The organism is Paraburkholderia phosphatilytica (genome assembly GCF_003443895.1).
GTDB lineage: Bacteria > Pseudomonadota > Gammaproteobacteria > Burkholderiales > Burkholderiaceae > Paraburkholderia > Paraburkholderia phosphatilytica.
Window position 1 is genome coordinate 168936 of sequence record NZ_QQOA01000006.1, and the last position, 82432, is coordinate 251367.

87 protein-coding genes (1 of these 87 running past the window's edge) are annotated in these 82432 nt (G+C 63.7%); 42 read left to right on the forward strand and 45 right to left on the reverse strand.

Annotated elements, in window-relative coordinates:
• The 3 genes from DVS29_RS08825 to DVS29_RS08835 form a co-directional block, all read right to left on the reverse strand.
• Positions 1-552, reverse strand: the beginning of a protein-coding gene (locus tag DVS29_RS08825; protein WP_118180060.1) for a DUF2235 domain-containing protein. 1092 nt of this gene lie to the left of the window's left edge; only the first 552 of its 1644 coding nucleotides appear in the window; its start codon is at positions 550-552; its stop codon lies beyond the left edge, outside the window.
• A 124-nt stretch (positions 553-676) separates the two neighbouring features.
• Positions 677-1849, reverse strand: coding sequence for a hypothetical protein (locus DVS29_RS08830; RefSeq protein WP_118180061.1), 1173 nt, complete (start codon positions 1847-1849; stop codon positions 677-679).
• Between the two features lie 326 nt (positions 1850-2175).
• Positions 2176-3213, reverse strand: a complete 1038-nt coding sequence (locus DVS29_RS08835) for a LacI family DNA-binding transcriptional regulator (RefSeq protein ID WP_118180062.1) — start codon at positions 3211-3213, stop codon at positions 2176-2178.
• A gap of 174 nt (positions 3214-3387) precedes the next feature.
• Here DVS29_RS08835 and DVS29_RS08840 point away from each other — a divergent pair, with 174 nt between their 5' ends.
• On the forward strand, positions 3388-4425 hold the full coding sequence (locus tag DVS29_RS08840; protein ID WP_164707882.1) for a sugar ABC transporter substrate-binding protein: 1038 nt from the start codon (positions 3388-3390) through the stop codon (positions 4423-4425).
• A 58-nt stretch (positions 4426-4483) separates the two neighbouring features.
• Positions 4484-5482: a fatty acid desaturase gene (locus DVS29_RS08845; protein ID WP_118180064.1), complete on the forward strand. Its 999-nt coding sequence runs from the start codon at positions 4484-4486 to the stop codon at positions 5480-5482.
• Between the two features lie 33 nt (positions 5483-5515).
• Here the strand turns inward: DVS29_RS08845 and DVS29_RS08850 are convergent, their stop codons facing one another.
• The 4 genes from DVS29_RS08850 to DVS29_RS08865 all read right to left on the reverse strand — a co-directional run bounded on the left by DVS29_RS08850 (position 5516) and on the right by DVS29_RS08865 (position 9553).
• Positions 5516-6010, reverse strand: a complete 495-nt coding sequence (locus tag DVS29_RS08850) for a hypothetical protein (protein ID WP_118180065.1) — start codon at positions 6008-6010, stop codon at positions 5516-5518.
• Between the two features lie 222 nt (positions 6011-6232).
• Positions 6233-7258 (reverse strand): sensor domain-containing diguanylate cyclase, encoded by a 1026-nt coding sequence (locus DVS29_RS08855; protein ID WP_118180066.1) that lies wholly within the window; start codon positions 7256-7258, stop codon positions 6233-6235.
• A 96-nt stretch (positions 7259-7354) separates the two neighbouring features.
• Entirely contained in the window at positions 7355-8935 is a 1581-nt protein-coding gene (locus tag DVS29_RS08860; RefSeq protein ID WP_118180067.1) for an amidase, read from the reverse strand.
• Positions 8936-9016: 81 nt separating this feature from the next.
• Positions 9017-9553 carry a GNAT family N-acetyltransferase gene (locus DVS29_RS08865; protein WP_118180068.1) on the reverse strand — a complete coding sequence of 179 codons (537 nt, stop codon included), beginning with the start codon at positions 9551-9553 and terminating at the stop codon, positions 9017-9019.
• 249 nt (positions 9554-9802) lie between these two features.
• On the opposite strand from DVS29_RS08865, the gene DVS29_RS08870 reads away from it, so the two are divergent.
• The 5 genes from DVS29_RS08870 (at position 9803) to DVS29_RS08890 (ending at position 13963) form a co-directional block, all read left to right on the forward strand.
• Positions 9803-10258: a diguanylate cyclase domain-containing protein gene (locus DVS29_RS08870; protein ID WP_118180069.1), complete on the forward strand. Its 456-nt coding sequence runs from the start codon at positions 9803-9805 to the stop codon at positions 10256-10258.
• A 406-nt stretch (positions 10259-10664) separates the two neighbouring features.
• Positions 10665-11870: an EAL and HDOD domain-containing protein gene (locus tag DVS29_RS08875; protein WP_240655518.1), complete on the forward strand. Its 1206-nt coding sequence runs from the start codon at positions 10665-10667 to the stop codon at positions 11868-11870.
• A gap of 137 nt (positions 11871-12007) precedes the next feature.
• The gene (locus DVS29_RS08880) at positions 12008-12376 is read left to right on the forward strand and encodes a response regulator (RefSeq protein ID WP_118180070.1); all 369 of its coding nucleotides are present in this window, start codon (positions 12008-12010) and stop codon (positions 12374-12376) included.
• Positions 12369-12992 (forward strand): chemotaxis protein CheC, encoded by a 624-nt coding sequence (locus DVS29_RS08885; protein WP_164707874.1) that lies wholly within the window; start codon positions 12369-12371, stop codon positions 12990-12992. Before DVS29_RS08880 ends, DVS29_RS08885 begins: the two co-directional genes overlap by 8 nt.
• Before the next feature lie 8 nt (positions 12993-13000).
• Positions 13001-13963, forward strand: coding sequence for a GGDEF domain-containing protein (locus DVS29_RS08890; protein ID WP_118180072.1), 963 nt, complete (start codon positions 13001-13003; stop codon positions 13961-13963).
• 36 nt (positions 13964-13999) lie between these two features.
• Here the strand turns inward: DVS29_RS08890 and DVS29_RS08895 are convergent, their stop codons facing one another.
• Genes DVS29_RS08895 through DVS29_RS08905 form a run of 3 tightly spaced genes read right to left on the reverse strand, consistent with a single transcriptional unit; the run spans position 14000 to position 15485 of the window.
• Entirely contained in the window at positions 14000-14722 is a 723-nt protein-coding gene (locus DVS29_RS08895; RefSeq protein WP_240655519.1) for a gamma-glutamylcyclotransferase, read from the reverse strand.
• A gap of 15 nt (positions 14723-14737) precedes the next feature.
• Positions 14738-15115: a DUF427 domain-containing protein gene (locus tag DVS29_RS08900; protein ID WP_118180073.1), complete on the reverse strand. Its 378-nt coding sequence runs from the start codon at positions 15113-15115 to the stop codon at positions 14738-14740.
• A 43-nt stretch (positions 15116-15158) separates the two neighbouring features.
• Complete coding sequence (locus DVS29_RS08905; protein WP_118180074.1) at positions 15159-15485, reverse strand: hypothetical protein; 327 nt, start codon at positions 15483-15485, stop codon at positions 15159-15161.
• Positions 15486-15801: 316 nt separating this feature from the next.
• On the opposite strand from DVS29_RS08905, the gene DVS29_RS08910 reads away from it, so the two are divergent.
• A complete protein-coding gene (locus DVS29_RS08910; protein WP_118180075.1) occupies positions 15802-16386 on the forward strand; it encodes a hypothetical protein in 585 nt (194 codons plus the stop codon).
• Between the two features lie 49 nt (positions 16387-16435).
• Here the strand turns inward: DVS29_RS08910 and DVS29_RS08915 are convergent, their stop codons facing one another.
• On the reverse strand, positions 16436-17464 hold the full coding sequence (locus DVS29_RS08915) for a LacI family DNA-binding transcriptional regulator (RefSeq protein WP_118180076.1): 1029 nt from the start codon (positions 17462-17464) through the stop codon (positions 16436-16438).
• A gap of 224 nt (positions 17465-17688) precedes the next feature.
• On the opposite strand from DVS29_RS08915, the gene DVS29_RS08920 reads away from it, so the two are divergent.
• The 3 genes from DVS29_RS08920 (at position 17689) to DVS29_RS08930 (ending at position 20136) form a co-directional block, all read left to right on the forward strand.
• Positions 17689-18735: a fatty acid desaturase gene (locus DVS29_RS08920; RefSeq protein WP_118180077.1), complete on the forward strand. Its 1047-nt coding sequence runs from the start codon at positions 17689-17691 to the stop codon at positions 18733-18735.
• A complete protein-coding gene (locus DVS29_RS08925) occupies positions 18713-19033 on the forward strand; it encodes a non-heme iron oxygenase ferredoxin subunit (RefSeq protein WP_118180078.1) in 321 nt (106 codons plus the stop codon). The genes DVS29_RS08920 and DVS29_RS08925 overlap by 23 nt, the downstream gene beginning before the upstream one ends.
• Positions 19034-19095: 62 nt before the next feature.
• Positions 19096-20136, forward strand: a complete 1041-nt coding sequence (locus DVS29_RS08930) for a sugar ABC transporter substrate-binding protein (protein ID WP_118180079.1) — start codon at positions 19096-19098, stop codon at positions 20134-20136.
• 142 nt (positions 20137-20278) lie between these two features.
• On the opposite strand, the gene DVS29_RS08935 is transcribed toward DVS29_RS08930, so the two are convergent.
• Both DVS29_RS08935 and DVS29_RS08940 read right to left on the reverse strand, forming a co-directional pair.
• Positions 20279-20533 (reverse strand): hypothetical protein, encoded by a 255-nt coding sequence (locus DVS29_RS08935; protein WP_118180080.1) that lies wholly within the window; start codon positions 20531-20533, stop codon positions 20279-20281.
• 168 nt (positions 20534-20701) lie between these two features.
• Complete coding sequence (locus DVS29_RS08940) at positions 20702-21370, reverse strand: response regulator (protein WP_118180081.1); 669 nt, start codon at positions 21368-21370, stop codon at positions 20702-20704.
• A 268-nt stretch (positions 21371-21638) separates the two neighbouring features.
• Here DVS29_RS08940 and DVS29_RS08945 point away from each other — a divergent pair, with 268 nt between their 5' ends.
• Positions 21639-21935: a hypothetical protein gene (locus DVS29_RS08945; RefSeq protein WP_118180082.1), complete on the forward strand. Its 297-nt coding sequence runs from the start codon at positions 21639-21641 to the stop codon at positions 21933-21935.
• Positions 21936-21986: 51 nt separating this feature from the next.
• On the opposite strand, the gene DVS29_RS08950 is transcribed toward DVS29_RS08945, so the two are convergent.
• Entirely contained in the window at positions 21987-23993 is a 2007-nt protein-coding gene (locus DVS29_RS08950; RefSeq protein WP_118180083.1) for a sensor histidine kinase, read from the reverse strand.
• Between the two features lie 228 nt (positions 23994-24221).
• Between DVS29_RS08950 and DVS29_RS08955 the strand changes: the two genes are divergently transcribed.
• The 3 genes from DVS29_RS08955 (at position 24222) to DVS29_RS08965 (ending at position 26420) form a co-directional block, all read left to right on the forward strand.
• Positions 24222-24470, forward strand: coding sequence for an AbrB/MazE/SpoVT family DNA-binding domain-containing protein (locus DVS29_RS08955; protein WP_118180084.1), 249 nt, complete (start codon positions 24222-24224; stop codon positions 24468-24470).
• Positions 24464-24787 carry a type II toxin-antitoxin system PemK/MazF family toxin gene (locus tag DVS29_RS08960; RefSeq protein WP_118180085.1) on the forward strand — a complete coding sequence of 108 codons (324 nt, stop codon included), beginning with the start codon at positions 24464-24466 and terminating at the stop codon, positions 24785-24787. Before DVS29_RS08955 ends, DVS29_RS08960 begins: the two co-directional genes overlap by 7 nt.
• A gap of 76 nt (positions 24788-24863) precedes the next feature.
• On the forward strand, positions 24864-26420 hold the full coding sequence (locus tag DVS29_RS08965) for a rhomboid family intramembrane serine protease (protein ID WP_118180086.1): 1557 nt from the start codon (positions 24864-24866) through the stop codon (positions 26418-26420).
• A 6-nt stretch (positions 26421-26426) separates the two neighbouring features.
• Here DVS29_RS08965 and DVS29_RS08970 read toward each other — a convergent pair whose 3' ends face one another.
• From DVS29_RS08970 to DVS29_RS08985, 4 genes are all read right to left on the reverse strand, one after another.
• Positions 26427-28805, reverse strand: a complete 2379-nt coding sequence (locus tag DVS29_RS08970) for a hypothetical protein (RefSeq protein ID WP_118180087.1) — start codon at positions 28803-28805, stop codon at positions 26427-26429.
• Between the two features lie 437 nt (positions 28806-29242).
• Positions 29243-30613: a TAXI family TRAP transporter solute-binding subunit gene (locus DVS29_RS08975; RefSeq protein WP_118180088.1), complete on the reverse strand. Its 1371-nt coding sequence runs from the start codon at positions 30611-30613 to the stop codon at positions 29243-29245.
• Between the two features lie 155 nt (positions 30614-30768).
• A complete protein-coding gene (locus DVS29_RS08980) occupies positions 30769-31578 on the reverse strand; it encodes an exodeoxyribonuclease III (RefSeq protein WP_118180089.1) in 810 nt (269 codons plus the stop codon).
• A gap of 175 nt (positions 31579-31753) precedes the next feature.
• Positions 31754-32473: a response regulator gene (locus DVS29_RS08985; RefSeq protein ID WP_118180090.1), complete on the reverse strand. Its 720-nt coding sequence runs from the start codon at positions 32471-32473 to the stop codon at positions 31754-31756.
• A 338-nt stretch (positions 32474-32811) separates the two neighbouring features.
• On the opposite strand from DVS29_RS08985, the gene DVS29_RS08990 reads away from it, so the two are divergent.
• Positions 32812-33438 carry a LysE family translocator gene (locus DVS29_RS08990; protein WP_118180091.1) on the forward strand — a complete coding sequence of 209 codons (627 nt, stop codon included), beginning with the start codon at positions 32812-32814 and terminating at the stop codon, positions 33436-33438.
• 71 nt (positions 33439-33509) lie between these two features.
• Here the strand turns inward: DVS29_RS08990 and DVS29_RS08995 are convergent, their stop codons facing one another.
• A complete protein-coding gene (locus DVS29_RS08995; RefSeq protein WP_118180092.1) occupies positions 33510-33740 on the reverse strand; it encodes a hypothetical protein in 231 nt (76 codons plus the stop codon).
• Between the two features lie 108 nt (positions 33741-33848).
• Here DVS29_RS08995 and DVS29_RS09000 point away from each other — a divergent pair, with 108 nt between their 5' ends.
• From DVS29_RS09000 to DVS29_RS09010, 3 genes are all read left to right on the forward strand, one after another.
• Positions 33849-34487: a LysE family translocator gene (locus tag DVS29_RS09000; protein WP_118180093.1), complete on the forward strand. Its 639-nt coding sequence runs from the start codon at positions 33849-33851 to the stop codon at positions 34485-34487.
• Positions 34488-34979: 492 nt separating this feature from the next.
• Positions 34980-35975 (forward strand): amino acid--[acyl-carrier-protein] ligase, encoded by a 996-nt coding sequence (locus DVS29_RS09005; RefSeq protein ID WP_118180094.1) that lies wholly within the window; start codon positions 34980-34982, stop codon positions 35973-35975.
• On the forward strand, positions 35968-36963 hold the full coding sequence (locus DVS29_RS09010; RefSeq protein WP_118180095.1) for an amino acid--[acyl-carrier-protein] ligase: 996 nt from the start codon (positions 35968-35970) through the stop codon (positions 36961-36963). Before DVS29_RS09005 ends, DVS29_RS09010 begins: the two co-directional genes overlap by 8 nt.
• An 11-nt stretch (positions 36964-36974) precedes the next feature.
• Here the strand turns inward: DVS29_RS09010 and DVS29_RS09015 are convergent, their stop codons facing one another.
• From DVS29_RS09015 to DVS29_RS09035, 5 genes are all read right to left on the reverse strand, one after another.
• Positions 36975-38174, reverse strand: coding sequence for an acyltransferase family protein (locus DVS29_RS09015; RefSeq protein ID WP_118180096.1), 1200 nt, complete (start codon positions 38172-38174; stop codon positions 36975-36977).
• Between the two features lie 121 nt (positions 38175-38295).
• Positions 38296-38949, reverse strand: coding sequence for a hypothetical protein (locus tag DVS29_RS09020; RefSeq protein ID WP_118180097.1), 654 nt, complete (start codon positions 38947-38949; stop codon positions 38296-38298).
• 139 nt (positions 38950-39088) lie between these two features.
• Positions 39089-39355 carry a hypothetical protein gene (locus tag DVS29_RS09025; RefSeq protein ID WP_118180098.1) on the reverse strand — a complete coding sequence of 89 codons (267 nt, stop codon included), beginning with the start codon at positions 39353-39355 and terminating at the stop codon, positions 39089-39091.
• A 259-nt stretch (positions 39356-39614) separates the two neighbouring features.
• Positions 39615-39908: a hypothetical protein gene (locus tag DVS29_RS09030; RefSeq protein ID WP_118180099.1), complete on the reverse strand. Its 294-nt coding sequence runs from the start codon at positions 39906-39908 to the stop codon at positions 39615-39617.
• 374 nt (positions 39909-40282) lie between these two features.
• Positions 40283-41473 (reverse strand): porin, encoded by a 1191-nt coding sequence (locus tag DVS29_RS09035; protein ID WP_118180100.1) that lies wholly within the window; start codon positions 41471-41473, stop codon positions 40283-40285.
• Between the two features lie 551 nt (positions 41474-42024).
• Between DVS29_RS09035 and DVS29_RS09040 the strand changes: the two genes are divergently transcribed.
• Positions 42025-42702 carry a response regulator transcription factor gene (locus DVS29_RS09040; RefSeq protein ID WP_118180101.1) on the forward strand — a complete coding sequence of 226 codons (678 nt, stop codon included), beginning with the start codon at positions 42025-42027 and terminating at the stop codon, positions 42700-42702.
• A gap of 30 nt (positions 42703-42732) precedes the next feature.
• Here the strand turns inward: DVS29_RS09040 and DVS29_RS37265 are convergent, their stop codons facing one another.
• The 3 genes from DVS29_RS37265 to DVS29_RS09050 form a co-directional block, all read right to left on the reverse strand.
• Positions 42733-42891 carry a hypothetical protein gene (locus DVS29_RS37265; protein WP_164707863.1) on the reverse strand — a complete coding sequence of 53 codons (159 nt, stop codon included), beginning with the start codon at positions 42889-42891 and terminating at the stop codon, positions 42733-42735.
• 231 nt (positions 42892-43122) lie between these two features.
• Positions 43123-43455 carry a DUF4148 domain-containing protein gene (locus DVS29_RS09045; RefSeq protein WP_118180102.1) on the reverse strand — a complete coding sequence of 111 codons (333 nt, stop codon included), beginning with the start codon at positions 43453-43455 and terminating at the stop codon, positions 43123-43125.
• A 172-nt stretch (positions 43456-43627) separates the two neighbouring features.
• On the reverse strand, positions 43628-45217 hold the full coding sequence (locus DVS29_RS09050) for a complex I subunit 4 family protein (protein WP_118180103.1): 1590 nt from the start codon (positions 45215-45217) through the stop codon (positions 43628-43630).
• A 416-nt stretch (positions 45218-45633) separates the two neighbouring features.
• Between DVS29_RS09050 and DVS29_RS09055 the strand changes: the two genes are divergently transcribed.
• Positions 45634-45855 (forward strand): hypothetical protein, encoded by a 222-nt coding sequence (locus tag DVS29_RS09055; protein WP_118180153.1) that lies wholly within the window; start codon positions 45634-45636, stop codon positions 45853-45855.
• A gap of 36 nt (positions 45856-45891) precedes the next feature.
• Here DVS29_RS09055 and cyoD read toward each other — a convergent pair whose 3' ends face one another.
• The 4 genes from cyoD to cyoA are packed head-to-tail and all read right to left on the reverse strand — an operon-like array spanning position 45892 to position 49775.
• Entirely contained in the window at positions 45892-46260 is a 369-nt protein-coding gene (gene cyoD, locus DVS29_RS09060; protein WP_118180104.1) for a cytochrome o ubiquinol oxidase subunit IV, read from the reverse strand.
• The gene (gene cyoC / locus DVS29_RS09065) at positions 46261-46866 is read right to left on the reverse strand and encodes a cytochrome o ubiquinol oxidase subunit III (RefSeq protein WP_118180105.1); all 606 of its coding nucleotides are present in this window, start codon (positions 46864-46866) and stop codon (positions 46261-46263) included.
• The gene (gene cyoB / locus DVS29_RS09070; protein ID WP_118180106.1) at positions 46866-48860 is read right to left on the reverse strand and encodes a cytochrome o ubiquinol oxidase subunit I; all 1995 of its coding nucleotides are present in this window, start codon (positions 48858-48860) and stop codon (positions 46866-46868) included. The genes cyoC and cyoB overlap by 1 nt, the downstream gene beginning before the upstream one ends.
• A gap of 3 nt (positions 48861-48863) precedes the next feature.
• Positions 48864-49775 carry a ubiquinol oxidase subunit II gene (cyoA, locus tag DVS29_RS09075; protein WP_118180107.1) on the reverse strand — a complete coding sequence of 304 codons (912 nt, stop codon included), beginning with the start codon at positions 49773-49775 and terminating at the stop codon, positions 48864-48866.
• Between the two features lie 284 nt (positions 49776-50059).
• Between cyoA and DVS29_RS09080 the strand changes: the two genes are divergently transcribed.
• A complete protein-coding gene (locus tag DVS29_RS09080) occupies positions 50060-51358 on the forward strand; it encodes an NAD(P)-binding domain-containing protein (protein WP_118180108.1) in 1299 nt (432 codons plus the stop codon).
• Between the two features lie 80 nt (positions 51359-51438).
• Here the strand turns inward: DVS29_RS09080 and DVS29_RS09085 are convergent, their stop codons facing one another.
• Positions 51439-52089, reverse strand: a complete 651-nt coding sequence (locus tag DVS29_RS09085) for a hypothetical protein (protein WP_118180109.1) — start codon at positions 52087-52089, stop codon at positions 51439-51441.
• A gap of 816 nt (positions 52090-52905) precedes the next feature.
• Between DVS29_RS09085 and DVS29_RS37270 the strand changes: the two genes are divergently transcribed.
• From DVS29_RS37270 to katG, 5 genes are all read left to right on the forward strand, one after another.
• Positions 52906-53064, forward strand: a complete 159-nt coding sequence (locus DVS29_RS37270) for a hypothetical protein (protein WP_164707875.1) — start codon at positions 52906-52908, stop codon at positions 53062-53064.
• Between the two features lie 16 nt (positions 53065-53080).
• Entirely contained in the window at positions 53081-53419 is a 339-nt protein-coding gene (locus DVS29_RS09090) for a DUF190 domain-containing protein (RefSeq protein ID WP_118180110.1), read from the forward strand.
• Positions 53420-53546: 127 nt separating this feature from the next.
• Positions 53547-53918 (forward strand): DUF190 domain-containing protein, encoded by a 372-nt coding sequence (locus tag DVS29_RS09095; RefSeq protein WP_118180111.1) that lies wholly within the window; start codon positions 53547-53549, stop codon positions 53916-53918.
• 161 nt (positions 53919-54079) lie between these two features.
• Positions 54080-55321 (forward strand): ArgE/DapE family deacylase, encoded by a 1242-nt coding sequence (locus DVS29_RS09100; protein ID WP_118180154.1) that lies wholly within the window; start codon positions 54080-54082, stop codon positions 55319-55321.
• 210 nt (positions 55322-55531) lie between these two features.
• Positions 55532-57790, forward strand: a complete 2259-nt coding sequence (gene katG, locus DVS29_RS09105; RefSeq protein WP_118180112.1) for a catalase/peroxidase HPI — start codon at positions 55532-55534, stop codon at positions 57788-57790.
• A 9-nt stretch (positions 57791-57799) separates the two neighbouring features.
• Here the strand turns inward: katG and DVS29_RS09110 are convergent, their stop codons facing one another.
• On the reverse strand, positions 57800-58435 hold the full coding sequence (locus DVS29_RS09110; RefSeq protein ID WP_118180113.1) for a LysE family translocator: 636 nt from the start codon (positions 58433-58435) through the stop codon (positions 57800-57802).
• Between the two features lie 378 nt (positions 58436-58813).
• Between DVS29_RS09110 and DVS29_RS09115 the strand changes: the two genes are divergently transcribed.
• Entirely contained in the window at positions 58814-59314 is a 501-nt protein-coding gene (locus DVS29_RS09115) for a DUF3331 domain-containing protein (RefSeq protein WP_118180114.1), read from the forward strand.
• A 47-nt stretch (positions 59315-59361) separates the two neighbouring features.
• On the opposite strand, the gene DVS29_RS09120 is transcribed toward DVS29_RS09115, so the two are convergent.
• Positions 59362-59955 carry an NADPH-dependent F420 reductase gene (locus DVS29_RS09120; RefSeq protein WP_118180155.1) on the reverse strand — a complete coding sequence of 198 codons (594 nt, stop codon included), beginning with the start codon at positions 59953-59955 and terminating at the stop codon, positions 59362-59364.
• 14 nt (positions 59956-59969) lie between these two features.
• Positions 59970-60719, reverse strand: coding sequence for an SDR family NAD(P)-dependent oxidoreductase (locus DVS29_RS09125; protein ID WP_118180115.1), 750 nt, complete (start codon positions 60717-60719; stop codon positions 59970-59972).
• Between the two features lie 188 nt (positions 60720-60907).
• On the opposite strand from DVS29_RS09125, the gene DVS29_RS09130 reads away from it, so the two are divergent.
• Positions 60908-61801, forward strand: coding sequence for a LysR family transcriptional regulator (locus tag DVS29_RS09130; protein ID WP_118180116.1), 894 nt, complete (start codon positions 60908-60910; stop codon positions 61799-61801).
• A gap of 55 nt (positions 61802-61856) precedes the next feature.
• On the opposite strand, the gene DVS29_RS09135 is transcribed toward DVS29_RS09130, so the two are convergent.
• Positions 61857-62759, reverse strand: a complete 903-nt coding sequence (locus DVS29_RS09135; RefSeq protein WP_240655520.1) for a helix-turn-helix domain-containing protein — start codon at positions 62757-62759, stop codon at positions 61857-61859.
• Positions 62760-63027: 268 nt separating this feature from the next.
• On the opposite strand from DVS29_RS09135, the gene DVS29_RS09140 reads away from it, so the two are divergent.
• The gene (locus DVS29_RS09140; RefSeq protein WP_118180117.1) at positions 63028-64065 is read left to right on the forward strand and encodes a hypothetical protein; all 1038 of its coding nucleotides are present in this window, start codon (positions 63028-63030) and stop codon (positions 64063-64065) included.
• Here the strand turns inward: DVS29_RS09140 and DVS29_RS09145 are convergent, their stop codons facing one another.
• The 6 genes from DVS29_RS09145 to DVS29_RS09170 form a co-directional block, all read right to left on the reverse strand.
• Positions 64066-64836, reverse strand: a complete 771-nt coding sequence (locus tag DVS29_RS09145) for an NAD(P)-binding domain-containing protein (RefSeq protein ID WP_118180118.1) — start codon at positions 64834-64836, stop codon at positions 64066-64068.
• Positions 64837-64915: 79 nt separating this feature from the next.
• Complete coding sequence (gene fghA, locus DVS29_RS09150) at positions 64916-65746, reverse strand: S-formylglutathione hydrolase (protein ID WP_118180119.1); 831 nt, start codon at positions 65744-65746, stop codon at positions 64916-64918.
• Positions 65747-65798: 52 nt separating this feature from the next.
• Complete coding sequence (gfa, locus tag DVS29_RS09155; protein ID WP_118180156.1) at positions 65799-66374, reverse strand: S-(hydroxymethyl)glutathione synthase; 576 nt, start codon at positions 66372-66374, stop codon at positions 65799-65801.
• Between the two features lie 71 nt (positions 66375-66445).
• Positions 66446-67555 carry an S-(hydroxymethyl)glutathione dehydrogenase/class III alcohol dehydrogenase gene (locus tag DVS29_RS09160; RefSeq protein WP_118180120.1) on the reverse strand — a complete coding sequence of 370 codons (1110 nt, stop codon included), beginning with the start codon at positions 67553-67555 and terminating at the stop codon, positions 66446-66448.
• 74 nt (positions 67556-67629) lie between these two features.
• On the reverse strand, positions 67630-67905 hold the full coding sequence (frmR, locus tag DVS29_RS09165; protein ID WP_118180121.1) for a formaldehyde-responsive transcriptional repressor FrmR: 276 nt from the start codon (positions 67903-67905) through the stop codon (positions 67630-67632).
• A gap of 124 nt (positions 67906-68029) precedes the next feature.
• Entirely contained in the window at positions 68030-68656 is a 627-nt protein-coding gene (locus tag DVS29_RS09170; RefSeq protein WP_118180122.1) for a TetR/AcrR family transcriptional regulator, read from the reverse strand.
• Positions 68657-68886: 230 nt separating this feature from the next.
• On the opposite strand from DVS29_RS09170, the gene DVS29_RS09175 reads away from it, so the two are divergent.
• The 9 genes from DVS29_RS09175 to DVS29_RS09215 all read left to right on the forward strand — a co-directional run bounded on the left by DVS29_RS09175 (position 68887) and on the right by DVS29_RS09215 (position 78127).
• A complete protein-coding gene (locus tag DVS29_RS09175) occupies positions 68887-70923 on the forward strand; it encodes an NADH:flavin oxidoreductase (RefSeq protein WP_118180123.1) in 2037 nt (678 codons plus the stop codon).
• 259 nt (positions 70924-71182) lie between these two features.
• Positions 71183-72493, forward strand: coding sequence for a M24 family metallopeptidase (locus DVS29_RS09180; RefSeq protein WP_118180124.1), 1311 nt, complete (start codon positions 71183-71185; stop codon positions 72491-72493).
• Positions 72490-73500 (forward strand): ornithine cyclodeaminase family protein, encoded by a 1011-nt coding sequence (locus DVS29_RS09185; protein WP_124800619.1) that lies wholly within the window; start codon positions 72490-72492, stop codon positions 73498-73500. The genes DVS29_RS09180 and DVS29_RS09185 overlap by 4 nt, the downstream gene beginning before the upstream one ends.
• A 47-nt stretch (positions 73501-73547) precedes the next feature.
• Positions 73548-74075 carry a MarR family winged helix-turn-helix transcriptional regulator gene (locus DVS29_RS09190; RefSeq protein ID WP_164707876.1) on the forward strand — a complete coding sequence of 176 codons (528 nt, stop codon included), beginning with the start codon at positions 73548-73550 and terminating at the stop codon, positions 74073-74075.
• 23 nt (positions 74076-74098) lie between these two features.
• Positions 74099-74911 carry an amino acid ABC transporter ATP-binding protein gene (locus DVS29_RS09195; RefSeq protein ID WP_118180127.1) on the forward strand — a complete coding sequence of 271 codons (813 nt, stop codon included), beginning with the start codon at positions 74099-74101 and terminating at the stop codon, positions 74909-74911.
• Positions 74911-75552: an amino acid ABC transporter permease gene (locus DVS29_RS09200; protein WP_118180128.1), complete on the forward strand. Its 642-nt coding sequence runs from the start codon at positions 74911-74913 to the stop codon at positions 75550-75552. The genes DVS29_RS09195 and DVS29_RS09200 overlap by 1 nt, the downstream gene beginning before the upstream one ends.
• The gene (locus DVS29_RS09205; RefSeq protein WP_118180129.1) at positions 75549-76211 is read left to right on the forward strand and encodes an amino acid ABC transporter permease; all 663 of its coding nucleotides are present in this window, start codon (positions 75549-75551) and stop codon (positions 76209-76211) included. The genes DVS29_RS09200 and DVS29_RS09205 overlap by 4 nt, the downstream gene beginning before the upstream one ends.
• 60 nt (positions 76212-76271) lie before the next feature.
• Positions 76272-77111, forward strand: a complete 840-nt coding sequence (locus DVS29_RS09210; RefSeq protein ID WP_118180130.1) for a substrate-binding periplasmic protein — start codon at positions 76272-76274, stop codon at positions 77109-77111.
• A gap of 59 nt (positions 77112-77170) precedes the next feature.
• The gene (locus DVS29_RS09215) at positions 77171-78127 is read left to right on the forward strand and encodes a DMT family transporter (RefSeq protein WP_164707877.1); all 957 of its coding nucleotides are present in this window, start codon (positions 77171-77173) and stop codon (positions 78125-78127) included.
• On the opposite strand, the gene ctlX is transcribed toward DVS29_RS09215, so the two are convergent.
• Both ctlX and DVS29_RS09225 read right to left on the reverse strand, forming a co-directional pair.
• A complete protein-coding gene (gene ctlX, locus DVS29_RS09220; RefSeq protein ID WP_118180132.1) occupies positions 78083-79078 on the reverse strand; it encodes a citrulline utilization hydrolase CtlX in 996 nt (331 codons plus the stop codon). The two genes, DVS29_RS09215 and ctlX, sit on opposite strands and share 45 nt — an antisense overlap.
• 42 nt (positions 79079-79120) lie before the next feature.
• Positions 79121-80200: an ornithine cyclodeaminase gene (locus DVS29_RS09225; protein WP_118180133.1), complete on the reverse strand. Its 1080-nt coding sequence runs from the start codon at positions 80198-80200 to the stop codon at positions 79121-79123.
• A gap of 227 nt (positions 80201-80427) precedes the next feature.
• Here DVS29_RS09225 and DVS29_RS09230 point away from each other — a divergent pair, with 227 nt between their 5' ends.
• Positions 80428-80859 (forward strand): Lrp/AsnC family transcriptional regulator, encoded by a 432-nt coding sequence (locus DVS29_RS09230; protein WP_118180134.1) that lies wholly within the window; start codon positions 80428-80430, stop codon positions 80857-80859.
• A 48-nt stretch (positions 80860-80907) separates the two neighbouring features.
• Here the strand turns inward: DVS29_RS09230 and DVS29_RS09235 are convergent, their stop codons facing one another.
• On the reverse strand, positions 80908-81666 hold the full coding sequence (locus DVS29_RS09235; RefSeq protein WP_118180135.1) for a GntR family transcriptional regulator: 759 nt from the start codon (positions 81664-81666) through the stop codon (positions 80908-80910).
• Between the two features lie 250 nt (positions 81667-81916).
• Here DVS29_RS09235 and DVS29_RS09240 point away from each other — a divergent pair, with 250 nt between their 5' ends.
• Together DVS29_RS09240 and DVS29_RS09245 are read left to right on the forward strand one after the other, a co-directional pair.
• Complete coding sequence (locus tag DVS29_RS09240; RefSeq protein ID WP_118180157.1) at positions 81917-82186, forward strand: UxaA family hydrolase; 270 nt, start codon at positions 81917-81919, stop codon at positions 82184-82186.
• 81 nt (positions 82187-82267) lie between these two features.
• A partial coding sequence (locus tag DVS29_RS09245) for a UxaA family hydrolase (protein ID WP_164707878.1) occupies positions 82268-82432 on the forward strand: 165 nt, incomplete at its 3' end.

Sequence of the window (82432 nt, forward strand, 5' to 3'; positions counted from 1 at the left end):
TTTACCATGCTCCTCGCGAAACTGTTGTTGACGATCGAGGTTAGCCTGTCGAGTGGGATCGAGCCGATAGAGCTGCCACGCTTCCTTGACAAGTCCCCATTCTTTCTCGACCCGCTGATTCTCCTGTTTGGACCGCTGTTTAGCACTTTTGGCAGTGTGTCCCGCATCTTCGGCAGTTTGCGATGCGTCGGCTTTCGCGAGGCCGCAGTGATGCAGCATACCGACGAGGCTGCGTGCGGTGAATGCCCCTCGCGAAAAGCCGACGATGAAAATCTCGTCGCCGTCGCTGTAGTGATCCGAGAGCCACTTGTAGGCGCTGCGGATGTCCCGTGCGAGCCCGAGCCCGAACGCGCCATCGATCATTCGCGGAATGCGCCCCACGTTAGCCCCGACGCCGACGTGATAGTAGGCCATCTGCTCGCACGTTCCGATGTTGCCGATTCTCACGGAGTTATAGAAGCGCACGACGTTCGTCGGAACGGGGACGCCCTGAAATTCATCGCTATCTGAATTCCACGTACCATCGCAACAGACGAACAGGCGTTGCTTCATGGCGTCACCTCGTAGAAGGCATCAGGAATGGCATCAGTCCACAAATGAAAACGGGCTGCAGCGCCATCCATCGTTGGTTTCGGGACGCGTAAGGAAGGCGAACGCGCACGCAGGCGGCAACACGTCAATGCGCGGCGGAAGCGCCCGTGGCCGTTGCGGCCTTGTGCAAGGACGTACTCGCGATTTGTACGGTGCTCAGCAGGATCGCGTTGCAGTCCTTCACGATGTCATCATTCGGTTTTTGCGTACGGCTCGGGTCGCTCGCCCATGCAAGTTCGTAGGTGCACAGAACGATGAGCGGGGCATATGCGGACTGCTGCAGATAGTTCTGCTGCAACTTGATCACGGCATCGGCGATCGCCGCCTTGTCGGAACTGGCGCTGCCAGTCTTTGGCTCGCTTGCGGCGGAAGCGGGCGTCGCTGTGGCCGCCTGGGCGTGGTTGTTGTTATGTGCTTGCCCGTTGCCCGTATGCGAGGGTTGCGCACCGGCATTCGCCGGTGCGGCTGCAGTTCCCGCTCCAGGCTGCGCCGGCGTAGCGGCGAGCATTTCTGCCGCAGTGCGAACGAACCCGGGCCGGCCCGCTCGAAGCGAGGTCTGCTGATTGCCGCCTTGCGCGCCGGTTTTCGACTTGTCGGTGTTTTGCGTGCCACCAGTTGCGTCGCCCTTGTTCGCATCGGACGCGGGTGCTGGAACGGATGCGTTCGACGTCGCTGATGCCGCGGTTTGCGTATCGGCCATGCCGGTGAGTCCTTCGATCGCAAGCAGCGTGACCATGGTGTCGCCGTAGCGGCTCAACACGAGCGCATATTCTTCGCGCGAGATCGCACCGTTTGCGAAAGCCTCGCATAACCGATATACCCCGTCCCGAAGGAGTTGGGTCGTGGCGAGACGTCGACCGATCTCCGCGATTGCTGCATTCTGGCTCGCGGTTACCGAAGGCGTCAGCGACGCGGAGGCGCCCGATCCGCCTAGCGCCTTGAGGCCGGAGGCGGTCGCATTCACGCTGGCGGTGATCGCATCGGACAGCGCCTTGGCGATGTCCGGACTGGGTTCGGCGCACACGGTATAGAGCGGATCGGCGTCGGGCAGGTCGCGATCGACTGCCGTGCCTGCCGATGCGCCCGATGCACCTTGCAGCATCGATTTGGGGCGGGCGAGTACGAACCGCAGGTCTGCGGTTGCCGCGACGTACGGTGTGTCTGCAAGCGCGCCGGATTTAAGCTGCGTGCTCGAGTTCCAGCTGCTGCAGGCCGTCAGCCCGAGCAATGCCGCACTGGCATAGATCCACGTTTTCATTCTTGTACACTCCGGTTGGCTTTCTTCGACCGGACGGAGCCGCGCTACGACTCACGCCCGGAATGCGATATCGCATCGAGCCCTTCGGTATTCTGGGTAGGAACTGTCAGCGGCAGGATTCTTCGGAAAACTGACGGTCCTAGCGGCTGAGAGTAGATGACGCGGTGCGCCTCTCCAGTTGCAAATGCGGTTTTATGTTCGCTGGCGCACACAGGCATGTCGGCTGGACGATGCCGTGCCTGTACGGATTCAGTGCGGCGATTCGGGATCGCCAGGTGATCGGCCGGATTCGACTGGACTCGCCGCGACCGTTCGGCGATGCGTTGCTACCGCTGACCCGCCGGCGGCAGGTTCTCCTGCAGGTAGATCGATAGCGGTGTCTGCAGCGGCAGCCCCGACGCGGTGCCGCGATGATAGTGGCCGAGGATCGCCTCCACCGCGCGAACGGCCTCGACGAACGGGCTCTGGTCGAGCACCGCGTCCATCACGCCTTCCACCAGCAGCGTGCGGCTGATGTCGGTCAGTTCGTGGCCGATCAGAATCGTCGAATGCTCGTGTCCCAGCGCCCGCAATGCGCGCGCAATGCCGTCGTCGCCGACCGAGATGTTGTAGATGCCGCGTAGCGCCGCGTAACGCCGGAATGCATCGCGCACGAGGCGCTCGGTCGAGTCCTTGTCTTCGTGGCTCTCCACGGTGTTCACTACTTCGCACGCTGGAAAGCGTCGCCGCAACACTGAGCGGAATGCGCCGTCGCGTTCTTCGTGACCGAGATAGGTGCGCAGCCCGGCGATCACCATCACCTGTCCGCCTTCGTTGCCGAGAAACTTGCCCATCAGCTCACCCGCAATACGACCGGCGCAGCGGTTGTCGATGCCGACGTAAGCGAGCCGGCCCGTACCCGGCAGATCGCTGGCAAGCGTGACGACCGGCATTTTTTGCGCGACCTTCGAAACCGCGTCGACGATCATCGGATGCTCGTACGCGACGATGATCATCCCGTCGGCGCGCTGCGACGCGCGGTTGATGACCGTCGCGAGCGACTGCGGCTCGAGGTCGTCGAAAAACGTCAGATGGCACGTGACCCGGTAACTCTCGAAGGTTTTCTGCGCGAGCTCGAAGCCTTGCCGTAGCGCAGCGTAGTAGGGCGAAGTGGGCCGCTGGGTCAGGATGACGATGCGCAGCCAGCGCACGGAGACGTCGTCCAGCCGGCGATCGAGCTTGAGCTTGCGCGCCCATTCCAGCACCCGGGCTTCCTTTTCGCGCGCCACGCCGCCGCGCCCGTTCAGCACGCGCTCTACGGTCGAATAGCTGACGCCCGCGGCCGTCGCCACGTCTTCCATGGTGGGCTTTCGTCTGACGTTCATGCGTGGATCCTGATGAGGAAAAATCCTCAAAATACCGTTTGAGCGACGTGATTCGATCAACTAGATTCTAGCCATCGGGCCACGCGGAGAGAACCACTTCCCTGAACGGCTTTGCCGCCCGGCGGCGCGCGACTCGAATCCGGACAACTACATCAGGAGACATTCATCATGGGCATGACATCGTTTCGGATCACTAAGTGCATTGCGGGCGTATTGACCGCATTCGCGCTCGTGTCCGGGTTTTCGACAGGCGCGGCGATGGCCGAAGAACGCTTCGTGATGGTGAGTCACGGCTCCGATTCGAACGTCTGGTGGAACACCGTCAAGAACGGCATGCGCGACGCCAGCGAAGACTTCAACGTTCCCGTGGACTACCGCAATCCGCCCACGGGCGATACCGGCGACATGGTCCGCATTCTCGAACAGGCGGCAGCGCGCAATTACACCGGCGTGATCACGACGGTGCCGAACTTCGAGATGATCCAGAAGGGCCTGGCGGGTATCAAGGCGAAGCATATTCCGATCGTCACGATCAACGGTGGCCCGGACATGGGCATGAAGCTGGGCGCGATCCTGCACGTCGGGCAGCCCGAGTACGACGCCGGCAAGGCCGCGGGCCAGCGGGCGAAGGCGGCCGGCATCCACAGCTTTCTGTGCGTGAATCACGGCGCCGACATCCAGGCGCTGTGGGACCGCTGCCGCGGCTTCGCCGACGCACTCGGCGTCGACTACAAGCAGGCGACGATCGATACCGGCGAAGACCCGACGGTGATCCGCAGCAAGGTGGCGGCTTATCTGCGAACCCATCCCGCGACGCAGGCGATTCTCGCGCTCGGTCCGGACCAGGCGACCGGGGTATTGCGCGGCGTCAGCGACGCGGGGCTGAATGGCAAGGTTTATGTCGCGACCTTCGACCTGTCGCCGGACATCCTGAAGGCGATCCAGGCGGGCCAGATCCAGTTCGCGATCGATCAGCAGCCGTATCTGCAGGGCTATCTGTCGGTAGCTGCGCTAGCGATCGCCACCCGCGACAAGACGACCGATCCCGCGCATATCGTCGCGGCGCTCCGGCAGGACAAAAAGGTCGAGGCACGGCTCAAGAAATACGACCTGAAGCCAGTCTACACCGGGTCGACGGTCAGTTCGGGGCCGAGCTTCGTGACCCGGGACAACATCGCGCCGGTCCAGAAGTACGCCGGCTCGTATCGATAGCACGCTGCTCCGCCGGCTCCGGCGGAGCGATCACGCATCAGGCGACGGAGTGGACGCAATGAACATCGACATGAATGACTGGCTGAGAGTCGACATCGAACGCAAACAGCTCAAGGCGCTGTCCAGCCGGTCCGATGCACGCGGACTGATGCAGGCAGGCGGTTTTCTGCTGCTGGTCGTAGCGACTGGTGTGCTCGCGTGGAAGTCGCTCGGCACCGTATGGGCGATTCCCGCGTTCCTGCTATACGGCACGGTGTTCGCGTTCAGCGAGGCCGCGGCGCACGAACTCGGGCACGGCACGGCGTTCAGGACTCGCTGGCTAAACGAAACGTTCTACTGGATCATCTGCTTCATGTCGTGGCGCGAGCAGGTGTATAGCCGCTGGCTGCACGCGAAGCACCATACGTTCACGCATCTGACGGCCGCACCGTACAAGGACCCGGAGCTCGCGTTCCGGCGGCCGCTCAGCTACCTGAAGCTCGTGACGGACTTCGTGCGCGTGTCGCACGGCATCCAGTTTCTTGGCGCGATCGTGCTGCACAGTTTTGGTGTGGTCACCAGGGGCGCAAAAGAAGTGGTGCCGGAGGCGGAGTACGGGACGATGCGCAACCACTCACGCGTAATGCTGACCCTGTACGTCGGCGCATTCGTGTGGGCGGCGCTCGCGCATAGCTGGCTGCCGGTCCTGTTTCTGTTCGTGCCGCGCGCATACGGCACCTGGCTGCACGAGCTGTGCGCGCTCACGCAGCACACGGGGCTGAAGGAGAATGTGCTCGATCACCGCGTGTCGAGCCGCACTGTGAAGCTGAATCCGGTGGTGCGCTTTCTCTACTGGAACATGAACTACCACATCGAGCACCACATGTTTCCGAGCATCCCGTTTCACGCGCTGCCGCGTTTTCATGCGGCCGTCGCGTCGCAGATGCCGAAGCCTTACGACGGCCTGTGGGAAACGTGGCGCGAGATACTGACCATCTTCGCGAAGCAGCGGCACGACCCGGAGTATGTGGTCGTGCGCGAACTGCCGGTGGGCAAGCGGGGCACGGCGGTGGCGTGATGCCTGTTGCGCAGGCCGGACGGCAACCGCCCGTCAATCCGGCTTCCTGAACTCGCGCTCGACCCACTGCTCCGCGCTCGTCTTGCTGAGCTTGAATGCCGCGGACACCTTCACGTGGGCGAGCTGCGCGCCGTACACATCGAAGGCCTTGAGGTCGGCGTAGGGATCGAACTCGTCGGGCACGATGTCGAGCGTAACGTTGATGTCCTCGCCGTTCGCGGTGACGGTGACTTCCTTGTGCAGCATCGCATGGCGCTGCTGTTCGTGACGGCGCAGCACCTCGGAGGCCGTTTTCACGAGCGTGCGGAATGCCCCGGCGTCGAGCGGCTTCGGGTTCTTCTTGTCGCGGCCCATCGTCCACGGGCCGACCAGCGCGGGTTCGGCCTCGCCGTCCTTGATCATCTCGACGGCCCAGCCGTCGTCGTCTTCGTTCTTGATGACGCGTGCTGTCCAGCCGTCGTCGCGCCAGAGGCGGTCTTCATAGACGGGCGTGTCGTCGGCGGGGAGTTCGTGGTCGATATCGGTCATGGGTCGTGCTGATAAGGCGGAGTTCGGTGGCAGGGCAGCGCCGCGGCGCGGCTGGGCTCATGTGAGCCGCAGACGGAAGCGGCGATTTTAACCCGGTGCGTTGCCGGCCTGCCCGCGATCGCGCCCGGATCCGCGACGTTGTCCATCCGGACGAGGCGGCTCGGGCAACGCGCGCATCAGCGCGGCGTGCCAGTTTTCCAGCCGCGAACTACGCCAAGCCCATCAAACCGTCCGCTGCCTGCTCGCATCGACCGCCGCGATGCAGTCGCGGCCGTTGTCCTTCGCCGCGTACAGCTGCGTGTCGACGAGATTCAGGAAGGCGGTCGGCGTGCCCTGTTCCGTCGGCACGGTCGTGCCGACGCCGAAGCTCGCCGTGACGGTTTGCCGGAACGGCGAGCGTTCGTGCGGGATGTTTTCGGCGAGGATCAGATTGCGGCAACGCTCGGCCACGCGCATCGCGGCGTCGGCTGGCGTATTCGGCAGCACGAGCACGAATTCCTCGCCGCCGAAGCGCCCGAGAAAATCGCCTTCGCGCAGCGCCGCTTTCAGCACGCCGGCCACGCGCCGCAGGCACTCGTCGCCCTGAAGGTGGCCGTAGTAATCGTTGTACGACTTGAAGAAATCGATGTCGGTCATCACGACCGAAAGCGGTAGCCCAGCGCGCGCCGCGTCGTCCCATTCGCGTTGCAGCACCGTGTCGACCATGCGGCGGTTGCCCGCGCCGGTGAGACCATCGGTGAACGACAACTGCTCCAGCTCGCGTTGCAGCTGCCGCACCTTCGCTTCGGTCTTCTTGCGCTCGCTGATGTCGAACATGAAGCCGACGAGCGATTCCACGCCACCGTCCGGCGTGCGCACGACGTGCACGACATCGCGAATCCACACGTAGCCGCCGTCATTCGTCAGCGCGCGATAGTCGGCTTCGTGATCGCAACCGGCCTGCGACTGCGACACGCAGAAGTTCACCACCTGCTCGCGATCCTCTTCGTGGATGCGCGCGGCCCAGTCCTGCACGGTCTTCCAGCTCGACGGCGCCCAGCCGAGCACGCCCTCGATCTGCGGGCCGATGTACGCGAACTCCATCGTCGCCCAGTCGATCTTCCACGGAATCGCGCGCGTGGACTCGAGCAGCGTCTTGTAGACCGCGACGTCATGCTCGAGATGTTTCGGCTCGCTGCCGGCGGGTTCGTCATGACGCAGGAACTCGGCGCGAAGCTGCACCGTGTCGTCGTTGGTGTTGCCGTTCATCGATTCGTGCTCCAAAGTGTGCCGCGAGCGCATCGGGTCTCCCGATACGGGCTTACCCCGGATGACGGCACCCAAAGGGCGAATCTTGATAGCGGATCACACCGATCCGCCGAGCGGCGGCACGCTCGACTGCGCGAGAAACTGCGGGTCGCGCCGCCAGTGCGTGGCCTGCTCGAACGCGTGACCGTATGCGAGGAGCCGCGCTTCGCTCCACGCCGGGCCGACGAACGACAGCCCCACCGGCAGGCCGCGCACGAATCCCGCCGGCACCGTCAGATGCGGATAGCCGGCAACGGCCGCGGGCGTCGAAAAGCTGTCGCCGCTGCTGTCGCCATTGACGAGATCGGTGAGCCACGCGGTGCCGCCCGTCGGCGCGACGATCGCGTCCAGCTGATGCGCGCGGAACGCGTGATCGAGGCCGTCGTCTCGCGCGCCCTTCGCGCAGACCGCGAGCGCCTTGCGATACACATCGCTGTCGAGATCGCCGAGCGCCTGCGCCTGAACGAACAGTTCCTGTGCGAAGAACGGCATCTCGCTGGCGCGATGCGCGTCGTTGAACGCGATCAGATCGGCGAGATTTTTAATCGGCGCATGCGGCGCGAAGGTCGTGAGCCACATCGGCAGGTCGTGCTTGAACTCGTGCAGCAGCACCATCTGCTCTTCGTTGCCGTAGCCGACCTTCGACAGCTGGATCGGATCGACGATCGTCGCGCCGAGCGCGGCCAGCTGCGCGATCGCGCGTTCGATCTCACCGTCGATCTCGTCGTGCTCGGTGAAGTACTCGCGCGCGACGCCGATGCGCGCGCCGCGCAGCGCGTGCGGGTCCAGCGCCGCAAGATAGTCGTCGGGCGGCGGCGCGTTGAGCGTGGCCGGATCGTTCGGATCGCTGCCCGCGATCGCGCCGAGCAGCCGCGCGGCGTCGGCCACGGTGCGCGCCATCGGGCCGGCCGTGTCCTGCGTGTGCGAAATCGGCACGATGCCGTCGCGGCTCAGGCGGCCCACGGTCGGCTTCAGCCCGACGATGCCGTTGATCGACGCGGGCGACGTGATCGAGCCGTCGGTCTCGGTGCCGATCGCCATCGCGGCGAGACCGGCTGCCACGGCCGCCGCCGACCCGGAGCTCGAGCCGCTGGTGTTGCGGTCGAGCGCGTGCGGATTGCGGGTAAGGCCGCCGCGTCCGCTCCACCCGCTCGTCGAGCGCGACGAACGGATGTTGGCCCACTCGCTCAGGTTGGTCTTGCCGACGATCACCGCGCCGGCGTCGCGCAGCTTGCCGACCAGAAACGCGTCGCGGGTGGCCTCGATGCCGTCGAGCGCGAGCGAACCCGCCGTGGTCGACATGCGGTCGCCGGTCGCGATGTTGTCCTTGATGACGACCGCCGTGCCGTGCAGCGGTCCACGCAGCGAACCGGCGCGCCGCTCGGCATCGAGCGCGACCGCGATGTGCCGTGCGTCCGGGTTCAGTTCGATGATGCTGCGCAGTTGCGGACCTTGCCGGTCGAGCATCGCGATGCGCTGCAGATAGTGATAGAGCGCCGCGGTCGCGTCGAGATTGCCGGGCAGGTTCGCGGTATCGGCACGCGATGGCGTCGTTGCCGCGGCCGCTGTCTGTCCTTTCAGTGCTGAAAGGGCGGCGGTGGCGAGACCGAGCGAGGCGAAGAAGCGGCGTCGTTGCATGAAGATCCGTGGGTCAGGTGAAACGAGGTTGCACGGAGACTACCCGAACAAAATCCAAAATACGCAAAAACGGAAGCAGGCTCAAACCGGCGCGGACGGCCGCTCGAACACCAGCGACGTATTGCCGCGATACGTCGCGCGCCCCGTCTGCACATAGCCGCACTTCGCTGCAACACGCAGTGACAGCGCGTTGTCCGGATCGACGATGCAGGTCGTATGCGCGCCCGGCCAGCGGCGGTCGGCCCAGCGCGTCGCGGCGCGCACCGCTTCGGTCGCATAGCCCTTGCCGTGCGCGTGCGGCGCGATCGCCCAGCCGGCTTCGGGCACGCCGTTGAGCGGCGGGTCCAGGTCGCGCTGGTAATCGGCGAAGCCGACTTCGCCGACGTAGCGGCCAGTGTCGCGCTCGCGCACGATCCAGTAGCCGAAGCCGAGCACCTGCCAGTGGCCGACGTAGCGCAAGAGCCGCGCCCACGTTTCCTCGTGCGTGAACGGCCGGCCGCCAATGAAGCGCGTGACGTCCGCGTCGGACCACATCGCGAGGCTGCCCGCGAAATCGTCGCGGGTGGGCTGGCGCAGCGTGAGGCGTTCGGTGTCGATTTGCAGATCGTCGTGATGCATCGGGCTGGCCCTGGAAGATGAATGGTGGCGAGCGATTGTCAGGCCGATCCGCTGCGCAGCGCAATGACCGCGATGACAGGATTCGCCGCGGCCATTCATTGCATTGCAGCCGGTCAAGAAAGCCGGAACGATGCCGTTAGCACGCTTGCCCGTATCTGGGCGCCGATATAAAAACTGGATGGAACGCCGTCGCACATCGGGCCGACAATCACGGCGCGACGAGCGTTTTACATTTCGAGGGACGTCGAGATGCCATTACCCGCTGAACCCGGCGGCTTCATGCAGTGCGCCCAACACGCGCTCGACATGGCGGTGCGTGACGCGCACGACGCCGTGCTGGTCCTGTGGCAGATCGAGCCGCGCGTGGACGGCAGCGGACTCCGGGCAGACGACATTGCCGTGTTCGCGAACACGTTGCGCGACGTGCTGCGCGACAGCGACATCATCGGGCGCCTCGATGACACGCGCTTTGCCGCGCTGCTGACCGGCATCCAGCGCGACGACGTCGACCACGTCATCGCACGTGTGCACAGCACGCTCGATGCGCGCGCGGCGATGCGGGTGCGGCCGTCGCGCATTCCGTGTCACGCCGCGACCGCGCGCCGGAGCGGGGCGAGCCATCCGCGGATGGCAGAACTCGTTGCCGAGGCGAGCGCGATGCTCGATGCGCTCCTGCGCAACGAACGGCATCGCAACCGGCGGTGAGCAGCCGACGCGATTGACGCTGCATATCCAGCAATTTATGCCCTGGTGAATACGCCAGGGCCGGAAGATTTGACCATTGTTTTCATTGTCGTGCCGTGTTCTCGGATAGCCTTGCGCGGCGGGCCTCCGCGGTGTTTCGTGAAGGTCCGCGTGTGTCACCCGTCACACGCGAGCGCGAACCGCAAACGTTTTACCGCGATCAAGCCGCCCATGAGGCATTGAAGCAAACGCCCCGAACTGTCGATATAGCGGATGTGGCGTAGGCACGTCCATGCACCGCGAAGCTGGCATCAGCATGTTCGCGGCAGTTTTTACCGGGACGGCCGCGCAGAAAGAATCGAACACAGGATCACGGGTTTGCCGCGAGGTGGACGTGAATGACGGCGACATCAGCCAGCAAGTGACAATGGAAAAAACGTCTGAAGTACTTCTCGCGCGTCAATCGATCTCGAACCGGCAGGGCGTCTGCGTTGGCCACGAACTGCTGTTTCGCGGCCGACCGATCGATACCGCCGAGATCGACGATGGTTTCGCGTGCACGACGACCGTCGTGCAGAACCTGCTCGGCGCGTTCGGCGTCGAGAATGTGCTCGGCGAAACCGATGGCTTTCTGAACTGCACCGGCGAGTTCCTGAACTGCGATCTGGTCGACATCCTGCCCGCGGAACGAATGGTGCTGGAGATCCTCGAAACCTGCGAGCTGGACGACGCGCTCGCGCGCCGTTGCAGCGCGCTGCGGCGGGCGGGATTTCGCGTGGCGCTCGACGACGTGAAAGATCTCACGCCCGAAGTGCGCGCGTTCCTGCCGCACGTGGACATGGTGAAGATCGACTGGCCGTTCATGGAGCCCGGCGCGGCGGCACGGCTCGCGGACGCGTGCCGCGCGGCCGGCAAGACGGTGCTCGCGGAGAAGATCGAGACGCGCGAAGATTTCATGAAGGCGCTCGAGATCGGCTGCGACCTGTTCCAGGGTTTCTATTTCACGCGGCCGCAGCTGGTCAAAGGCCGGGGCGCGATCATCAGTTCGTCGGCGCTGTTCGGTGTGCTCGACCTCGTGCTGCACGAGGCGCGCATCGACGAGATCGAGCGCGCGCTGAAGGCCGCGCCGTCGCTGACCGTGCAGATCCTGCGCCTCGCGAACAATGGCAACCGGCCGCGCGCGCAACTGTCGGAGATCACGTCGGTGCGCCAGGCGCTGTCGATGGTCGGCATGCGGCAGCTGACCCGCTGGTGCTGTCTGATGCTGTACGGCGCGGTCGCCGACGGGCATGCCGATCCGCTCGTGCAGCTCGTCACGCGCCGCGCGAATTTCATGGAACGTGTCGTGCAGAAGATCGCCCCGGACGATGAAAGCCTGCAGCAGGAAGCGTATCTTTCCGCATTGCTGTCGCTCGCGCATATTCCGCAGGGCATCGATGCGCAGTGCTTCATCAAGGACCTCGCGGTCGGGCCCGCGATTCGCGACGCTATCGTCGGGTACGGCGGACGGCTCGGCACGCTCCTGCGCGTCGCGGAACGCGTCGAACAGGGCGAGTTTCCCGCCGACGCTGAACTCGCGGCGCTGTTCCCCGGTGGACACGGGCGGTCGCTGTTCGATGGACTCTATCTATGAACGCGTGTTTGAAACGGAATACCGTGACAGATGCAGGGCCGCGATGGCGGCATGCGTCCAATCGGTGCAACCCGGATCAAGCAATTGCCGCAACGTGTCGATAACCTCACTGAATCTTTCCGTTCGAAGCAACTTGTATGGCTCTTCCAATTCTCGTCTGCGATGATTCCACGCTTGCTCGCAAGCTGCTCATCCGTTCGCTTCCCGCTGGCTGGGACGTCACCATCTCGGAGGCGACCAACGGCGTGGAGGCCATTGCCGCTTATCACGAAGGCCGCGCCTCCGTGATGTTTCTCGACCTGACGATGCCGGGTATGACTGGCTTCGACGTGCTCGACCAGTTGCGCCGCGAAGATCTGAACACGTTCGTGATCATCGTGTCCGCCGACATCCAGCAGGGCGCGCGGGAACGCGCGCTCGAGTCTGGTGCGATCGCGTTCGTCGACAAGCCGGTCTCGCCCGAAAAGCTGTTGCCCATCCTCAAGGAGTATGGTCTGTATGAATGACGACATGCTCAGCAGCGATCAGCGCGATGCGCTGCAGGAGATCGCGAACATCGGCATGGGTGCGGCAGCTTCGCGTCTTGCGTTGCTGCTCGACTGTTTCGTGACGCTGTCGATTCCGCGCATCAGCCTCGTCGACTGCGACGAACTCGAACGGGAAATCCGCGAGCTGACCGGCGAATGCGCGGAGGTCAGCGCGTTCCGGCAGAGTTTTCGCGCGGACATCGCGGGCGAGGTGATGGTGGTGTTCGATCACCCGGGCGACCACAGTCTGCGCGAGGCGATCTATGGCGCGGACGACGCGTCGCACCACGGCAGCGCGACGTCGCGCGAACTGCTGTTCGAGATTGCGAACCTGCTGACCGGCGCCTGCATTTCGGGCCTGCTGGAGCAGCTGCAACGCGTGCCGACGTTTTCGGTGCCGCGTGTGATCGACGCGTCCGACTTCGTGGTTGATGTCGTGAAGCCCGGCGATGCGCAGCTTACGCGCGCGCTGCTGCTCGACATCAACGTGGCGGTGCAGGACAGCGGCTTTACCGCGCATCTCGTCGTACTGCTCGACGAACACGCGGTCGAGCAGTTGCGTGACGCGATCGACCAGTTCCTGGCGGCGCTCTGAACCGCACGATGGCCAACGATCCAGTGAACCCGGTTTCGCAGGCTCGGCTGCACGAGCTCGCGTTGCAGCGCATGAACTGCGGCGTGTTCGCGGTCGACCGCGACTACCGGATCAAGATCTGGAACGGCTTCATGGCCACCCGCAGCGGCGTGGGCGCCGACAAGGCGCTCGACCAGTCGCTGTTCGAGCTGTTCCCCGAGCTGCCGGTCGCGTGGCTCAAGAAGAAGCTTCAAACGGTGTTCCAGCTGCGCATCGACGCGTTCACGTCGTGGGAGCACCGGCCGTACCTGTTCCGCTTTCCTCACGACCGGCCGATCACGAGCGACCTCGACTGGATGCAGCAGGACTGCGGATTCTTTCCGCTCGTCGAGAACAACGAAGTGATCGCCGTGTGCGTGACCATCACCGAGGTCACCGATCTGGCGATCGCGCAGCGCGCGCGCGACAAGGCCGTCGCCGCATTGCGCGAGGCATCGATTCGCGACGGGCTGACCGGAATCGCGAACCGGCGTCACGCGGAAGAGCGGCTCGCCGAAGAGTTCGCGCGCTTTCGTCGTTCGGGCCGCGTGCTGTCGGTGCTGATCTTCGACCTGGACCACTTCAAGCGCATCAACGATCACTACGGTCACCCGGCGGGCGACGCGGTGCTGCGCGCGGTCGCGACCACCGTCGACGATCTGATGCGCGAGCAGGATCTGCTTGCGCGCTACGGCGGCGAGGAATTCATCGCGATGTTGCCGGAGACGCCGCTGGATGCCGCCGCGACGCTCGGCGAGCGGATTCGCAGCGCGATCGCGTCGAGCCCGGTGTCGCACGGCGGCGCGTGGATTCCGGTGAGCGCGAGTATCGGTGTGGCCGAAGCGGGCGGCGCCGTGTCCACGCCGGACCAGCTCGTGAAGCTCGCCGATCAGGCGCTGTATCGCGCCAAGGCCAAGGGCCGCAACCGGCTCATCGTGGCCAACGCGGCGTGATGTTCGAGCGTTGATGCGCGGATGGGCCCGCCTGGCTTAGCATGGTGCGTCGAACGCGCTATGGCCGCTTCCGTCCTTGCTGTCGTGACTGTTCTGCTGCAATGCCTGCAGCTCCGCCGTCAGCGCCTCGATGTAGCTATCCCGCACGCCAAGCGCGACCAGCGATTCGCTGAGCCGCATCACGTATTCGGCATTCGAGCCGAGCACGCCGCTCGCGCAGGAGATCAGCGGCGCCACGCGCGCGACCGATGCGTCGTCTTCATGAAACGCGTGTCCCGGATTCGCGACGAACACCAGCACCGGATACTGGCGCCCATCGTCGAAGGTCCCGTCGATCCACATCGGGCGGTACGCGCCTGTCAGCATTTCGCGAACCCATAGCAGCGCGAGTTCTTCGTCGAGCGTTTGCGCGGGCAGACGGTACGCGACGCCGGTCGTTGTGCCGCCCGCTTCGAGCGACAGCATCCTGCCCGGCACGTCGTGCGAGCCGCGTCCCATGATGGTTCGCATGCAGAAGCTGCGCCGCCAGCCATGAATCGTCGCGACGCGGCGCGCGTCGAAATGCACGAGCGGATTCCAGATCAGCGAGCCGTAACCGAACAGCCACACTTCATCCCCGGGCGGGCGCAGCGCCATCGTCTCGCGCAGCGATGCTTCCAGCCTTGCACGGTCCCAGCGCAACTCTTCCGCGACGCCTTCGAAGAGCTTCAGGAACAGGCCGGAACTGAGCGCGTCCCGGGTCAGGATGTTGTGTGTCACGGCATGACGAACGCGTCAGCGCGCGCTCTCCTCGATCGTGACCTTGTTCGGGTAGAACGCGAAATGATCGCGTATCTGCTCGAGCGCGGGGTACGGGTCCGCATACGCCCATACCGCGTTTTCCGCGCCCTGTTCGCCGACCTCGATGCTGTGATAGCTGCACTCGCCCTTGTAAGGGCAGTAGGTTTCGTGATCGGTGGGCGTGAGCACCGAGAAGTCGATGTCCGCGCGCGGAATGTATTGCACGGGCGGGTAGCTCGCTTCGCGCACCGTGACCGCGTTGGTCGTATCCGCGATCACGTGTCCCGCGAAACGCACGACGACGCGGTGCCGTGTCGGCTCGATCGTGATCGGATGATCGGCGTTGGGTTGCTTGATCACTCTTTCGGTCATGGGCTGCTCCTTGTACCTGGTTACGAGGCCGCTTGCGCGGAGTTCACGCCATCGAGCGCGCCCGGCATTCGAACGTGACCGTGGCGGTGTGCTGTTCGAGACTGCCGACGCCGCTGGTGCCGGCCGGGCGGACGATCGCCTGCAGGCCTTGCTTGCCGCAGTACTGCTGTGCGGCGTCGACGGCTTTTTCATGCGCGTGCGCCCACGCGAGGCGCGTACCGGTTGCCTCCGCGGTGACGGAGTAGGCGTTCGGCCCGGGACCGGCGGCGACGTCGCCGACGCTCGCGCAGCCGCTGAACGCCAGCGCCGCGACGATCGCGGCAGCGGCGAGGGCAACACGGCTGCGCGCATTGGATAGATTTGCGCTCACAATAGTGTCCGTTTTCGTGTGTTCGTTTGATCCGACAGACAGGTGCGCGATGCGTTCAGCGCTTGACGTCTAGCGCTTGACGCTTCGAGTCGGTTTGCTGTCGGAGTGATTCGTCGGGAGATGCTGTTTGTTGCGTGCCGATTCCCGCATGGCAATCGCACGTATCCGAAATGAAGTATCGGGGAAAATGGGCTCGCGATCAGCCGGCTGCGCCGGAACACTGTGTCCTGTTTTGCCGCACAATCGGTGGAGTCCGAACACGTTACGCGGGGCCCTCGTAGCTGCTGCCCGGCACGTGCCATGCTGAAGCGATCTCATGCCAACTGCTACCCGCTCCGATTCGCTCGACTGGCCGCTCATCAGCACCGCGGTCACCGTGGCCTTGCTGATCCGGCTGTCGATCGCGAACGGCGCGTTCGAAATCGTGCCGTTCCTCTGGGTCGCGATGGCGGTTGTCGCGCTGTGGCTCGTCGTGAGGATGATTGCCGCGGTGAAACGTCGCGAGTTGCTGGGCTTTACATCCGCCGTGGTCGCGGCGATCTTCATCTACACGCCGTGGATGGCGGTCATGCCCTGGATCGATTCAACCGATACGCTGTTCGCGTCGGCGCCTCGCATCGACCGCGATCCGATCGAATACCGGTTGCGTGTTGCGAGCTTCAAGATGGCCGATCCGAAGCGCACGTTCATCGTCTTCAAACCCACTGACCGCGACGAGAGCGATGGCGTGGAAAGCCGTGTCGCGTACGACGAAACGGATACCCTCGCGCGCGGTAAAACCGACCAGGTGATCGCGCTGGCGCGCAGCCAGTCGCCTCAGGATGTGGCGGAGTTTTCGGCGTGCGGATGGCACGCGCGACGCGTCGAGGGGCACTACTACGTGGTCGAGTTTTCGTGCTGAGTTGTGATCGCAGGGTGGAGCGGCATGACGTAACGCGCGACGCCGGCGCTCAATACAACGAATACCTCGAATACGTCTCGATGGGAATGATGGCCTGCGCCGGCGCCTGCAACCCGTCGGATACCGCCGTCAGATTCTCGACCGCCGTTTTCAGCAGCAGCTTCAGGTCCTGTGTGAGCAGATAGTCGATCACATCCGAGCGCAACAGCGGCTCGGTCACGCGGTTGACTTCGTGCGTCACGTACAGCGTCTTGCCCGCCAGGTGCTTTTCGCGCAACGCGGCCGCCAGGCCCTCGTTGCCGCCCGCCACGTTGTAGATGCCGTCGAGCGGGCCGTGCTGCTCCATGAAGCGCCGCGTGGCTTCATAGGTGGCCGCGCCCGAATCCGCGCCCTTGATCACCTCGAGCAGATTCACGTGCGGAAAGCGTTGCCGTAACAACGAGCGAAAGCCGATCTCGCGATCTTCGTGGCAGGTGTAGGAAAACGTCGCCACGACCACCGCAACCGAAGGCGACGGCCGCGTCTCCAGATGCCGGCCGACCAGAAACGCTGCCGCCTGTCCGGCCGCGCGGTTGTTGACGCCGACATACGTGTGTCGGGCATCCGCATCCACGTCCGTGATCAGTGTGACGACCGCTTTGCCCGCGGCGACACAGTCGCGCAGCGCGGCAACCGTCGCCGGCGTGTTCGTGCAGATGATGCCGATGCCGTCCACGTCCGCCGACAGCTCGCGCACGCGCTCGGCGACTTCGCTGTCGGAGATGCCGACGCAGCTCACCACCTCCAGCTGCACGCCCGAATCGGCCAGTTCCGTTTCGAGACTCTGCGCGGCGCGCGTCAGCTCGTCGGTGAATGCGTCGCCGGCTTGGGCCAGCAGACGGATCCGGTAAGCGACGTGACGCGCGCGCGCCGGCTGCCGCGGGGACTCCGCGCGCTCGTGCAGCTGCCTGATCGCGGCATCGACCGCGCTGCGCGTGCGCGGATGCACGCCGGGGCGGTTGTTCAGCGCACGGTCGATGGTCGCCCGGCTGAGCTGCGTGATCTCCATCAACTGCTTGAGCGTGGGCTTGTCCTTCATCGTTGGGTTTCCCGTGATGCTGGTATGAGGCGGCGACATGTATTTTGCCTCAAATTGAGCATTTCTGCTTGTGTGCGGAAAATTCAAGCCTTTGCAAGGCAGACGCGCGTTCAGTAGATACCCTTAAATGCTCAAAATGAGTCATTTTAGATTTTGACTGATGCTCAAAAAGAGCCTTAAATGCGAGCAACGATGATCACGATCGACCCGATGGAGAGTCACCCATGCTCGACCCGCAACGCAGCCCGCAGCCGATCACGATGGACGACTGGTACAAGTGCCCGCTCGACCGCAAGGTGCTGAAGGAGGTGACACGCCGCAACGACCGCGACGCGCTGCTGCGGTTCGGCGGCTTCATCGCGCTCGTGGTGGCCGCGGGCGTGCTTGCGTGGTGTTCGCTGGGTACGCTGTGGTGCGTTCCGGCGTTCCTGCTCTACGGCACGCTCTACGCGTTCGCCGAAGCGATGGAGCACGAGCTGCGTCATCGCACGCCGTTCAAGAGCGAATGGCTGAACGAAACGGTGCACTGGCTGATCTGCTTCATGACGTGGCGCGAGCAGATCTACAGCCGCTGGTCGCATGCGCAGCATCACACGTACACGCATCTGACGGCGACGGTGCCTCAGGACGTGGAGATCGCCGTGAAGCGGCCGCCCAATTATCTGAAGCTCGCGACGGATTTTCTGCGCATTTCGCACGGCATCCATCATCTCGGCAACATCGTGCTGCACAGCGTCGGCATCGTGTCGAAGAGCGCGAAGGCGGTGGTGCCGCCCGTCGAATATCGCGCGATGCGCCGCAATTCAAGGGTGATTCTCGCGCTGTATGTCGCGGTCGGCGTCTGGGCAATCGTCGCGCATAGCTGGCTGCCGGTCGTGTTCCTGCTGCTGCCGCGTTCGTATGGCGCATGGCTGCACGAGCTGCTCGCGATCACGCAGCATACCGGTCTGCGCGAGAACGAACTCGACCATCGCTTCTCGACGCGCACGCTGCGCCTGAGCCGGCCGCTGCAGTTCCTGTACTGGAACATGAACTATCACGTCGAACACCACATGTTCCCGAACGTGCCGTTTCATGCGCTGCCGAAGCTGCGCCGCGCGATCGAGGCAGATCTGCCGCCGGCCTGCGATGGTTTGAGCAGCGCATGGGCCGAGATCCTGCACGTGTTCCGGATGCAGCGGCACGACCCCGACTACATGATCACGCCGGCCGTGCCCGGCGCGGCACCACGCGAAAAAGGACGATGCGATGAACATCCTGCAGTGGCATGAAGTGTGTCCGAGCGACGACATCGAAGAAGAAGACGTCATCGCATTCGAGCAGGACGGCACGCTCTACGCCGTCTATCACACGCCCACCGGCTTCTATGCGACGGCCGGCATGTGCACCCACGAAGCGGCGCGTCTCACCGAAGGTCTCGTGTTCGGCGACGTGGTCGAGTGTCCGATGCACATGGGGCGCTTTCATATTCCGACGGGCGCGGCAAAGGGCGCGCCCGTGTGCGTCAACCTCGTGACGCATCCGGTCAAGGTCGAAGGCGGCAAGGTGTTCATCGGTCTTGCCGACTGATACGGCGTTCGTCGGCCGCGCCTGCCGGATGCAGGCACACCATCACAATCAAGGAGACAGCCATGCGTATTCCCTTCCGGAAGGTGCTTCCTTTAGCGGCCGCCGTGTTCGCCTTCGGGTTCGGCACTGCTGGCGGCGCGAGCGCGGAGCCCGTCGCGCATTTCGATTTCATCTCGCATGCACCGGATTCGGATGCATGGTGGAACACGGTCAAGAACGGCATCAAGCAGGCCGACGAAGACTTCAACGTGCAGACCGATTACCGCAATCCGCCCAACGGCGACATCGCGGACATGGTGCAGCTCGTGAACCAGGCGGCCGCGCGCAACTACGACGGCGTCGTCACGACGATCGCGGACTTCGATCTGCTGAAGAGCGCGGTGGGACGGCTGAAATCGAAGAACATTCCGTTCATTACCGCGAACACGGGCACCGAGCAGCAAAGCGCCGAACTCGGCGCGCTGATGCACGTCGGCCAGCCTGAATATCTGGCTGGCAAGGCGGCTGGGCTACGCGCAAAGGCAGATGGCGTGAAGACCTTCCTGTGCGTCAATCACTATGCGACGAACCCGCTTTCGTTCGAGCGTTGCCGTGGTTTCGCCGATGCGATCGGCGCCGACATGAAGACCTCGGTGCTGGATTCCGGCACGGATCCGACCGGCGTCGAATCGAAGGTGAGCGCGTATCTGCGCAATCATCCGGACACCCAGGCGGTGCTGACGCTGGGGCCGACCTCCGCCGACCCGACGATCCGCGCGGTGACGAAGCTCGGTCTTGCCGGCAAGATCTGGTTCGCGACGTTCGACATCGACCCCGACGTCGCGAAGGCGATCAAGGACGGCACGATCAAGTTCTGCACGGACCAGCAGCCGTACCTGCAGGGCTACATTCCGGTCGCGATTCTCGCGATCATGCATCGCAATCACAACACGGACGCCATCGAGGCGCGCAAGGAACTGGAGAAGGATCCGAAGTTCATCCAGCGCCTCGATTCGTACGGTCTGAAGCCGGTTTATGAGGCACGCAACATCAGTTCGGGCCCGGGCTTCATTACGCCGAAGAACATCGAGCAGGTGTCGGCGCTCGCAGGCCAGTATCGCTGATCTTTTCAACCGGCCCTTCGCGTAACGACGGGTCGCGTTCGACCGGAAGGTTCGTCCGCTGGTGAGTCTCCACCCGTCAGCGCTTTTCCCACGATGGACTGTGTGGGCGATATGGGCGCATGCCCATATCGTTTTCTTCGGCTCAGCGCGTGACGTATTCCGCGTTCGCCTCGGCCGCGGCATTCGACTGTGCGGCCGCCCGGCTTTCCAGATGGCCAAGCGCGGTTTTCAGGCGTTCGTAGCGCGTGCGGTAGTGCGGAAGCTTGCTGCTGCTGCCGATCGCGTCGATGCGCGAGCGCCAGTACGAAAGCGGGAAAGGGCCGCGTGCGACGTGCGGAAGCACATGCTCGAGATGAGCCAGTTCGCTGTCGAGATCGCGATGGTTGTTCGTGGTCATGGTCTGATACCCCCGTATCCGTCGTCACCGATCTCGGCAATCGGCGCGGTGGACTCTGCCGCTCTGTGAGCGAGCGGCTGGTCTGGTTTGAATGACCCGAACTTTCGTCGAAACTTGCGAATCGGACAATACCGCGTTCCTGGTAGTGACCCTGCGGCCAGCGGCGGGTCAGGGTATCAGCCCTTTCAGCCGGGCCTCGTTCAGCGCCTGCACGCGGCTGTTGACCGACAGCTTGCCGTAAATGTTCTTGATGTGCGTCGTGACGGTATGCGGCGACAGCTGCAGTTTCGCGGCCGTTTCGGCCGTCGAAAAACCGTGCGAGATGCTCTTGAGAATGTCGATTTCGCGCGCGGTGAGCTGGCCCGCTTCGCTGTCGGGCTTGGCCGCGCGCGGCGCGCCAGCCTGCGCGACGGGCGCAAACCGCTTCAGCAGATGCCGCGCCACCTGCGGCGAGAGCGGCGAGTCGCCGTTCTTCACGAGCAGGATCGAGCGCGCGAATTCGTCGATGGTCGTGTCCTTCAGCAGGTAGCCGCGCGCGCCGGCTTCGATCGCCCGGACCACGTGCGCTTCGTCGCCGAAGATCGTGCTGACCAGCACGGCCGTGGCGGGCGATGTCGCGCGCAGCAGCGCGATCAGGTCCGCGCCGTCGCCATCGGGCAACCCGAGATCGACGATTGCCACTTCCGGGTGCATGCCGCGCAGCTTCTGCCGGGCTTCGGCAACCGACCCAGCACTGCCCGCAAGCGTGAGCGACGCATGCGAGACGATCATGCGTTCGAATTCGGCGCGCATCGACGCGTCGTCTTCAATCAGGAATACGGTGATCGGGCTCGTCATGATGTCGATCGTTGGGCGGGCGGAGGGGTGAAACTATATCGCCTCGGCCGGGCTTGAGAAAGGCGCCGGTTTAACTGAGTCTTTCAAATGCGCTTATGCGCGTTGCCGCAACAGGCGACCGATTCAGGAAATACTGACACGAGACTCAGCAATGACGGACTTGATGAATTCCGTTTTCAGGTCGATAAATGCTTTGAGCCCGAACGTATTCCTGAAGCGGAAAGCGTTCGAGTCTTGGGGGCCAACAAAAATAATCGGAACAACGACAGTGGAATCACTCAAGCTTTATATCGACTCGCTGAAGAAGCTGTCCGAGTCGAACAGCCGCGGCGTGTCGAATTTCGGCGGCAAGGTGGTCGCGCTCACGCGCTTCGCCGACACCGTCATTCCGCTGCTGTCCGAAGCGCAGCGCCGCGAAGTGCTGGCGCTCTTTCGCCTGCAGATCGAAGAGGCGATGTCCATGACCGACGACATGCCCATGCCGCCCGAATACCACGCGGCGTTGCTGAAGCAGACGAACTGGCTGCTCGAATCGCTCGAACGGAGCGACCGGCTGCAGGACTGAACGCGCGTTAGCGTCAACGTCCTCACCACCCGCACCCAGTAGGCGTCAGCGTCAATTCTCTTCCACCGCGATGTCCGCCCGTGGATCGGGCTCGCGGCGACGCGCGTGCCCGTCGCGCTCGAACGGCAGCCACAGCGTGAAGCGCGTCCCCGCCGGCCCGGAGCGCCACGCGACGGTGCCGCCAACCGAGCGTGCGCGCCGCTGCTGGTTGTGCAGTCCGCGTCCCGCGCCGGCCGCCATCGCATGCTCGATATCGAAGCCCCGGCCGTTGTCGTCGATGGCGATCTGCACGCCGCCGTCCATCTCCGCAGTGCCGATCCGGATCTCGGTCGCTGCAGTGTGATGCAGGATGTTCGCGATGCTTTCCTGCACGATCCGCAGGATATGCAACGCACTGGACGGATCGAGCCAGGGCAGCGCGGGCACTTCCTCGACTTCCCATCGCAATGCGACGCCGGTACCCGCGAGCCGCGGCTCGAGCCGGAAACGCAGCGTGGCCAGCAACAGCAGCAGATCGGCTTCGACGGGCTCCATCGAATCGATCGTGAGTTTCAGGTCGTCGAGACAGGCTTTGAGAATCTGCGACACGCGCGTGTCGTCCGCATCGCCGCGCTCCACCGAGCGGATCGCGCTGATCAGCGACGAGCCGAGGCCGTCGTGCATGTCCTGCATCAGGCGGCGCCGTTCGTCGCTGATGGTTTGCCGGCGCTCCGCTTCGAGCAGCCGCCGGTGGCTCAGCTCGAGTTCGGCTTCGCGTTCTTTCAGGCGTTGCGCGAGATTGGCGTTGATCCACTCGAACTCGCGGATCGCATTCACGTACCGGCGATACATCAGCAGCCCGAACATGCCGAACGTGACCGCATTGGTGTACGCGCCGAGGAACCAGCCTTCTGGACTGACGACGTTGTTGTGCATCATCCAGTCGGTCACGCCGAGCAGCGTGCACAGGCCGACACCCGCCGCGACGAGCCGCGCTTCGCTCGAACGGCGCCACGCACACAGCACGCCCACCACGCCGACGACGGCGGCCATTACCGCGGAGACCGCATAGATCAGCGGCACGATGACCGGCGTGCTCGGCAGCACGGGCAGTACGCCGACCATCGGCAAGGTCAGCACGGTAATCGCCAGGGTGACGAAGGCGACCGCGCGGGTCAGCCATTTGAGCGGCCGCCCGTGCATCTGGCAAAGAAAGACATGCACGACCATCACGAGCCAGAACAGCGCGTTGATCGTGAGCCATGCGAACCAGTCGCTGGTGACGGGCACGCTCACGTAGTAGTGCAGGTGCCCGGCAAACGACGTCGCGGCAAGATTGAAGAACAGCAGATAGCCGGTGTCGTGACGCCGCCGGAGCCAGACGAACAGCGCGAACACGCCCACCGCGAGAAACGCGGCGCTGAGCGTGGCTGGCAGTTCGCGCTGCAGCCACTGGCGCATGTAGTAACGGCCCCGCAACGTATCCACCGGCCCCAGCCAGAGCGACGATAGCGCGACGGCGTTGTCGGGCGCGTGCTCGAGACGTACCAGCACTTCGCGCGGCGGCGTGTCGCCGCCCGTCTGGTCGAGGTCCACCCAGAGCGGCGTGAAGAGACTGTTCCAGAGCGATCCATGCTCCTGCGCGCGATGCACGAGGCGACCGTTCACGTACACGGCGATCGTGCCGTAGGTCTTGACGCGTGCGCCGTACAGCACCAGCGGTCCGGACGACACGGCGAGACCGCGCGTGGAGAGCCGGACCCACGTGGTCTGGATGTCATGGAGCGACGACACCGCGCGTGCGCGCACGTTGTCCAGTTTCGGCGCCGCGGCGGGCAGCGCGGCGGGCAGGGTGACGGGGCGCCAGGCGTTGGGCAGCGCGTCGCTGTCGACGTTGGCTGGCGGCGCGCTGAAGCCGTCGGCGTCGGTCACGACCCAGTCTGCCTGGGTGAGATGCGTGGCGCGTTGGCCGGCCCCGGCGTCGCCCGCTTCCAGATACCAGACGCCCACCGCGATCAGCAGCGCGATGGAAAAGCACAACACCACGTTGGCAAAGAGCGGCGACGGACGATAGATCACGCGAGGCCCTTGTTTCGATGGTCCGGGAAATGGCGAAGGGTTCGGTGCATGGAGGGAGAGTCCCGGTGGGCAGGGTGCGCACGACTATACCCGGGCTGATGCCGCAGCGGCGGCCTGTGGCAAAAAAGACGCGACGCGCGGCTGAAATCAGCCCGGCAAGCATCTCAAAAATGTAATAACATTGTGTTTACTAGACCGTTTGGCTAACATTGTTATTACGGTGATTCCATGAGAGTGACAATACGTAGAATGGGAAATTCGCAAGGCGTGCTGATCCCAAAGCCAATCCTGGCGCAACTTGGATTCGAGAACGAGGTGGAAATGGAAGTGGAAAACGGTGCATTGATCATCCGCAAGCCACGCACGAAGTCGCGTGGCGGATGGGCGGAAGCCAGCAGGGCCATTGCGGCCGCTGGGGAAGATACGCTCGTGATGGGCGAGTTTCCGAATGCCGATGACGTGGAACTGCAATGGTAGCGCAGGGCGAGGTCTGGCTGGTTGCGCTCGACCCAACCCTCGGCAGTGAAATCCAGAAGACACGGCCGTGTGTCGTGATCTCGCCTCCTGAGCTGAACGACTATCTGCGCACAGTCATCGTGGCGCCCATGACTTCGAAAGGGCGCGCCGCGCCTTTCCGTATCCCGCTTACGTTCAAGCGCACGCAGGGGCTGGTGCTGCTGGATCAGATCCGTACGGTCGACAAGACGCGGCTCGTGAGGAAAGAGGGCGCGCTTGCCGAGCGCACGTTGCTGAAGGTGCTGCAGACGCTGCAGGAAGTTTTCGCGGAAAGCTGACCCAGGCGGGCCTCAATCTTCTGCTCCAACGTGCCGTAAACATAGCGGATAGCCTGATTTCCGGACCCCCGCACTTATGGACCGCATCGAGCCGACGTTCAAGCGCACCGACGTCGTCGTGGTGGACGAACCCGAATACACGCCGCCGCGTAGCACGCGCTTCGCGGTCCGGCTAGGCTCGCGTCTGCGGAAGGTGGGCTCGGAACTGCGCGCCGCGTCGTTCCATCGCAAGGGCGAAATCGATTTCCGCCAGCATGTGGTGATCATTCGCACGCACGAAGAACATCTGCTGCGCGCCGATGTCATCACCGATCTCGAACTGCCGCGCTCCGGCATCTGCAATGTCGAACAGCGTGGCCGCGTCGTGCGCTTCGAGGCGCCCAACCACGAAGGTGGCCTCGAACTCTTCATCCTGAAGGCCCTTAACCGGCGAGAAGCGGCGGAGATCGTCGCGGCATTGCCCGATCGGGTCACGGCGATGTTCGCGCCGGCGAAACTCGCGCGCAAGCGCTTCATCGACGCCATCGAACGGCAGACGCCGGTGGTCTGGGTCACGTGGACGCTGATCGCGATCAACGCGCTCGTCTTCATCGCGATGGCGAAGGCGGGCGGCGGGGTCCTGCGCGGCAATAGCGCGGTCGCGCTGCGCTTCGGCAGCAACCTCGGCTACGAGACGATGAACGGCCAGTGGTGGCGATTGATCACGGCAACCTTCGTGCACTTCGGTTTCGCGCACGTGTTCTTCAACATGCTGGTGCTCGCGCAGGCCGGGCGTGTCGTCGAACGGCTGTTCGGCAACCTGCGCTTTCTCGCGGTCTATCTGTTCGCCGGGCTGACCGGCAGCCTGATGAGCCTGCTCGTCCATCCGCAGATCAACAGCGCCGGCGCATCGGGCGCGATCTTCGGCGTGGTCGGCGCGCTGCTCGCGTATGTGCTGCGGCATCGCAATGCGATTCCGGCGTCCATCTACACGTCGCACTTCAAGACGACCACGGTCTTCATCGCGTACAACCTGATCGGCGGTTTCACGCACGTCGGCGTCGACAACAGCGCGCACATCGGCGGTCTGCTGGGCGGGCTCTTGATCGGCTGGCTGCTCGCGCGGCCCGTGGATGCCGACTACCGCGAGGAGCAACAGTGGACGCAGCTCGCAGTCGCGGCTGGAGCGGCCACCGTGTGCGTGGTGCTGCTCGCGTGGCCGATGCTCGCGCTGAACGGTGGCCAGGCGCGCCAGGATTCGATGCGCTACAGCGAAACGCTGATGCGCCTCGCGGCCGACGAAGTAGAGGCGAAGGCCGATCTGAAGAAGATGGCCGGACCGTACCTGAAGCCCGACCCGCACGTCACGCCGGCCGAGCTGTCGAGCCGCATCCGCGGTCGCCTGCTGCCTGAGTGGAGCCATCTGTACGACACGCTGAACGGCTCCCCACTGCCGTCCGATCCCGCCACGCTCGCGCAGCGCCAGACGCTGCTGCATTACTACGACGACGTGCGCCGCATGCTGCTCTGTATCGAGCAGGCCGCCGACGCGAACGCGCTGGCGGACCCGCAGCGGATTGCGCAGATTCGCAGCTATAGCGACGACGCGCGGAAGCAGCTTGTGGAGCTGAACCGTGCGCGGATGCATTTCTGACGTTCTTCAATATCCGACCCACCAGGGAACGGCGGTGAGTTCGGCATAGTTCGGTATGCCAGGATGAACCACTTCCGATTGTCCCGAGTGGATGTTTTTCGCGACGGTGGCATCGGTAACAGGCACTTCGGTGAGGCGAACGCCGATACGAGGCTTTTCGCCGGGTTCCGTCGGTGGCCGCACGGCGACTTCGTCGACGCGAAACACGGTGTTGGGCCGAAACAGCCACTCGGCTTCATCGTCCGCCCGCGTATTGATCCCCGGGATGAATGGCTTCGCACTGAGGGCACGAATGTCGTAAATGGCGATTGCGCCCTGGTTCGAACCGGCCGTTGCTCCGCCCTCCCATAGCGAATTTTGCGCAAAGTCCCTGCCGCTCGACGCGGACATGAAGGCCGGGCTGTTCGTCACCAGATCGCCTGGTTTGAACTGGTTCGAATACTGGAGCGGTACATCCGCCACCCGAATCAGGTGCACATCCTGCGTTGACGGAGGCGGCAGGAGGCTCAATGCATCCGTCAGATTCTTCACGTCCGCGTCCATGCCGGGATAGGGTGTGTGCCCGTACAGCGCTCGGTTCAGATCATAGTTCTTGTCACCGGTCGAACCCGAGCCCGAACTCGAACCCGGCGAAGTGTCACTCCCGACATCGACGTACGACCAGCCTTTGAGCGCTTTCTGCTGTGCGGGCGACAGGTTGGCGAATGCAGTCCGATACTGGCTTACGTAATTCGGATCGCTAATGAACTGGTTGGAATCGGACGCCCAGTTGTCTACCTCCAGCGCGGTTTGCAGCGCCGGCGATATTGGCGGCGCCGAAGATGTGCCCGGCTGCATCATGCCGCCCCTGAGACCTGGAAGGCTGTGGACTTGCCACTGGTTGTTCGAATCCAGACTGAGGGGATAGGAGGGCCGCCACGGATTGTCCCGATCGTAGGCCCACCACGTCGAATCGTCCTTGTCGTGGCGCACGGGATAGACGTCGTCGCCGATCTTGACGTAGTGCTGGCCGCCTTCGCCGGTCAATGTGCCACCTTCGCCCGGACGATTGCCGGGAGCCGGCCTCAGCGAACCCGGTTTGACATCGACGGCGTAGTCTCGCGGAACGAGCATCGGACGCCCGGCAATGCGCTGCTGTATGCCGACATGAGCGACGGCAGGCGCCAGCGGCGCGGCCTGTCCGCCGACATCCGCCGCACCCGACGCGATTGCCGTGCCGATCGCCTTGCCTGTATCGGCGAGTTCGTCGATATTTTTCACCGCCAGTTTGAACAGGTTGGCCCGCGAAGCCACCCGGCCAGGGACAGCAGTGGGATCGATCACGAGGCTGAGCAGATTCGACGCCACGTCGACGCCCAGACGAGCGCTGGGCGATAGGGTCGAACGCTCGTCGAGCGCTGACGTCAACGGCGCCAATGGCGTCATTCCGAGCAGGAACCGCGCGGTTCCCTCCAGGATCTGTCCGGCAACGCGCTTCGCGCGTTCCTCGGGGGTGATCGACTGGTGCTTCTCCGTGGCGTCCTTCAGGATGGCGTTATAACGCCCCGCCAGGTCGTGCACGTAGTCAGGGCCGGCCGGAGGTAGATCGTTCAGGATGTCCTGGTAGCGCTTCGGTCCGCCTACTCCGTAGCTGTTGAGCTTGCTTGCCGCTTCGCCTTGCCATCGGGAAAGCTTGTCGCGCAGCGCCGGGTCGACCTGCATGCGCTGCGTGAAGGCAAGCATGCGCCGGTCCGCGAACGCATCCTGTCCTCTGCCCGGATTGGACGTATACAGCTGGCGGGCGATCAGTTCGTAGCGCTTGCCCGGATCGTTCACGATGGCATCGGCTTCCTTGAGCATCCGGTCGACGTCGTCGTCAGCCTCTTTCCACTCCGCGGACTGCTGCGCGCGATGTGTGTCGATCGCAGTTGAAATCCGCGCCTGCAGATTGTGCTTGAGCGTTACTGCTGCCTTGAAGGTGCTCTCCCGTCCCTGTGGCGTGGTCGCGGTCATGAAGTCGTTGCGCATCCGGGCAAGCTGGCTGACGTCGAATTCGCGAGCCTTGTCCAGATAGCCTGCGCCGACGGGCGTATTGAACGTCGCCATCACGCGTTCGAGCGGATCGTTGATGGCCCGGTTGCATTCCTTGCGGATCGCGTCCTCGAGCGTCTGATATTGCCGGTCGATTTCGTGGCATCCTTCGCTGGTCGCCATCCGGTAGGCGCTGTTGAAGGTTGCGGCGCTCGCCGCATAGAACGTGGATTCGCTTGCCGGTAGCGCGGCGAGCTGATCGAGGATACTGCTGGAACGCTGTTCGAATCTCGCGACTTCGTGCGGATAGCCGGTGAAATCCTGCTCCGTCGCGTCCGTGAGCTTCTGCGCGTTGCTGGTGTCGTTCGCGTACATCGATACGTCGGGCCGGCCGTTTGGCTGCGTCTGTATCTGGTAGGTCCGGGAGAGGTGATCGAGTTCCTGCGTGGTGACGCCGGAGAGTGGCCCACCCTCCGCCGGGCGCTGTGCGGGCGGTCCGGATGGCGGGCGTTGATCGCGCTGGATCTGGGTCGATTGAGATGGCGCGGGCTGCGTCGCGCTGCGCACAGAAGCGGTGCCGGGCGATCGTAAAGGTTGAGATGGACCCGGACGGGGCTGTCCTGATGCGTCCAGGCTGGCTGGACAGTCGTCATACTGCGCGGATGAGTCATTGACCGGCGAGAGGTCCATAACGATTGCTCCAGGATAGTCGGGAGGCGCGTTCGGCCTGGTTGCCCATGCATCCAGCCGTCACGAACCCATCCTCTACCCTGTGGTGTCGCGTCGGGTGGTATCGCCGCACCACGCCGCGCTCAACGCGCCTCCGCCTTCGCCGCGCCCGCCATCATCTGCCCCATGTCGCTCAGATGCACGCGAACGAAACCGACGTGCTCGCGCAGCACGTAGAACGCGTCGGCATAGGCGAGCGGCATCTTCATCTGGTTGATCGACGCTTCGATCCGGTCCAGTTCCGCGAGCAGCTCCGCGCGTTCCTGCGACGTGGTGTGATCGAGCGCGTGGCGTTCGATCGCGATCAGCGCGCCGTAGTAGCGGTAGATGCGCGAGCGCACGCGCCAGCGGAACATCGCGGGAATCAGCCGCAAGCCCGGCACGAGCAGCACCGCCACCGGCAACAGCAGCACGAGCAGACGGTCGGTGACGGTCGCGAGCCAGAACGGCAGCAGGCGGTACAGGAAGCTCTTGCCCGACTTGTAGTAGCGCGTCGCGTCCTCGCTGATCGGGAATTCGTGTGCGATCGGCGCGGGGAACTGGCTCGCGCGCTGCAACAGGCTCGCGCGGCTGTGCACTTCCTGCGCAGCCTCGATGATCAGATCGGAGATCGCCGGATGCAGCGTCGGCCGCGCGACGATCTCGACCGTCGGGCTGATCAGGTGGATCGTCTCGCGCGGGATTCTGCGTTGCAGGTCGAGCACGCCCGGCGGCAGATCGATCTCGTCGAGATATGGGAAGAGCCGCGTGTACGCGTCCGCTTCGTCGAAGTTCATCACCGAGATGCCGGGAATCGTGACGAGGCGCAGGATTAGCGCGCGCGTGGCCGAATCGCCGCTCAGGAGCGCCGCATCGACCTTGCCTTCGACGAGCGCCGTAGCGGCCTGCAGGCCGTCGAGCGGCAGCAGCTGGGTATCGCCGCCCGGCGTGATGCCGTTCGCTTCGAGCAGGTTCAGCGCGAGCCGCCGCGTGCCGCTGCCTTCGCGGCCCACCGCGATGCGCTTGCCCTCGAGCTCCGAGAGCTGCGTGATGCCGCTGCCGTGATAGAACACGACGATCGGCACATAGAACACGCTGCCGAGCGACATCAGCGACGACACGTCGATGTCGTCCGCCACGCCGCCCTGCACGAGCGCGATGTCGACATGACTCTTTGGATCGAGCAGGCGTTTCAGATTCTGCACCGAGCCGTCGGATTCGAGCACCTTCAGCTTCACGCCGTTGCGCGCGAGGATCTTGCGGTATTCGTCGGCGACCTGCATGAACGAGCTGTCGCGCGGGCCGGCGCTCATCGTGATGGTGTGAGGCGGCGCGGGGTCGATCAGCCAGATCGCGGCGGCCACCGCGAGCGCGAACAGCACGATGATGGGCACGGACGTGACGGCGAGATCGCGCCACACCGGATGTGCGTGGTCCTGCAGAAAGTTCGGACGATGCGGGCGATATTTTTTCATGGCGGTCCGTCCGGAAAGTCGCGTCGACACCGCTGCGCCGTGAGCTTCCCGAAAGCTGGCCGGCGCAGCGCATGGCCTTCGCAGCAAGAGTACACCGGGATCGTGACTCGCTTCGCCGCGTGGCCCGAAACGCTACCCGAAACGCCGCCGTCGATTCAATGTTTCGTCTTCGACGTCGCGCTGCGCCTCCCCTGCAGTTCGAGTTCGATCCAGGTCGGCGCGTGGTCGCTCGCCTGCGGGAGGTCGCGCACCCACGTGTCGACGCCCGCGTCGCGCAGCTTCGGCGCGAGCGCGCGATTGAGCAGCAGATGATCGATGCGCAGTCCCGAATTGGTCTGCCAGTGGTGGCGGAAGTAGTCCCAGAAAGTGTAGACGCGTTCGTCCGCGTAAATCTCGCGGATCGCGTCGGTCCAACCCTGTTCGATGAGCGCCGCATAACGCTCGCGGCTCTCCGGTTGCAGCAGCGCGTCTTTCAGCCACGAGCGGGTGTTGTAGATGTCCTCGTCGGTGGGCACGACGTTGTAGTCGCCCGCGAGTACCACCGGATGTTCGCTGTCGATGAGCGTCTTCGCATGCGCGACGAAGCAGTCGAACCACGCAAGCTTGTAGTCGAACTTCGGCCCCGGCTGCGGGTTGCCGTTCGGCAGATACAGGCACGCAACCAGCAGCCCGTTGACTGCCGCTTCGAGGTAGCGCGCGTGCGTGTCGTCCTCGAAGCCGGGCAGCGCGCGGCGCGCGACCACCGGCTCCACGCCTTTGCCGAGGATCGCGACGCCATTCCACGATGCCTGGCCTTGCCATACCGCGCCGTAGCCGGCCTTCTCCAGTTCCGCGGCGGGAAACCGGTCGTTCGGCGCTTTCAGTTCCTGCAGACAGGCGATGTCGGGCGATTCGCGTTCGAGCCATTCGAGCAGGCCGCTCAACCGCGAACGGATGCCGTTGATGTTGAAGGTCGCAATCTTCAATGGGCGCCTCGGGGCGGGCAATCGATGTGGAGGCCGATGCGGAGCATGGGCCAGGACGATACGGCCGAAATGACGATACGGACGCGACTTCCGCAATCATCATGCCGTCGTCAAGGCCTTGCAAGCTGCGGACCGTCCGGTCCGTCGAGCGCCCGACAAAGATCGTCGCGCCACCTCACGCCGCGTGCTGCTCCCCATCCGGCACGAACACATAGCCGCGGCTGCGCACCGTCTGGATGAAGCGCGGCGTCGACGGGTTCACCTCGAGAATGCGCCGCAGCCGCCACACCTGCACGTCGATGCCGCGGTCGGTGTGCTGCTCGCCGGGTCCGTGCAGCAGTTCGAGCAACCGTTCGCGCGCGAGCGTGCGCATCGGATGATTGACGAAAATCTTCAGCAGCGCGAATTCTCCCGGAGAAAGCGGCAGTTCGCCGGCCTCGCGCAGCAGCGTGCGCGAACGGAAATCCAGCGTGAAGCGGCCGAACGAAAACGGCTCGCGCTGCTCGGGCGCCGCGGCGGATGGCTGCGCGTTGCGCCGGCGCAGGATCGCCTTCGCGCGGGCCAGCAGCTCGCGCGGATTGAACGGCTTGCCGAGGTAATCGTCGGCGCCGAGCTCAAGCCCGATGATGCGGTCGACATCGTCGGTGCGCGCGGTCAGCATGATCACCGGAATGTCGTCGCCGGCCGCGCGCAGGCGGGACAGCGCGGTGAGGCCGTCGGTGCCGGGCATCATCTGGTCGAGCACGATCAGGTCCGGGCGCTCGAGCTCCAGCCGGTGCGTGAGCGAGGTGGCATCGTGCAGCACCGATACTTCGATGCCCTCGCGTTTGAGGAACGTGCGCAGCAACTCGCGCAGTTCGAAGTCGTCGTCGACAACAAGGATCTGCATGGACATGGCGGGCCGTCTTCAGCGTGAGGTTGAGAAAGAGGGCGCCGCCGGCGGAGGGTCCGACTGCATCGAGCTGCGGCACCGATGATGGCTTGAACGCGTCGGCGCGCGAAATCCGTCGCGAAAGTCGCGGGTTGCTTCGCGTTTTTCTAAAGAGGCGGCACGCAAAGCCGTATGTTCAGGTGCAGCGAAAGGCCGCGAAATACGAAGGAAATCGCCGCGTAAGCGCGACGTAGGCCGCGCCGGACGGCTACAATCGCCTGATGATCGCGTGGCGTGCCCCGGGACTTGCCCCCGGCGTGCCGCGCGAGCGCATCCAACCATCGAACGAACAGGGAGACGGCATGTTCGAACTTTCCACCCTGACCACCTTCGTGGCGGTCGTGCTGGGACTCTTCGTGATTCCCGGGCCGGCGGTGCTGCTGGTGTTGACGCGCACCGTGCAGGGCGGCCGCAAGACCGGCATCCTGACGGGGCTCGGCATCGCGAGCGGGGATTTCGTGCATGCGCTGTGCGCGGCGGTGGGGCTGTCGGCGCTCTTGATGACGTCGGCGCTGGCGTTCAACGTCGTGAAGATCGTGGGTGCGTGCTATCTGGTGTATCTGGGCATCAAGGCGCTGCGCGAGCCGCCGGCCGACCCGACGCTGCCGAAGGTGGCCGCGGTGTCGGCGTCGCGAGCGTTCTGGCAGGCCATTCCGGCCGAAGTGCTGAACCCGAAGACGGCGCTGTTCTTTCTCGCGTTTCTGCCGCAGTTCGTGCACCCCGAGCGCGGCTCGACGTTCCTGCAGTTCGCGGCGCTCGGCCTCATTTTCGTCGCGCTGAGCGCGCTGTATACGACGCTGATCGTGGTGTCGATCCGCCCGCTCGGGCGCATCGTCAAACGGGTGAGGTGGCTGAGCCGCTGGCAAGGAAAGATCGTCGGCACGATCTTCATTTCGCTGGGGCTGAAGGTGGCGACCCAGCACCGCTGAACCACGCGGCTCGTGGACTCGGGCGTGTCCGGCAGATGCAGGCGGCCCGTTTGCGCGACGCGTTCCGCTAGCTAGTGGCGGCGCGACGGCCGCTGTTCCGGTTCGACGCAGGGCAGCGATTGCCAGATCCGGTCGCGCGGTTCGCCCAGCAGCACGCGCGAGAACTCGCCGCCGCAGGCCATGCAACGATAGTGCTCGACCGCGGTGATACCGCGCAGTTCGCCGACGCCGAGCAGCGCGAAGCCGTCGCGCTGATTGGCTGACGAAGTACCGTCGAGGGTAAGGCAGGCACACAGGTTCACGTTGCTTCCCTCCGGCGCGCGAAGAGTCGAGGTCAGGACGACGTTTCTGTTTTTATATTGCAGAACAGCAATACCGGCAAGCCCATTATTGACCCAGGGAGAACCCGTATGTCCGCTAGCGCCGCTGTTTTCGCCATCCTTTTCGCACTGTTATTGGGCGCAATGATTCCCGGGCCGAGCTTCGTGCTGGTCGCGCGCAACGCGGTCGGGCTGTCGCGCGTCGACGGACTTGCCACCGCGGCCGGCATGGGCATCGGCGGCATCGTGTTCGGCGGCGTCGCGCTGGCGGGGCTGTACACGGTGCTGCTTGCGGTGGAATGGCTGTATATCGCGCTGAAGATTGCCGGCGGCGTGTACCTGCTGGTGCTCGCGCTGCGGTTCTGGCGCGGCGCGTCGCGCCCGTTCAGCATGACCGACACCGGCGGCCGCGGCGGGGCCAATGCGCGCCGCTCGTTCGCGGTCGGCCTGTCGACCCAGCTCAGCAACCCGAAAACCGCGATCTGGTACGGCAGTATCTTCGTCGCGCTGCTGCCGCATCATCCGCCGCTCTGGTGCTACTTCGCGCTGCCGCCGCTCGTGTTCGTCGTCGAGGCGGGCTGGTATACGTTCGTCGCGCTGTGTTTTTCGAGCCGCGCGCCGCGCGAGGTCTACCTGCGCGCGAAGAAGTGGGTCGACCGCCTCGCCGCGGGCGTGATCGCGACGCTCGGCCTGCGGCTGATCCTCACCGCGAACCGCGCGGGCCTCTGATCCGGTTCGACGTTTCCCTTCCGAAGGCCCCGTCCGCGGGCCTTCTTCTTGCGTACATTGCGACATGACGTGCCGCTTCCGCCGCGCTTCACCTGTCTGGCGTTTTTGAGGTTCGTCGAGCGCGCCTCGACCGTGACTTCGCGCCACGCGATTGCGCGAAACGCGGATTTCGTCGTCGATTCCACCGCTGCCTAGCACATCCGTGGGCCACACCTGAGTGGCGTTCCGTACAGAGCACACCGGTTTAACAATCGATATTGGCTGCGCCGGGGGTATTTCCGTTCCAGCCGCGCCATCGACGGCCCAGCATGCCGACGCTCCGCTCGCGCGGACGCGGCCTGCTTTGTCGCGGTGCTGCCGCGTCGCGAAGAGGGCGCGACGCAACGACTGCCCCGGCGGGAGGACCCGTACGCTCCGTCGTGACCGCCGCGCGAGCCGGGTGTGGTTCGACAACTCTATTGCGGTTGGCAGTAACTTCATTGGGACATCACCATGAGCGTGCATAGCGAAGACTATCTGGCGAACGACGTCGTCGATGCCGAGGAGAGGGCGGATATCGAAGACGACGAGATCGACAGTCCCACCTTCCTGCAGCAGGTGATCGATGCCGGTCTGCTGATTTCGACCGGCGTCGACGGCCTGTACGGCCGCAGCGCGACGTTCGAGGACGTCGTCGAGCGCATCAGCGACCTGATCGGCGCATGGGGCGCCGACAAGCCCGTCGAAGTGCTGCGCTTTCCGCCGGCCATGAGCCGCCAGGTGATCGAGGAGAGCGGCTACTGGGCCAACTTCCCGACCCAACTCGGCAGCGTGTTCAGCTTCTGCGGCGACGACCGCAGCCATCAGCGGCTCCTGAAAGCGCTCGACAAGGGCGACGAGTGGACCGACGACGTGCACCCGACCCGCCTCGTGATGACGCCCGTCGCGTGCTATCCGGTCTACCCGGTGATGGCCGCGCGCGGCCATCTGCCGAAGGACGGCAAGCTCGTCGACATCTTCTCGTACTGCTGCCGTCACGAACCCTCGAAGGAAGCCGAGCGGATGATCATGTTCCGCCAGCGCGAGTTTGTGCGCATGGGCACGCCCGCGCAGGTGCAGGCATTCCGCGACGACTGGATGGAACACGCGAAGCGGATGATGCGTGGCCTCGCGCTGCCGGGCACGATTGCGTCCGCCAACGACCCGTTCTTCGGCCGCGGCGGCAAGATCCTCGCCGATAGCCAGCGTCAGCAGCATCTGAAGTTCGAGATGCTGGTGCCGGGCATCAACCCGAACAAGCCGACTGCCGTCGGCAGCTTCAACTACCATCGCGACCGCTTCAGCAGCCTGTGGCAGATCTGCCTCGACAACGGCGAGATCGCGCATACGGGCTGCTGCGGTTTCGGTCTCGAACGCATCGCGCTGAGCCTGTTCCGCCTGCATGGTTTCAACCCCGCGAAGTGGCCCGCAATTACGCGCAACACGCTGTGGGGTAGCCGCCATGTTTAGCGATGTCACGCTGAGCGCCGCGGAAGGCCGCACGCACGACGGCGACTCGCCTGCGAAGTCGGGCGCGCCCGCCGCGCTGCCTGGTTTTCTCGATGCGCTGATCGGCAAGGGGCTGCTGGTGCCGACCGGCGTCGACGGTCTGTACGGCCGCAACGCGGTGTTCGAGGACGTGGTCGAGCACATCGACGCGATGGTGGGCAGGTGGGCGGATGGCCGGCAGACCGAAGCGATGCGCTTTCCGCCGGCGATGAGCCGCAAGGTGCTCGAGGAGAGCGGCTACTGGGCGAACTGTCCGGACCAGATCGGCACCGTGTTCAGCTTCTGCGGCGACGACCGCAGCCATCAGCGGCTGCTCAAGTGCCTCGACAAACAGGAAGACTGGACCGAGGACGTGAATCCGACGCGGCTGTCGATGACGCCCGCGGCCTGCTATCCCGTCTATCCGGTGATGGCCGCGCGCGGGCCGTTGCCGACCGAAGGCCGCACGGTCGATCTGATGTCGTACTGCTTCCGTCACGAGCCGTCGATCGATCCGGCGCGGATGCAGATGTTCCGTCAACGCGAATTCGTGCGGATGGGCACGCCGTCGCAGGTGCTCGAGTTCCGCGCGCAGCTTGTCGAGTTCGGGACGGCGACGATGCGCGCGCTGCAGCTGCCCGCTTCCGTCGAGGTCGCGAACGATCCGTTCTTCGGCCGCGCCGGCAAGATCATGATCGACATCCAGCGGCGCCAGGAGCTCAAGTATGAGTTGCTCGTGCCCGGCATCTCGCCGGAAAAGCCGACCGCCTGCGCCAGCTTCAACTATCACCAGGACCGCTTCGGCGCGCTGTGGAAGATCGTCACCCCCTCGGGCGAGGTCGCGCATACCGGTTGCGTCGGCTTCGGGCTCGAGCGCATCGCGCTCGGCCTGTTTCGCCATCACGGGCTCGACGTCGACGCGTGGCCGCAGGAAGTGATCGCGGCGTTGTGGGGCGCCGCGCCGCGCTAGACCTCAACCCCTTATCGGCGTTCCGCGAGCTCGCGCCGCCCGATCGCGAAACGGCGATCGACGCGCGCGAGCAGCCCGCGCGAGAGACGCGTCGCGCGTCCCTGGATCAGCTGGTCCGACAGTCGCGACAATCCGTACGACACCATCAGCACCGACACGATCGTCGCGACGAACAGCGCGAGCGAGGCCCGGCTGTCGGTCTGCCTCAATACGCCGTCGAAGAAGTGGAAGGTCGCGTACACGCAGATGAAGTGCCACAGGTAGATGCCGTAGCTCTCGCGGCCGAGCGCGGCCGCGCAGCGCCGCAGCCACGCCAGTTCGGGCTGCTGCGACGTGCGCCGTGCGCGATACGCGCAGACCACCAGCAGGAACGCGACGGCGCCGCACGCGGCGCACACCGGCGCGAGCGCATGCGCCATTGCGAGCCAGACGCCGAGCGCCGCCGTGCCGAGCGCGAAGACGGCAGCGATCGTGCCGTACAGCCACGCGCCGCGCCGCGTGATCGCCGATGCGCCCAGCAGATGCGGACGAAACGCGTGCCACGCCCACATGCCGACGATGAAGCAGGGCGCCTGCACCGGCGGCCAGAAATACAGGAACGAGTTGTTGCGCACGTGGCAGTCGAGCGTGTCGTGACAATCCGCCACCGACATCGTCGCGACCGATAGCGCGAGCAGCAGACCCGTCGCGACGATGAGGCGCGTACGGTTCGTCGCGATGAAGAACAGCACCGGCGCGATCAGGTAGAACAGCATCTCGACGCCGATCGACCAGCCGCCGGGCACCACGTTGTTGATCGCGGTGGGCGACAGCGCGTGCAGGAACAGCACGTTCAGCACGACGTCCATCGGCCCGTGCGCGCCGAGCACCCACGCGCGCTCGTAGCCCGAATGCTTCGCGCCGTAGCTGATGAGACCGTAGATCGCGATCGCCGCGTAATACAGCGGCGCAATGCGGAAAAAGCGTTTGATATAGAAACGCAATGCGACGTGGCCTGCGCCGGCGCAGCGCTCGCAATCCGCTTCGAGCGTCATGAAGATCGTGATCGCGCTGATCACGAAGAACAGCTGCACGCCGTACTGGCCCATTCGCGCAATCAGCGTGACGGCGTCCGGCAGGTTGGGGAACTGGAACGACAGGTGTACGGCAACGACACCGACGATCGCGAGCGCGCGACCTGCGTCGAGCGCGGCAATGCGTCTTTGCTGCATCGAAACTCCTCCTCGCGGTTCGTGATGGCCTGACATAGGCCGCGAGGTCGGTCGACACGTCGCAATTTGCGGAAGTTCCGGTTTTTTTGCGTCGTTTTGTGAGTGCGCGGATGGGGTGGGATCAGCGTTGCGCGGTAGGCGTGGACTGCGGTGCGCCGTCGCGCAGCCAGTCGAGGTCGTGCAGCGTCGAGTCGAGCCGCAGCCGAGGTGCGTTGGCGATGCGCTTGCGCGCGATGGCGTCCGCGGCGCTGTTCGGCGTGGCTACGTTCGCGGCGGTCGCGGGCGCAGTTGCAGTCGCAGTCGCGGGCGACATGGCGATGGCAGGCGATACGACGACCCCAGGCGTTGTCTCGGACGCCAGCACGACACCGGAGGCCACATGCGGGCCGTTCGGCGGCAAGACGATTGCGACGGATGCAACCGGCGCGACAGGCGTAACAGGCAGCGAAGGCGCAGTCTTGAGGACGGGAGTCGGGCCCACAGGCGGCGACGGTGTGTTGATCGCTATCGTGGATACGTCGGCGGGATGCACGGGCGCAGTGCGGTTAGACGGGTTGCCGGAGAGCGGCGGCAATTCGGCCAGCGGCGCGGCGCGATCGTTGATGTCGACACCCTGCAGCCGGTTGTAGAGATTGCTGCCCACGATACCGGCCGTGAGCGCCACCGTGCACAGCACGCCGACCATCGCACGGCGCGAGCGTAACGACGAACGTCGCCACGCGAGGCGTCTCGCGTCGGCGTCGATTTGCTGCGGGAGGTGGCTGCCGGGCTGCATGGCGATCGTTTCGTGGTGTTGTTCTGCGCTCGTGCGTCAGAACAGACTACCCGATCGTCAACCGCCGTTCCGTGCGCCACAGCGCATCCCGTGTGCGTTGCCGCACACAGCGCGTGGGGTTCGTTGCGCGGGAGGAGAGTCAGTCGGAGCGTGCGGCGCTGATCTCGGACGTCAGGCGCGCGCGAAACAGATGCCAGCGTTGCAGGCGCCCTTCGGCGATGGACAGCGCGTCGTACTCGCCGGGTTCTTCGAGCCCCGCACGCGCGAGCTGCGCAACGCGCCGCTGGTGCGCGCGGATGAAACGTTCGAGCGTGTCGATCTCGTCGTCGGCGAACGCGGCGTCGTGGGTCAGCGCGGTCATGTGCCGGATGGCGCCGTCGTAGCCGGCAGATACGTTGAGTTGCATGGCAAGGCCCTTTCGCAGGGGGCGCATGGCCGGCCGGAGCCGGACACGTCGCCGATGCCATCACCTTAGAACGGCTTGCTTAAACGCGACTTAAAGGGCGGCGATAGCCCCCGCGGCCGCAAGGGCGCGATGCGCGGACAGTCTGACGCGCGGCGCTGGCTGGGAAGGTTGAATGGAAACGTCCAGGGCCCGACGTACGATGCGGAGGATGCTGGAAATGGACACGTCGCCCCAACGTGCCGCCGGGCCCATGCGGCCGTCAGTTCGTCGCGCTTCCGGTGGCCTTGTTCTGCAGAATCTGCTGTTGCTGTCGAGCCTGGATCTGACCGAGCGTCCCCATCTGTTTCATGTCTTGCTGATAGGCCGCCTTGGCGGCCGGATCGTTCGGGTGCAATAGCATGTTCTTCACGTCCGCCGCGGTTTTCTCCCCGAGGTCCTGGCGTTGTTGCGTCAGATTGTTGCCACCGTCGGCCGGCGCGGTGCCACCGTCCGTATGGTCGTGCGATCCGATTGCTTCAGGACCGCCACCACCTGAGATTTGACTGATTGACATATTGAGACTCCTGATCAAATTGCGATTTTCGAGGTACACGTCTTATTGAGGCGTGTAAGACTATTTAGCGCTCGATCGGTCAATGCGCGGTGGTACGTCTGTATTGCCTTGGGATGCGACGGAGGATTCGCCCGCGATGTGGATAGGTTGGTTTTATGGGGTGACGAGGGACTGCACGCCCGGATGCCGTGCGAAAAAGACCCCAACGGCGAGACGTTGGGGTGACAGAGGTATGAAGCACGTCCACCCACGGGTATGAGTGAACGCGGGTTCAGATTAGATCGTGTTTCCGATCTGCGATAGCGTTCAGACTGAAACTCAGTATTCCATAGGATGACAGATGGAATTCTTTCGGAGATGCGGATGCGTCGCGCTCAAAACTGCGTCATGATGCCGGCGAACGCACCGAACTGTCCTTTCCCGTAGTTCGGATTCGTGTTGTCGCCGCCGTTGACCGGGTCGTTGTTCGCGTTCGCGCCGTACGGGTCGCTATAGCCGTTGCCAAGCCCGATGTTCGACGTCGAGCTGTTGTGCACGTAGCCGAGTTCCGAGTACAGGAAGGTGCGGCGCGACAGGTTGTAGGTGCCCGCGAGCGTGTACATCGTCGCGTTGCCGTTGCCGTTGTTCGCATTCGCGTGATAGACGGCGGCGGTGAGCGACGTGACCGGCGTGACCTGCCACGCGGCGCCGAGCCATTCGTGGTCGACCGCGGTCGGCAGCGATGCGCCGCCCGGCAGCGTGGTCGGCATCGCGGTGCCGAAATAGCCCGCATCCGAGGCATCCGGCGCGCTCAGATGCTGATAGCCCGCATAGACCTTGATCGGGCCGAACGTGATGTTGCCGCCAGTCATGATTGAACGTGACGCAAGGTACACGTTGCTGAACTGGCCGTTCGGATCGCGGATTTCGTCGTAGATCGCCTGCAGCTCGAAGTTCGATGCGTTGTACTGCGCCTTCAGACCATCCGAGCGACCCTGCGCGCTGCCAAGACCGGTCGCGCTGCCCAGCTGGCCCGGTGCGCTGCCCGGGTCGCCGGCGTTCCATGTGTGCGCGTTGGTCAGATCGTACTGGCCTTTCAGCGTGAGGCCGCCGAACGACGCCGTCGTGTACTCGAGGCCGTTACCCGTTTGCGACCAGTTGCGGCCGCGCACCAGCGTCGAGATCGCGTAGGCCTGCATCACCTGCGGGTCGACGTCCCAGCTGTCCTGCTGGATTTCGCCGGCGCCGAGGTTACCCATCTTGAACGTACCGAAGTTCTGGTTCGTCAGCCCGACCGTTGCGGCGCGACCGAACAGTGAACCGTTGCCGTACGAGCCGTTCTGCGTGTTCAGTCCCATTTCCAGCTGGAAGATCGCCTTGGTGCCGCTGCCCAGATCTTCCGAGCCTTTCACACCGAACTCGCTTTCGCCCCAGTCGCCGCTTTCGGCGCTGACCTGCGAACCTTTTGGCAAGCCGGATTCGTACTGGATGCCGTTGTCGATGCGTCCGTACAGCGTCACGCTGCTTTGCGCCTGGGCTACACCGGCAAGTGCGGCCAGCAGCGTGGCCAGGATGGTTTTCTTCACTACGGTCTCCTGATTGAATTGAGATGGATGGTCCGGATGACGCAGGATCGAATCGGCCTGATGGTTGGCCGTTTCAGAGCGGATTATAGGGATCGGAATTTCGATCGGCCGCTCTCACAAAGACCTGGAATAAATCCCGATGCCGGGTTCATTGATTTATTTCGAGGGCTGAGATAGATCGTCTTCCATCCCGCAAGAAAGCCGATGGAAAACATTGCTATCTATAAAAATCAAAGGGTTGAGAGCGCGACATTGCAACGGCTTTCAATCATGAAAAAGCTGTCGTCAATATAAAATTTTTTCATTTCGTTTAGCGGAAGAAGTGTTCGTTCGCTATTCCGCGTCGCTAAAGAACGATCGCTTCGATCGGGCGCGTACGTTGTGCGTTAGCAACCATTTCGGTAACCGAACGGAATCGACCGATGCGTCCGCTCAACGTGACAAGTTGCTCATCTTAGGATGTCGGCTTTTACACATTGCGTGTGCCAGTATCGCGAGTTCTGACCAGGCGCCGCTGGGCCGCGCCATTCGCAGCGAGCGGGCCGACTCACGTGAAAATACTGCTGGTGGCGTCATCGGACGCGGAAAGAGGTTATCTGAGCAAGGCGTTCCGCGAGAGCGCGAACAGCGTAACGGCAGTGGACGACGTTCGCTATGCACTCTATCTGTCGGCGCAGGAGCCGTTCGATGCGGTCGTGATGTCGGGAGCCGGCGCCGCGCAGCTCGACGCGCTCGCCGGCATGCTGCCTTCGTTCGCGGCGCTTTCCGGCGCGCCGGCCATCGTGCTCGCGCTATCGGGTGTGAAGGCGGAAGACAGAGTCCGCATGCTGCGGCTGGGCGCCGACGCGTGCTTCGTGCAGCCGTATTCTTTTCTCGAGATGCTCGAGCGGATGCTTGCATTGCATCGCGCGTCGAACCCGCGTGCGGCGAATGCGGAGATGCCTGCCGAACTCGCGCTCGATGCATTGACGCGGGAGCTCGTGCAAGGGAACACACGAGTCCCGATGACGAAGCGCGAGTTCCTGCTGCTGGAGTGTCTGCTGCGGCACGCGAACACGCCGGTCGCTCGCGACACGTTGATTCGCTATGCGTGGCCGGAGCGCGACGACGTCGACCCATCGAGCGTGAATCTCGCTGTCTCGCGCTTGCGGCGCAAGCTCGCCACGCATGGCTTTCATTGCAAGGTCGATACGATCAGCCGCTTCGGCTACCAGCTAAGCACGCATTGATGCGCGAAGCGGCCGGCGTGATCTTGGCGGCTATGAGCCGAAGTACGGCACGCAGAAGTCCGGCGGACCCATGCAGTCGCCGGGTCCGTTAGCGCTTGGATGCAGCGATGCGCAGCCGGATAGCGCGAATCCGGCAAGCGCGAACAGAACGGTGCAGCGAAACAGGCGGAACAATAGCGGCTTCATCATGTGGCTCCTCGTAGGCGGGTCGGACATCGACCGAATGCGATGACGAGAAGCTTAGAGAGCGCGCACTATCGCTTTGGCGGCCCGTAAATGAACAGATTTTTATCGAGCTGATGGACGCGGGCTGCGCCAATGCAAACGGCCCGCCATCGAATTAAATCGATGACGGGCCGTGTGTGCCTTCATGCAGCTCTTCACGCAGCTGGATGCTGCGCGATGTGAGTCATACGCGGATCAATGACCCGTGAAGAACGGCGAGCGCGAGTCTTGATGACCGTGCGCGAATGCATTGCCCGAACCCGATTCTGTCGAACCCGTTGCGGGCGCGCCGTAACCGGTCTTCTCGACCGCTGCGCCGTTCTGTGCGGCGACGCGGGCTTCGGCAGCCTGAATGTCGGCCGGGTAGTACGGGTCGCGGCCATTCGCCGGACGGTAGCCAGCCTGTTCGATTTGAACCAGTTGCGCGCGCACTTCAGCACGCGTGAGCGGCTGGTTCGATTGCGCGAACGACACAGCGGGAACGGCCAGCACAGCAGCGATAGCAACAGCCTTGATGAGCGACTTCATGATCGATACCTCCAATGTTCATTTCTGGGAACGCTGCGACAGCGGATGTCTGCAGCGGTTGTTGTCAGAATAAGGAGCGATGTCCCGAGGGTAAACCCTCGAAACCCGAATTCACTGTTCCCTGAACTGGACTAATCGCGCGATGCGTTGCGCAGCGGGGCATCGCGCGGGGTCAGTCGCGGTTGGTCGTGACCTGGCCGCGGTTGGCATTCAAGCGGCTCCGCTCAACCGTGCCGGTTACCCACCACGGAGGGCGCAGCCGGCTGTCCGCGGGCGACTGATCGTCCGCGGGCAACGACGTGCCCTGGCTTTGCGCGAGCAGGTCCGCCGCGGACGGCCCGATCGCATCCGTGAACGGCTTCGGATCGACGCCGATCGCGAGCACCAGCACGGCCATCGCGCCGAGCAGCACGAACTCGCGGCGGCACAGGTCGGAGAGGTTCGCGATGCGCGCATGGCGGATTGCGCCGAGCATCACGCGCTTGTACATCCACAGCGTGTACGACGCGCTGAGAATCAGCGTCAGTGCCGCCACCGCGCCGATCCAGAAGTTGAACTGGATCGTGCCCATCAGCACGAGAAATTCGCCGACGAAACCCGACGTGCCGGGCAGACCGAGATTCGCCATCGAAAACAGCATCGCGAATGTGGCGAGCTTCGGCATCGAGCTGGCGACACCGCCATATGCATCGATCGAACCGCTGCCCGTGCGCTCGAACAGCATGCCCGTGCACAGCAGCGTCGCGCCGGAGACGATGCCGTACGACAGCATCTGCGTGACGGCGCCTTCGGTGCCCATGCGGTTGAACGTGAAGAGGCCGAGCGTGACGAGGCCCATGTGCGCGACTGCGGAATACGCGAGCATGCGGCGCATGTCGGTCTGCACGAGCGCGAGCAGACTGCCGTAGATCACCGCGACGAGCGCCAGCGTGATCATGGCCGGCGCGAAGAAGTGGCAGGCATCCGGCACGACCGGCAGCACGAAACGCAGCAGACCGTAGCCGCCCATCTTCAGCATGCCGAGCAGCACCGCGGCGCCCGTCGGGCCTTCCTCATGCACGTCGGGCAGCCACGTATGGACCGGCCACATTGGCACCTTTACTGAAAACGCCGCGACGAAGCACAGGAACACCAGCAACTGCGGCACGAAGCCGAGTTTCAGCTCACGCCACGCGGCGATCTCGAACGTGTGCGACTGCGCGTACAGATAGATCAGCGCGCCCAGCATGGCGAGCGAACCGGCGAACGAAAAGAAGAAGAACCGCACGGCCGCATACACGCGGCGCTCCTGGCCCCACATGCCGATCAGCAGATACAGCGGGATCAGCGCGGCTTCGAAGAACACGAAGAACAGCATGCCGTCGAGCGACGCGAACACGCCCTGCATGCAGCCCGACAGCAGCAGGAATGCGCCGAAGTACTGCGGCAACCGCACGGTGACCGCTTCCCACGAAGCGAGCACGACGACGAGCGTGGTGATGGCCGTCAGCACCGTGAACCAGAGCGAGATGCCGTCGATGCCGAGGTGATACGACACGCCGAACGCGGGCAGCCACGGCAGTTGCTGCGCGAATTGCAGCGTGCCGAGCGCGCGATCGAACTGCGCGAGCAGCGGAACCACGGGCAACAGGCCCGCGATCGCGCCGGCGAGCGCGAGCCAGCGAGTGCGTTGCGGGGCGCGGTCCGAGCCGGCGCACAGCACGACGATACCTGCCGCGATGGGGACCCAGATCAGCAGGTCGAGAACAGAGGATGATTGCATGGGCTCTCTGATGAAACGGACAGAACGAGCGCACAGCGACGCTCAGGGACGAAGCGGTCCCGATGATCGCGAAACACGGAGGATGTGCGCCTGGCGGGTCACTGCTGGGACTTCGATGCGCGAGGGCTGGACCGCGCGCACTGATCGCGGACCGGCGCCGTTCCAGCGATCAGGGTTTACGAGGATAACCGAAAATAATTCTTGATGCAGCGCCGCAAACAGGAATGGTTCATTGCGGCATTAGTCCGTCAAACCGTCGTTCTGTAAGGATTGTTGGGTAATGTGCGACCGCACAATGAAACGGCGCTGTATGTGCATGGAACGCCGATGCGGCGCGCTGGCTGCCGGTGATTGCCCTGGCTCTGGCGGCACGGAATTCGGGCTACGCTTAAATCGCGAGGAGACACCCGATGACGATCAGAAAAGCCTTCCACATTGCCGTGCTTGCGCTGTTGACGTGGCTCATTGCCGACCGCGCGATCCTGCATGCGCAGACGCGCGACGCGAGCACGCTCACCTGCGCGCAGCGCGCGGACCAGGTGCGTCACCGCGCGCTCGATCAGGGCTTCGGCAACGCCGGCGCGTCGAGCCAGGGCGACGCGACCATGTCGCGTTGTCTCGTTACAGGCCGCGACTAGCGGCTCAACGCGGGTTCCGGCACATCGGCGTCAACGTTAGCGCGACATCATGTTCATGCTGACGTTATGCATGATCCACAACGACCCGCCAATCACGATCACCGCGATCAGCACGGTGAAGCCGAACGCCATCACGTTCCAGCGCTGCCCTGACGACGTGTTCATGTGCAGGAAGCACACGAGGTGCACGACGATCTGCACGAGCGCGAGACCCGCGATCGCATAGAGCGCGTCGTGCCCATGCAGCGCGCCGCTCAGCACCGCGCCGAACGCGAGCGCCGTGAGAATCACCGACAGCACGAACCCCGTGACGTAGCCGCCGAAACTACCGTGGCTTTCATCGGCATGAGCAGCGTGACCTGAGTGACCTGCGTGAGCGGCATGAGAAAGAGGGGAGTGGCTCATCTAGATCACGCTCGCGAGATAGACAAAGGTGAAGACACCGATCCACACGATGTCGAGGAAGTGCCAGAAGAGGCTCAGACACGTGAGGCGGCGCAGTTCGCGTTCGCCGAGCTCCGGCGCGCGGATTGCCTGAACCGCGAGCACGATCATCCACACGAGGCCGACGGTGACGTGCAGGCCGTGCGTGCCGACGAGCGTGAAGAACGACGACAGGAACGCGCTGCGCCCCGGGCCCGCGCCTTCCGCGATCAGGTGCGAGAACTCGCGCATTTCCAGCGTGAGAAACCCGACGCCGAGCAGGAACGTGACCGCGAGCCAGCCGAGCAGCGCGCGCTTGCTGCCCTTGTGCGCGCCGAGCATCGCGAAGCCGTAGGTGATGCTGCTGAGTAGCAGCACCGCGGTTTCGAGCGCAACGCCGGGAATCTCGAACAGATCTCGGCCGGTCGGGCCGCCCGCGAACTGGTTGTTCACCACCGCGAACACCGCGAATAGCGCGGCGAACACCACGCAGTCGGTCATCAGATAGAGCCAGAAGCCGAACACCGAGTGCGACGGAGCATGGTCCGCGTCGAGATGCGGTTCGGCCAGAATCGCTTTTTGCAGCATCAGTCGATCTCCGCTGGAATCAGTTTGCCCACGCCGCTGCTGTCGCGTTCCTCGGTCAGCTGGACCGAGTCGGCGGGAATGAAGTAGCCGGTGTCGTCATCGAAGCTGCGCAGGATGATGGTGCCCACCGCGCCGACGAAGCCGAGGATCGCGAGCCACCAGATGTGCCACACCGCCGCGAAGCCGAGCACGAGGCAGAACACGCCCACCCACAGGCCGGCACTCGTGTTGCACGGCATATGGATGTCGCGATAGAGCGGCTCGGGCGGCTCGATCTTCGCGCGCGCTTTCATGTCGGCGAAGGCGTCGAGCGTGCGTACCACGGGAATCGTCGCGAAGTTGTAGATCGCGGGCGGCGAGCTCGTCGCCCATTCGAGCGTGCGGCCATTCCACGGGTCGCCGGTGAGGTCGCGGTTGCCCGGCAGATTGCGGTCGCGGATGCTGACCGCGAGCTGCAGCAGCTGGCACGCAATGCCGATCGCGATCATTACGGCGCCCACTTCGGCGAGCAGCAGCCACGGGTGCCATGCGGGATTGTCGTAGTGGTTCAGGCGCCGCGTCATGCCCATGAAGCCGAGCACGTAGAGCGGCATGAACGCGACGTAGAAGCCGATTTGCCAGAACCAGAACGCGGCCTTGCCGAGCTTCTCGTTGAGCTTGAAACCGAACGCTTTCGGGAACCAGTAGTTCATCCCCGCGAGATAGCCGAACAGCACGCCGCCGATGATCACGTTGTGGAAGTGCGCGATCAGGAACAGGCTGTTGTGCAGCACGAAGTCCGCGCCCGGAATCGCCATCATCACGCCCGTCATGCCGCCGATCGTGAACGTGACCATGAAGCCGATCGTCCACAGCACGGGCGTCGTGAATTCGATGCGCCCTTTGTACATCGTGAACAGCCAGTTGAACACCTTCACGCCGGTCGGTACCGCGATGATCATCGTCGCGATGCCGAAGAACGCGTTGACGTCCGCGCCCGAACCCATCGTGAAGAAGTGGTGCAGCCACACGAGGAACGACAGCACCGTGATCGCACAGGTCGCGTAGACCATCGTCCTGTAACCGAACAGCGGCTTCTTCGCGTACGTCGAAATCACTTCGGAGAAGATGCCGAACGCGGGCAGGATCAGGATGTACACCTCGGGGTGGCCCCATGCCCAGATCAGGTTCAGGTACAGCATCGCGTTGCCGCCGGCATCGTTCGTGAAGAAGTGCATGCCGAGGTAGCGGTCGAGACCGAGCAGCGCGAGCGTCACCGTCAGGATCGGGAACGACGCCATGATCAGCACGTTGGTGCAGAGGGCGGTCCACGTGAACACTGGCATCTTCATCAGCGACATGCCGGGCGCGCGCATCCGGATGATCGTCACGAAGAAGTTGATGCCGGTCAGGAGCGTGCCGATTCCCGAGAGCTGCAGGCTCCAGATGTAGTAATCGACGCCCACGCCCGGGCTGAAGTGCAGTTCCGACAGCGGCGGATACGCAAGCCAGCCGGTCTGCGCGAATTCGCCGACCACGAGCGACACGTTGATCAGGATCGCGCTGATCGCGGTGAGCCAGAAGCTCAGCGAATTGATGAACGGGTACGCGACGTCGCGCGCGCCGATCTGCAGCGGCACGATCAGGTTCATCAGGCCGACCATGAACGCCATCGCCATGAAGAAAATCATGATGACGCCGTGCGCGGTGAAGATCTGGTCGTAGTGATGCGGCGGCAGATAGCCCGGCGAGTGGTAAGCGAGCGCGAGCTGGGTGCGCATCATGATCGCGTCGGTGAAGCCGCGCAGCAGCATGATCATCGCGACGACGATATACATCACGCCGAGCCGCTTATGGTCCACCGACGTGAGCCATTCGTCCCACAGATAGCGCCACTTGCCGAGATAGGTGACGGTGCCTAGCACCCCGATCACGCCAAGCGTCATCAGCGCGCCGGCGAACATGATGATCGGCTCGTGATACGGAATGGCCGATAGAGTCAATTTTCCGAACATGGCTTACCCCTTCGTTCCGCAGTTCGCGTCTTTCGCGTTGTCGAGAACGTGGCCGTTGTTGTAGCGCGCGACGATGTTGTAGAAGAGCTTCGGGTCGACCGATGAGAAGTACGTGACGGGCGCCTTCTCGCTCGGCTTCGCGACCGCGTAGTAGCGGTCCATGTCGAGGCGATCCGACGATGCGCGCACCTTCGCGACCCATGCGCTGAAATCGGCCGGCGACGTGGCGAGCGCGCGGAACTTCATGTCCGAGAAACCGCGTCCGCTGAAGTTCGCCGATTCGCCCGCATAGTTGCCGGGCTCGTTCGCCATCAGATGCAGGCGCGTCTGCATGCCGGCCATCGCGTAGATCTGCCCGCCCAGTTGCGGGATGAAGAACGAGTTCATCACCGAATCCGACGTGATGTGGAAATTCACCGGCGTGCCGACCGGAAACGCGAGCTGGTTGACCGACGCGATGCCGAGGTCCGGATAGATGAAGAGCCACTTCCAGTCGAGCGCGACCACTTCGACGTCGATCGGCTTCACGCTCGATTCGAGCGGCCGGTACGGATCGAGCTCGTGCGTGCTCTTCCACGTGAGCACGGCGAGAAACGCGACGATCAGTGCGGGGATCGTCCACACCGCGATTTCGATCGCGGTGGAATGCGACCACGTGGGGCGGTATTCGGCGTCGCGGTTCGACGCGCGATAGCGCCACGCGAACAGCAGCGTCAGCACGATCACCGGAATCACGACGATCAGCATGACGCCGGTGGAGGTGGCGATCAGCGAGCGTTCGGCGAGACCGACGGGTCCCTTCGGGTCGAGCACGTCGAGTTTGCAGCCGGACAGCAGGCATACCGGCGCGAGGATGGTGAACAGCGGGGTGAACAGCGTGGCGGATATCGAGCGCCGCCTTAGGTGGCTTTTCATTGCTGCCACCCCATTGTGATACGCGTGTGTTTGAACATGTGATGCTCCATTTTTGCGCTCGCATGGTACGGAGATCACAGACGGCGAAACAGCGCCTTGACGGGAATTAACTATTGCGTGAAAAGCCGTGGGACATAACGTCGCAGCTTGCGATGCGACGTGTCGCGGTGGGCGCGATCAATGTGCGAAGGGCAACGGACAATCGTGCCCCGCGATCGTAGTCTCGACAGGCGTAGCACGTGTCGTCGTCTTGGCCCCGAGGTCCCGAAAAAGGATACGAAACGATGTCAGCAACGGACACTGTGATCATCGGCGCAGGCCCCTATGGCCTGTCTCTCGCGGCGCATCTCGGCGCCGCCGGCGTGCCGCACGAAATCATCGGCCGCCCGATGCATGCGTGGCGTTCGTTCATGCCGCCCGGCATGCTGCTTCGTTCCGAAGCATTCGCGTCGAGCCTGTTCGCACCGTGGCCCGGCTACACGTTTCGCGACTACTGCGAGCTGAAGGGCATCGCGTATCAGGCGGTCGGTATGCATCTGCCGCTCGAGACGTTCGCGGAGTATGGCCTGTGGTTCCAGTCGCGGCTCGTGCCGCATGTTCGCGAAGCCGAAGTGACCGACGTGCAGCGCGTGAAAGGCGGCTATCGCGTCACGCTCGACGACGGCACGTCGCTCGATGCGAAGCGCGTCGTGATGGCGCTGGGTTTGAAGGGCTACGCGCAGACGCCGCCCGTCTTTCAGGGACTGCCGGAACCGCAGGTCGTGCACTCCGCGATATTCGGCGATCTGTCGTGGTCCACGGGCAAAGACGTCACGATCGTCGGCGGCGGACAATCCGCGCTCGGCCTCGCCGCGCTCTTTCACGAGATCGGCGCGCGCGTGCGCGTGATTGCGCGCGAGACCAGCGTGACGTGGAACGACCGGCCGGTCGCGCAACGCAGTCTGCTGTCGAAGCTGCGGCAGCCCGAAGCCGGCCTCGGGCCGGGCTGGATCTCGTTGATCTACTCGGAGTGCCCGTGGCTTTTCCATCGTTTCAGCGAAGCGCGCCGCAAGCGCGTCGTCGAGACTTCGTGGGGACCGTCGGGTGCGTGGTGGCTGCGCGATCGCGTAGTCGGCAAGATCGACGTGCTGTGCGGCACGGTCGTGCGCGAAGTGAACGTGCAGGGCGAGTGCGTGCAGCTGCAGATGGACGGGCCAGGCGGCCGCTCGCGTCTCAGCACTCAACATCTGATCATCGCGACCGGTTTCAAGGTGGATATCGCTCGCCAGGCCTTCCTTGCCGAATCGATCCGGCACGCGGTGCGTACGGTGAGCGGTTCGCCGGTGTTGAGCGCGAACTTCGAATCTAGCGTCGACGGCTTGTACGTGATCGGACCCGCGGCGGCGCAAAGCTTCGGTCCGGTGATGCGCTTCGTCTACGGCGCGAAATACGCTGCACCGCGCGTTGCGAAGCATATCGTTCGCGCGCATCGGCGGGATGCGAAGGGCGTGGGGCAGAACGCATTTCCGGAAGTCGCCACGGCACGCGTCGCGGACGACACGGCGCCGCAGCCACAGCGCGTGTTCCAGCACTCGCAGGAATGATCCCGGCACGGGCACGACGCGCGCCGCCGGCAGTTGGACTGCCGGCGGCCGACGGCGCTAATCGCTCACCGCCAGGCTGATCACCATTGCCCGGCGAAGAAGATGTCGGCGACGCGTCGGCGCAGGCGGTGCCAGCGTCCCTGCATGCCCGATAGCAGGCCACCCAACGGAAACGCATGCAGCGCGGCCGGTTGCCAGCGCGGCCGCGGATCGAGCGCGCCCAACGCGACGATTTCGCGCAGCGCGCCGAGCAGCAGGTTCGTGGCGAGCCCGGTCTGGCGCTGCAGCGATGCGCTTGCGCCCGGCTTGGCGAAGGCGGCGCTATCGATGAGCCGCGTCGACGTTTCCTTCAGCGCGATGAGGTTGACGCGGGTATCTTCGCCGGTCTCGGTGGCGCGCGCCCCAGCGCGCTCGTCGCCGAGCAGCAGGCCGTGCGGGTCGCACAGACGCCAGATGCCTTCGCTCGTGTCGAGGTGCCGGTCGATCTCGACGCAGCCGGTGAGATCGAGGATCGCCGCGAAGGGCACGGACGCATAGTCCGGATCCTTCGCATCGCCTTGCCGCAGACCCGCTCCGCCGTTCCACATGACCACCGAACAGAGCCCGCTTGAGCGTAGCGCTGTGAGCAGATCGCTCTGCCAGCGTATGGGCGTTCCCTCGTCGCACACGGCCGCGATGGTCGGCAGCACATGCAGGTGGGCGTCGATGTGTAAAGGTATCGCGTTATCCATGCAGCGCTCCAGGCTCCCCAACGGTCCCGCGCGGACTTACCGCCGCTCCGCGTGCAGTTAAATTAAGTCCGCGACCGTAATGGAGTACGTTCGCCATCCAACACTGATCGCCATATGCCTATGTGCGATGAACGAATATCCCTTGTTTAAAGGGATATTCAGAACGTTATGAAGAATGTGCGGTGTGACGTCGGCATGTCATCGAGGTATGCAGAACGCGGCCGGGCGAGCGGTTTTGCAGGATTCCGGCTTTGTTAAATGCGGCTGAAAATTGATACGTAATGCAGATTAAAATTCGCGTTCGATTTCCATCCGATATTGCGCAATTGAATCAAATTCGATTGACTGGCTTTCGAAGGTCGGGTGCGCTTGCGGGCCCCGCTTCGCACGACCGGAATTTGCGGCACGCGAATCGATGGCCGGTGAGCGCGATGGCGCGTGTCTCTCAGGCCCGGACGTCGATGCGCATTCAACGAACTTCGCGGCATGCAGATCGTCGCTTACGGGAGCCGTCACATGAGCTTCATCGCATTTGATGCAGGACAGAAACAATTTGCCGCGCGAGTGGGGACCCTACGCGGCCCGCTTGCGTGTTCGTCCGCGATGCGTCGGGCGTGGCATGCAACTGGCTTTAAGCTGTCGCGAAGGTGGTGTCGAAGATTGCGAAGGGGTTGAAAAAAACGCGAGGTAGACCACAACGTAATCGTGTCGCCAGATGCCAATGACTGTGACACATGAGGTGGCACAAAAGGCGACACACGAGGCGGATTGCGCTAAAGTCAGCTTTAAGCGCTCGGTCGGCGCGGGGAGACGTCGATGGACGAACTGAGGTGGGGAACCTTTATCGGTCTGTTCGTGGTTTTCCTGATCCTGCTGCTGATCGCCGCGCATTACTGGCGCGAGCTCAGGCGGCAACGCCTGCTGCGGCGCATGGATCATCATCACTGGTGGGACGTGATGCGTCAGCGGCACTAGCCGCGAGGGGACGCACGTGACGCAAGGCAGCCAACTGACGCTCTATGCGACGAGGCAGCGCCGCCCCGGCCTGCACAAGACCGTTGTCGCCTGGGTGCTCGACGAAATCGACAAGGCCGGCATTCGCGGTGCGACGGTCACCGAGGTCAGCGAAGGCATCGATCCGTTCGGCCGCTATCACTCGGCGCGCTTCTTCGAACTCGCCGATCAACCGGTTGCCGTGACCGTGATTGCCGCGGACGCGCAGATCGATGCGCTGCTCGGCACGCTGAAAAGCAGCGGCGTGAAGCTCTTCTTCGTTCGTTGCCCGGTCGAATTCGCGGTGCTCGGGGACCCGGACATCGCGGGCGGTTGATCGCACCGCGCGCTTCATTCCATCATCGTTCGCGCTGCGTCGCAGCAATTCCGGACGTCTTCCAGCGTGCACTAGAATGGTGGTGCGGAACCGTTCGTGTCCGCCAACTCCGTCGATGGAGACTCCGATGAAAGGGTTCCAGCTGACGTTCTATACCGAGCAGAACAAGCGTCACGGCCGGCACACCGTGTGTGAGTGGCTGCTTCACGAAGTGAAGACGCTGGGCATTCGCGGCGCAACCGTCATCAGCGGCAGCGAAGGCGTCGGGCACGCCGGCGCGCACCACGCCGCGCACATGCTGAAGCTCGCCGACCAGCCCGTGCAGATCATCGTCGTCGTGAGCGAGGAAGAGTCGGAGCGTCTGCTCGATGCCGTCCGCGCCGAAAACGTTCACCTGTTCTACACGCGTCTGCCGATCGAATTCGGGCTGCTTGGCGACGACGAATCAACGCATCCGTCATCCAGCCGTTTTTCGCTGTTCCACAAAGGCACGCACTGAGCCGTTCGCGGCTTCGTGCTGATACGCGCTATCCGGCGTGCGTGCATCGCGGCCACATGCCGGCAAGTACAATCGCTTGCAGATCATCGGCACGTGGCAACCGTATGCACGCGGCTGCGCTGCCGATGAACCCGCATCCGACATTCTTCGAGGTTCACGGCATGAGCAGCAGCGCAACGTCCACGGCAGCACTCTTCGACGCCATCGATCGCCGCTTTGCGGACGAAGTGGCGTTTCTCGCGGATCTGGTGCGCCGTCCGTCCGACAACCCGCCCGGCGATTGCGCCAGCCACGCGGAAGTCACCGCGCAGGCGCTGGAAGCGCTCGGTTTCGACGTCGAGCGTCACCGCGTGCCGGCCGCGGACGTGAGCAGCGCGGGCATGATCAGCGCGACCAATCTCGTCGTGCGGCATCGTTTCGGCGATGGACCGACCGTCGCGTTGAACGCGCACGGCGACGTCGTGCCGCCCGGCGACGGCTGGAGCACCGATCCGTACGGCGCGGAAGTGCGCGACGGCTGGATGTATGGACGTGGCGTGGCGGTATCGAAGTCCGATTTCGCGACGTATGCGTTCGCGTTGAAAGCGCTGATCGATACGCAGGCGAAACTGAACGGCACCGTCGAACTGCACCTTACCTACGACGAGGAAAGCGGCGGCCTAGTCGGCCCTGGATGGCTGTTGAAGCAGGGCATCGTGAAGCCCGACTATGCGATCTGCGCAGGCTTCTCGTACTCGATCACCACCGCGCACAACGGCGCGATCCATCTCGAAGTGACGGTGCGCGGCAAGTCCGCGCACGCGGCGCGGCCGGATACCGGACACGACGCGCTCGAAGCCGCGGTGGCCGTGCTCAACGCGTTGTATGCGCATCGCGAAGACCTGCGGCAGGTGCGCTCGGCAACCACCGGGATCGAGCACCCGACGCTCGTCGTCGGCTTGATCGAAGGCGGCATCAACACCAACGTCGTGCCCGACCGCGTGACGTTGCGTCTCGACCGGCGCGTCGTGCCGGAAGAAACGCCGCAGGACGCGCTCGCGCAGTTGCGCGCGTTGATCGAACGCGCGGTGGCCGACTTGCCAGGCATTAGCGTCGAGATTCGCGAGGTGCTGGTGACGTCGCCGTTGCGGCCCATCGAAGGCACCGCGCGTCTGCTGTCGGCGTTGCAGTCGGCCGCCGAGGTGACGCTCGGCGCGCGCATTCCCGAAGAGGGCGTGCCGCTCTATACCGATGCGCGGCTCTACTGCGAAGCCGGCGTGCCCACGGTGATCTACGGCGCCGGGCCGCGCACGCTGCTCGAAGCGAACGGCCATCGCGCCGACGAACGGGTCGCGCTCGAAGACGTCCGTCTCGCGACGAAAACCATTGCGCTTGCGCTGCAGGAACTGCTCGCAGGTCGGTAAAAAAGTGCTTGTTTGCGCGGCTACCCGGAACAAAATGCCGCGCCTGTCGACCTTCACGCGATTGCAGAACGAAGGTGTTAGATTTCAGCTACCTCGGCGATCGATTCAACCAATTTCCACTTGCGGTTGAATCGCGCCACCATTTCGAATGGACCTGTGGGTATCGAAGGCAGGGTAGTCGCTGAACCAACACCGCTGAAGGAGACAAGCATGTCAGACGAAGCAAAGTGCCCGTTCAAGCAGACCGCCGGAGGCGGAACGACCAATCGTGACTGGTGGCCGAAAGCGCTGCGCGTGGATCTACTCAGTCAGCATTCGAACCGGTCCAACCCGATGGACCCGAACTTCAATTATGCAGAGGCATTCAAAAGCCTCGATCTCGCCGCGGTGAAAAAGGATCTCGCGGCACTGATGACCACATCACAGGACTGGTGGCCCGCCGACTTCGGCCACTACGGTCCGCTCTTTATCCGCATGGCATGGCACAGCGCGGGCACGTACCGGATCGGCGATGGCCGCGGTGGTGCCGGTCGCGGCCAGCAGCGCTTCGCGCCGCTCAACAGCTGGCCGGACAACGTGAGCCTCGACAAGGCGCGTCGTCTGTTGTGGCCGATCAAGCAGAAATATGGGCAGAAGATTTCGTGGGCCGATCTGCTGGTACTGACCGGTAACGTTGCGCTCGAAACGATGGGCTTCAAGACCTTCGGTTTCGGCGGCGGACGTGAAGACACCTGGGAACCGGATCAGGATGTCTACTGGGGCAACGAGACGACCTGGCTGGGCGGCGATCTGCGCTATGGCAAGGGCGCGGCCGGTCGCGATGCAGGCGACGAAGGCGTGCTGGTCGCCGACGAGGAGATGCACGGCAGCGAAGCGAGCCGCACGGACGCGGGCCGCAATCTGGAAAATCCGCTGGGCGCCGTGCAGATGGGCCTCATCTACGTGAACCCTGAAGGCCCGGACGGCAATCCGGATCCGGTGGCCGCTGCGCACGACATCCGCGATACGTTCGGCCGCATGGCGATGAACGATGAAGAAACGGTCGCGCTGATCGCGGGCGGTCACACGTTCGGCAAGACGCACGGCGCGGGCCCTGCGGACAACGTCGGCGCTGAACCGGAAGCGGCCGCGATGGAAAACCAGGGTCTCGGCTGGAAGAACAGTTTCGGCAGCGGCAAGGGCGCCGACACGATCACGAGCGGCCTTGAAGTGACATGGACGAGCACGCCGACGCAATGGGGCATGGGCTTCTTCCAGAATCTGTTCGGCCACGAATGGGAGCTGACGAAGAGCCCCGCCGGCGCGAATCAGTGGGTCGCGAAGAACGCGGAAGCCACCATTCCGCACGCGCACGATGCGTCGAAAAAGCTGCCGCCGACGATGCTTACCACTGACCTTTCACTGCGCCTCGATCCCGCGTACGAAAAGATTTCGCGCCGCTTCATGCAGCACCCGGACGAGTTCGCCGATGCATTCGCGCGTGCGTGGTTCAAGCTTACGCATCGCGATATGGGTCCGCGTGCCCGTTATCTTGGCTCGGAAGTGCCGAAGGAAGTGCTGGTGTGGCAGGACCCGATTCCGGACGTGGACCACCCGCTCGTCGACGAGCAAGACATCGCGGCGCTCAAGCAGAAGGTGCTGGCAAGCGGCGTTTCAGTTTCGCAACTCGTCGCGGCCGCATGGGCATCGGCGTCGACGTTCCGCGGTTCCGACAAACGCGGCGGCGCGAATGGCGCGCGCATTCGCCTCGCACCGCAGAAGGACTGGGCCGCCAATCAACCTGCCGAACTCGCGAAAGTGCTAGCGGCGCTCGAAGGCGTGCAGCGCGAATTCAATGGCGCACAGTCCGGCGGCAAGAAGATCTCGCTGGCCGACCTGATCGTGCTGGCGGGTGGCTCGGCGATCGAGCAGGCGGCGGAGAAGGGCGGTCAACGCGTGACGGTGCCGTTCACGCCGGGGCGCATGGATGCATCGCAGGATCAGACCGACGTGGTATCGGTCGGGGCGCTCGAACCGTTCGCCGATGGCTTCCGCAACTTCCTGAAGGGCAAGCCGCCGGTGCCCGCGGAGCACCTGCTGATCGACAAGGCGCAACTGCTGACTCTCACCGCGCCTGAGATGACCGCGCTGGTCGGCGGGTTGCGTGTGTTGAACGTGCATGGCGGCAACGATACGCATGGCGTGTTCACGAAGCGGCCCGAAACGCTGACCAACGACTTCTTCCTGAACCTGCTCGACATGGGCACGGAGTGGAAGGCGGTGTCGGGCGACGTGTTCGAAGGACGTGACCGCAAGAGCGGCGAACTGAAATGGACCGGCACGCGTGTCGATCTGATCTTCGGTTCGCACTCGCAGTTGCGCGCGCTATCCGAGGTCTATGCCACCGACGACGCGCAGGAGAAGTTCGTGCGCGACTTCGTGGCGGCATGGGTCAAGGTGATGAACCTCGACCGCTTCGATCTCAAGTAAGGCGGGCGTTTATCGTGAAGGCCACGCCAGCAGACGGATTCCGGCAACGCCGAATACCACTGCGAGGCAGCCTTCCAGCGTTCGACGGGTTCGCGCGTACAGCCGGCGCGCGGACCCCATCGAAAACAGCAGCGCATAGCCGCTGAACACCATGCAGCCGATCAACGCGCAGCCGGGAATCACGGCAGCGTGATTCGAGCCCGACCCGTTCGACGAGAGCGCGACGATCGACACCCACACGAGAATCGCCTTCGGGTTGGTCAGATGCAGCAGTGCGCCTCGCGCATAGAGGCGCTTCAACGTCTCCGTCTGTTCCGCCTTTAGCGACGTCGTCACGGGCGCGGCCAGCGCGGTGCGCCCCGACTTGAACGCGAGCCACAGCAGATAGACGCCGCCGAAAATCTTGATCGCGACGAGAAAGTGCGACCACGCGAGCAGCGCGGCCGATACGCCCGCGGTCGCCACCGTCGCCCAGAACATCGACCCCGAGATCACACCGAGCGCGAACGCCAACGCTGATTTCCGGCCATTGTTGGCCGCGATCGACATGATCGCGAGATTGCTTGGCCCGGGACTCGCGGTGCCGACGAAGTAGGCCGTCCAGGCGAGCAGCAGATTGGCCGAGAAGAAGGTGTGGATGGACATGGCGTCGGTTCAGGTTAGGCGGCGTGTCGTCATTATTGCCAGCGACTCGCGTTTTGCCATGGTCAATTGATCGCCGCCCGGCCGAGCCAGTTCGGCGATCGACGCGGCAGAAGCCGCGGACGCCGCAAAGCGTGAATCTGACAAAAGCCGCATGACTGGCCGGATTGTTCATGGATTCGAACATCAGATTTCGAAGTTTGCGGCTTTTTCCGGATTGCGCGGTCCTCTAATCTCAACCCCTCATCCCCTGGTGCGCGGCGAGCGACCCGAGCGTCGTCGATTCGCCGCCCATGTGATGTGCCAGGCGGTCGGGTCCGGTGCGCAAGACGTTCGTAAGAAAGCGGCGCCGACGGATCGGGGAATGCATGGACGGGAAATATGAAACATAGCCCTGTAAGCGACGTTGGCGCGCTGGCGCGCGCGGCACACGCGTCGAGCGTGTGGTCGGCGATGCTGCGCGATCTGCAGCGGGTGTCCGGCGAGATGGCCGGCGCGGATACGCTGACGGACGAGTTCGCGGTTGAAGAAACGCGCGGCTGGCCTTCGTTTCCGCAGCATCTGCGCATGGCGCACGGTACGCCGGAGCTTCACGACGCGGTCGAGAACGTGATCGGCGAGTTCGAACGGGTGGATTCGCGGACGGTGCTGCTTACGTGGCACGACGCGACGCGTGGGCGTTTTACCGAGCAGCGCTGGCGTCTTGCCGCGGCGCCGACCAATGGGCAGTGCGCACTGAGCGGGCGTCCGATCCGTCGCGGCGACCGGGTGTTTCGAGCGCAATACCGCCAGCCGATCCTCGAGAAGGACCGGCTGACGATTCTCGCGTCGGTGTTCGAGGCGGTGCTGGCGGAGAAGGATGCGGTGGGGGAGGCGGCTTAAGAGGTGTTGGCTCTCCTCTGGCGGTATCGCTTGAGGAGAGCCGGAAATCAATCGAACCTGACCAGATCCTGAAAAATCAGCCGCCCCCACGTGTTACCGCGCGCCTGAACGAGCAAACCGCCTTCGTTGAGCTTACCCAGTTGTACAGGCGCAAACCCAAGCCGATCAACGAGCGTCGCGACCGACGCACTGGCCGCATCGTCGTCGCTGGAGACGAAGATGACGCGACGCCCGCCTTGCGGCGCCTTGGGACCTTGAGCCAGCGTCGCCGCCGGCAAGTGGTTGAACGCCTTCACCACTTGCGCGCCTGGCAGCGACCTGGCGATGAATGCGCTCGATGGCAGGCCGTCCAGTTCCTCCGGCGGCACGCCGAGCGCGTTCGTTGCGTCGATCACAAGCTTGCCTTGCCAGCTTTGCGCGGCTTGCGCGACGTCTCGATGCGTGGCGAACGGCACGGCGAGAATGACGACGTCAGCCTTGACCGCGTCTTCGACAGATCGCGGTATCAGCGATGGTCCGATCTGCGCGGCGAGCGCGTCCACCGGCCGCCTGCTGGCCACGATGACTTCGATGCCCTGATGGGCGAATGCCTGGGCGATGGCGGTTCCGATCTTGCCAAGCCCGATGATTGCGTAGCTCATCGATTGCTCCATGGTCAGACCTGTCCAACGCCGCCGTCGTACATCAAATCCGCGCCCGTCATGTACGAACTCTGGTCGGATGCGAGGAAGAGCGCGCCGTTGGCGACTTCTTCCGGCCGGCCAAGCCTGCCGATCGGAACCATGCTCAGGTACATGTTGACGAGCGCCTCGCGCTCTTCGGGCGTCGAGACCTGCGAGTCGAGCATCGGCGTGTCGGTGACACCCGGGCTTAGCAGATTCACACGAATGCCGCGGTCCTTGAATTCGGCAGCCCAGGTGCGCGCGTACGAACGCAACGCCGCTTTGGTCGCCGCGTAAGTGGTATGCCCCGGAATGCCCATCACGTGCATCGCCGACGAGACGAGGATGATCGAACCGCCGCCGGTCATGAGCGGCAACAGCTTCTGCACGAGAAATACCGGGCCGCGCGCGTTGAGGTTGAAGGTCCGGTCGAAGTGTTCGGGCGTGAGCGTGTCGATTGGAGCTTGCTCCACCAGTGCCGCGTTCGACACGACGATGTCGACGACACCTTGCTCTTTCCTGACCGTCTCGGCGATGCGGTCGAGGTCGTCGAGATTCGTCGCGTCGGCCTGAATCGCGGTGACGTTGCGCCCGATCCGTTCGACGGCCTGATCGAGCAGCGCCCGGCGCCGCGAAAAAATGTAGACGTGCGCGCCTTCGGCGGCGAAACGCTGCGCGATGGCCAGACCGATACCGGTGGCGCCGCCGCTAATGACGGCAACTTTGCCTGCGAGAGTGGACATGAGGATCTTCCGTCTGCTGTTGAATGACGTAGAGATCGTAGTTGCCCCCGGCCGAAACGATAATCGGCCCATCCTTCATAAGTTCTATTCCGTCATAGAATCGGTGACGCATGCTTTGCGTCTTAAGACGTGCGGGAGGTCTCTGCAATGCATGAAGATCTCGCGGCTTCAATTTCCGGAGGGACGCGGTGGACCGGTTTCACGAATTGAGCGCCTTCATCGCCGTGGTGGAAGCCGGCGGCTTTTCCGCCGCGGCACGAAGCACGGGGGAGTCGCAGTCGGCGATCAGCAAGGCCATCGGCTCGCTGGAACAGCGCCTTGGCGTTGCACTGTTCAATCGAAGCACGCGCAGCGTGACCCTCACGGACCAGGGCCAGCGGTACTACGATCGAACCAAACCGTTGATCGACGAGATGGATGAAGCCGACAGCGAACTGAGCAGCAGCACGTTCGAGATTCTCGGTTCGATCAGGATCGCCGCGCCGTCCACCTTTGGCCGTCTGCATGTTCTTCCGCTCATTCCAGAGTTGCTGGAGCGTCATCCCGGTCTTCAGGTGGATCTCGTTCTGTCGGATTTCATGCGGGACATGGTGCAGGACCGGATCGACCTCGGCATTCGCGTGGGTCCGGTTTCCGAGCCCGATGCGGTGGTGAAGCGCGTGACCACCACGCCGCTCGTCTGCGTCGGGTCGCGACGTTACTTCGACCGGCACGGCATACCTGAAACACCGGCCGAACTCGTCGATCACAACTGCCTGCTGTACAGCGGTCTGACCGAATCGGCTGCGGCATGGCCGTTTGTCGGACCGGAGGGGCGTTTCACCGTGACCGTTCGCGGCACGCTGTCGTCCAACAGCGTCGAGACGATTCGCGCCGGCGTGTTGACCGGAGTGGGCATCGGCCTCTTTACGCGCGCATCGCTCTCCGACGAACTCCGGCATCCGGACGTGATCTCGATTCTCGATGAATTCGTGAGCGACGTCAGGGACATCAGTCTTGTGTGGCCAAAGCGACGGTTCGTACCGGCACGCGTGCGCCGCGCGACGGAGTTTTTTGCGGCGGCGCTGCCGGGGCGGCTTTAGTACAGTGCCCGCCTTTCGTCATGCCGCGGCATGACGCTGTCGTCACCCTTCGGCTTCACGTATTCAGCACGCCAAACGGAAGCGTCCATCCCGAAGCCGCAGTCGGGCCGGTTGCTTTCCGCCACGACTGCGTGCCGTACGGAAGCAATTTCGGATTGGCAACCCGCTTGATCGTCTCCTTGGGCGAGTGACCGAACTCTGCCTTGAAGGACCGATGGAAATATTTGACGTCCATGAAGCCATGGGCCCACGCGAGTTCCGCAATACGGCTGCGATGCTGTCCTGGATCGCCGAGCGCGTGGTAGGCGCGCAGCAGCCTGCGGCGCCGGATGTGGCGCATCACGCCGCCGTCCGCCTCGAAGATCTTGTAGAGACGGGTACGGGACAACCCGATCGCCCGGCAGATCTGCTCCGGCGACAAACCCGGTTCCAGCGGATGCACGTCGATGTACCGCTGAACCCGCTCGAGCGACGCATCATGAATGGGACCGTTGGCCTCATGCAGCGTTTCCGGCGATGGCGACACGGCGGCTGCAACAAGCAGCAGCGTGGATTGAATGACGTTGGGCAGTTCGTGCTCCCGCAGTTTCGGGAGATTGCGGTATAGCGAGAGGATCTGGTCGGCGAGCAGCCGGCCGACGCCATCCGTCAGCGTGTGACCGTGAAGACCTGCCGTATGGGCCGGCAGCAGGTGCCGGGGCACCACCAGGCTGATCACGTCGCCGGCTTCCACGAGGCAATCGTTCGGACGCGCAACGTCGTTCACGATCAGGTCGCCGGGCTTTCTGACGGCCTGCGAGCCGGGCGAGCGACACAGAATGCGTCCACCCAGAACCAGCGTGAAGCGGAACGAGTCCTGGCCGTCGAGCGCGGATGCGCTGTTCGGTCCGGTTGACCGCATAGCTGACCGGTTGCGGCCGGGTTGGCCAATGCCGGCCCGAAATGACCAGCGGTCCAAGCGAAGCGCCGGAAGCCTGCGCATCGAACGCACCGTACCCGTCATCCTCGAATCTGCAATCGCACAGATTGTCTTTCACCCATACGTGAAAGCGGTCCCGCGCGGGGAATTCCGCCGTATCGAACCTGAAGATCGGGATCCTGTTCATGAGAGCAGCGGGAGCGTAGGAGCGCTCAATATAACCCGAGCAAATTGCGCACACGCGCCCGGACGCAAATCCACCACTTCTGGACGATTCGCACCGTCGCCAATCGAAAGGCTTGCGAGAATGCCGTTCGATCGAATTCACCAGAACGCGTTGCCCAAAACCATGAAAATCAAGCTCTGTTTGATTGCTTCCTTGTTGTTCAGTCTGTTGTCTGCCTGCGTGGACATGCCGACGGGTACGTCCGGGCAGCTACCGCCCACACCGCCTTCTTACGCGTCCACCGAATGCGGGGGCAACTTTTCGACCAGCGGCGATCCCCGGAACGGTGCGACGTTCACCACGTTCGTGAAACTCCAGAATCTGGATATCCGCAGCGCGATCGGTCAGGTGGAAAAGGTCGCTGCCGATCGAGGGATCGTAGTGGGCGGGGAACAATTCGACGGTGGGCTCGGCAAAGTGACGATGGTCGTCAAGGATCCGAACGGCGGACACGACTATCCGCTGATGGCCGCGGCACAGAAAGGCAACGGGCACCTCACGCTGATCGCGCAATTGAACCGCGACCAGATCGTCGATAACGACCTGATGCGCGACCGCATGTGCGACATTCTTTCCAGGGTCAAGATGGACGCGGCAGGCGCGAGCGTTGCCGCAGCCACGCAACAGAAGCTCGGTTCAGGCAAGATCACCGATATCAAAGCGGTGGATCTCTCGCTGGAGATTGCCGAGGCATTGAGGCAGAAGCAGGATGCGGCCGAAATCACGATGAAATATGCCGGCCGGGTCTTTCGGATCGACGGACAGGTATCCCGGCCTAACACGGGCACGCAGATGTTTAGCGAAATACAGATCGCCGGTGCGACGAAGACGCTCAGTATTCCGTATCTAACGGAAGTACATGCAGGTCTTCTGGGCATCGGCCCGATGACGCAGACCCGGGTGACGGTCATGTGCCACACGCCGCCCGATCAGTTCGCGCGCTTTGTGACCTTGCGCGACAAGGACTACGCGACGTTGATTGGAACGGTGATCGGCTTTAGCGGCAAAGCGCGGCCGAAGTCCTTTATTGTCGATAACCCGTTGACGACGACCGGATCGATTTTGTCCGACCAGTCGTATGGCGGCATTCTCAATCTGGATTGCAGATTCGAGAAATAGCTACGGCCTGTCAGGATCAAGCTGCGCGATCACATGCTCGCATGCCGCGATCCATGCTGCGTCGCCGCCATGCCGACGCAGCACGTCGAGCCCTTGCGCTGTAAACGTGCCGGGTGTCGCGATGGATCGTCCTAGCACGTCGATCGGTGTCGTCGCCTTGTATCGTGAATACGCGACGCAGTCTTCGACACTGCTGAATACCAGCTCTCTCGCGCGTTCAGCAGGCAGGCCTTGTTCGTTGAGCCATTGCTGAAGCTCGTGGATCAGGAAATAGAACCAACCGTTCATGCACGCGCCCACCATCGCAAGCTCGAATTCGTGCTCCGTTGCGAGCGGCACCACGTTGCCCAGCGGCGCCAGCAACGGTTCGGCGATCGAGCCTGGTGGATAGACCGCGACAGTCGAACGATTGATCTCCGACGCGCGCGACAGCATCGCCCGGCTGTATTCGCGTGCTCCGAAGAGTCGCTGCAGTTCGCCGACGGACACACCACCGGCAACCGAAATCAGCGGCTGGCCAGGCTTTAGCGTGACTTCTTGCGCAAGCGTTTCGAGCTGTGCTGGACGCACACCGAGAAGCACGACGTCAGCAGCGTCCGCCACGTCCTGGTTGCTGGGCAGCACGGCGCATCCCAGCTCTTCTGCCAGCGCTTGAGCCTTATCGTGATTCCTCGGCGAGAGCAGACATTGCGTCGCGCTGCCGGCTCGACTCAAACCACGCACCATCTTCTCGGTGAGATCTCCGATACCCAGCACGCCGAGCCTGATCATGGTGAGGCCACTCCTTCGAAAGCTGGATCGGGATCAGCGTCGCTGCAACGCGATGCATTGCATCGACGCAGTTGAACCGTTACGAGCGCAGCGCGGCCGCGTGAAATGCGACGTGATCGCCAATGAAGCTGGCGATGAAGTAGTAGCTGTGATCGTAGCCGGGGCGAAGATTCAAGGTCAGCGGATGGCCCGCGGCATCGCAAGCTGCACGCAGCAATTCAGGCTTGAGCTGCGTTTCAAGGAATTCGTCGCCTTCGCCTTGCTCGATCAGAAGCGGCAGTTTCTCTTGCGCCGACTTTACAAGCTCGGTTGCGTCGTACTGCTTCCAGCTGTCGCGATCGGCGCCAAGATAAGCGGTGAATGCCTTCTCGCCCCACGGCACCTGCGAAGGCGCGACGATCGGCGAAAACGCCGACACGCTGCGATAGCGGCCGGGATTCTTCAGCGCAACGACAAGCGCGCCATGACCCCCCATCGAGTGTCCGCTGATCGCGCGCGCGTCCGTTGCCGGGAAATTCGCTTCGATCGACGCGGGCAGTTCGCTCGCGACGTAGTCGTACATCCGGTAGTGCGACGACCACGGCTTCTGGGTCGCGTTGACGTAGAAGCCGGCGCCTTTGCCGAGGTCATACGCAGCGTCGTCGGCGACGTCATCGCCGCGCGGGCTCGTGTCCGGCGCGACGATGATCACGCCATGCTCCGCCGCGTAGCGTTGCGCACCAGCCTTGGTGATGAAATTCTGTTCGGTGCAGGTGAGGCCGGAGAGCCAGTAGAGCACGGGGAGTGTGTTCGTCTGCGCCTGCGCGGGCAGGAACACGGAAAAATTCATGCTGCAGCCAAGCGCTTCCGACTGATGCCGGTACACGTCCTGCCAGCCGTTGAAACACGCGCGATGTTCGATCCGTTCCATTGCAGATTCCGGTGAAGGGCGGCCCGGCGCAGCGGAGCCGCCCGGATTGACCTTACTTCAGCACGCCGCTGAGCTTCGCGCACTGGGTGGCGAGCGCGTCCATCAGCGGTGGATTGAGGCAGTCGTAGGGTGCGAGGCCGAGCTCGGTGAGCCGTGCGCGCACGCCGGCCATCTGGTCCGGAACCGCGCCGCCGCCTTCGATGATCGACGACACGAATGCGGCAAAGCGCGGTTCTTCCCAGCCGCTTTCCGGCGAAAGCTCGACGTGGATGAAGTCGAGACCGTAAAACGCGTGATCCTTGTTTTCGATCCGGCAGTACATGTGCGCGCCGCAGCCCTTGCACGCATACCGTTGAATCACGGCTTTCGGGTCGACGACCTGCAGCTTTTCCGCATGCTGGGTGACCTCGATCTTGTCTCGCGGCGCGACGCCGATCATCGCGAAAGCGGCGCCAGCCGGCTTCCAGCATTTCGTGCAGCCGCATACGTGGTTGTGCGCGACGTTGCTCTGCACGCGCACCTCGACTGGATCGCTCTTGCACAGGCAGCGGAGCGTGCCGCCGCCGAAACCGGATTGACCTTTCTTGACGCCACCGTCCACCGACGGATGTATCGCTACGGTACTCATCGTCATCCTCCAGAGAGCTTCATGGAAAATCGGCGCGGTATCACCGCGCCGCACCGGCGCACGGCGGCGTTCTAGTAGTTGATGACCGTGCGAATCGATTTGCCTTCGTGCATCAGATCGAATGCTTCGTTGATCTCATCGAGCGGTAACGTGTGCGTGACGAACGGCGCGAGCTGGATGTCGCCGCGCATTGCGTCTTCCACCATGCCCGGCAGCTGCGAGCGGCCTTTCACGCCGCCGAATGCCGTGCCCTTCCAACTGCGGCCCGTCACGAGCTGGAACGGACGCGTGGAGATTTCCTGACCGGCGCCCGCGACGCCGATGATGATCGACTGGCCCCAGCCGCGGTGCGCGCATTCCAGTGCGGCGCGCATCACGTTGACGTTGCCGATGCATTCGAACGAGTGGTCGACGCCCCAGCCCGTCATCTCGACGATCACCTGCTGGATCGGCTTTTCGTGATCTTTCGGGTTCACGCAGTCGGTCGCGCCGAACGCCTGCGCGAGCGGGAATTTCGTTGCATTGGTATCGATCGCGATGACGCGGCCGGCCTTCGCCTGGCGCGCGCCCTGGATCACCGCAAGACCGATGCCGCCAAGCCCGAACACCGCGACGCTGTCGCCCGGCTGCACTTTCGCGGTGTTGTGAACTGCGCCGATGCCGGTCGTGACGCCGCAACCCAGCAGACAGATCTGCTCGTGATTCGCAGCCGGATTGACCTTCGCCAGCGACACTTCGGCGACCACGGTGTACTCGCTGAACGTCGAACAGCCCATGTAGTGATAGAGCTGCTGGCCGTTGTACGAGAAGCGCGAAGTGCCGTCGGGCATTACGCCTTTGCCTTGCGTGGCGCGCACCGACACACACAGGTTGGTCTTGCCCGACTTGCAGAACAGGCACTCGCCGCATTCCGCGGTGTAGAGCGGAATCACGTGATCGCCGGGCTTGACCGAACTCACACCTTCGCCCACTTCGACCACCACACCCGCGCCTTCATGACCGAGCACGCACGGGAACAGCCCCTCGGGATCGTCGCCCGACAGCGTGAACGCATCCGTGTGACACACGCCGGTGTGCGTGATCTTGATCAGCACCTCGCCTTTCTTCGGCGGTGCAACATCGATTTCGACGATTTCCAGCGGCTTGCCGGGACCAAATGCAACTGCAGCGCGTGATTTCATGACGGTTCTCCCTAAGGACAGGCGAAGAGGTGAAGACGAAATTCGCGACGGTGGTGACTTGCGACTTGCGCCGGTTACCGGAGATACGTGCGGACCAGCCCGATCACGCCGTTGATGGACGCATCGGCATCGCCATCGGCGCTGGTGGCGTTCAGGAACTCCTCGCGCAGATGGCTTTCCAGCACGCCCGCCATCAAGCCGTTGACCGCGCCACGCACGGCGGCGATCTGCTGCAGCACCGGCGCGCAGTCGGCGCCGGCTTCGAGCGCGCGTTCGAGCGCGTCGATCTGTCCGCGCAAGCGGCGAACCCGCGCCAGAACGAGCTTCTTTTCCTGAGGTGAATGCGGCATACGGCTCTCCCGTCACATACAGGAGGGGAGTATATACGCATACTGGGGTGAGGTATAGCTCGCTTCCTGCGTCCTCACCATACGATAGTCCACGCAGCGCGCTTTCGTGGGTGACAAATGAAAGTCAGTTCGCGCTAAAACCGCGCCGTGCGAAGAAGCGTTCGAGTTCGCGTTCCTCGGGCCTCACGCCCGTGAATACCGCGACGTATTCGGCGATGCGCGACATCCGGGTATCGAGATCTTCGGAGGGTTGCGTGGCGACGTAGCCGAGCTGCGTGAAATACATCGCTCGCGCGCGTACGTCGGCGGTGAGCGGCGGGTAGTCGAAACGTCTGAACATCGCGGTCAGCGCGGCGATGCGCTGTTGGTCGTCATCCGCCGCCTCGTGCGCGATTTCCGGCGATTGCTGGGCCCAGCTGCGGATCGCGGCTTCGTAGCGCGAGTGAAACAGGGTGTCGTCGAACCAGCAGTCGAACACGTTCAATACCGCTTCGCACACGGTCTCGGCGTAGGCCTCGGTCCGCTTGATCCAGTTGCCCGTGTTGGTGGATTTCCAGCGGCTCAGCAGCGCGGCCAGCAGTTCCTCGCGATCCTTGAAGAACCAGTAGAAGCTCGTGCGGGACAGGTTCAGCTTCTTCGCGAGCGGCAGGATACGAACGGATTCGACACCGCCTTCCAGCAGGCTCTCATAGGCGACATCCAGCCACATTTCGGGCGAACCGCGTACGGCGTCCACGGTCGTTGTGTCCATGACAGGCATTCCTTTTTTGACGAACTACGCGCCCGGCAGGCGCGCGCCGGACCAGCCGGCATTGTGCCGCAGCGGCTTGGGGCGAGCGTTGGTAGAGGTTCGATGGATTCAGTGTACATCAATGTCCTTCAACTTGACACATGTGTACATTGCTTCTAACCTGCATATCACCCGCAGTCGTTCCGGGCTGCCGGGACGTCTTCCCCCGCAATGCAACGAGAGGCACTTCCATGTCGACCGATCCGCTGTTGCAGCCGTACACGCTCAAGCACGTGACCTTCCGCAATCGAATCATGACGACGTCGCACGAGCCGGCGTACGCGGAGGACGGCATGCCGAAAGAGGCGTACCGCGCGTACCACGTCGAGCGAGCGAAGGCGGGTATCGCGTTGACGATGACGGCGGGTTCGGCGGCGGTGTCGAAAGACAGCCCGCCGGTGTTCAACAACATCCTCGCGTACCGCGATGAAGTGGTCGGCTGGATGAAAGATCTCGTCGACGAATGCCACGAGCACGGCGCGAAAGTGATGATCCAGCTCACGCATCTCGGCCGTCGCACGCGCTGGGACAAGGGCGACTGGCTGCCGGCCGTGTCGCCGTCGCATGCGCGCGAGCCCGCGCACCGCGCGTTCCCGAAGAAGATCGAGGAATGGGATATCGATCGCATCGTCCGCGACTTCGCCGATGCCGCGGAGCGCATGAAAGCGGCGGGGCTCGACGGCCTCGAAATCGAATCGTACGGTCACCTGATGGATCAGTTCTGGTCGCCGCTGACGAACACGCTGGACGCGCCTTACGGCGGCTCGCTCGACAATCGACTTCGCTTTACGTTCGACGTGCTGCGCGCGATCCGCGCGCGGGTGGGCAACGACTTCCTGCTCGGCCTGCGCTATACCGCCGACGAAATCATCGCGGGCGGCATCACGAAGGCGGAGGGCATCGAGATTTCGCAGCGGCTCGCGAAAAGCGGACTCGTCGACTATCTGAACGTGATCCGTGGGCACCTCGAGACCGACGCGGGCCTGACCGACATCATCCCGATCATGGGCATGAAAAGCGCGCCGCACCTCGATTTTGCGGGCGAAATTCGCGAGGCGACGGGCTTCCCCACCTTTCACGCCGCGCGCATTCAGGACGTTGCGACGGCACGCTACGCGATCGAGTCGCGCAAGGTGGACATGGTGGGCATGACACGCGCGCACATGACCGATCCGCACATCGTCAGAAAGATCATCGAACGCAGGGAAGACGATATCCGCCCGTGCGTCGGCGCGAATTACTGTCTCGACCGGATCTATCAGGGCGGCGCGGCTTACTGCATTCACAACGCGGCCACCGGGCGCGAACTGACGATGCCGCACACCATCGAGCGTGCTCCCACGAAGCGCAAGATCGTGATCGTCGGCGCGGGCCCTGCGGGTCTCGAAGCAGCACGCGTAGCGGGCGAGCGCGGTCACGATGTGCTCGTGCTCGAAGCGATGAACGATCCGGGCGGTCAGATCCGGTTGACCGCGCAAACCGAGCGCCGCAAGGAAATGATGGGCATCATCGACTGGCGCATGTCGCAGTGCGAGCGGCTCGGCGTTCGCTTCGCGTTCAACACCTGGGCCGATGCCGCCACCGTGCAGGCGGAAAACCCGGACGTGGTGATCGTCGCCACCGGCGGTATGCCGCACACCGAGGTGCTGAGCGAAGGCAACGAACATGTCGTGTCTTCGTGGGACATCATCTCGGGCGACGTGAAGCCCGGCACGAACGTGCTGATCTTCGACGATGCCGGCGATCATGCCGCGCTGCAGGCCGCCGAAACGATCGCCCAGGCGGGCGGCAGCGTGGAAGTGATGACGCCCGATCGCGCATTCTCGCCCGAGGTGATGAGCATGAATCTCGTGCCTTATATGCGGACGCTTCAGAAACTGAAGACGAAGTTCACGGTGACCTACCGGCTCGAAGCGGTGCGTCGCGAAGGCGGCGATCTGGTTGCGATCGTCGGCAGCGACTATGGTGGCGTGCGCATCGAGCAGCGTCACGATCAGATCGTCGTCAATCACGGCACCATTCCGATGGACGAGCTGTATTTCGAGCTCAAGCCGCTGTCCAGCAATCTCGGCGCGGTCAACTACACCGATCTGATCGATGGCAAGACGCAGGCCGAAGCGAAGAATTCTGACGGACGCTTTCGGCTCTTCAGGATCGGCGATGCGGTTTCCGCGCGCAACACGCATGCGGCGATCTACGACGCGTTGCGGCTCGTCAAGGATCTTTGACCGCAAGCAAGTTTCCTGCAGTTTAAGCGCGCCTACGTCGGCGAACGACCGTAAGGTCTTCGCCGGTTTCGGCATGCCTGCGCGCGCCTGTCTCTAGTGTGATGCGCACGTTGCAAAGCACATCTATACGTTGCGCGGGTAAACACCATTTTTGACGCGTTGACAGTTGGTTCCAAATGGCACTAATCTGATTTCGCACAGGATGCCTTCTTTCGCGCGTTCGCTGTTCCCCACAGCCGTTGAACGTCAAGGAGTCGAAATGAGCACCGCCAGCAGAGCCCCCGATGTTGATCGCAGTGAAGCCATATCGCAGCCGGCCTTCCGCACCGATGACGCTGTCGTCGGCTATCGGGCCAGCACGATCGATGCTTCGCTGATTCGCGCCTACGAGGCGATCGACCGCAAGGCGATGCGCGCATTCCGGCTGGCGCGGCTGCGCGATCAGCTTCGCGCGCACGACTACGCCGGCATGCTGCTCGCCGATCCGCTGAACATCCGCTACGCGACGGACACCAACAACCTCGGCCTGTGGGTCATGCACTCGCCGAGCCGCTATGTGTTCGTCGCAACCGACGGGCCGGTGATCCTGTTCGATTTCACGGGCAGCCGCCACAACAGCGAAGGGATCGAATCGATCGATGAAATCCGTCCCGCCACGCCGTGGATCTATTTCCTTGCGGGCCCGCGTGTCGAAGAAAAGGCGGAGCTGTGGGCAAAAGAAATTGCGGATGTCGTTCGTACCTACGGTGCGGGCAATCGCCGGCTTGCCGTCGATCGTTGCGACCCGTGGGGCGCCGAGCGGCTCAAGGGCCATGGCATCCAGCTGTTCGACGCGCAGCCGTTGACCGAACAGGCGCGCGTCGTCAAGGGACCGCAGGAGATCGAACAGCATCGCGTTTCGATGGGTGTCTGCGACCTGGGCATCGCGAGAATGCGTGAAGCGCTCACGCCGGGCATCACCGAAAACCAGCTGTGGAGCGTCTTTCACGCCACCAACATCGCGCACGGCGGCGAGTGGGCGGAGTCGCGCCTGCTCAGTTCGGGTCCGCGTACGAACCCGTGGTTTCAGGACGCGACGAATCGCGTGATCGAAGCGGGCGACATGGTCGCGTTCGATACGGACATGGTCGGCCCCGGCGGCGCGCTGTCCGACATATCGCGCAGTTTCATCTGTCCGGGCAAGGGCGTGTCTGGCCATCAGCGTGACCTGCTCGGCTTCGCGGAAGACCAGATTGCGCACAACGTCAGCCTGCTGAAGGCCGGCATGTCGTTCCGCGAATTCGCCGAACAGTGCTGGCCAGTGCCGGACCGCTATGTGCACAACCGCTACATGATGATGCTGCACGGCGTCGGACTCGTGGACGAGTATCCGAGCATCGCGTACGCGGTGGATTTCGATGCGTGGGGATATGACGGAGTCCTGCAGGAAAACATGATCGTGTCCGTCGAGAGCTTTATCGGCGAAGCGGGCGGCAAGGAAGGCGTGAAGCTCGAGGAACAGGTGCTGATTACCGCGACGGGTGCGATCGCGCTGTCGGACTGCCCGCGTCTCGATCATCCGTACGTTTGAGTATCGAAGCGATGCACGCGAGCACGTTGCCGTTGTTGATCGATTCCGATGCGGTGCTCGGCAATGCGTCGCCGCGACAGATGGTCGATGCGCTTGCCAGTGGACATCTTCGCAGGGACGTCTCCACGACGCGGATGTATTCGCCGATCGTCCGCGAGGCACGTGCCGACGCAGAGGTGCTGACGTGGCTCGGTTCGCGGACGGACGGCAGGATGGGCATGAAGTTCGTCACCGTCTCGGCTGACAACCCAGAGCGGATGGGAAGCGGCGTGGACACGATCCATTCGGCTTTCGTGCTGTGCGATGCGGACGACGCACACCTCCAATGCTTCATTGTCGGCAATAGCTTCACGCGGTACAAGACGGCTGCCGATTCTGCGCTCGGCGCGCGCTTTCTCGCGCCGACGCGGCCCACGAGATTGCTGATGATCGGCGCGGGATCGCAGGCGCCGGTTCATCTGCAGGTGATATGCGCTGAGTTTCCTTCGCTTGAGCGCGTCGATGTGTGGAACCGGGATAGTGCTCGCGCGGAACGTCTCGCCGAGCAGATGCAACTGAAGTTGCCTGCGGAAGTCCGCGCTTCGGCTTCGCTCGAGCGAAGCGCGGGCGAAGCGGACATCGTCAGCTGCGTGACCCGCGCGGCGGAGCCGGTGTTGAAGGGCGCGTGGCTGAAGCCCGGTACGCATGTGGACCTGGTGGGCGGATACACACCGCAGATGCGCGAGGCTGACGACGACGTGGTGCGCAACGCGCGGCTGTTCGTCGATCATCGGGCGCTCGTGATGGAGCACTGCGGCGACGTCGTGCAACCGCTTGCGCGTGGGGTGATCGACGCGTCGCATATCGTCGGCGACCTGTTCGATCTGTGTGGAAAGACCGTCGAGGGCCGGCGAAGCGATAGCGAAATCACGGTGTTCAAGAATGGCGGAGGCGGCCATCTGGATCTGATGTTCGCCGAATGGATTTATGCGTTGCAATGCGCAACGCAAAGCGCGACGCAGCGCTGAGTCGACGAACAGGTGGCCTGACAGTGGCAGCGAACAAGGAACACGACATGGAATTCAGTGCGAAGGTCGCGAGCCTGGCGCAAGACCTCGCGGAGCCCGACGGGGACTCACGGTCGATTGCCGACGACGTGTTCGTCAAGGTCGCCACGACGGGGCCACTCAGCGATATGTGGCGCCTGACGTTATGGGCGAACTGCTACTGCGAACCGATTTTTGCGGAGATGGCGCAAACGTTCGACGTCGGGCGTGACGAATTCAACGTACTGAGTTGTCTCGCGTCGTATGGGTCGATGCTCGCCAAGCATGTCTGCGAAGTGACTGGACGCCCGAAGAACAGCATCAGCCGCGCAGTGAACAGTCTCGTCGCGCGCAAGCTGATCAAGCGGAAGACGAACGCCAACGATCGTCGCGAGAGTCTGCTGATTCTCAACGACAGCGGGCGGCGTCTTTACGAAAAGGTCCTGCCGGTCGCGGTCGATCGCCAGACGCTGATGCTGCAGATCCTGAGCGACGAGGAGCGGGCGCTGCTCGGCAGAATCCTCGACAAGCTGATGAGCGTCCGGCACGAATGGTGAACGCGGTTGATGGAGAGAGTCTCATGAACAGCATCACATCCCCTTTTCTCGCGTCCGGAACGGGCGCGGGACCTGCGGCTGGAACCGGCGCGCCGATTCTGTGCGTGGATCGCGTCGGCAAGGTGTTCGGCGCGCACCGGGTTCTTGAAGACGTCAGCTTCCAGATGCGTACCGGCGAAGTGATCGCGATCATCGGGCCGAGCGGTTCCGGCAAGAGCACGCTGCTGCGATGTATCAATCAGCTCGAGCCGCCGACGGAAGGCAGCGTGACGATCGACGACGTGACGATCCACGCCGGCCAGGCGCCATCGCACCGCGAACTGGTCACGTTGCGCCGGCGGATCGGCATGGTGTTCCAGTCGTTCAACCTGTTTCCGCATCTGAGCGTGCTGCGCAACGTCAGTCTCGCGCAGGAACGGACGATGGGCCGCAGCCGCAAGGAGGCGGACGAACGCTCGCTCGAACTGCTGGAGAGAGTGGGCCTTGCGAACAAGGCGTCGCAGTTTCCCGTCCGATGTTCAGGCGGCCAGCAGCAGCGCATCGCGATCGCACGCGCGCTCGCGCTGGAACCCGAAATCATGCTGTTCGACGAGCCGACGTCGGCCCTCGATCCGGAACTCGGCCTCGAGGTGCTGGCCGTGATGAAAGAACTCGCGACGTCAGGTATGACGATGATCGTCGTCACGCACGAAATGCACTTCGCGGAAAGCGTCTCCGACCGCGTGATCGTGATGGCCGATGGACGTGTGCTGGAAGAGGGCGAAAGTGAAGAGGTGATGCGGCGACCGAAAACCGAGCGGGCCGCGCGATTCCTGAGCGCAGTGAGGGACCGGTGATGATCCTCGATCTCTCCGCCATCCTGAAGGGCGTGCCGTGGACGGTCGCGCTCACCCTCACCACCTTCATTCTCGGTGCGGTGCTCGGTTTGCCGCTGTGCGGCATGCGGCTGTCGCGCAATGTGCTCGTGCGCGGCGTCGCGACGGCGATCGTGGTGGTATGCCGGTCGATCCCGCCGATCGTGTGGCTGTTCTTCGTGTTTTTCGGCATCGGCAACGACCTGTTTTCGATGAGCCCGTTCGTTGCGGCGGCCATCGGCCTGGGTGTGGTGACGGCGGCGAATATGTCGGAGATCTACCGCGGCGCGCTGACGGCGATTCATCCCGGCCAGTACGAAGCCGCGAAAGTGCTCAACCTCACGCGCCTGCAGCAGTTCCGAGACGTCGTGGGTCCGCAGCTGATCCGCATCGCGTTGCCCACGGCGGCGACGTATCTGATCGGTCTCCTGAAGGATTCCGCCGTGGCCTCGACGATCGGCGTCAACGAACTCGCGTTCCAGGCGTATCACGTGTCTCAGGTGACCTTCCGGGGCCTGAGTGTCTACGGTTCCGCCGCGGTGCTGTATATCGCGCTGAGTCTGCCGGTTGCATGGCTGTCGCGATGGGCCGACGTTCACCTTCGTTCACGGGTGTCACGATGAACAGTCTGCTCGAACAATGGAAAGGCTGGTTGCCCGACCTGCTGGACGGCTATCGGCTTTCGCTGGAAGTGGCCGGCGTGAGTCTCGCCGTCGGCATTCCGTTGGGGCTCGTGCTGGCGCTGATGGTGTCGGCGCGCTCGCGCTCCATCCGCACGTGCGCGCTGATTTTCGTGGAAGTGGGTCGCGGCGCGCCCGCGCTGATCCTGCTGCAGTTCTGCTATTTCGGCTTGCCGGCCGCGGGCTTGACGCTCACGTCGTTCGCATCGGCCTGCGTTGCGCTGGCGTGCTGCACGGGCGCCTATACGAGCGAGATGATTCGCGCCGGCTTCGACGCCGTGCCGTATGGGCAGAAAGAAGCGGCGCTGGTGATCGGGCTCAACGGCGTCGATGCACTGCGTTTCGTGATCATCCCGCAAGGCATGCGCGTCGCGTTGCCGTCGCTGCTCGGGTTTTCGATTTTGATGCTTCAGGCTACTTCGTTGTGCTTCACGATTGCGCTGCCGGAGCTGGTCAGCAAGGCGTCGAATATCGGGTCGTCCACATTCGAGTACATGCCCGTGCTGATTCTCGCCGGTCTGCTGTTCGCCGTTATCTGTGTTCCATCGACGTTCGCGGTGTCTGCGCTCGAACGCAGGCTGGGACGGCACGCGGTTCGATAGCACGTCGATACGTTTCTCTCGCAAGTGCCCACCATCGTCTCTGCCACAAGAGGATAGACCATGAAACTGTCGTTGAAACGTATTGCCGTACTGTGTTCCGCCGTGTCGCTGACGGCTGTTGCAGCAACCGCGCAGGCGGCGGGCAGCTGCACGCCGGCACACAAGTTTTCCACCATCAAGCCGGGCACGCTGTCCGTTGCGACCTGGGAGTTCCCGCCTTACTCGATTCCCGTGAGCCCAAGCGAAGTCAATGGCGTGGATGGCGACATCCTCCGGCTCATCGCGGCGAAGGAGTGCCTGACGCTTTCGTTCGCGAACGTGGATGCAGCCGCCGTGATCCAGTCGGTGGTGTCGGGTAAGGCCGACATCGGGATGGGCGACTGGTATCGCACCGCGGACCGCGCGAAGGTGCTCGGCCTGAGCGCGCCGATGTATCTCGACCAGATGGGCGTGATCTCGGGCCAGGGCAACGCCACGATCGCGAGCATGCAGGGCAAGCGCGTCGGCGCGGTGGCGGGCTACCTGTGGACCAGCGACCTGCAGAAGGTGTTCGGCAGCAGCCTGACCATCTACCCGAACCCGGTGGCGATGGCGCAGGATCTTGCCGCGGGGCGTATCGATATCGGCACGGATAGCTACGCGGTCGCGGTCTACGATCAGAAGAAGGGCGGCTACAAGGCGATGAAGATCGACGTGGTCAAACCCGATCAACGCGTGCCCGCATCCATCCAGCCGGGCCAGACCGCGTTCCCGTTCACGAAGACGAATCAGGCGCTGGGCGATGCGCTGTCCGCCGACATCGAGGCACTCCACCAATCCGGCGACATCTCGCGCATCCTGAAGGCACACGGGCTGGATCCGAACGCGGCGAACGTCGGCACACCCAGACTGGTTCAATGACATCGAGCGGGTAGGGCCCCATGCGCGAGCAGCCGTCGCTCCGGTCTCAAGGCAGGTCGTTGTCCTCGTTGGGTCCGATCGGCTCGATGATTGCCGCGACCGGGCTGTGGGCGGTCTCGCTGATCGCGCCGCTGATACTCGCCACGTACACGCCGGTTGAAATCACGGCCGGCCGCTATCTGTTCTTCGGCGCGATTTCAGCGGTGATTCTCGTCGCGCGGTTTCGCCATCGGCGGCTGGGCGCGCGGCGTTGGGCGCGCGCTGCGTTCTACGGACTGGCGGGCAACCTCGCCGTGTCGGTGCTGGTCAGCTTCGCGGTTCAGAGTACCGGCGCGGAGGTCGTCATTCCAATCATCGGGCTGTTGCCGATCTGCGTGTCCGTTGCGGGAAGCCGGCATCTGCCTGCTTCGACATGGCGGCGTCTGTTCGTTCCGTTCGTGCTCGTCACCGTAGGTCTCGTGCTCGTGCTGACGGTGCAGTCCACCGCATCCGGCCGCGATGCGCGGCTCGCGTGGCCCGGCGCCGCCGCAGCGGTGGCGGCCGTGGCCCTCTGGACCTGGTATGCGCTTTCGAACGCGCGCTTTCTGCGAGACAACCCGACCGTCACGAGTTCGCACTGGTCATGCGCAGTCGGCGTCGCGACCTTGGTGTTCTGTCTTGCGATCGTCGTGACGCATCGCTTCGCGAACCGTGATGCGTTCCTGCTGCACGCAGGTCAGACCGGTCAGGCGTGGCCGCTTTTCGTGCTGGTCACGATGATTCTCGGCGTGGGAACCTCGTTTCTTGCCACGGCATTTTTCAATCGCGCTTCGCTCGCGTTGCCGATGGGACTCGTGGGGCAGCTCATCATCCTCGAGACAGTCTTCAGCATTGTGTACGTGTGTCTCTACGAGCACACCACGCCGCCGCTCGTTCAGGCGGCGGGCATGGTGCTCGCGCTGGCCGGCATCTGGCTCTCCGCGAGGGAACTGCTAAAGGAGTCCGTCGAATGCGGCCACGGGTTCGACGCAGGGTAGCGATGGCAGTAGCGGCCGTTCACGCCGCGCGAGATGAATGCCCGCGAGCATGCATCGCACCGAGCCACCCGCCAGTTCGATCGTCGGCACGTCGAGCGGCAGCAGTTGCGCGCTGCGTTCGATCAGCTTGCGCTGACGCAGCGTGAGACTGTCGAACGCGCGTCGCGACAGTGCGAGAACCCGCCCATCGCGCCCGGATAGCTCGAGCGCGTTGCCCGCGAAACTCGCGATCTGCGCGGCGTCCAGTGCAATTACGCTGCGGCCGCTATCCGTGAGCCGCTGACGAATTTCATCGCGCCGACGCGCGTCGCTGATCAGATCGAACCCGACCAGCGCGAACGCGGTCGCGATGCTCATCATCACGTTCGTGTGATAGACCGGACGGCCGTTCTCGTCGGCGGTATCGAAACACATCGGCTCGAAATTGAAGTGCGTGCAGAACCGTTCGAGCGCCACCGGATTCGCGCGGCGCGAGCGCGCGGTGTAAGCGATGCGGGCGACGTGATCGAGCACCATCGCGCCCGTGCCTTCCAGAAAGATATCGTCGTGCTCCAGCCCGGAATAGTCGATCACGTCCTGCACGCGGTACTCGGACTTGAGCAGGTCGACGATATCGGTGCGCCGTTCGCGCCGGCGATTCGCGTTGTGCATCGGATACAGCGCGACGTGTCCGCCTGCATGCGTCGAGAACCAGTTGTTCGGAAACGCGGAGTCGGGCGTGTTGTGCGCGCCATCGTCGTCGAACAGATGAACGCGCACGCCGGCTGCCGATAGCGCTTCCGCCGCGGCGGTGACTTCGTCGCGGGCAGCGATGGCCAGCTCGCGCCGCTGCGCATCGCTGCTCGCGTTGCCCGTGCGTTGAAATGCGTTGTCGCCCGCGGTGTCGGGGTTTGGAAAGAAGCGGTGCGGCCGCACCATGACAACGGCCGCAGGAGCCTGAATGGACAGCATGGTCGTCGATGTGAAAGAAGAGAGGCTCACGAAGGTCCGGTTTTAACGGGCGAAGGCCATCTCGGCGACCGCTGCATCGCGTGCATCGCTGGCGTGTTCGCGCGATTCGCCAATCAGCGCAAACAGGTTCTTCGGATCCGTCGCGGGCGGAATCAGCGAAATGTCCACGCCGGCATCATGCTGTTGCGCGAGCGCATACAGGTAACGCAACGCCGAATAGTCTTCGAGCGCGAAGCCGACCGAATCGAATACCGTGATCTGCGATGCGCTTTCACGCCCTGCCGCTTCGCCTCGCAACACCCGCCAGAGTTCGACCACCGGAAAATCCGCAGGCAACTGCTGAATGTCGCCTTCGATACGCGTTTGCGGTTCGTATTCGACGAACACGCGGCTCGCGCGCAGCACGTCCGCGTGCAGTTCCGTCTTGCCGGGACAATCGCCGCCGACGGCGTTCAGATGCATGCCCGGCTCGATCATTTCCGGCGTGACGATGGTCGCGTAGGCCTTGTCGGCTGTCACCGTCGTCACGATATCGGCGCCGCGCACGGCCTCGGCCACGGACGCGGCGCGGGTGACCTGAAGCGCGGGCATCGAAGAGGACAGATTGCGGATCAGCTTGTCGGTCGCGTGTTCGTCGATATCGAACACGCGAATGTGATCGATGCCGAGTTGCGTGTGGAATGCGATTGCCTGGAATTCGCTTTGTGCGCCGTTGCCGATCAGCGCCATCGTGCGCGAATCGGGGCGGGCCAGCGCGCGGGCTGCAAGTGCCGATGTGGCGGCGGTACGCAGCGCTGTGGTGAGCGTGAGTTCGGCGAGCAGGAGCGGATAGCCGGTGTCGACGTCGGCGAGCGCGCCGAACGCCATCACCGTGTGAATGCCGCGCTCTGCGTTAACCGGATGGCCGTTCACGTACTTGAAGCCGAACAGGCGCGCATCGGCGATCGGCATCAGCTCGATCACCCCTTCCGGCGAATGACAGGCGACGCGCGGCGATTTGTCGAAGTCGTTCCATCGAAGGTAGTCGGCGCGCAGCGTATCGACGAGCTCGCGCAGGAAGCGCGCGACGCCGCTGCGCGCGATCAGCTGGCTGGTGGCGGGAACATCGAGGAAGCGGGTCATGGTCTGTCTCCTGGGTAGGCCGCGGCGCGATCAGCCGCTTGATGGAGTCATTATTCCGGCGAGCCCGGGCAACAGAAAGACAGCAGGATGAGCAAAAGTATCTATAAAATGGGCAAAATGTCAGGGCCTACTGGCGATCTGCTCGAAGTACACGCTTTCGCTAACGAAAAGCACTTGCCGCCGGGGTCTGGCGGCTTCGTCAAGATGCTCAGGGGAGGGCAGTCAGCATGATCAATCTGGACGACGTCGACCGTCAGCTCATCGCGCTGCTGCGCGACAACGCGCGCGCATCCGTCGTGACGCTCGCGAAGGCGCTGAGAGTGGCGCGCGCGACGGTCCAGAATCGCTTGACGCGGCTCGAACAGAATGGCGTGATCGTCGGCTATACGGTGCGGTTGAAACCGGCCGTCGAGAAGCATCGCATTCGCGCGCTGATGTCGATCGCGGTGGAAGGCAGCCGGGCCGGCGAGATCGTGAAGGCGCTGCGCGGCCATCCGAACGTCGCGACGATCCACAGCACGAACGGACGTTGGGACCTGGTGGCGGAACTGCAGGCGGATTCGCTGGAGAACTTCGATCGCGTGCTGGCGGCGATCCGTTTGATCGACGGCATCACCAACACGGAAACCAGCATTCTGCTGTCGACGCACAAGGCTTGAGCGTCGACCACGACATTCATACGACGTACCTGAATCCGCTCGCGCTGTTCAACCAGCGTTCGAAACGCGCGCCGGATTGGGCACGTATTCGTAGTCCCGCGTGTTGACATGCGAGAGCCGGTACTCGACCGGCTGCTCGTGATACGAGTAAGCAATCCGCTCGATTTCCAGCACCGGCGCACCCGCGGCGAGCCCGAGCAACGTGCCCTCCAGTTCGCTCGCCTGGCCGATGCGTACCCGCTCGTCGGTGCCGACCACGTTGATGCCGAACGCGTCCTGATAGAAGTTGTACATCGTGCCAGGACGATTGCGCAGCGCAGCTTCCGTGAGCGTCGCGAAGCGCGCCTCCGGCACGATGATGGTGTCGATGATCACGGCCTCGCCATGCAGCGAGAGCTGATTCGTGAACTGGAAAACCGGCGCTTTTTCGGCAATCCGAAGTCGCGCCGCCACGTCGCGCGTGGCCTTCGTTTTGCGGAAATTGACGAGGCTCACGGTGGGATACGACTTGTCGCCATCGCGACGAACCACGCGGAAGAAGCGAAAGAAATAGCGGTCGCGCTGATGCAGCGCGACGAACGTGCCGAGACCCTGATGCCGGATCAGGATGTTCTCGGCGCAGAGTTCATCGATCGCTTTGCGCAGCGTGCCGATCGAAACGCCAAAGCGTTCCGCGAGGCGGCGTTCGGACGGAATGGCCTCGCCCCCCTTCCATTCCTGCGCTGCCAGCGCCGCCAGCATTGCGTTCTTCACTTCCTTGTACCGGGTGCCGCCGACCGGTGCCGGCGTTTCCGCGATCGTGCTCATGTTCTTTCCCGCTGGAACGCCATGCCCCGATTCTACGGCATCCGGCACTCATGTAACACATATATATGAGTTAGTTGACATGCATGATAATGGCGCCTAACATGATTGCAATCCGACGCACCGGCGTGCAGATGTTGCGCCGCCTATCGAACTCAGGAACTCAACCAGGAGACACACCATGAATCACGCAGCAGCAGGATCAGCCGGCGCCGCGAATGCGGAAGCAGGTGGCCGCAAAACGATTCACATCGTGCTGCACGAGGCGAAAGACACGGTGGGCGTCGCGGTCGTTGAAGGCATCAAGGCCGGCACGCAGCTGAATGCGTGGATCATGGATGAAGACGAAATCATCACCGTCCCGGCGAAGCAGGACATTCCAATCGGCCACAAGGTGGCGCTGAAGGACATGGCCGTCGGCGATACGGTATTCAAGTACGGTGTCGATATCGGCAAGGTGGTGGCGCCCATCAAGGCCGGCGAGCACGCTCACGTGCACAACATCAAGACGAAGCGCTGGTAAGCCGCCGGGCGCTTTCATACGCCACAGCGCAGGCCGTAGCAGGCCACAGCCGTTTCGCTTCCCCCTATCGAGAGAGACACCATGAGCGTGATTGAACTGGACACGATTTTCCGCGGCTATCGCCGTTCGAACGGCCGCGTGGGCGTACGCAACCATGTGATCATCCTGCCGGTCGACGACCTGTCGAACGCGGCGGCGCAGGCGGTCGAGCACAACATCAAAGGCACGATGGCGCTGCCGCATCCG

Bases quoted from the DNA above. Each gene is read 5' to 3' on its own strand.
- DVS29_RS09230 (WP_118180134.1), top strand. From the start codon at position 80,428: ATGATCAATCTGGACGACGTCGACCGTCAGCTCATCGCGCTGCTGCGC.
- DVS29_RS09180 (WP_118180124.1), top strand. From the start codon at position 71,183: ATGAGCACCGCCAGCAGAGCCCCCGATGTTGATCGCAGTGAAGCCATA.
- DVS29_RS08860 (WP_118180067.1), bottom strand. From the start codon at position 8,935: ATGCAACGACGCCGCTTCTTCGCCTCGCTCGGTCTCGCCACCGCCGCC.
- DVS29_RS09005 (WP_118180094.1), top strand. From the start codon at position 34,980: ATGAGCGTGCATAGCGAAGACTATCTGGCGAACGACGTCGTCGATGCC.
- DVS29_RS37265 (WP_164707863.1), bottom strand. From the start codon at position 42,891: ATGATGAAGCCGCTATTGTTCCGCCTGTTTCGCTGCACCGTTCTGTTC.
- DVS29_RS09125 (WP_118180115.1), bottom strand. From the start codon at position 60,719: ATGTCCACTCTCGCAGGCAAAGTTGCCGTCATTAGCGGCGGCGCCACC.
- frmR (WP_118180121.1), bottom strand. From the start codon at position 67,905: ATGCCGCATTCACCTCAGGAAAAGAAGCTCGTTCTGGCGCGGGTTCGC.
- DVS29_RS09050 (WP_118180103.1), bottom strand. From the start codon at position 45,217: ATGCAATCATCCTCTGTTCTCGACCTGCTGATCTGGGTCCCCATCGCG.
- DVS29_RS08880 (WP_118180070.1), top strand. From the start codon at position 12,008: ATGGCTCTTCCAATTCTCGTCTGCGATGATTCCACGCTTGCTCGCAAG.
- DVS29_RS09080 (WP_118180108.1), top strand. From the start codon at position 50,060: ATGTCAGCAACGGACACTGTGATCATCGGCGCAGGCCCCTATGGCCTG.
- DVS29_RS08930 (WP_118180079.1), top strand. From the start codon at position 19,096: ATGCGTATTCCCTTCCGGAAGGTGCTTCCTTTAGCGGCCGCCGTGTTC.
- DVS29_RS08910 (WP_118180075.1), top strand. From the start codon at position 15,802: ATGCCAACTGCTACCCGCTCCGATTCGCTCGACTGGCCGCTCATCAGC.
- DVS29_RS09170 (WP_118180122.1), bottom strand. From the start codon at position 68,656: ATGGACACAACGACCGTGGACGCCGTACGCGGTTCGCCCGAAATGTGG.
- cyoD (WP_118180104.1), bottom strand. From the start codon at position 46,260: ATGAGCCACTCCCCTCTTTCTCATGCCGCTCACGCAGGTCACTCAGGT.
- DVS29_RS08955 (WP_118180084.1), top strand. From the start codon at position 24,222: ATGAGAGTGACAATACGTAGAATGGGAAATTCGCAAGGCGTGCTGATC.
- DVS29_RS08830 (WP_118180061.1), bottom strand. From the start codon at position 1,849: ATGAAAACGTGGATCTATGCCAGTGCGGCATTGCTCGGGCTGACGGCC.
- DVS29_RS08920 (WP_118180077.1), top strand. From the start codon at position 17,689: ATGCTCGACCCGCAACGCAGCCCGCAGCCGATCACGATGGACGACTGG.
- fghA (WP_118180119.1), bottom strand. From the start codon at position 65,746: ATGGAACGGATCGAACATCGCGCGTGTTTCAACGGCTGGCAGGACGTG.
- DVS29_RS09140 (WP_118180117.1), top strand. From the start codon at position 63,028: ATGCCGTTCGATCGAATTCACCAGAACGCGTTGCCCAAAACCATGAAA.
- DVS29_RS37270 (WP_164707875.1), top strand. From the start codon at position 52,906: ATGGACGAACTGAGGTGGGGAACCTTTATCGGTCTGTTCGTGGTTTTC.
- DVS29_RS09225 (WP_118180133.1), bottom strand. From the start codon at position 80,200: ATGACCCGCTTCCTCGATGTTCCCGCCACCAGCCAGCTGATCGCGCGC.
- cyoB (WP_118180106.1), bottom strand. From the start codon at position 48,860: ATGTTCGGAAAATTGACTCTATCGGCCATTCCGTATCACGAGCCGATC.
- DVS29_RS09015 (WP_118180096.1), bottom strand. From the start codon at position 38,174: ATGCAGCAAAGACGCATTGCCGCGCTCGACGCAGGTCGCGCGCTCGCG.
- DVS29_RS09160 (WP_118180120.1), bottom strand. From the start codon at position 67,555: ATGAAATCACGCGCTGCAGTTGCATTTGGTCCCGGCAAGCCGCTGGAA.
- DVS29_RS09145 (WP_118180118.1), bottom strand. From the start codon at position 64,836: ATGATCAGGCTCGGCGTGCTGGGTATCGGAGATCTCACCGAGAAGATG.
- cyoA (WP_118180107.1), bottom strand. From the start codon at position 49,775: ATGAAAAGCCACCTAAGGCGGCGCTCGATATCCGCCACGCTGTTCACC.
- DVS29_RS08935 (WP_118180080.1), bottom strand. From the start codon at position 20,533: ATGACCACGAACAACCATCGCGATCTCGACAGCGAACTGGCTCATCTC.
- DVS29_RS09235 (WP_118180135.1), bottom strand. From the start codon at position 81,666: ATGAGCACGATCGCGGAAACGCCGGCACCGGTCGGCGGCACCCGGTAC.
- DVS29_RS09030 (WP_118180099.1), bottom strand. From the start codon at position 39,908: ATGTCAATCAGTCAAATCTCAGGTGGTGGCGGTCCTGAAGCAATCGGA.
- DVS29_RS08855 (WP_118180066.1), bottom strand. From the start codon at position 7,258: ATGAACGGCAACACCAACGACGACACGGTGCAGCTTCGCGCCGAGTTC.
- DVS29_RS08835 (WP_118180062.1), bottom strand. From the start codon at position 3,213: ATGAACGTCAGACGAAAGCCCACCATGGAAGACGTGGCGACGGCCGCG.
- katG (WP_118180112.1), top strand. From the start codon at position 55,532: ATGTCAGACGAAGCAAAGTGCCCGTTCAAGCAGACCGCCGGAGGCGGA.
- DVS29_RS08890 (WP_118180072.1), top strand. From the start codon at position 13,001: ATGGCCAACGATCCAGTGAACCCGGTTTCGCAGGCTCGGCTGCACGAG.
- DVS29_RS08960 (WP_118180085.1), top strand. From the start codon at position 24,464: ATGGTAGCGCAGGGCGAGGTCTGGCTGGTTGCGCTCGACCCAACCCTC.
- DVS29_RS09120 (WP_118180155.1), bottom strand. From the start codon at position 59,955: ATGAGCTACGCAATCATCGGGCTTGGCAAGATCGGAACCGCCATCGCC.
- DVS29_RS08975 (WP_118180088.1), bottom strand. From the start codon at position 30,613: ATGAAAAAATATCGCCCGCATCGTCCGAACTTTCTGCAGGACCACGCA.
- DVS29_RS09095 (WP_118180111.1), top strand. From the start codon at position 53,547: ATGAAAGGGTTCCAGCTGACGTTCTATACCGAGCAGAACAAGCGTCAC.
- DVS29_RS09020 (WP_118180097.1), bottom strand. From the start codon at position 38,949: ATGCAGCCCGGCAGCCACCTCCCGCAGCAAATCGACGCCGACGCGAGA.
- DVS29_RS08865 (WP_118180068.1), bottom strand. From the start codon at position 9,553: ATGCATCACGACGATCTGCAAATCGACACCGAACGCCTCACGCTGCGC.
- DVS29_RS08845 (WP_118180064.1), top strand. From the start codon at position 4,484: ATGAACATCGACATGAATGACTGGCTGAGAGTCGACATCGAACGCAAA.
- DVS29_RS08990 (WP_118180091.1), top strand. From the start codon at position 32,812: ATGTTCGAACTTTCCACCCTGACCACCTTCGTGGCGGTCGTGCTGGGA.
- gfa (WP_118180156.1), bottom strand. From the start codon at position 66,374: ATGAGTACCGTAGCGATACATCCGTCGGTGGACGGTGGCGTCAAGAAA.
- DVS29_RS08965 (WP_118180086.1), top strand. From the start codon at position 24,864: ATGGACCGCATCGAGCCGACGTTCAAGCGCACCGACGTCGTCGTGGTG.
- DVS29_RS08850 (WP_118180065.1), bottom strand. From the start codon at position 6,010: ATGACCGATATCGACCACGAACTCCCCGCCGACGACACGCCCGTCTAT.
- DVS29_RS08875 (WP_240655518.1), top strand. From the start codon at position 10,665: ATGGAAAAAACGTCTGAAGTACTTCTCGCGCGTCAATCGATCTCGAAC.
- DVS29_RS09175 (WP_118180123.1), top strand. From the start codon at position 68,887: ATGTCGACCGATCCGCTGTTGCAGCCGTACACGCTCAAGCACGTGACC.
- DVS29_RS09010 (WP_118180095.1), top strand. From the start codon at position 35,968: ATGTTTAGCGATGTCACGCTGAGCGCCGCGGAAGGCCGCACGCACGAC.
- cyoC (WP_118180105.1), bottom strand. From the start codon at position 46,866: ATGCTGCAAAAAGCGATTCTGGCCGAACCGCATCTCGACGCGGACCAT.
- DVS29_RS09195 (WP_118180127.1), top strand. From the start codon at position 74,099: ATGAACAGCATCACATCCCCTTTTCTCGCGTCCGGAACGGGCGCGGGA.
- DVS29_RS08985 (WP_118180090.1), bottom strand. From the start codon at position 32,473: ATGTCCATGCAGATCCTTGTTGTCGACGACGACTTCGAACTGCGCGAG.
- ctlX (WP_118180132.1), bottom strand. From the start codon at position 79,078: ATGCTGTCCATTCAGGCTCCTGCGGCCGTTGTCATGGTGCGGCCGCAC.
- DVS29_RS09100 (WP_118180154.1), top strand. From the start codon at position 54,080: ATGAGCAGCAGCGCAACGTCCACGGCAGCACTCTTCGACGCCATCGAT.
- DVS29_RS08915 (WP_118180076.1), bottom strand. From the start codon at position 17,464: ATGAAGGACAAGCCCACGCTCAAGCAGTTGATGGAGATCACGCAGCTC.
- DVS29_RS09045 (WP_118180102.1), bottom strand. From the start codon at position 43,455: ATGAAGTCGCTCATCAAGGCTGTTGCTATCGCTGCTGTGCTGGCCGTT.
- DVS29_RS08840 (WP_164707882.1), top strand. From the start codon at position 3,388: ATGACATCGTTTCGGATCACTAAGTGCATTGCGGGCGTATTGACCGCA.
- DVS29_RS08870 (WP_118180069.1), top strand. From the start codon at position 9,803: ATGCCATTACCCGCTGAACCCGGCGGCTTCATGCAGTGCGCCCAACAC.
- DVS29_RS08940 (WP_118180081.1), bottom strand. From the start codon at position 21,370: ATGACGAGCCCGATCACCGTATTCCTGATTGAAGACGACGCGTCGATG.
- DVS29_RS09210 (WP_118180130.1), top strand. From the start codon at position 76,272: ATGAAACTGTCGTTGAAACGTATTGCCGTACTGTGTTCCGCCGTGTCG.
- DVS29_RS09025 (WP_118180098.1), bottom strand. From the start codon at position 39,355: ATGCAACTCAACGTATCTGCCGGCTACGACGGCGCCATCCGGCACATG.
- DVS29_RS09110 (WP_118180113.1), bottom strand. From the start codon at position 58,435: ATGTCCATCCACACCTTCTTCTCGGCCAATCTGCTGCTCGCCTGGACG.
- DVS29_RS09000 (WP_118180093.1), top strand. From the start codon at position 33,849: ATGTCCGCTAGCGCCGCTGTTTTCGCCATCCTTTTCGCACTGTTATTG.
- DVS29_RS09200 (WP_118180128.1), top strand. From the start codon at position 74,911: ATGATCCTCGATCTCTCCGCCATCCTGAAGGGCGTGCCGTGGACGGTC.
- DVS29_RS08970 (WP_118180087.1), bottom strand. From the start codon at position 28,805: ATGTACGCGAACGACACCAGCAACGCGCAGAAGCTCACGGACGCGACG.
- DVS29_RS09190 (WP_164707876.1), top strand. From the start codon at position 73,548: ATGGAATTCAGTGCGAAGGTCGCGAGCCTGGCGCAAGACCTCGCGGAG.
- DVS29_RS09115 (WP_118180114.1), top strand. From the start codon at position 58,814: ATGAAACATAGCCCTGTAAGCGACGTTGGCGCGCTGGCGCGCGCGGCA.
- DVS29_RS08885 (WP_164707874.1), top strand. From the start codon at position 12,369: ATGAATGACGACATGCTCAGCAGCGATCAGCGCGATGCGCTGCAGGAG.
- DVS29_RS08900 (WP_118180073.1), bottom strand. From the start codon at position 15,115: ATGACCGAAAGAGTGATCAAGCAACCCAACGCCGATCATCCGATCACG.
- DVS29_RS09205 (WP_118180129.1), top strand. From the start codon at position 75,549: ATGAACAGTCTGCTCGAACAATGGAAAGGCTGGTTGCCCGACCTGCTG.
- DVS29_RS09085 (WP_118180109.1), bottom strand. From the start codon at position 52,089: ATGGATAACGCGATACCTTTACACATCGACGCCCACCTGCATGTGCTG.
- DVS29_RS08925 (WP_118180078.1), top strand. From the start codon at position 18,713: ATGAACATCCTGCAGTGGCATGAAGTGTGTCCGAGCGACGACATCGAA.